The organism is Pseudomonas sp. NPDC012596, from assembly GCF_042902325.1.
In the GTDB taxonomy this organism is placed as follows: Bacteria; Pseudomonadota; Gammaproteobacteria; order Pseudomonadales; family Pseudomonadaceae; genus Aquipseudomonas.
In genome coordinates this window covers 168,445-281,019 of sequence record NZ_JBIBEB010000002.1, presented here as the reverse complement: position 1 = coordinate 281,019, position 112,575 = coordinate 168,445, and the positions used below count along the sequence as shown (strand labels likewise).

103 protein-coding genes and 2 pseudogenes (2 of these 105 cut by a window edge) are annotated in these 112,575 nt (G+C 63.0%); 52 read left to right on the top strand and 53 right to left on the bottom strand.

All coding sequences use genetic code 11. The annotated features are described in order from the left end of the window. Positions 1 to 3,400: the 3' portion of an AAA family ATPase gene (locus tag ACFY68_RS03820; RefSeq protein WP_387523411.1), read on the top strand. It extends 1,661 nt beyond the left edge of the window; the window shows 3,400 of its 5,061 coding nt (coding positions 1,662–5,061); its start codon lies beyond the left edge, outside the window; it ends in the stop codon at positions 3,398 to 3,400. A 100-nt stretch (positions 3,401 to 3,500) separates the two neighbouring features. On the opposite strand, the gene ycaC (ACFY68_RS03815) is transcribed toward ACFY68_RS03820, so the two are convergent. Beyond that, positions 3,501 to 4,127, bottom strand: a complete 627-nt coding sequence (gene ycaC / locus ACFY68_RS03815; RefSeq protein WP_033702238.1) for an isochorismate family cysteine hydrolase YcaC — start codon at positions 4,125 to 4,127, stop codon at positions 3,501 to 3,503. Then, positions 4,124 to 4,564: a helix-turn-helix domain-containing protein gene (locus ACFY68_RS03810; protein ID WP_387523408.1), complete on the bottom strand. Its 441-nt coding sequence runs from the start codon at positions 4,562 to 4,564 to the stop codon at positions 4,124 to 4,126. Before ACFY68_RS03810 ends, ycaC (ACFY68_RS03815) begins: the two co-directional genes overlap by 4 nt. Positions 4,565 to 4,743: 179 nt before the next feature. On the opposite strand from ACFY68_RS03810, the gene ACFY68_RS03805 reads away from it, so the two are divergent. From ACFY68_RS03805 to ACFY68_RS03795, 3 genes are all read left to right on the top strand, one after another. Further along, positions 4,744 to 5,718 carry a GlxA family transcriptional regulator gene (locus ACFY68_RS03805; RefSeq protein WP_387523405.1) on the top strand — a complete coding sequence of 325 codons (975 nt, stop codon included), beginning with the start codon at positions 4,744 to 4,746 and terminating at the stop codon, positions 5,716 to 5,718. 122 nt (positions 5,719 to 5,840) lie between these two features. Continuing rightward, complete coding sequence (locus ACFY68_RS03800) at positions 5,841 to 7,628, top strand: monovalent cation:proton antiporter-2 (CPA2) family protein (protein WP_387523402.1); 1,788 nt, start codon at positions 5,841 to 5,843, stop codon at positions 7,626 to 7,628. Between the two features lie 442 nt (positions 7,629 to 8,070). Further along, positions 8,071 to 8,364 carry a DUF3077 domain-containing protein gene (locus ACFY68_RS03795; RefSeq protein WP_387523400.1) on the top strand — a complete coding sequence of 98 codons (294 nt, stop codon included), beginning with the start codon at positions 8,071 to 8,073 and terminating at the stop codon, positions 8,362 to 8,364. 295 nt (positions 8,365 to 8,659) lie between these two features. Here the strand turns inward: ACFY68_RS03795 and ycaC (ACFY68_RS03790) are convergent, their stop codons facing one another. Further along, the gene (ycaC, locus tag ACFY68_RS03790; RefSeq protein ID WP_387523397.1) at positions 8,660 to 9,289 is read right to left on the bottom strand and encodes an isochorismate family cysteine hydrolase YcaC; all 630 of its coding nucleotides are present in this window, start codon (positions 9,287 to 9,289) and stop codon (positions 8,660 to 8,662) included. Between the two features lie 135 nt (positions 9,290 to 9,424). Between ycaC (ACFY68_RS03790) and ACFY68_RS03785 the strand changes: the two genes are divergently transcribed. Further along, positions 9,425 to 10,336, top strand: coding sequence for a LysR substrate-binding domain-containing protein (locus ACFY68_RS03785; protein WP_387523394.1), 912 nt, complete (start codon positions 9,425 to 9,427; stop codon positions 10,334 to 10,336). Here the strand turns inward: ACFY68_RS03785 and ACFY68_RS03780 are convergent, their stop codons facing one another. Next, the gene (locus tag ACFY68_RS03780) at positions 10,337 to 11,524 is read right to left on the bottom strand and encodes a YbfB/YjiJ family MFS transporter (protein ID WP_387523391.1); all 1,188 of its coding nucleotides are present in this window, start codon (positions 11,522 to 11,524) and stop codon (positions 10,337 to 10,339) included. 129 nt (positions 11,525 to 11,653) lie between these two features. Between ACFY68_RS03780 and ACFY68_RS03775 the strand changes: the two genes are divergently transcribed. Beyond that, positions 11,654 to 12,511, top strand: coding sequence for a LysR family transcriptional regulator (locus ACFY68_RS03775; protein WP_346612617.1), 858 nt, complete (start codon positions 11,654 to 11,656; stop codon positions 12,509 to 12,511). A gap of 71 nt (positions 12,512 to 12,582) precedes the next feature. Further along, positions 12,583 to 13,845, top strand: coding sequence for an OprD family porin (locus ACFY68_RS03770; protein ID WP_387523388.1), 1,263 nt, complete (start codon positions 12,583 to 12,585; stop codon positions 13,843 to 13,845). Positions 13,846 to 13,941: 96 nt separating this feature from the next. Here the strand turns inward: ACFY68_RS03770 and ACFY68_RS03765 are convergent, their stop codons facing one another. The 3 genes from ACFY68_RS03765 to ycaC (ACFY68_RS03755) form a co-directional block, all read right to left on the bottom strand. After that, a complete protein-coding gene (locus ACFY68_RS03765; RefSeq protein ID WP_387523802.1) occupies positions 13,942 to 15,783 on the bottom strand; it encodes an amidohydrolase in 1,842 nt (613 codons plus the stop codon). A 414-nt stretch (positions 15,784 to 16,197) separates the two neighbouring features. Continuing rightward, positions 16,198 to 16,764 (bottom strand): antibiotic biosynthesis monooxygenase, encoded by a 567-nt coding sequence (locus ACFY68_RS03760; RefSeq protein WP_387523385.1) that lies wholly within the window; start codon positions 16,762 to 16,764, stop codon positions 16,198 to 16,200. Between the two features lie 117 nt (positions 16,765 to 16,881). Beyond that, complete coding sequence (gene ycaC / locus ACFY68_RS03755) at positions 16,882 to 17,511, bottom strand: isochorismate family cysteine hydrolase YcaC (RefSeq protein WP_346612620.1); 630 nt, start codon at positions 17,509 to 17,511, stop codon at positions 16,882 to 16,884. Positions 17,512 to 17,773: 262 nt separating this feature from the next. Here ycaC (ACFY68_RS03755) and ACFY68_RS03750 point away from each other — a divergent pair, with 262 nt between their 5' ends. Next, complete coding sequence (locus ACFY68_RS03750; protein WP_387523382.1) at positions 17,774 to 19,201, top strand: mechanosensitive ion channel domain-containing protein; 1,428 nt, start codon at positions 17,774 to 17,776, stop codon at positions 19,199 to 19,201. Between the two features lie 100 nt (positions 19,202 to 19,301). Here the strand turns inward: ACFY68_RS03750 and ACFY68_RS03745 are convergent, their stop codons facing one another. Beyond that, a complete protein-coding gene (locus ACFY68_RS03745; RefSeq protein WP_387523379.1) occupies positions 19,302 to 20,588 on the bottom strand; it encodes an NAD(P)/FAD-dependent oxidoreductase in 1,287 nt (428 codons plus the stop codon). Positions 20,589 to 20,729: 141 nt separating this feature from the next. Further along, positions 20,730 to 22,220: an aldehyde dehydrogenase family protein gene (locus tag ACFY68_RS03740; protein ID WP_387523376.1), complete on the bottom strand. Its 1,491-nt coding sequence runs from the start codon at positions 22,218 to 22,220 to the stop codon at positions 20,730 to 20,732. Positions 22,221 to 22,356: 136 nt separating this feature from the next. Here ACFY68_RS03740 and ACFY68_RS03735 point away from each other — a divergent pair, with 136 nt between their 5' ends. Beyond that, entirely contained in the window at positions 22,357 to 23,247 is an 891-nt protein-coding gene (locus ACFY68_RS03735) for a LysR family transcriptional regulator (RefSeq protein WP_387523374.1), read from the top strand. Between the two features lie 221 nt (positions 23,248 to 23,468). After that, a complete protein-coding gene (locus ACFY68_RS03730; RefSeq protein WP_387523371.1) occupies positions 23,469 to 24,863 on the top strand; it encodes a VOC family protein in 1,395 nt (464 codons plus the stop codon). A gap of 78 nt (positions 24,864 to 24,941) precedes the next feature. Here ACFY68_RS03730 and ACFY68_RS03725 read toward each other — a convergent pair whose 3' ends face one another. The 3 genes and pseudogenes from ACFY68_RS03725 to ACFY68_RS03715 form a co-directional block, all read right to left on the bottom strand. After that, the gene (locus ACFY68_RS03725) at positions 24,942 to 25,631 is read right to left on the bottom strand and encodes a methyl-accepting chemotaxis protein (RefSeq protein ID WP_387523799.1); all 690 of its coding nucleotides are present in this window, start codon (positions 25,629 to 25,631) and stop codon (positions 24,942 to 24,944) included. 219 nt (positions 25,632 to 25,850) lie between these two features. Continuing rightward, positions 25,851 to 26,843: pseudogene (locus ACFY68_RS03720) on the bottom strand (Cache 3/Cache 2 fusion domain-containing protein); the annotation flags it as partial. 260 nt (positions 26,844 to 27,103) lie between these two features. Then, positions 27,104 to 28,030, bottom strand: coding sequence for a LysR substrate-binding domain-containing protein (locus tag ACFY68_RS03715; RefSeq protein WP_387523368.1), 927 nt, complete (start codon positions 28,028 to 28,030; stop codon positions 27,104 to 27,106). 153 nt (positions 28,031 to 28,183) lie between these two features. Here ACFY68_RS03715 and ACFY68_RS03710 point away from each other — a divergent pair, with 153 nt between their 5' ends. Then, the gene (locus ACFY68_RS03710) at positions 28,184 to 29,572 is read left to right on the top strand and encodes a NorM family multidrug efflux MATE transporter (RefSeq protein ID WP_387523365.1); all 1,389 of its coding nucleotides are present in this window, start codon (positions 28,184 to 28,186) and stop codon (positions 29,570 to 29,572) included. Positions 29,573 to 29,662: 90 nt separating this feature from the next. Here ACFY68_RS03710 and ACFY68_RS03705 read toward each other — a convergent pair whose 3' ends face one another. After that, the gene (locus tag ACFY68_RS03705; RefSeq protein ID WP_387523362.1) at positions 29,663 to 31,330 is read right to left on the bottom strand and encodes a putative bifunctional diguanylate cyclase/phosphodiesterase; all 1,668 of its coding nucleotides are present in this window, start codon (positions 31,328 to 31,330) and stop codon (positions 29,663 to 29,665) included. 298 nt (positions 31,331 to 31,628) lie between these two features. Between ACFY68_RS03705 and rep the strand changes: the two genes are divergently transcribed. Together rep and ACFY68_RS03695 are read left to right on the top strand one after the other, a co-directional pair. Continuing rightward, the gene (gene rep, locus ACFY68_RS03700) at positions 31,629 to 33,638 is read left to right on the top strand and encodes a DNA helicase Rep (RefSeq protein ID WP_346612630.1); all 2,010 of its coding nucleotides are present in this window, start codon (positions 31,629 to 31,631) and stop codon (positions 33,636 to 33,638) included. A 63-nt stretch (positions 33,639 to 33,701) separates the two neighbouring features. Continuing rightward, a complete protein-coding gene (locus tag ACFY68_RS03695; RefSeq protein ID WP_346612631.1) occupies positions 33,702 to 34,274 on the top strand; it encodes a xanthine phosphoribosyltransferase in 573 nt (190 codons plus the stop codon). Between the two features lie 139 nt (positions 34,275 to 34,413). Here the strand turns inward: ACFY68_RS03695 and ACFY68_RS03690 are convergent, their stop codons facing one another. The 5 genes from ACFY68_RS03690 to dadA form a co-directional block, all read right to left on the bottom strand. Then, positions 34,414 to 36,270: an acetyl-CoA hydrolase/transferase C-terminal domain-containing protein gene (locus ACFY68_RS03690; RefSeq protein WP_387523359.1), complete on the bottom strand. Its 1,857-nt coding sequence runs from the start codon at positions 36,268 to 36,270 to the stop codon at positions 34,414 to 34,416. Between the two features lie 118 nt (positions 36,271 to 36,388). After that, a complete protein-coding gene (locus ACFY68_RS03685; protein WP_346612857.1) occupies positions 36,389 to 36,793 on the bottom strand; it encodes a c-type cytochrome in 405 nt (134 codons plus the stop codon). A gap of 154 nt (positions 36,794 to 36,947) precedes the next feature. Then, entirely contained in the window at positions 36,948 to 37,496 is a 549-nt protein-coding gene (locus tag ACFY68_RS03680; protein ID WP_387523356.1) for a cupin domain-containing protein, read from the bottom strand. Between the two features lie 110 nt (positions 37,497 to 37,606). After that, on the bottom strand, positions 37,607 to 38,680 hold the full coding sequence (gene alr / locus ACFY68_RS03675; RefSeq protein ID WP_387523353.1) for an alanine racemase: 1,074 nt from the start codon (positions 38,678 to 38,680) through the stop codon (positions 37,607 to 37,609). 147 nt (positions 38,681 to 38,827) lie between these two features. Beyond that, on the bottom strand, positions 38,828 to 40,129 hold the full coding sequence (gene dadA / locus ACFY68_RS03670; protein WP_387523350.1) for a D-amino acid dehydrogenase: 1,302 nt from the start codon (positions 40,127 to 40,129) through the stop codon (positions 38,828 to 38,830). A gap of 153 nt (positions 40,130 to 40,282) precedes the next feature. On the opposite strand from dadA, the gene dadR reads away from it, so the two are divergent. Beyond that, positions 40,283 to 40,771 carry a transcriptional regulator DadR gene (gene dadR, locus ACFY68_RS03665; RefSeq protein ID WP_003258963.1) on the top strand — a complete coding sequence of 163 codons (489 nt, stop codon included), beginning with the start codon at positions 40,283 to 40,285 and terminating at the stop codon, positions 40,769 to 40,771. 2 nt (positions 40,772 to 40,773) lie between these two features. Here dadR and ACFY68_RS03660 read toward each other — a convergent pair whose 3' ends face one another. After that, positions 40,774 to 41,127 carry a YkgJ family cysteine cluster protein gene (locus ACFY68_RS03660; protein WP_346612636.1) on the bottom strand — a complete coding sequence of 118 codons (354 nt, stop codon included), beginning with the start codon at positions 41,125 to 41,127 and terminating at the stop codon, positions 40,774 to 40,776. A gap of 193 nt (positions 41,128 to 41,320) precedes the next feature. Between ACFY68_RS03660 and ACFY68_RS03655 the strand changes: the two genes are divergently transcribed. Beyond that, positions 41,321 to 42,613 carry an NAD(P)/FAD-dependent oxidoreductase gene (locus ACFY68_RS03655; RefSeq protein WP_387523345.1) on the top strand — a complete coding sequence of 431 codons (1,293 nt, stop codon included), beginning with the start codon at positions 41,321 to 41,323 and terminating at the stop codon, positions 42,611 to 42,613. Between the two features lie 57 nt (positions 42,614 to 42,670). Here ACFY68_RS03655 and ACFY68_RS03650 read toward each other — a convergent pair whose 3' ends face one another. Beyond that, positions 42,671 to 42,901 (bottom strand): DUF1127 domain-containing protein, encoded by a 231-nt coding sequence (locus ACFY68_RS03650; RefSeq protein WP_387523342.1) that lies wholly within the window; start codon positions 42,899 to 42,901, stop codon positions 42,671 to 42,673. A gap of 178 nt (positions 42,902 to 43,079) precedes the next feature. Here ACFY68_RS03650 and ACFY68_RS03645 point away from each other — a divergent pair, with 178 nt between their 5' ends. Together ACFY68_RS03645 and ACFY68_RS03640 are read left to right on the top strand one after the other, a co-directional pair. Beyond that, positions 43,080 to 44,510 (top strand): PLP-dependent aminotransferase family protein, encoded by a 1,431-nt coding sequence (locus ACFY68_RS03645; RefSeq protein WP_387523339.1) that lies wholly within the window; start codon positions 43,080 to 43,082, stop codon positions 44,508 to 44,510. Positions 44,511 to 44,570: 60 nt separating this feature from the next. After that, positions 44,571 to 46,121 carry a phospholipase D family protein gene (locus ACFY68_RS03640; protein WP_387523336.1) on the top strand — a complete coding sequence of 517 codons (1,551 nt, stop codon included), beginning with the start codon at positions 44,571 to 44,573 and terminating at the stop codon, positions 46,119 to 46,121. A gap of 31 nt (positions 46,122 to 46,152) precedes the next feature. On the opposite strand, the gene ACFY68_RS03635 is transcribed toward ACFY68_RS03640, so the two are convergent. Beyond that, the gene (locus ACFY68_RS03635; protein WP_387523333.1) at positions 46,153 to 47,292 is read right to left on the bottom strand and encodes an MFS transporter; all 1,140 of its coding nucleotides are present in this window, start codon (positions 47,290 to 47,292) and stop codon (positions 46,153 to 46,155) included. A gap of 202 nt (positions 47,293 to 47,494) precedes the next feature. Beyond that, positions 47,495 to 48,988, bottom strand: a complete 1,494-nt coding sequence (locus tag ACFY68_RS03630; RefSeq protein ID WP_346612642.1) for an aldehyde dehydrogenase — start codon at positions 48,986 to 48,988, stop codon at positions 47,495 to 47,497. A gap of 196 nt (positions 48,989 to 49,184) precedes the next feature. On the opposite strand from ACFY68_RS03630, the gene ACFY68_RS03625 reads away from it, so the two are divergent. Both ACFY68_RS03625 and ACFY68_RS03620 read left to right on the top strand, forming a co-directional pair. Then, positions 49,185 to 49,544: a cupin domain-containing protein gene (locus ACFY68_RS03625; RefSeq protein WP_346612643.1), complete on the top strand. Its 360-nt coding sequence runs from the start codon at positions 49,185 to 49,187 to the stop codon at positions 49,542 to 49,544. An 81-nt stretch (positions 49,545 to 49,625) separates the two neighbouring features. Continuing rightward, a complete protein-coding gene (locus ACFY68_RS03620) occupies positions 49,626 to 49,829 on the top strand; it encodes an I78 family peptidase inhibitor (RefSeq protein WP_387523329.1) in 204 nt (67 codons plus the stop codon). A 67-nt stretch (positions 49,830 to 49,896) separates the two neighbouring features. Here ACFY68_RS03620 and rpmG read toward each other — a convergent pair whose 3' ends face one another. Together rpmG and rpmB are read right to left on the bottom strand one after the other, a co-directional pair. Continuing rightward, positions 49,897 to 50,052 carry a 50S ribosomal protein L33 gene (gene rpmG, locus ACFY68_RS03615; protein ID WP_003253507.1) on the bottom strand — a complete coding sequence of 52 codons (156 nt, stop codon included), beginning with the start codon at positions 50,050 to 50,052 and terminating at the stop codon, positions 49,897 to 49,899. 11 nt (positions 50,053 to 50,063) lie between these two features. Then, positions 50,064 to 50,300 carry a 50S ribosomal protein L28 gene (gene rpmB, locus ACFY68_RS03610; protein ID WP_387523325.1) on the bottom strand — a complete coding sequence of 79 codons (237 nt, stop codon included), beginning with the start codon at positions 50,298 to 50,300 and terminating at the stop codon, positions 50,064 to 50,066. Positions 50,301 to 50,660: 360 nt separating this feature from the next. Here rpmB and ACFY68_RS03605 point away from each other — a divergent pair, with 360 nt between their 5' ends. Continuing rightward, on the top strand, positions 50,661 to 52,250 hold the full coding sequence (locus ACFY68_RS03605) for an ABC transporter substrate-binding protein (protein WP_387523322.1): 1,590 nt from the start codon (positions 50,661 to 50,663) through the stop codon (positions 52,248 to 52,250). A gap of 118 nt (positions 52,251 to 52,368) precedes the next feature. On the opposite strand, the gene radC is transcribed toward ACFY68_RS03605, so the two are convergent. Next, positions 52,369 to 53,049, bottom strand: a complete 681-nt coding sequence (gene radC, locus ACFY68_RS03600) for a DNA repair protein RadC (protein WP_387523319.1) — start codon at positions 53,047 to 53,049, stop codon at positions 52,369 to 52,371. Between the two features lie 128 nt (positions 53,050 to 53,177). Here radC and coaBC point away from each other — a divergent pair, with 128 nt between their 5' ends. The 4 genes and pseudogenes from coaBC (at position 53,178) to argB (ending at position 57,294) form a co-directional block, all read left to right on the top strand. After that, on the top strand, positions 53,178 to 54,389 hold the full coding sequence (gene coaBC, locus ACFY68_RS03595) for a bifunctional phosphopantothenoylcysteine decarboxylase/phosphopantothenate--cysteine ligase CoaBC (RefSeq protein WP_387523316.1): 1,212 nt from the start codon (positions 53,178 to 53,180) through the stop codon (positions 54,387 to 54,389). A gap of 5 nt (positions 54,390 to 54,394) precedes the next feature. Beyond that, positions 54,395 to 54,850 (top strand): dUTP diphosphatase, encoded by a 456-nt coding sequence (gene dut / locus ACFY68_RS03590; RefSeq protein WP_346612648.1) that lies wholly within the window; start codon positions 54,395 to 54,397, stop codon positions 54,848 to 54,850. 134 nt (positions 54,851 to 54,984) lie between these two features. Further along, positions 54,985 to 56,358 (top strand): annotated as a pseudogene (locus ACFY68_RS03585) (phosphomannomutase/phosphoglucomutase); the annotation flags it as partial. A gap of 30 nt (positions 56,359 to 56,388) precedes the next feature. Beyond that, entirely contained in the window at positions 56,389 to 57,294 is a 906-nt protein-coding gene (gene argB / locus ACFY68_RS03580; RefSeq protein ID WP_346612649.1) for an acetylglutamate kinase, read from the top strand. Positions 57,295 to 57,466: 172 nt separating this feature from the next. Here the strand turns inward: argB and pyrE are convergent, their stop codons facing one another. Continuing rightward, the gene (pyrE, locus tag ACFY68_RS03575; protein WP_014861506.1) at positions 57,467 to 58,108 is read right to left on the bottom strand and encodes an orotate phosphoribosyltransferase; all 642 of its coding nucleotides are present in this window, start codon (positions 58,106 to 58,108) and stop codon (positions 57,467 to 57,469) included. Positions 58,109 to 58,188: 80 nt separating this feature from the next. Between pyrE and ACFY68_RS03570 the strand changes: the two genes are divergently transcribed. Further along, positions 58,189 to 58,968 (top strand): exodeoxyribonuclease III, encoded by a 780-nt coding sequence (locus ACFY68_RS03570; RefSeq protein ID WP_008091582.1) that lies wholly within the window; start codon positions 58,189 to 58,191, stop codon positions 58,966 to 58,968. Positions 58,969 to 59,007: 39 nt separating this feature from the next. On the opposite strand, the gene rph is transcribed toward ACFY68_RS03570, so the two are convergent. Next, complete coding sequence (gene rph / locus ACFY68_RS03565) at positions 59,008 to 59,730, bottom strand: ribonuclease PH (RefSeq protein ID WP_346612650.1); 723 nt, start codon at positions 59,728 to 59,730, stop codon at positions 59,008 to 59,010. Between the two features lie 234 nt (positions 59,731 to 59,964). Between rph and ACFY68_RS03560 the strand changes: the two genes are divergently transcribed. Both ACFY68_RS03560 and gmk read left to right on the top strand, forming a co-directional pair. Further along, positions 59,965 to 60,828: a YicC/YloC family endoribonuclease gene (locus tag ACFY68_RS03560; RefSeq protein ID WP_346612651.1), complete on the top strand. Its 864-nt coding sequence runs from the start codon at positions 59,965 to 59,967 to the stop codon at positions 60,826 to 60,828. Positions 60,829 to 60,841: 13 nt separating this feature from the next. Then, positions 60,842 to 61,462 carry a guanylate kinase gene (gene gmk / locus ACFY68_RS03555; RefSeq protein ID WP_387523309.1) on the top strand — a complete coding sequence of 207 codons (621 nt, stop codon included), beginning with the start codon at positions 60,842 to 60,844 and terminating at the stop codon, positions 61,460 to 61,462. A gap of 161 nt (positions 61,463 to 61,623) precedes the next feature. Here the strand turns inward: gmk and ACFY68_RS03550 are convergent, their stop codons facing one another. The 3 genes from ACFY68_RS03550 to ACFY68_RS03540 form a co-directional block, all read right to left on the bottom strand. Then, the gene (locus ACFY68_RS03550; protein WP_387523307.1) at positions 61,624 to 63,162 is read right to left on the bottom strand and encodes an APC family permease; all 1,539 of its coding nucleotides are present in this window, start codon (positions 63,160 to 63,162) and stop codon (positions 61,624 to 61,626) included. 112 nt (positions 63,163 to 63,274) lie between these two features. After that, positions 63,275 to 64,048, bottom strand: a complete 774-nt coding sequence (locus ACFY68_RS03545) for a gamma-glutamyl-gamma-aminobutyrate hydrolase family protein (protein ID WP_387523304.1) — start codon at positions 64,046 to 64,048, stop codon at positions 63,275 to 63,277. A 4-nt stretch (positions 64,049 to 64,052) separates the two neighbouring features. Then, positions 64,053 to 65,396, bottom strand: coding sequence for a glutamine synthetase family protein (locus ACFY68_RS03540; RefSeq protein ID WP_387523796.1), 1,344 nt, complete (start codon positions 65,394 to 65,396; stop codon positions 64,053 to 64,055). 244 nt (positions 65,397 to 65,640) lie between these two features. Here ACFY68_RS03540 and ACFY68_RS03535 point away from each other — a divergent pair, with 244 nt between their 5' ends. From ACFY68_RS03535 to ACFY68_RS03515, 5 genes are all read left to right on the top strand, one after another. Then, the gene (locus tag ACFY68_RS03535) at positions 65,641 to 66,513 is read left to right on the top strand and encodes a LysR family transcriptional regulator (protein ID WP_346612656.1); all 873 of its coding nucleotides are present in this window, start codon (positions 65,641 to 65,643) and stop codon (positions 66,511 to 66,513) included. A gap of 247 nt (positions 66,514 to 66,760) precedes the next feature. Further along, positions 66,761 to 67,024, top strand: coding sequence for a DNA-directed RNA polymerase subunit omega (gene rpoZ / locus ACFY68_RS03530; RefSeq protein WP_012312123.1), 264 nt, complete (start codon positions 66,761 to 66,763; stop codon positions 67,022 to 67,024). 59 nt (positions 67,025 to 67,083) lie between these two features. Then, on the top strand, positions 67,084 to 69,192 hold the full coding sequence (gene spoT / locus ACFY68_RS03525) for a bifunctional GTP diphosphokinase/guanosine-3',5'-bis pyrophosphate 3'-pyrophosphohydrolase (protein ID WP_346612657.1): 2,109 nt from the start codon (positions 67,084 to 67,086) through the stop codon (positions 69,190 to 69,192). Between the two features lie 23 nt (positions 69,193 to 69,215). Continuing rightward, positions 69,216 to 69,596: a RidA family protein gene (locus ACFY68_RS03520; protein ID WP_043199829.1), complete on the top strand. Its 381-nt coding sequence runs from the start codon at positions 69,216 to 69,218 to the stop codon at positions 69,594 to 69,596. A 54-nt stretch (positions 69,597 to 69,650) separates the two neighbouring features. After that, positions 69,651 to 70,376 (top strand): hypothetical protein, encoded by a 726-nt coding sequence (locus ACFY68_RS03515; RefSeq protein WP_387523299.1) that lies wholly within the window; start codon positions 69,651 to 69,653, stop codon positions 70,374 to 70,376. Positions 70,377 to 70,512: 136 nt separating this feature from the next. Here the strand turns inward: ACFY68_RS03515 and ACFY68_RS03510 are convergent, their stop codons facing one another. Next, the gene (locus ACFY68_RS03510) at positions 70,513 to 71,370 is read right to left on the bottom strand and encodes an SDR family oxidoreductase (protein WP_387523296.1); all 858 of its coding nucleotides are present in this window, start codon (positions 71,368 to 71,370) and stop codon (positions 70,513 to 70,515) included. Between the two features lie 192 nt (positions 71,371 to 71,562). On the opposite strand from ACFY68_RS03510, the gene exbB reads away from it, so the two are divergent. From exbB to ACFY68_RS03480, 6 genes are all read left to right on the top strand, one after another. Beyond that, positions 71,563 to 72,528 carry a tonB-system energizer ExbB gene (exbB, locus tag ACFY68_RS03505; RefSeq protein ID WP_387523294.1) on the top strand — a complete coding sequence of 322 codons (966 nt, stop codon included), beginning with the start codon at positions 71,563 to 71,565 and terminating at the stop codon, positions 72,526 to 72,528. Between the two features lie 3 nt (positions 72,529 to 72,531). After that, positions 72,532 to 72,960, top strand: coding sequence for a TonB system transport protein ExbD (gene exbD / locus ACFY68_RS03500; protein ID WP_028632883.1), 429 nt, complete (start codon positions 72,532 to 72,534; stop codon positions 72,958 to 72,960). Further along, on the top strand, positions 72,957 to 73,691 hold the full coding sequence (locus ACFY68_RS03495) for an energy transducer TonB (RefSeq protein ID WP_346612661.1): 735 nt from the start codon (positions 72,957 to 72,959) through the stop codon (positions 73,689 to 73,691). The genes exbD and ACFY68_RS03495 overlap by 4 nt, the downstream gene beginning before the upstream one ends. A 94-nt stretch (positions 73,692 to 73,785) precedes the next feature. Further along, complete coding sequence (locus tag ACFY68_RS03490; RefSeq protein ID WP_346612662.1) at positions 73,786 to 74,712, top strand: LysR substrate-binding domain-containing protein; 927 nt, start codon at positions 73,786 to 73,788, stop codon at positions 74,710 to 74,712. A 3-nt stretch (positions 74,713 to 74,715) separates the two neighbouring features. Then, entirely contained in the window at positions 74,716 to 76,794 is a 2,079-nt protein-coding gene (recG, locus tag ACFY68_RS03485; RefSeq protein ID WP_346612663.1) for an ATP-dependent DNA helicase RecG, read from the top strand. 78 nt (positions 76,795 to 76,872) lie between these two features. Then, entirely contained in the window at positions 76,873 to 78,276 is a 1,404-nt protein-coding gene (locus ACFY68_RS03480) for an HDOD domain-containing protein (protein ID WP_387523289.1), read from the top strand. 34 nt (positions 78,277 to 78,310) lie between these two features. Here the strand turns inward: ACFY68_RS03480 and ACFY68_RS03475 are convergent, their stop codons facing one another. The 4 genes from ACFY68_RS03475 to ACFY68_RS03460 form a co-directional block, all read right to left on the bottom strand. Continuing rightward, the gene (locus tag ACFY68_RS03475) at positions 78,311 to 78,688 is read right to left on the bottom strand and encodes a helicase (RefSeq protein WP_387523286.1); all 378 of its coding nucleotides are present in this window, start codon (positions 78,686 to 78,688) and stop codon (positions 78,311 to 78,313) included. A gap of 151 nt (positions 78,689 to 78,839) precedes the next feature. After that, complete coding sequence (locus ACFY68_RS03470) at positions 78,840 to 79,139, bottom strand: HU family DNA-binding protein (protein ID WP_387523283.1); 300 nt, start codon at positions 79,137 to 79,139, stop codon at positions 78,840 to 78,842. Positions 79,140 to 79,326: 187 nt separating this feature from the next. Then, positions 79,327 to 80,475 (bottom strand): NAD(P)/FAD-dependent oxidoreductase, encoded by a 1,149-nt coding sequence (locus ACFY68_RS03465; protein ID WP_387523280.1) that lies wholly within the window; start codon positions 80,473 to 80,475, stop codon positions 79,327 to 79,329. Between the two features lie 32 nt (positions 80,476 to 80,507). Next, positions 80,508 to 80,675: a rubredoxin gene (locus ACFY68_RS03460; RefSeq protein WP_346612668.1), complete on the bottom strand. Its 168-nt coding sequence runs from the start codon at positions 80,673 to 80,675 to the stop codon at positions 80,508 to 80,510. A gap of 127 nt (positions 80,676 to 80,802) precedes the next feature. Between ACFY68_RS03460 and ACFY68_RS03455 the strand changes: the two genes are divergently transcribed. Continuing rightward, on the top strand, positions 80,803 to 81,357 hold the full coding sequence (locus tag ACFY68_RS03455) for a chorismate--pyruvate lyase family protein (protein ID WP_387523278.1): 555 nt from the start codon (positions 80,803 to 80,805) through the stop codon (positions 81,355 to 81,357). Beyond that, positions 81,357 to 82,253: a 4-hydroxybenzoate octaprenyltransferase gene (ubiA, locus tag ACFY68_RS03450; RefSeq protein WP_387523275.1), complete on the top strand. Its 897-nt coding sequence runs from the start codon at positions 81,357 to 81,359 to the stop codon at positions 82,251 to 82,253. The genes ACFY68_RS03455 and ubiA overlap by 1 nt, the downstream gene beginning before the upstream one ends. Before the next feature lie 115 nt (positions 82,254 to 82,368). Here ubiA and ACFY68_RS03445 read toward each other — a convergent pair whose 3' ends face one another. Beyond that, positions 82,369 to 82,740 carry a hypothetical protein gene (locus ACFY68_RS03445; protein WP_387523272.1) on the bottom strand — a complete coding sequence of 124 codons (372 nt, stop codon included), beginning with the start codon at positions 82,738 to 82,740 and terminating at the stop codon, positions 82,369 to 82,371. 174 nt (positions 82,741 to 82,914) lie between these two features. Between ACFY68_RS03445 and phoB the strand changes: the two genes are divergently transcribed. The 3 genes from phoB to ACFY68_RS03430 all read left to right on the top strand — a co-directional run bounded on the left by phoB (position 82,915) and on the right by ACFY68_RS03430 (position 86,417). Further along, a complete protein-coding gene (phoB, locus tag ACFY68_RS03440) occupies positions 82,915 to 83,604 on the top strand; it encodes a phosphate regulon transcriptional regulator PhoB (protein ID WP_003253341.1) in 690 nt (229 codons plus the stop codon). Positions 83,605 to 83,652: 48 nt separating this feature from the next. Then, positions 83,653 to 84,960 (top strand): phosphate regulon sensor histidine kinase PhoR, encoded by a 1,308-nt coding sequence (phoR, locus tag ACFY68_RS03435; RefSeq protein ID WP_387523270.1) that lies wholly within the window; start codon positions 83,653 to 83,655, stop codon positions 84,958 to 84,960. A gap of 116 nt (positions 84,961 to 85,076) precedes the next feature. Then, positions 85,077 to 86,417, top strand: coding sequence for a hemolysin family protein (locus tag ACFY68_RS03430; protein ID WP_346612673.1), 1,341 nt, complete (start codon positions 85,077 to 85,079; stop codon positions 86,415 to 86,417). A gap of 39 nt (positions 86,418 to 86,456) precedes the next feature. On the opposite strand, the gene ACFY68_RS03425 is transcribed toward ACFY68_RS03430, so the two are convergent. From ACFY68_RS03425 to ACFY68_RS03380, 10 genes are all read right to left on the bottom strand, one after another. After that, positions 86,457 to 86,756 (bottom strand): addiction module antidote protein, encoded by a 300-nt coding sequence (locus ACFY68_RS03425; RefSeq protein ID WP_346612674.1) that lies wholly within the window; start codon positions 86,754 to 86,756, stop codon positions 86,457 to 86,459. Continuing rightward, positions 86,753 to 87,055, bottom strand: coding sequence for a type II toxin-antitoxin system RelE/ParE family toxin (locus ACFY68_RS03420; protein ID WP_387523268.1), 303 nt, complete (start codon positions 87,053 to 87,055; stop codon positions 86,753 to 86,755). The genes ACFY68_RS03425 and ACFY68_RS03420 overlap by 4 nt, the downstream gene beginning before the upstream one ends. Positions 87,056 to 87,096: 41 nt before the next feature. Further along, positions 87,097 to 87,999: a M23 family metallopeptidase gene (locus ACFY68_RS03415; protein WP_387523267.1), complete on the bottom strand. Its 903-nt coding sequence runs from the start codon at positions 87,997 to 87,999 to the stop codon at positions 87,097 to 87,099. 278 nt (positions 88,000 to 88,277) lie between these two features. Beyond that, complete coding sequence (locus ACFY68_RS03410; protein ID WP_387523265.1) at positions 88,278 to 89,171, bottom strand: response regulator; 894 nt, start codon at positions 89,169 to 89,171, stop codon at positions 88,278 to 88,280. A gap of 165 nt (positions 89,172 to 89,336) precedes the next feature. After that, positions 89,337 to 90,107, bottom strand: coding sequence for a phosphate signaling complex protein PhoU (gene phoU / locus ACFY68_RS03405; protein WP_346612678.1), 771 nt, complete (start codon positions 90,105 to 90,107; stop codon positions 89,337 to 89,339). 79 nt (positions 90,108 to 90,186) lie between these two features. After that, positions 90,187 to 91,020 carry a phosphate ABC transporter ATP-binding protein PstB gene (gene pstB / locus ACFY68_RS03400; protein WP_346612679.1) on the bottom strand — a complete coding sequence of 278 codons (834 nt, stop codon included), beginning with the start codon at positions 91,018 to 91,020 and terminating at the stop codon, positions 90,187 to 90,189. Between the two features lie 72 nt (positions 91,021 to 91,092). Further along, a complete protein-coding gene (gene pstA, locus ACFY68_RS03395; RefSeq protein ID WP_387523263.1) occupies positions 91,093 to 92,763 on the bottom strand; it encodes a phosphate ABC transporter permease PstA in 1,671 nt (556 codons plus the stop codon). A 17-nt stretch (positions 92,764 to 92,780) separates the two neighbouring features. Further along, positions 92,781 to 95,069 carry a phosphate ABC transporter permease gene (locus ACFY68_RS03390; RefSeq protein ID WP_387523261.1) on the bottom strand — a complete coding sequence of 763 codons (2,289 nt, stop codon included), beginning with the start codon at positions 95,067 to 95,069 and terminating at the stop codon, positions 92,781 to 92,783. 138 nt (positions 95,070 to 95,207) lie between these two features. After that, positions 95,208 to 96,206: a phosphate ABC transporter substrate-binding protein PstS gene (locus ACFY68_RS03385; protein WP_387523259.1), complete on the bottom strand. Its 999-nt coding sequence runs from the start codon at positions 96,204 to 96,206 to the stop codon at positions 95,208 to 95,210. A gap of 165 nt (positions 96,207 to 96,371) precedes the next feature. Further along, complete coding sequence (locus tag ACFY68_RS03380; protein WP_387523257.1) at positions 96,372 to 97,661, bottom strand: MFS transporter; 1,290 nt, start codon at positions 97,659 to 97,661, stop codon at positions 96,372 to 96,374. 361 nt (positions 97,662 to 98,022) lie between these two features. Between ACFY68_RS03380 and ACFY68_RS03375 the strand changes: the two genes are divergently transcribed. Beyond that, positions 98,023 to 98,421: an acyl-CoA thioesterase gene (locus tag ACFY68_RS03375; protein WP_012274860.1), complete on the top strand. Its 399-nt coding sequence runs from the start codon at positions 98,023 to 98,025 to the stop codon at positions 98,419 to 98,421. 71 nt (positions 98,422 to 98,492) lie between these two features. Continuing rightward, positions 98,493 to 99,389, top strand: a complete 897-nt coding sequence (locus ACFY68_RS03370; RefSeq protein ID WP_387523255.1) for a D-hexose-6-phosphate mutarotase — start codon at positions 98,493 to 98,495, stop codon at positions 99,387 to 99,389. A 178-nt stretch (positions 99,390 to 99,567) separates the two neighbouring features. On the opposite strand, the gene ACFY68_RS03365 is transcribed toward ACFY68_RS03370, so the two are convergent. The 5 genes from ACFY68_RS03365 to ACFY68_RS03345 all read right to left on the bottom strand — a co-directional run bounded on the left by ACFY68_RS03365 (position 99,568) and on the right by ACFY68_RS03345 (position 103,243). After that, entirely contained in the window at positions 99,568 to 100,101 is a 534-nt protein-coding gene (locus ACFY68_RS03365; RefSeq protein ID WP_346612693.1) for a DUF3299 domain-containing protein, read from the bottom strand. A 48-nt stretch (positions 100,102 to 100,149) separates the two neighbouring features. Then, entirely contained in the window at positions 100,150 to 100,395 is a 246-nt protein-coding gene (locus tag ACFY68_RS03360; protein WP_027592121.1) for a GlsB/YeaQ/YmgE family stress response membrane protein, read from the bottom strand. A 108-nt stretch (positions 100,396 to 100,503) separates the two neighbouring features. Further along, entirely contained in the window at positions 100,504 to 101,586 is a 1,083-nt protein-coding gene (locus tag ACFY68_RS03355; RefSeq protein WP_346612694.1) for a 5-(carboxyamino)imidazole ribonucleotide synthase, read from the bottom strand. A 10-nt stretch (positions 101,587 to 101,596) separates the two neighbouring features. Continuing rightward, the gene (gene purE, locus ACFY68_RS03350; RefSeq protein ID WP_003253304.1) at positions 101,597 to 102,088 is read right to left on the bottom strand and encodes a 5-(carboxyamino)imidazole ribonucleotide mutase; all 492 of its coding nucleotides are present in this window, start codon (positions 102,086 to 102,088) and stop codon (positions 101,597 to 101,599) included. A 240-nt stretch (positions 102,089 to 102,328) separates the two neighbouring features. After that, entirely contained in the window at positions 102,329 to 103,243 is a 915-nt protein-coding gene (locus ACFY68_RS03345; RefSeq protein WP_387523252.1) for a LysR substrate-binding domain-containing protein, read from the bottom strand. 182 nt (positions 103,244 to 103,425) lie between these two features. Between ACFY68_RS03345 and aspA the strand changes: the two genes are divergently transcribed. From aspA to ACFY68_RS03325, 4 genes are all read left to right on the top strand, one after another. Beyond that, the gene (gene aspA / locus ACFY68_RS03340; protein WP_041168153.1) at positions 103,426 to 104,850 is read left to right on the top strand and encodes an aspartate ammonia-lyase; all 1,425 of its coding nucleotides are present in this window, start codon (positions 103,426 to 103,428) and stop codon (positions 104,848 to 104,850) included. Between the two features lie 156 nt (positions 104,851 to 105,006). Further along, positions 105,007 to 105,999, top strand: a complete 993-nt coding sequence (locus ACFY68_RS03335) for an AraC family transcriptional regulator (RefSeq protein WP_387523249.1) — start codon at positions 105,007 to 105,009, stop codon at positions 105,997 to 105,999. A gap of 215 nt (positions 106,000 to 106,214) precedes the next feature. Then, on the top strand, positions 106,215 to 107,255 hold the full coding sequence (locus ACFY68_RS03330; protein WP_387523248.1) for a histone deacetylase family protein: 1,041 nt from the start codon (positions 106,215 to 106,217) through the stop codon (positions 107,253 to 107,255). 2 nt (positions 107,256 to 107,257) lie between these two features. Beyond that, a complete protein-coding gene (locus ACFY68_RS03325; RefSeq protein ID WP_387523246.1) occupies positions 107,258 to 108,361 on the top strand; it encodes a polyamine ABC transporter substrate-binding protein in 1,104 nt (367 codons plus the stop codon). Positions 108,362 to 108,543: 182 nt separating this feature from the next. Here the strand turns inward: ACFY68_RS03325 and ACFY68_RS03320 are convergent, their stop codons facing one another. Beyond that, entirely contained in the window at positions 108,544 to 110,073 is a 1,530-nt protein-coding gene (locus tag ACFY68_RS03320) for a PLP-dependent aminotransferase family protein (RefSeq protein ID WP_387523244.1), read from the bottom strand. Positions 110,074 to 110,163: 90 nt separating this feature from the next. On the opposite strand from ACFY68_RS03320, the gene ACFY68_RS03315 reads away from it, so the two are divergent. Genes ACFY68_RS03315 through ACFY68_RS03305 form a run of 3 tightly spaced genes read left to right on the top strand, consistent with a single transcriptional unit; the run spans position 110,164 to position 111,930 of the window. Then, entirely contained in the window at positions 110,164 to 110,793 is a 630-nt protein-coding gene (locus tag ACFY68_RS03315) for an FMN-binding negative transcriptional regulator (protein WP_387523242.1), read from the top strand. Between the two features lie 12 nt (positions 110,794 to 110,805). Next, the gene (locus ACFY68_RS03310) at positions 110,806 to 111,252 is read left to right on the top strand and encodes a GNAT family N-acetyltransferase (protein WP_387523240.1); all 447 of its coding nucleotides are present in this window, start codon (positions 110,806 to 110,808) and stop codon (positions 111,250 to 111,252) included. 6 nt (positions 111,253 to 111,258) lie between these two features. After that, a complete protein-coding gene (locus ACFY68_RS03305) occupies positions 111,259 to 111,930 on the top strand; it encodes a GNAT family N-acetyltransferase (RefSeq protein WP_387523238.1) in 672 nt (223 codons plus the stop codon). An 83-nt stretch (positions 111,931 to 112,013) separates the two neighbouring features. Here the strand turns inward: ACFY68_RS03305 and oadA are convergent, their stop codons facing one another. Further along, positions 112,014 to 112,575, bottom strand: partial view of a sodium-extruding oxaloacetate decarboxylase subunit alpha gene (oadA, locus tag ACFY68_RS03300; RefSeq protein WP_346612703.1) — the 3' end only. 1,247 nt of this gene lie beyond the right edge of the window; 562 of the gene's 1,809 nt are visible here — the last part of the coding sequence; its start codon lies off the right edge, out of view — the gene reads right to left on this strand; the stop codon is at positions 112,014 to 112,016.

The window sequence follows — 112,575 nt, the reverse complement described above, 5'->3', positions numbered from 1 at the left end:
CATCAATCAGATACTCACTGCGATGATCGAGGATCGGCTGTTCACCTTCGACACCCAGGCCATGCGCTGGACATGGTCGCTGGAGGCGGTGGCACGGCACCGTTATGCCGACAACGTCGCCGACCTGATGGTCCAGCGCCTGGCGCGCCTGCCTGCTGTGCAACGCGATGTGCTGCGCATCGCCAGCGCCGTGGGCAACCGCTGTGACGAGCGTTTGCTGCAGTGCCTCCTGGCCCTGCCTGCCGGGCTTGCTACCGAGCCACTCAGGGCGTTGATTGCAGCAGGCTTTCTGCAACCGGGGAAAAAGGGCCTGGCTTTCCCCCATGACCGCGTACAGGAGGCCGCTTACGAACTCACGCCAGAACCTGAGCGAGCGCCACTGCATGCGCGCATTGCGCAGGCCATGCACCACACCTGGAAAAACGAGCCACGCGACGGTGTATTCGCCATCGCCAACCAGCTGCAACGCGCCAGCCCATGGGCCTTTGCAGCGGATGACTGTGCAGCGTTCCTGCCGTTGCTGCGCGAAGCCGCACTGCGTGCGCGCGACAATGGTGCGGTTGACCAGACCGCCGGCTATCTGAACACGGCCGACCACCTGATACGCCTGAGTGCAACGCCCGACACACATGCCGAGCATGCCTTCGCCATCGCCTGCATGGCGGCCGAGTGCGACATGCAGCTGTCGCACATGCCTCAGGCTGAAGCGCGCATCATCGAATGCCGGCAACGGGCACGCGCGGCCCCGGACAAGGCCCGGGTATGCAGGCTGCAGGCCCGCTTGCACACGTTGCGCGGTGAGTATCAAGCGGGCATCGATGTGGCACTTTCGGGCCTCGAACTGCTGGGCATCACCCTGCCCCGGCGCGCCGACCAGGCTCAAGTCGAGGCCAGCTATGACCGCGTGCAAGCCCTGATCGAGCAGCAAGGTCGTCACTGCCTGGAGTCACTGCCACGCACCGATTCTGAAGAAATCAGGGTCGCGATCAGCCTGCTCGCGACCCTGTCGTCTTCTTTTTTCGTGCAGGAGGACGTCTGCTTTCTGCACCTGGCCAAGCTCATGGAGCTGTCCCTGGTCCAGGGCGTCGCGCCTGGCAGCACCTACGGCATGGCCTGGTTCGGGGTAATGATCGCCGAGCGCTTCGGTGCTTACCATGACGGGCATGCCTACTGCCTTGCGGCTTTGAAGCTGATCGAGCGGCATGGCTTCGAGACCGACCTGACCAGCGCTCTGCTCGCTCTCGACCAGGTTAGCGCCTGGACTGCACCCATGGAATTCGCCCGGCGCACCGCGTTGGAGGCGGTCGATTCAGGCCGCGTCAGCGGCGATTTGGCGATGAGCTGCTACGCCTGCAACCACCTGGTTTCAGACTCGCTGTTCATGGGCCGCTTCTTGCAGGACGTCGCCGCCGAAGTGGCGCAAGGCCTGGCCACGGTGCGCCGCGTCCACTACAGCGATGTGGAGCAGATTCTGTTAGCCCAGCAGGCATTTGTCGCCAACCTGAGTGGCACCCCCTTCGCAGGCTCGACTGTAGAGGTGAAGTCGCACACGACCCTGTTCTTCAAGCACCTGTTCAGCGGCATGTCGGCCTTTTATCTGGGTAACATCAAACAGGCGATGCACAGCCTGGCCTGCGCCGCCGAACACACTTGGGCGGCGCCTGCGCACATCAACCTGGCCGACTACCACCTGTTCCATGGGCTGACCCTGGGCAGCCCGGAAGCACCTGGCAGCCTCGCCAGCAAACTGGCCATACTGCAAACAGTGCGCGAGCGCTTCGCCGGCTGGGCAAGCTTCAACCCGGTGACCTTTCGCAACAAGCTGCTGTTGATCGAAGGCGTTATCGCCAAGCTAAACGGCGATGGCCTGGCTGCTATCCGCTGCTTCGACCAGGCGCAGATCGCGGCCACCGCAGCCGGCTTCATTCACGAGCAGGCCCTGGCCCATGAGCAACTGGCAGAGGTGTGCATCCCCAGCGGGCTGATCTCTGGCGCCAACCTGCACCTGCGCATTGCCCGCGACTGTTTTCATATCTGGGGCGCGACCGGCAAGGTGCGCCAGCTGGAGACCCTGCACCCATTCCTGCGCACGCAACCCGTGCAGGAAACCTACCGCACCGCCAGCCAGGCACGGCTGGACCTGGAAGCCGGTGTCGAGGCAGCACGGGCATTGTCCGAAGAGGTGTTGCTGGAAGGGCTGATCGAAACGCTGATGGGCCACCTGACCCAGCACTCCGGTGCCGACCACGGCGCCTTGCTGATCGTGAGCGGTGCCGAGTTTCAAATGGCGGCCCTGGCCTACATCGACGACGCTGGACTGCACGTGCGCATGGACAACTGCCAGAAGTTCCTCACCCAGGCGCCGCTGTCGATCATCAACGCCACCATGCGTACCAAGAAGCCGCTGGTGCTCAACGATGCGCTCAGCGATTGCCCGGAAGCGTTCCGCCCGGAACTGCATGCACGCCATGCGCGCTCAGTGCTTTGCCTGCCGCTGGTGATCCAGGGTGTGCTGATAGGGCTGGTTTACCTGGAAAACCGCCTGGTGCCGAACCTGTTTGGCAGCCAGCGCCTGGCCATGCTGGAGATTCTTGCGTCACAGGCGGCTGTGTCGCTGCAGACCGCCAAGTTCTATACCCGCCTGGCCGAAGACAACCAGGCCCGCGCGCAGATGGAGGCCGAGCTGCGCCGGTCGCGGGCAGAGCTGGCCAGCAGTGCGCACCTGCAGGTGATGAACGAGCTGTCGGCGTCCATCGCCCACGAAATCAGCCAGCCGTTGCTGGGCATCGCCTCCAACGCCGCTGCCAGCCTGCGCTGGCTAAAGCGTGAACAACCCGACCTGGACGAAGCCATTGCGGGCTTGGAAGACATCCGCAATGACAGCGAGCGCGCGGCCAACATCGTGCGGGCGTTGCGTTCGTTGGCCAAGCAATCGCCGCTGCAGCTCAAGGCAGTGAAGCTGGATGAGTTGATTCTCGAGGTAGTGCGGCTGACTTCAGCGGACGCCGACAAAGGCACAGTGAACGTGCAGACCCAGCTACAGGCGGGCGTGAGCGTGATGGCCGACCCGGTGCAGTTGCAGCAGCTGGTGTTCAACCTGATCACCAATGCGCTGGAGGCATTGGCGGGGTATCGCAGTGATGGGTTGCTGCGAATTTCGTCCAAGGTGCTGGCGGACAGGGTGCAGATTTGCGTGGACGATAACGGGCCGGGGATCGCGCCAGAAGACCGGGAGCGGGTGTTCGGAGCGTTCTATACCACCAAGAGCAGCGGCCTGGGGATGGGACTGGCGATCTGCGGTTCAGTGGTGCAAGCCCATGGTGGGCAGCTGCAGGCGCAGGTTTCGGAGCTGGGCGGGTGCAGGATTCGTTTTACTATGCCGATGCCCGCTGGCAACTGAATCGTTAGCCTGTCGCGGCCTCTTCGCGGGCAAGCCCGTCCCACAAGTACTCTGCATTTTCGACTATAGCGGGGTACCTGTGGGAGGCGCAGGTGTCAGATCAACGCGCGCTCAATACTGCGTAGCTGTTCATCAGGTTGCGGTAGTTGGGAATGCGCTGCGACAGTAGGTTACCCAGCCCTTCGATATCGTTGCGCCAGTCGCGGTGCAGCTCGCAGGCCACCGAGAACCAGTTCATCATTTGCGCACCCGCCTGGGTCATGCGCACCCACGCTGCCTGCTGTACGGTCTCGTTGAAGGTTCCGGAAGCATCGGTCACCACGAATACCTCGAAGCCCTCGGCCAGCGCCGACAGGGTCGGGAACGCCACGCACACATCGGTGACCACGCCAGCGATGATCAGCTGTTTGCGGCCGGTGGCCTTGATCGCCTTGACGAAATCTTCGTTGTCCCAGGCGTTGATCTGCCCGGGGCGGGCAATGTACGGCGCGTCCGGGAACATCTCCTTGAGTTCCGGCACCAGTGGGCCGTTGGGGCCTTGTTCGAAGCTGGTGGTGAGGATAGTCGGCAAGCCGAAGAACTTGGCCAGGTCGCCCAGGGCCAGCACATTGTTCTTGAATTCGTTGGGCGAGAAGTCCTGCACCAGCGAGATAAGCCCGGTCTGGTGGTCGACCAGCAGTACCACGGCATCGTCTTTGTTCAGGCGCTTGTAATCAGGTTGGCTCATGGGATGACTCCTTGGGTTGAATAGTGGACCTCGGCACTGGCCCGAAGGCTTATACCGGGGGATAAAGCCGTCTTAAGGTTTACCCGCGTCGACTGGCGCCAAGCCTTGGGTGGCTGGCCGACCAGGCGGCTGAAGGCGCGGGTGAAATGCGCCTGGTCGCAGAAGCCGCATTCAAGGCTCACGTGGGTGATCGGCGCCTCTGTGGCCAGCAGGCGCTTGGCCTTCTCCATGCGCGCCAGCAAGCGCCAGGCTTGGGGCGACAGGCCGGTGTTGACCTTGAAGGCGCGAGAGAAATGGCTGCGCGTGAGGTTGCACACACCCGCGATCTCGATGATCGACAGTGAGCTGCGCAGCATCAGTTCCTTGGCCTGGCGCAGTCGCGCGGGGGTCAGGGCACCGGGGGTATTCGGGCAGTTTTGGGGCGTCCCAGGGTTCATGGCGACTCTCCTGATCAATGCAGAAAGTTTCGCCCTCAGCAGGTGACAAAGTCCTGAGCCAAACCTGAATAGTTCTTAATTGAGCGCTGCTGGCCCCGCCGCGTTACCGATACCTTAAGATGCACTTCGTTCTCAGCTTCACGCCGCCGCAAGCGGCCAGTATTCAAGGCGAAAGAGGTATGCAGGAAAATCGCGCTCAACGCACCGTGGCCATGGTGCTGTTCAACGATGTGCTGTTGCTGGACGTCACCGGCCCCATGGATGCCTTTGCCATCGCCAACCGGTTCTTGCCTGAAGACCGGCGCTACCGGCTGGTTACCGTGGCGCAAAGCCAAGGTGCCATCCGCAGTTCATGCGGCTTGAAGGTATTGGCAGATCTACGCCTGGAAGACCTCCCCGCCAACATCGAACTGCTGCTGGTACCGGGCGGGCCTGGGGCCTATGACGTTGCCCTGCCCGAACTGGAGCGCTGGCTACCTGGGGCTGTACGGGGTGCCAAACGCTTCGGCGCCATCTGCACTGGGGTTTTTCTGCTCGCGCGGGCCGGCCTGCTCGGCGGTTATCGCTGCACTACGCACTGGAATTACGTAGAGCGCCTGGCACGCGCGTTCCCGCAAGCGAAGGTCGAGACAGAGCAGATCTACGTGGTCGACCGCGACTTGATCACCTCTGGCGGGATCACCGCAGGCATCGACCTGGCGTTGGCCATCGTCGCGGAAGATCACGGCAAGGCGCTGGCCCTGGAAGTGGCCAAGGTGCTGCTGGTGGCCCGCCATCGCCAGGGCGGGCAGACACCTTATGGGCCGCTGCTGGCAGCGGTACCGCGCGATGGCTCGGCGATCGCGCGGGTGCAGGCGTATATCGTCGACCATATCGACCAGGCCTTTACCGTGCAGAAGATGGCCGACCTGGTGGCGATGAGTGGGCGCAATTTCGCCCGAACCTTCCAGCGCGAGGTGGGCATAACGCCGTTGCAGTACCTGCAGAATGCGCGAATCGACCAGGCGCGCAAACTGCTCGAAGGCAGCGACCGTCCGTTGAAGGTGGTGGCGGCGCAGTGTGGGTTTGGCAGTGACCGGCATATGCGCAAGGTGTTCTGCGAGCGGATCGGCATGACGCCGGCGCAGTATCGAGCGCAGTTTGGTGGCGGCTGACTGTCAACCAATACAGGACAATGTTTCTCCTGCAGCGCCGATTGTTTGAAACAGCCGCAATCCCCAGAATTGTCCGCCACACTGTTCTAACGCTGCCCCGGCAGCTCATGGAGTTCGAGCCAATGCCACACGAAGGCAGCCTTCTACAAACCGCGGTGATTTTTCTGCTCGCCGCGGTCCTCGCCGTCCCCCTGGCCAAACGCCTGCAACTGGGTGCCGTGATTGGTTACCTGCTGGCCGGCGTGGCCATCGGCCCGCAAGCCCTCGGCCTGATCCGCGACACTGAAAGCGTGGCGCATATCTCCGAGCTGGGCGTGGTCCTGCTGCTGTTCATCATCGGCCTGGAATTATCCCCCAAACGCCTGTGGTTGATGCGCAAGTCGGTGTTCGGCGTGGGTACTGCGCAGGTGCTGCTGACTGGCGCACTGATCGGCGCCATCGCGCTGTTCGGCTTCGGCCAGTCGCTGCCGGCGGCCATCGTGGTCGGCCTTGGCCTGGCGTTGTCGTCCACCGCCCTGGGCTTGCAGAGCCTGGCCGAGAACAAGCAGCTCAACGCTCCACATGGCCGCCTGGCATTCGCCATTCTGCTGTTCCAGGACATCGCCGCGATCCCGCTGATTGCCCTGGTCCCGTTGCTGGCCGCCAGCGGCCCGGACACCAGCCACGGTGACAGCCTGGAGCATGGCCTGAAGGTGTTCGCCAGCATCGCTGTGGTGATCGTCGGCGGTCGCTACCTGTTGCGCCCGGTGTTCCGCATCGTCGCCCGCACCGGCCTGCCGGAAGTGTCCACCGCCACCGCGCTGCTGGTAGTGATCGGCACCGCCTGGCTGATGGAGGAAGCCGGAATTTCAATGGCTTTGGGCGCCTTCCTTGCCGGCCTGCTGCTGGCCGACTCTGAATACCGCCACGAGCTGGAGTCGCAGATCGAACCCTTCAAAGGCCTGCTGCTTGGGCTGTTCTTCATGAGCGTCGGCATGGGCGCCAACCTGAGCCTGCTGCTGGAAATGCCGCTGGTGCTGCTGGGGCTGACCTTGCTGTTAGTGGCGGTCAAACTGGTGCTGCTGGTTGGCGTCGGGCGCCTGGCCGGTGGCCTGAACAGCGCCAGCGCGCTGCGCCTGGGTATGGTGCTTGCGGCTGGCGGTGAATTCGCTTTCGTGGTGTTCAAACTGGGCAAGGACCAAGGGCTGTTCGATACCCAAACCTACGACCTGCTGTTGATGACCATCACCCTGTCTATGGCCATCACCCCGCTGTTGATGCTCGGCTGCGCCCGCGCCCTCAAGCGCCCGCAACCTGCGCCGGAGGTGCCCGAGCAGTACAAGACCATCGACGCCGGCACCCCGCGTGTGGTGATCGTCGGCATGGGCCGCATGGGGCAGATCGTGTCGCGCATCCTGCGTGCACAGAAGATCCCCTTCGTCGCCTTGGAAACTTCGGTGGACGCCATCGAGATGACTCGCATGTTCGAACAGGCCCCGGTGTTCTACGGCGACCCGCTGCGCCCCGAAGTGCTGCATGCAGCCAAGGTCGGCGAGGCCGAATACTTCGTCATCACCACCGACGACCCCGAAGTCACCACCCGCACGGCGGAACGGGTCAAGCGCCTGTACCCGCACTTGAAGGTGCTGGCCCGCGCCCGTAACCGCCAGCATGTGCACAAGCTGGTGGACGTAGGTGCCGAGCCGATTCGCGAAACGTTCTATTCGAGCCTGGAAATGACCCGTCGCGCGCTGGTCGGGCTGGGGCTGAGCAGTGAACAGGCAGCGGACCGCATCGAGCGGTTTGCCCAGCATGACGAGGAAGTGCTGGAGGCGCAGGGGCAGGTTCGTGATGACCGGGCCAAGGTGATGCAGACGGCAAAGGAAGCGCGGGTGGAGCTGGAGCGGTTGTTTGATTCGGATGCGGATTGAGGCTCGGGGCGCTCGCCGTTATTGATTTATTGTTCATGAGATCGAGCGCCGCGCGGGCGGCGCTCGATTTCAATAGCGACTTATACCTCCAGACATGCACTCGGCGCCCCAAATACTCTGAATGCTCAGAAGCATCTGACCACCCCAATAGATACTTCCTACAGTTCCGACTCGCCTAGCGACTTATCCTACAACCCGAGTCGACGCCCGTCTGATTGTCCGGGGAAAGCCTTCTCTCTAGGCTTACCAGGTCGCTGTCGGTTCAGCGATCGGGTGTGGAAACCCGGGAGGTACTATTGGATAGGCTGTCGAAATGGCAGCTGTGCGCGGGAGGTCGAAAGGCCTGCCGGGGTTCCGATAGCCTGGCTTTCCACCCCGCGTACAGCCGCCACCCTTCGCGTGGAAACGGATGGTGCCGGTCAATCACTATCGGAAATTGACTATGAAAAAGATCGTCCCCGATCCGCCCCTGCCCGCCACAGCCCACCGTGCTTTCGACCGCTGCGGTGCTGGCCATCCCCCACTCTTCTCCGTTAATCCCAACATTCCCGCCCACGATGCCCTGGTCCATGTAGCCCAATATCTGCGTGGTGCTTATGAGTCTGGTTACAAAGCCCTGGAGCACCTGGATGAAACAGGCAAAAGTCTGTTCTGGAGCAACCTTAATGCCTTAGAAATGGCTGAGGGTGTAGTCGAGGCTTTGCTGGATGGCATTGAGTCACAGCCTTTGAATTGATGCCGTCTGTGCTGGCCTCTTCGCGGGTTTACCCGCGAAGAGGCCAGCACGGCAAATAAAAAGGGCCACTGTCACCAGTGGCCCTGTAACCATGCTTGATATTCATATACACACCCTCAAGCCAGGGTGTGGAGGTCTCACCCGACGTTGATGATCCAGCCATCGACGGGGTTCCTACGCCAGCTATTGCCGCTGAATGGCAGCTTGTTTCGCGCTCACGTAAAACGCTAACAACACTTCAGGATCTAGTCAACGATGGCCCCATTGCGGAGGCCATGCATAAAGTTACTCCGTATTACTTACCAGCAGTCAACGCGTTATAGCTGGTCATCAAATTCCGATAATCCGGAATGTGGTTGGAGCACAGCGCCGCCAACCCTTCAACATCGTTGCGCCAGTCGCGATGCAGCTCGCAAGCCACACCGAACCAGGTCATTAGCTGCGCCCCTGCCTGGCTCATGCGGTCGTGGGCGGCGTCGCGGGTCATTTCGTTGAAAGTGCCGGAGGCATCGGTTACCACGAACACGTCGAACTCTTCTTCCAGCGCCGCCAGGGCCGGGAACGCGACGCATACCTCCGTCACTACACCGGCAATGATCAGTTGCTTCTTGCCGGTGGCCTTCACTGCCTTGACGAAGTCTTCGTTGTCCCAGGCATTGATCTGGCCTGGGCGGGCGATGTACGGGGCGTCGGGGAACAGGGCTTTGAGCTCCGGTACCAGCGGGCCGTTGGGGCCTTGTTCGAAGCTGGTGGTGAGGATGGTCGGCAGGTTGAAGTACTTGGCAAGGTCGGCCAGGGCCAGCACGTTGTTCTTGAACTTGTCCGGCTCGATGTCACGCACCAGCGACAGCAGGCCAGCCTGGTGGTCGACCAGCAGCACGGCAGCGTCGTCTTTGTTCAGGCGGTTGTAGGTGAATTTGCTCATGGTCTGTGCTCCTAAGGTTTATGAATTTTTCAGCAATCTGGGGTGTTTCGCGTTGATGGGCACAGATTAAAATCATCACCTCTAGAGCGGTAGACCGCGAAAATCGCCCTTAGCGTTCCACCTGGAGAACGATCATTGGAAGACCTGAACTCCCTCTACTTTTTCACCCAGGTGGTCGAGCACGGCGGCTTCGCACCGGCCGGGCGGGCGCTGGACATGCCCAAGTCGAAACTCAGCCGGCGCATCGCCGACCTTGAGGAACGCCTGGGTGTGCGCCTGCTGCACCGCACCAGCCGGCACTGCTCGCTGACCGAAATTGGCCAGGCCTATTACAACCGTTGCCTGGCCATGCGCGTTGAAGCCGAAGGCGCGGCGGAGATCATCGAGCGCAACCGCAGCGAGCCACGCGGGCTGGTGCGCATCAGCTGCCCGACCACACTGCTCAACTCCTGGGTCGGGCCGATGCTCACCCGCTACATGCTCAAATACCCGCAGGTGGAACTGTTCATCGAAAGCACCAACCGCCGCGTCGACCTGCTGCATGAAGGCTTCGACGTGGCGCTGCGCGTGCGCTTCCCGCCGCTGGAAAACACCGATATGGTCATGAAGGTGCTGAGCAACAGTACCCAGTGCCTGGTGGGCCACCCGCAATACCTGCAGCAATTGCCCAAAGGCTTCGATCCACAGCTGCTCGGCACGCTGCCCAGCGTGCACTGGGGCAGCGCCCAGCGGGAGTACCAGTGGGAGCTGTTCCAGGGTGAGGACATGAGCCGCAGCATCGTGATCCCGCACACACCGCGCATGGTCACCGACGACTTGTTCGCCCTGCGCCATTTCGTGGTCGCCGGAGTGGGCATTGCGCACTTGCCTCGGGTCGCAGTGCGCGAAGATCTGGCGGAGGGCCGGCTGGTCGAGCTGCTGCCGGAATGGCACCCGCGTTGCGGTATCGTGCACGCGATTTTCCCGTCGCGGCGCGGGTTGCTGCCCTCGGTTCGCTCGCTGATCGATCATCTGGCGGAGGAATTCGCCATCAGCGATATGGCCTGATCAGGCCCGCGCAGCCATCGCTCGGGCTTCACCTTTGAGCAGCAGATCGACCAGCAGCGCCAGCAAGACAGCACCGGCCGCCACGGCGAACAGCGTAGCGTAGTGGCCACCACTGGCGGCGAACAACGCCGAGTATGCGTACCCGGCAATCGCCTGAAAACTGGCGAACGACACGGTGGCGCGGCTCCATATCGCATTCTGCTGGGCGTGGCCCTCTACCAGTTGGTGCACCCGCGCCAACGCCAGCGGCACGATCCCTGGCGGGAACGAGCCGATCAACAGCGCGGCAGCGGCGAGCAGGCGCAAGTCCTGGCTGCCCAGCAAAACGCCCAAGGCGATCAGTTGCGCAAGCAATACCAGGCGGATGCCAGCACGGGCACCCAGATGATCGGCCAGCAACCCGTAGATCACAGGCCCGGCAATTGCGCCAAGGCCGTACAACCCCCAGATCACCCCGCCGGCGTGGGTGCCAGCGCCCAGCCCACGGCTGACATAATCCACCAGGAACATCATTGGGGCCACCAAGGCCGTGGCCATCAACGCGTATTGGCCGAATAACACCTTGATTGCAGGCGAAACACTGCCTGGCTGAGGTACAGGCCCCGCCTGCTGATGCGCGTGCTCGGCTGGCCAGCCGGCCCAGCTGCTGAGCGTGAGCAGCAACGAGAGCGCCGCGAGCCCCAGCCAGGTCTGCTGCAGGCCCTTGCCCAGCAGCCATGGCACCAGGCTGGCGGCACCGGCGATGCCCAGGCCAATGCCAAGGAAGATCGCGCCACTGGCCAGCCCGCGGCGCGCTGCCGCCACATGCGGCAGGATCGCGCTGGCCGCCAGCACCATGATTACGCCGCCCGCCACCCCCGATAGCAGCCGCCAGCCGAAGAACCACCCCACCGACAGTGGCCAGGCGCACGCCAGGAACGCCAGGCTGACCAGGACCATCATGCCGCGCAGCACCGCCCGGCTGGACCAGCGCGCCGCCAGCGGCCTGCCCAGCAGCGCGCCTATCAGATAACCCGCCAGGTTGGCCGCCCCCAGGTAGACCACCGCCGAGCTGGCGAACCAGTGCGCATCGATCAGTGCCGGGATCAGCGGTGTATAGGCGAAGCGTGCCAGCCCGATACCGACAAGGCTGGCACACAGCCCGCCCCAGATAGGCAACCAGGGTGCACGTTGAGTCGAAATATTCATGATCTGCCCTCGCGCCGGCTGGGGCGCTTGTTTGTAAGGATGGGAAGAGCATAAAGTCGATTCTCGATGAAATAACGCAGCGATTTCTCAGCACTGCCCTGCATTTTTGCATCACCGAGGACACCCGCGATGAATTGGGACGACACCCGCGTTTTTTTGGCCCTGTGCCGCGAGCAGACCTTGCGCGCCGCTGCCCGCAGCTTGGGCGTGGACCAGGCAACGGTGGGCAGAAGGCTCGGGTCGCTGGAGAACGCACTGAACGCCACCTTGTTCCTGCGCACCTCCAGTGGTTACGCACTGACCAGTGCCGGGGAGGTCGCGATGCACGCCGCGCTGGAGATGGAGGCTGCCGCCGCAGGTCTGCAGCGGCAGATCCTTGGCCTGGATGAGCGCTTGAGCGGTGTGGTGCGGGTCACCACCACCGACTCGTTCGCCATGGATTTCATCATCCCGGCCGTCGCCAGCCTGCGCTTGACGCATCCGGGTGTCGAAGTCCAGCTACAGGCCTCGACGCAGATGCTCAACCTCACTAAACGCGAGGCGGATATCGCCGTACGCACGCACAAACCCGACAACCCCGAACTGGTGGTGCGCCGCCTGGCGCGCTGGCAAAGCGGGCTGTTTGCCTCAGCCGCCTACCTCGAGCGCTGTGGTGCGCCGGTACCGGGCAGCGGCTTCGCCGGGCATGAGCTGGTGCTATACCAACCCTACCTGGACAGCGGCAAGGAGGTGACCCTGGCCGGCGAGCCCATCGCTCAGGGCCGGGTCGCCCTGACCTGCACCTCGGGGTTGATGGTGCGCCGGGCCCTGGCCAGCGGTATCGGGCTCGGTGAGTTGCCGCTGCCGCTGGGCGAGCGGGACGGCTTGCGCAAGGTATGGCCGCAGGGCAAGCCATACGATATCTGGCTGGTCACCCACCAGGATGTCAGGCACACAGCCCGGGTGCGGGTGGTGATCGAAGCGATTGCACAGGCGTTCTCGAACTGACCCAGCACACCCTTACAAGACCCTGGCCTGTTCTTGCTCCACAGTCCGGCATCATCCACCCCGGAGCCCCCATGATCCGCGCCACTCACGGGCCAGGCCGCGCCCTGCTCGCCACCCTCGCCCTCTGCCCGGCCTTCGGCCAGGCGCAGGAACCCGGCTGGTCGCTGCTCAGCCGCAACTACTTCCTGCACAGCGACTTCCGCTCCCCTTCCGGCAGCGGTCAGAACTACCGCCAGGAATGGGCTCAGGGCTTCATCGGCGAAATTCGCTCCGGTTTTACCGAAGGCACCGTCGGTGTCGGCATCGACGCCCATGGTTTTCTCGGCCTCAAGCTCGACGGCGGCCGCGGCCATGCCGGTACCGGCCTGCTGCCCCGCGACAGCGATGGTCGCGCCGAGTCCGACTATTCCAGCGCTGGCGCCGCCTTGAAGCTGCGTATGGGCAACACCCAGTTGCATTACGGCGAGATGACCGTCGAAACCCCGGTGTTCGACACCGCTGACAAACGCCTGCACCCGGAGTACGCCACCGGCTGGCTGCTGGAAAACACCGACCTGCCTGACTGGCGCCTGCAAGCAGGGCGCTTCACCGCGTTCAACAACCAGGACAACAGCTCGACCCACGACGACTTCACAGGCTATGGCGCCACTACCCATGGCCGCACCATCAGCCTGGCCGGCGCGACCTTTGCCCCCGCTGGCCCGTTCGGCGGTGCACTGTACGCAGGGCAGCTGCAGGACACCTGGCGCCAGGCCTACCTCAACGTAAACCTGGCCGAGGGTAACTGGCGCTTTGACGGCAACCTGTACCAGACCCGCGACACCGGCAGCGCCAGTGCCGGCGCCATCGACACCCTCGCCTACAGCCTGTCGGGCAAGTACCGCCTTGGTGCCCAGGCCGTGACCCTGGCCTATCAGAAGATCGAAGGCGACACGCCATTCGACTTCGTCGGCGGCGACTCGATCTACCTTGCCAACTCGATCAAGTACGCCGACTTCAACGGCCCCGGCGAACGCTCGTGGCAACTGCGCTACGACCTCGACCTCGCCACCCTTGGCGTGCCTGGCCTGAGCCTGATGGGCCGCTACGTCAGCGGCAGCGCCATCGATGGTACGCATGCCCCGGCGGGCGGCGCTTACGCTGGCCAGCAAGGCAAAGGCGGGCGTCACTGGGAGCGCGACATCGACCTCAAGTACGTGGTGCAGTCGGGGGCCGCCAAGGACCTCAGCCTGTCGTTCTCCCACGTCAGCCATCGCGCCAATCAGGCGCAGGCGGGCGACGACATCGACCGCATCTACCTGATCATCGAGTACCCGCTCAAGGTCAGCTTCTGACACGGCCCGCCCCCCACAGGCTGGGGTGCGAAGAGGCCAGTGATGAGCGCACAAAAAAGGGGGCCCAATAACGGGCCCCCTTCACATCAGGTCAGCTTAGAAAGCGAAACACGAACACCCCAGCGCGCCCCAGAAACCCTGGTAGTCATTCACCGGCACACTCGAATGCCGCGCCTTCTCATGGCTGTGTGCGTGCACGCCACACGGCCCACTGCACTGGTGCACCGCTGCGGCCAACGATGGCGTACCGACGCGCCAGTGTCCCGGCACCTTGGCCACCGGCGACCATTCCGGCAGGACCGGCACCTGAGGTGGGCCAAGCCTGTCAAACTCGCCAGCGCCGTACACGACCTTGCCATCAACGATGGTCAGCACCGACTCGATCCCCTTGATCGCCTCTTCATCCACGCTGAAGAAGTCCAGCGACAGTGCCGCCAGGTCGGCCAGCTGGCCTACCTTGATCTGGCCTTTTTTGCCCTGCTCGCTGGAGAACCAGGCACTGCCTTGGGTGAACAGCTGCAATGCGGTGTCGCGGTCCAAACCTTCGGGGTACAGCTCCATGCCGCCCACGGTCTTGCCGCTGACCAACCAGTACAGCGAGGTCCAAGGGTTGTAGCTGGACACGCGGGTGGCGTCAGTGCCGGCACCGACCGGCACGCCCATCTCGAGCATGCGCTTGATGGGCGGGGTCTGCTCTGCAGCCTTGGAGCCATAACGGTCAACAAAGTATTCGCCTTGGAAGGCCATGCGGTCCTGAATGGCGATACCGCCGCCCAGCGCACGTACACGCTCAATGTTCTGCGGGGTGATGGTTTCGGCGTGATCGAAGAACCACGGCAGGCCATTGAACGGGATGTCGCGATTGACCTTCTCGAACACGTCTAGCATGCGCGTGATCGATTCGTTGTAGGTGGCGTGCAGGCGGAACGGCCAGCGCTGCTCGACCAGATGGCGCACCACCGGCTCCAGCTCTTCTTCCATGGTTTGCGGCAGGTCCGGGCGCGGCTCGAGGAAGTCTTCGAAGTCGGCAGCGGAGAACACCAGCATCTCACCAGCGCCGTTATGACGCAGGAAGTCGGTGCCGCTGTGCAGCTTGACGCTGGAGGTCCACTTCTTGAAGTCGTCCAGCTCTTCCTTGGGCTTCTGGGTGAACAGGTTGTAGGCAATGCGCACGGTCAGCTGGTTGTTGTCGGCCAGCTCCTGGATCACCGAGTAGTCGTCGGGGAAGTTCTGGTAGCCGCCGCCGGCATCGATGGCACTGGTCAGGCCCAGGCGGTTCAGTTCACGCATGAACTGGCGGGTGGAGTTGACCTGGTATTCCAGCGGCAACTTCGGCCCCTTGGCCAGGGTTGCGTAGAGGATCATCGCGTTGGGGCGGGCGATGAGCATGCCGGTGGGGTTGCCGAATTTGTCGCGCTGGATCTCGCCACCCGGCGGGTTTGGCGTTTCCTTGTTGTAGCCCACAGCCTTGAGCGCGGCGCGGTTGAGCAGCGCGCGGTCGTACAGGTGCAGCAGGAACACCGGGGTGTCGGGCGCGGCCTGGTTGATTTCTTCCAGGGTAGGCATGCGTTTTTCGGCGAACTGGAACTCGTTCCAGCCACCGACCACCCGCACCCACTGCGGGGTTGGCGTACGCGCAGCCTGGTCCTTGAGCATGCGCAGGGCATCGGCCACCGACGGCACGCCTTCCCAGCGCAGTTCCAGGTTGTAGTTCAGACCGCCGCGGATCAGGTGCAGGTGCGAGTCGTTCAGGCCTGGGATTACCGTGCGCTGCTTGAGGTCGATGATCTGCGTGGCAGCACCCTTGTGGGCCATGGCCTCGGCGTCGTTGCCCACGGCAATGAAGCGGCCGTCTTTGATGGCGACAGCGGTCGCGGTGGGCTTTTCGCGGTCAACGGTGTGCAGCTTGCCGTTGAACAGAATCAGGTCGGCGGTCATGGAACCTCCTTGAGTGGATGCGTGGGCGGAACCGGCGGAGCCGGTGAAGGGCAATGCGGACCAGAGCGCGCCAGCGGCACCGAGCACAGTGCTGGCGGCGAGGAACTGGCGACGGCTCTTGTCGTTGGCGTCCTGGGACATGGTCTTCTCCGTCTGGGTGCGGCGGCGGCAACTGCGGAGCATGCCGCTTCAGGCCTGGCTAGGGATTGCATGGATGTGCGGTGGGTTGAAGAAGGTTAGCCCTGTTCACATTTTGTGCTGGCAGGGCCGGCCTCCTCGCCGGCAAGCCGGCTCCCACAGGCACCGCACAGGGCTTGGAGCCGATGCGGTCGAGGTAGGAGCCGGCTTGCCGGCGATGGGCCGCAACGCGGCCCCAGCCTGCTCAGAGTTTCAAAACCGCCAGCAGGTCTTCTCTCAGCCACGCAGCCAGTTGGCACAGCGCCGCGTTACCCACGGCATGATGAAGAACACCACAGGCAGGATGACGAACAGGTTGACGATCAGGTTGCCGATCACCACCCCGCCCAACTGCGGGAAGCGTGCGAACAGCGGCGCCAGCAGCTGCGGAATGATCATGGTCATTGGGCAGATCACCAGGTAGGTCAGCAATGCCTGCTTCCAGCGCGGCGGTTGCGCGGCGTTGGCACTTGGCGGGGTGAACCAGAACTCTGGGTCGTCGTGCACCTGGGTGTGGTCGCCGCCTTCGAGCAGCGGCAGCACTTCGTTTACCAGCGCCTGGCGCTCAGCGGAATTGACCCAGGCCTGCAGCAGGCTGGCATCGGCGAAGCGCACCACGGTGGTGAAATGCAGCCCACCGTCGTCCGGGCGGATCACGTTGACATCGAGGTGCCCCGGCTGGCGCCGAGCGGTGCTGACCGTGCGCTTTAGCCAGGCTTCGTAGCCGGCCAGCGACGCGGCACGGACCTTGTGCTGAATGACCAGGGTCACCACGTTGCGGTTGTCTTGGAATGCGGTGTTCATCGGCGTTCCTTGGGATGAGCTTGCCCGCATCCACTGTGCAACGGCGGACGGGCGGAGGATTGGATGGTTGTGCTGCCCTGCTCGGGCACCGACTGACGGTGCCCTGGGCGGGCCGGCTTACTTGCCGGCGTTGAAGGCGTTGTAGCTGGTCATCAGGTTGCGGTAGTCCGGGATGTGGTTGGAGCACAGCGCGGCCAGGCCTTCGATATCGTTGCGCCAGTCGCGGTGCAGCTCACAGGCCACGCCGAACCAGGTCATCAGCTGCGCACCGGCACGGCTCATGCGGTCGTGGGCGGCGTCGCGGGTCATGGCGTTGAAGGTGCCGGAGGCATCGGTCACCACGAACACCTCGAACTCTTCTTCCAGGGCAGCCAGGGCCGGGAAGGCGACACACACTTCGGTGACCACGCCGGCGATGATCAGCTGCTTCTTGCCGGTGGCCTTCACGGCCTTGACGAAGTCTTCGTTGTCCCAGGCGTTGATCTGGCCTGGGCGGGCGATGTACGGGGCGTCGGGGAACAGCGCTTTGAGCTCCGGTACCAGCGGGCCATTCGGGCCTTGCTCGAAGCTGGTGGTGAGAATGGTGGGCAGGTTGAAGAACTTGGCAAGGTCGGCCAGCGCCAGCACGTTGTTCTTGAACGCGTCCGGCTCGATGTCGCGCACCAGGGACAGCAGGCCAGCCTGGTGGTCGACCAGCAGAACGGCGGCGTCGTCTTTGTTCAGGCGGTTGTATTTGAAGTTGGTCATGGTCGTAGCTCCTAAGGGTTTTGATTTTCAGTAAGTTGGGTGTTTCGCGCTGATGGGAGAAGATTAAAAGCTTCACCTTTGGAGCGGTAGATAGCGGTTTTTGGCTTTAGCGTTCTGTTTAGTGAACGATGAGTTGGCAAAGCCGGCGCAGTACCTGTGAGAGCGGTAATGCCCGCGAAGAAGCCAGCACAGACAGCCATTGCCTGCCCGCCCAACCTGCTCTATTACTACCCACAGCCCTCCCCTCACCCCCGAGACCACCATGCTGGCTTTAATCCAGTCGTCCCCGCTGTTGCTCGGTTGCGCCCTGATCCTGCTCGACCTTGTGCTTTGGCAACTCATCCCTGTTCAGCGCAGGGCATGGCGTATCGGCGCAAGGCTGGCGATCTTCCTGCTGTTCAGCTGGGTGCTGGTGGCTGCCGGGATGAGCCCGCTGCAACCGCCGCCCTGGGTCGACGACGTGTCGCGCAACCTGATGGCCACGGTGCTGGCGATCGGCTGGTGGTTATTTGGTGCGCGCACGGTGACGGTGGTGTTCGGCCTGCTGCTGGTGGCGCGCGGCAGCCATGGCGGGCGGTTGCTGCAGGATGTGTTGGGGGCGTTGATTTTTCTGGCGGCGGTGGTGGCCGCTGCCGGCTATGTGATGCAACTGCCGGTGAAGGGCCTGCTGGCCACCTCGGGGGTAATGGCCATCGTCATTGGCTTGGCGCTGCAAAGCACCTTGGCCGACGTGTTCAGCGGCATCGTGCTGAACACCACGCGGCCGTACCAGATCGGCGATGCGATCTCCATCGACGGCACCGAAGGCAAAGTGCTGGATATCGACTGGCGCGCCACCCGCCTGCTTACCGGCTCAGGCAGCCTGGCAGTGATCCCCAACTCGGTGGCGGCCAAGGCCAAGTTGCTCAACCACAGCCGCCCGGCCGATGTGCATGGGGTGTCGATCAGCGTGGTGGTGCCAGCCAAGGTACGGCCGAAGCGGGTTTTCGATGCGCTGGAAAAAGCCTTGCAAGGCACCCGCGCGATTCTGGCATCACCCAAGCCGAAGGTGACGGTGAAGGCTTCGAGCCTGGAATCGGTGGAGTACGAAGCCAGCGGCTTTGTCGCCGACATGGGCGGCAAGACCGAGGCACGCAACCAGCTGTTCGACCTCGCCCACCGGCACCTGGAGGCCAGCGGCGTGATGTGGAACGTCGACCTGGCCCTTCCACCGCGCAGCCGCCAGCGTGAAGTACTGGACGAAGTGCGGGTGTTCCGCTCGCTGAGCGACGAGGAGCGCGACGCCCTGAGCCAGCGCATGACCGCGGTGGAGTATCTGGCGGACCAGGTGATTCTCGGCGTGGGCGAGCTGTCCGATTACTTGCTGGTGATTGGCAGCGGCGTGGTGTCGGCGTCTGTACGTGATGGCGACAAGCTGCTGGAGGCCGGGCGCATGGGGCCGGGTGAAGTGCTGGGGATCGAGGGCATCATCGACGAGGATGACTCGTTTGCCGAGTTCCGTACCTTGACCAGTTGCGTGCTGTACCGCATCGACAAGGAGCAGGTGCGCAGCTGCCTGGTGCAGCGCGGTGAGGTGCAGGCGGCGTTGACCAAGTTGCAGCGGTTCAGGCGCCAAAGCCGGGAATCGCTATTGCTGCAGAAGCCGACCCTGATCAAGAAGGGTGGCTTCCTCAGTTGGTTGCACAAGTAATCGGTTTGTCTTTACTGGCCTCTTCGCGGGGCAAGCCCGCTCCCACAGGCACGCCACAGGACCCTGTGGGAGCGGGCTTGCCCCGCGAAGAGGCCAGTGGTTACAACACCACTCTCAAGCACTGCCCCGCGTGATACAGCGAAAACCCTGACTCGTAGAACGCCGTGCGCAACGACGGCGCACTCACCCCGGTCATCGGCGAGAACGGGATCGGCAGGCTGTCCGCCTCACCCTTGAGCAGAAACTCGGCAAACGCACGGCCGATCACCGTGCCGGTGGTATTACCCCGGCCGTTGTAGCCGGTGACCGCGACCAACCCAGGCGCCGGTTCGAACAGGCGCATCAGGTGGTCGGGGGTGAAGTCGATGCAACCGGTCCAGTGCATTTCCCACTCGACCTTGCCCAGCTGCGGGTAGTAATGGCTCTGTATGCGGTCAGCCCAGCTGCGCACGAACCACGCCGGCTTGTTGTCAACCCGGCCGAGGCTGCCGAGCAGCAGGCGACCCTGATCGTCGCGGCGGATGCTGCTGAGTACGGTGCGGGTGTCCCACGAGCCTTGGCCATGTGGCAGGACCTTGTCGGCAGCAGCACCGTGCAGCGGCTTGGAGGCGACCTGGTAGTAGTAACCACGGAAGAACTGCTTCTGCAGGTTGCTCCAATCGCCTTCGGTGTAGGCGCCGGTGGAGATCACCACCTTCTCGGCGCACACCGAGCCGCGGGCAGTCTTGACCCGCCACGCGTCGCCATCGCGCTCCAGGCCTTCGACGGCCGATTGCTGGAACAGCTTGCCGCCCAGGCGTGCAACCGCCGCGGCCAGGCCCTGGGTATAGCCCATGGGGTTGATGGTGCCGGCGCGGCGGTCAAGCAGCGCGGCGGAAATCTTGTCGGTACCGCAGTATTCCTGGCACTGGGCGCCGGTCAGCAACTGCACATCGGCGCCGCGTCGGCTCCATTGCTCATGGCGCGCTTGGAGGTCGGCGATGCCGGTGGCGTTGTGCGCCATGTGCAGGGTGCCTTTGTGCTGCGCCTGGCAAGCGATGCCAAGGCGTTCGATCATGGCGAAGACTTCGCCGGGCGCCTCGCCGAGCACCTTGTTCAAGCGGCTGCCCTGCTTCTGGCCCAACGTTGCCTCGACATCGTCGGGGCGTATCCAGGTGCCGGCGTTGACCAGGCCGACGTTGCGTCCGGAGCCACCGTGGCCGATCTTCCAGGCCTCCAGCAGGATCACCGACTTGCCCTGTTCGAGCAGGTGGATGGCCGCCGACAGGCCGGTAATGCCGCCGCCGATGACGCAGACATCGGCCTTGTGCTCACCGGCCAGGGCCTGGGCGGCGACGGTCGGTTGGCTGACGTGTTCCCACAAGCATTGTTGACGCAGTTCGGACATGGCCGGCTCCAGCAGTTTTGTTCTTATTGGGGCTGCCTTGCAGCCCTATCGCCGGCAAGCCGGCTCCCACAAGAATCGCACCGAACCCTGTGGGAGCCGGCTTGCCGGCGAACCGGGGGCAAAGCCCCCGGCCATGCAGCATCAGTCGAACACGATACCCTGCGCCAGCGGCAGCTCACGCGAGTAGTTCACGGTGTTGGTCTGGCGACGCATGTAGCCTTTCCAGGCATCCGAACCCGACTCACGGCCACCGCCGGTTTCCTTCTCGCCACCGAACGCACCGCCAATTTCGGCGCCGCTGGTGCCAATGTTGACGTTGGCGATGCCGCAGTCGCTGCCCGAGGCGCTCTGGAAGCGTTCGGCTTCACGGATATCAGTGGTGAAGATGCACGACGACAGCCCCTGCGGCACTTCGTTGTTCAGGCGCAGAGCCTCTTCGAAGTCGTCGTAGGCCAGCACGTAGAGGATCGGCGCGAAGGTTTCGTGGCGCACCACCTCGCTCTGCGCGGGCATTTCGGCGATGGCAGGCGAAACGTAGTAGGCGTTCGGGTACTGGTCGGCCAGCTGACGCTCGCCACCGAACACCTCGCCGCCTTCGTCGCGGGCCTTGGCCAGCGCGCCCTGCATGGCGTCGAACGACAATTTGTCGATCAGCGGGCCCACCAGGTTGTCCTTGCGCGGGTCACCGATACGCACCTTGGCGTAGGCGGCTTTCACACGGGCAACCACTTCGTCCTTGATGGAGCGGTGCACGATCAGGCGGCGCAGCGTGGTGCAGCGTTGGCCGGCGGTACCGACGGCGGAGAACAGGATGCCGCGCACGGCCAGGTCCAGGTCTGCGCTCGGGGCCAGGATCATCGCGTTGTTGCCGCCCAGTTCCAGGATGCTGCGGCCAAAGCGGGCGGCCACGCGTGGGCCGACTTCACGGCCCATGCGGGTGCTGCCGGTGGCGCTGACCAGCGGCACGCGCGGGTCGTCGACCAGCGCTTCGCCTGCTTCGCGGCCGCCGATGATCAGTTGCGCCAGGCCAGCCGGGGCATCGCCGAAGGCTTTCAGGGCTTTTTCGAACAGCGCTTGGCAGGCCAGCGCGGTCAGCGGGGTTTTCTCGGACGGCTTCCACACCACCGCGTTACCGGCCACCAAGGCCAGGGCGGTGTTCCAGGCCCACACGGCCACCGGGAAGTTGAAGGCACTGATCACGCCGACGACGCCCAGCGGGTGCCAGGATTCACGCATATGGTGGCCCGGGCGTTCGGAGGCAATGGTCAGGCCGTACAGCTGGCGCGACAGGCCCACGGCGAAGTCGCAGATGTCGATCATTTCCTGCACTTCGCCCAGGCCTTCCTGGGTGATCTTGCCGGCTTCGATCGACACCAGTTCGCCCAGGTCAGCCTTGTGTTCACGCAGCACTTCACCGAACAGGCGCACCAGCTCACCACGGCGCGGGGCCGGCACGCTACGCCAGGCTTCGAAGGCGCTTTGCGCCGCGTCGATGCGGGCAGTGGTCTCGGCCTTGCCAAGCAGTTTCACCGTGGCGATCTGGCTGCCGTCGATCGGCGTGTGAACAGGGTAATCGCCCTGGGTGTAAGCCGTGGCGGCAACGCCAAGGCGCTCGAGCAATCCAGCAACCATTTGTGTTTCTCCTACATCGGGTGATGGGGTGGAAAAATGATGGGGATCAGTATTAATCCGATTACACGGGTGCAACAAACGACCTTTATTCCGCTTATCATTCCGTCAGGTAATGATTCGAGCCGCAGAGAACGCTATGTCCAAACGCCTGGTGCCTTCCATGACCGCCCTGCAGTGCTTCGAGGCTGCAGCTCGCCACTTGAGCTTTACCCGTGCCGCCGAAGAGCTGCACCTGACCCAAAGCGCGGTCAGCAAGCAGGTGGCGCAGCTCGAAGAGCTGCTCCGTCACCACCTGTTCCTGCGCATCCGCCGGCGCCTGCAACTGACGCCTGCCGGTAGCCTGTACCTGGCGGAGGTCAACAAGATCCTCACCCAGGTCGACATGTCCAGCCGCTATGTCCTGACCTATGGCGAGCAGACCGAGATATTGAAGGTAGCCACTCAACCGAGCTTTGGCGTGCGCTGGCTGATCCCGCACCTCAAGGGCTTCGGCAAGCGCCACACCAACATCCACCTGGATATTCGCAACGAAATGGAGCCATTCGCCTTGCTGCAGGGCTCGGCGGATGTGGTGTTCTTCTATGGGCAAGGCACCTGGCCAGGGGCGACCTGCCTCGAGCTGTTCAGCGAAGAGGTAGTGCCCGTGTGCGCCCCGGAGCTGCTCGCAGGGCGCAAATTGAAGGAAGCCAGCGAGCTCGCCGAACTGGTGCTGCTGCAAAGCACTTCGCGGCCGGAGGCTTGGCACGAGTGGTTCCTGGAATTGGGGCTGCACAGTGTCAACGCTTACCACGGGCCGCGTTTCGATACGTTCTACATGGCCTTGAGCGCGGCGCAGGCCGGTTGCGGGGTGGCGCTGGTGCCGCGCTACCTGGCGGCGAAGGAGTTGGCCGAGGGTAGCCTGGTGGTGCCGTGGAACCATGCCATGTGCAGTGCCGGGGCGCATTACCTGGCGTATGCCGAGCATGCGGCGGAGGTTCCCAAAGTGCGGGCGTTGGTGGAGTGGATTCAGGAGCAGCTTCAGCCTTGAGATTGCCGGGGCCGCTTTGCGGCCCTATCGCCGGCAAGCCAGCTCCCACAGGCACAGCACAGTTGCTGAAACTTGTGCTGTGCCTGTGGGAGCTGGTTTGCCGGCGATAGGGCCCTGAAGATCGATCAAAAAAGGAATGACACACTCACTTTTTTTCGCTTGTGACCGTAGTGCATTCCCAGCTTTCATGTAAGCGTCCGAACCCAACCAGGAAGCTAGCGATGCACGCCCACGATTTCGTCAGCCCCGACAGCATTCGCGCGCAGTTCTCTGCCGCCATGTCGCTCATGTATAAACAGGAAGTGCCGCTGTACGGCACGCTGCTGGAGCTGGTGAGCGAAATCAACCAGCAGGTCATGGCCGAGCAGCCCAAAGTGGCCGAAGCCCTGCGCTGGACCGGCGAGGTCGAGCGCCTGGACCAGGAGCGCCACGGTGCCATCCGCGTCGGCAGCGCCGAAGAGCTGGCCACCATCGCCCGGCTGTTCGCGGTCATGGGCATGCAGCCAGTCGGCTATTACGACCTCAGTTCCGCCGGCGTGCCGGTGCACTCCACCGCGTTCCGCGCCGTGCACGAACAGGCACTGCACATCAGCCCGTTCCGCGTGTTCACGTCGCTGCTGCGCCTGGAATTGATCGACAACCCCGCATTGCGTGAGCTGGCGCAAACCATTCTGGCCAAGCGCAAGATCTTCACTGCCCGCGCACTCGAGCTGATCGCCCAATGCGAGCGCGATGGCGGCCTGAACGCAGCCGACGCCGAGGCCTTCGTGCAGGAAGCGTTGCACACCTTCCGCTGGCACAAGGATGCGACGGTCACTGCCGAGCAGTACCAGCAGCTGCATGATCAGCATCGGCTGATCGCCGATGTGGTGGCGTTCAAGGGCCCGCACATCAACCACCTGACCCCGCGCACCCTGGACATCGACGCCATCCAGCTAGGCATGCCGGCCAAGGGCATCCCGCCGAAGGCCGTGGTCGAAGGCCCGCCCACCCGCCGCCACCCGATCCTGCTGCGCCAGACCAGTTTCAAGGCTTTGCAAGAGAAAGTCGCCTTCAGCGACCAGCACGGCAGCGAAGGCAGCCACACCGCGCGCTTCGGCGAGATCGAACAGCGAGGCGCTGCACTGACGCCGAAGGGCCGCCAGCTGTATGACCGGTTGCTCGACGCTACCCGTGCGGCCCTGGGCGGTGCGCCAGCGGAGGCCAATGCCGAGCGTTACGTGGCGCTGTTGCAGGCACACTTTGCCGAGTTCCCCGATGACCTGGCGCAGATGCGTGAGCAAGGCCTGGCGTACTTCCGTTATTTCGCCACCGAAAAAGGCCTGGCCGCGCGAGAGCAGGCTGATCGCCCGACTACCCTGCAGGGCTTGATCGACGCTGGCCATGTGCATTTCGAGGCCTTGGTGTACGAGGACTTCTTGCCGGTGAGTGCGGCGGGGATTTTCCAGTCGAACCTGGGTGACGATGCCCAGGCTGAATATGGCAGCAATGCCAACCGCGATGCGTTCGAGGCGGCGCTGGGGCTGCGGGTGCAGGATGAGCTGGCCTTGTATGCGCAGAGCGAGCAGCGGTCGCTGCAGGCTTGTGCGCAGGCGTTGAACCTGCGGTCGCTGTAAAAAAGGGCCGCTTCGCGGCCCATCCCGGCTGAAGCCGCTGCTACAGGTACGGCGCAGGGAGTGCGGTCAACGGGTTATCTATACCCGAAACCGATCCACTTCCTGGCGCAACTGCGCCGCCAACCCCTCCAGCTCACGCGCGGTAAAGGCCAGTTCATTGGCCACATCCCGCTGTTCACTGTTGGCCTGGGCAATGCTCTGCAGGTTGCGGCTGAGCACGGTCGCGGTGCTGCTCTGCTCCTGGGTGGCCGTACTGATCACCGTGAACTGCTCACCCGCCACCCGGCTCTGCTCGTCGATACGCGCCAGGGCCTCGGCCACCTTGTCGTTGCGCTGCAGGCCTTCCTGCATCAACTGATTACCCTGCTCCAGCGTGCTGATGGCGTGGCCGGTCTGTTGCTGGATGCTGGCAATCATCCCGGAAATCTCATCGGTCGCCTGGCGAGTACGTGCCGCCAGGCCGCGGACCTCATCTGCGACCACGGCGAAACCGCGGCCCTGTTCGCCAGCGCGCGCCGCTTCGATGGCAGCGTTGAGGGCCAGCAGGTTGGTCTGCTCGGCGATTGCGGTAATCACCCCGACGATGCCGCCGATCTCTTGCGAACGTGCGCCCAGCGTGTCCATCACGGTCGCGGTGCCTCCCAATGCCTCGGCGATCTGGCGCAAAGAGCTCGACGCTTCATCCATGGCCGTGCGGCCAATCCGGGTCTGCTGGGCGTTGTCGCGGGCCATGCGCTCGGTACCAGCCATGTTGTCGGCAATGTTCATCGAGGTGGCGCTGAACTCTTCCACCGCACCGGCCATGCTGGTGATTTCACCGGACTGCTGGTCCATGCCCTCACAGGCGCCCGCCGACAGGCCGGCCAACGAACGGGCGCGGCCACTGACCTGCTCGGAAGCTCCGCGAATGTGCTCGACCATGGTCGCCAGCGCTTCGCCCATCTTGTTGAAACTGCGCGCCAGCTGGCCGATCTCGTCATGGCTGGTCACGGCAAGGCGCGCATTAAGGTCGCCGGCGCCCAAGGCATTGGCCTGACGTACCAGGTCGTCGAGCGGGCGCAGTTTGCGGCGCAGCAACCACAGGGTGGCGGCCACGGCCAGCAGCATCGCCAATAGGCTGCCGATGGCCAGGCGCAGGCCAACGCTCCAGGTTACCTCGCGGATCTCTGCCAAGGGCATGCTGGCGACCACAGTCCACGGGCCTTCGGCAAACGGCGCGGAGGCGCTGAACGAGGGCAGGTCGGCATTGGCTGGCGGCACCAGCCACTGACCCTGCTCGTCGCGAATGGCCAGCGACCCGGTTTCACCAATACGGAAGCGCTTGAGGTTGCTGAACTGCGCATTCTGCGCGTCGGTGTAGTCGAAACCGACGAACAGTACTGCAATGACACGGCCGTTGCCGTCGTTCACCGGTACATAGCGGGTCATGTAGTTGCGCTCGAACAGCACTGCCCGGCCCACGTACATCTGCCCCGCCAGCAGCTTCGCGTACGCCGGATGCTGGCGGTCGAGCTGGGTACCAATTGCGCGGCTGCCATCCTGTTTTTTCAGGTTGGTGGTGATGCGCACGAAGTCGTCGCCGCTGCGCACGAACAAAGTGGCGATGCCAGCGGTCATCTGCTGGAATTCGTCCACCTGCTGGAAATCGTTGTTCAGGAGGTGGTCACCCAGGTACAGGGCCGGCGTGGGCTGCCCGGCAACCTGCACGGTTTCGCCGGCATGCAGCGACAGCCCGGAGGCAAAGCGACGCTCGAACAAGCCGCTAAGGCGTTGGGTATTGTCCTTGAGCGAACCATGGAAGGTTTCCAGCTGGTCAGCCAGCAGCCGCGCTTCGCTGGCCAGGTGCGCCTGGCGCGTGGCGAGGTTGGCGTCGTCCAGGGAACGGAGGGCGAACAGAGTACTGCCGGTGATCACCAACGCCAGCACAATGGCGAGGGCGATACCGAGCTGCGAAGCGATTCGGGCACGCGGTTGAGACATGGGGGAAGCTCCTGGCAGGTGGCCTGGATCATCCTGATCACGTGGACCGCCTGCTGTTTGTCGACGGAGAATCGCGCCCTCTTTCCGGGACGCTGGTGCAAGTAAATCGGCGTCGGTGGCGAATACTTGAGTGTCGGACCGGGGTATTCGCAAACGTTTTCTTTAGCCTGCACTGGCCTCATCGCGGGCAAGCCCGCTCCTACAGGGATTGCGGGGTTTGAAGCTCTGCGCTGTGCCCGCGAAGAGGCCAGTGCAGGCGATCAAAGACCCGGCAGAATGCGCACATCCGGCAAGTTCACCGCCGCCGCCTCTTCCTGCAAAAACACACTCAAGCGCCGCAACCGCTCACCCCCTGGGCGGGTGCGCGGCCACACCAGGTAGTAATCCATGCCACTAGGCACTGCTGTCGGCCAGGGCAGGCTCAAGCGCCCATGGGCCACGTCTTCGGCAACCATCAGCAGGTCGCCCATCGAGACCCCGTAGCCGCGGGCCGCAGCGATCATGCCCAGCTCCAGCGTGTCGAATACCTGCCCGCCCTTGAGCGAAACGCTGTCGGCCAGGCCCATGCGCTCCAGCCATTCGCGCCAGTCACGCTTGTCGGGGGTGGGGTGCAGCAGCTCGATGCCGGCCAACCGGCGTTGGTCCAACGGGCCTTCCTTGAGCAAGTCCGGTGCACCCACCGGAATCAACAGCTCGGAGAACAACCGCCGGACCTCCCAGTCCGGCGGGAACACGCCGTCACTGAGCAGTACTGCGCAGTCGAAGGGCTCCTGATTGAAGTCGACATGATCGACGTCCATCCAGGCGCTGGTCAGTTGCACTTCGTTGCCGGGCTGCAAGTGACGGAACTGGCTCAGGCGCGCCAGCAGCCAGCGCATGGTCAGGGTTGAAGGCGCCTTCATGCGCAAGATGTCGTCTTCGCCACGCAACGTATCGCACGCCCGCTCCAGTGCGGCGAAGCCCTCACGCACGCCCGGCAACAGCACCCGCGCGGCCTCGGTCAGTTGCAGGCTGCGGCCGCTGCGGATGAACAGGCGGCAGGCGAAGTGATCCTCCAGGGTACGGATATGCCGGCTGACCGCACTCTGGGTGATCGACAGCTCATGGCCGGCACGGGTGAAAGAGCTGAGCCGGGCGGCGGCTTCGAATGCGCGCAGCGCATACAGCGGGGGCAGCTGACGGGACATGGGGCACCTGCATACGGGGCGGCGAAGGGATGCTTGTGATCATATATGCATGAGTTGAACTCATGCCAACCATCGCTTTTATCCTTTTGTGCAAAGTTGACCGAAGCCTCAGAATCGTCCCTCGCTCACAGAGTCAGGCAAAAGGACCCCACCATGCACGTTGCGCCCACCACAGAACTCAAGGCTTTGCTGCGCCTGGCCGGGCCGCTGATCGCCTCGCAGTTGGCGCACATGCTGATGGTGCTCACCGACACCCTGATGATGGCCCGCATCAGCCCCCAAGCCCTGGCGGGCGGTGGCCTGGGCGCGGCGAGCTATTCGTTCGTGTCGATCTTCTGCCTGGGCGTGATTGCGGCGGTCGGTACGCTGGTGGCGATTCGCAAGGGCGCCAATGACATCGAAGGCGCCACCCGCCTTGCGCAAAACGGCCTGTGGCTGGCCTGGGGCCTGGCACTGGTCGCGGCGCTGGCCCTGTGGAACCTCAAACCGGTGCTGCTGCTGTTCGGCCAGCAGCCCGAAAACGTCGAGTCGGCCACGCAATTCCTCACCTTGTTGCCGCTGGCGCTGCCCGGTTACCTGACCTTCATGGCCTTGCGCGGCTTCACCAGCGCTTTGGGCCGTTCGACGCCGGTGATGGTCATCAGCCTGGTCGGCACGGTGCTCAACTACCTGTTCAACGTCGCGCTGATCGAAGGCATGTTCGGCCTGCCCAAGCTGGGGCTGATGGGCATCGGCATGGTCACTGCCGTGGTATCGATGGGCATGGCAATCGCCTTGGCCCTGTACATCCGCTGGCACCCGGCCTACGCCGAGTACCCGCTGCGCAAGGGCCTGTCGCGCCCTTCCCTGCCCGCCCTGCGCGAACTGTGGCGGCTGGGTTTGCCAATCGGCGGCACCTACATGGTGGAAGTCGGCCTGTTCGCCTTTGCCGCTTTGTGCATGGGCGTGCTTGGCAGCACGGAGCTGGCGGCCCACCAGATTGCCCTGCAGATCGTCTCGACCGCATTCATGGTGCCAACCGGGCTGTCCTATGCGGTGACCATGCGGGTCGGGCTGTACTACGGCGCCGGCAACCTGCTGGCAGCACGCAGTGCCGGGCGCGTGGGCATCAGCTTCGGCGCGATGATCATGTTCGCCTTCGCCGCGCTGTTCTGGCTGCGCCCGGAAATGCTGGTGGGCCTGTTCATCGATGGCAATGACCCGGCGTTTGCGCAGATCTACCAGTTGGCGGTGAGCCTGCTGATGGTCGCGGCCTGGTTTGAACTGTTCGACGGCGTGCAGACCATTGCCATGGGCTCGATACGGGGGCTGAAGGATGCCAAGACCACCTTCCTGATCGGGCTTTGCTGCTACTGGCTGGTCGGGGCGCCGAGTGCGTGGCTGCTGACGTTCAACTTCGGTGGCGGCGCGGTGGGTGTGTGGTGGGGGCTGGCGTTGGGCTTGGCCTGTGCATCGGTGGCGTTGACCATTGCCTTCGAGTGGCGAATGAAGCGGATGCTAGGGAAGGCCGGTGTCGGCAAAAAGGCTGCGGTTTCGGCCTGACTTCAGGGCCCCATCGCCGGCAAGCCGGCTCCTACAGGGATGCCACAGCCCTAGAGGTCGGCGTGGGAGCCGGCTTGCCGGCGATAGGGCCTAGAGCACCTGCGCCAGCTTGCGCTCGGACGCCTGCTGCAAATACGCCACCAACTCCCCCACCGGCAGCGGCTTGCTGACCAGAAACCCTTGCACCTGGTCACAACCAAACCCGCGCAGCAAAGCCATCTGTTCGTGGCTCTCGACACCCTCGGCCACGACCTCGAGGTTGAGGTTGTGGGCCAGGTTGATCATCGCGTGCACCAGCTTGCGGTTCTCTTCGCGCATCTCCATGCCAGCGACGAAGCTGCGGTCGACCTTGAGCAGAGTGATCGGCAGGCTGTTCAAATGCACGAACGAAGAGAAGCCGGTGCCGAAATCGTCAAGCGAGAACCGCACACCCAGGCGCCCCAAGGCATCCATGGTCTGGCGGACCAATTCGTTGCGGCGCATGACCGCCGTCTCGGTCAATTCGAACTCCAGCCAGCGGGCATCGACGCCGTGCTCGATGATCAAGCGGCTCAGTGTGGCCAGTAGCTGGCTGTCCTGGAACTGGCGAAAGCTCAGGTTTACCGCCATGTGCAGTGGCGCCAGGCCGCTCTCGCGCAGGGCCTGCATGTCGCGCAACGCGCGGGAGATGACCCAGTAGCCCAGCGGCACGATCAGCCCGCTCTGTTCGGCCAGCGGCACGAATTCGCTTGGCGGCAACAGGCCGCGCTCGGCATGGCGCCAGCGCACCAGGGCCTCCAGGCCAACGATGCGGCCGTCGGCCAGGTTCAGCCGCGGCTGGTAGTGCAGCTCAAGTTCATCGCGGCGCAGGGCCCGGCGCAGTTCGCCTTCCAGGTCGGCCAGGCTGCGGGCGTTGCGGTTGATCCGTTCGTTGAACACATGGAAGGTGCAGCCCTGGCTGCTCTTGGCCTGGCGCATGGCGATGTGCGCATGCCACATCAACGGGTCCGCGCCACTTTGCGCGCGGGCGTGGGCCAAGCCCAGGCTGCAGCCGAGCAGCAGGCTTTCGCCGTCGATCCAGTACGGCTCGGCCAAGGCCTCGACGATGCGTTCGGCGATGAACTCGGCGCGGCCAGTGTCGCGGCGCGTGTCGATCAGCAAGGCGAATTCGTCGCTGCCCAGGCGCGCCAGCTGGTCACCGGCCTCCAGTTGCAGCTTGAGGCGCGACACCACCTGCAGGATCAGGCGGTCGCCACCCTGATGGCCGAGGGCATCGTTGACGTGGCGAAAGTTGTCCAGGTCCAGGTGCCCGAGCGCCACCCCGCGCCCATCGTTCTCGGCCAGGCGAGCGGTCAGCAGGGCTTGGAAGCCCTGGCGGTTGGCGATACCGGTCAGCGGGTCCTGTTCGGCCAGGCGCTGCAAGGTGGCAACCAGCACCCCGCGTTCGCGCACATGACGCAACGAACGGCGCAGGGCATCGGCATTGAGTTGGTCACGCACCAGCCAGTCGCTGACACCCGTGGGCTGCGCCTTGGGCTCGTGATCGAGCAACAGGATGGTCGGCAAGTCGCAGCGCCCGGGCGCCGGTTGCAGGGCCGGGGTGGCCAGTATCACCGCCTGACGGTCATGGCTGAACAGGCTGTCGACCGCCGCCCAGTTCGGCGCGGTCAGCAGTACCGCTGAACCTTCCAACGGCAGCAGGCATTCGCGCAGCAAGGCGGCCCACTCCGGCTCATCAGCCAACAACAGCAAACGCAAAGGTTCGACAGGCGTGGACAAGCGGGCTCCTTAAAGCTTGGACGGTGACACGAGGGAGGCCGGGTATGCTACTGCAGAAATGAAAATGATTTTCACTTTTAGACATATCCTTGCCCACAGCGCGTCCCGACACATTTTGACGTGCATCCTGCTCGAAAGTCGCTCAACCGGCAAATACGATTTTTTCAGTTAATAGCATTAGCCAAACTAATGATCTGCGCAGGCAGAAAGTCTGACTCACACGTCAGACGGTCGCGCCACAACGGCCCCATGCCTGTTAGAATGCGCGGCTATTTTCTGGCGACCCCCGGTTTCTAGCATGTCCCGACTCAATCCCAGGCAACAGGAAGCCCGTGACTACGTCGGCGGCCCTCTTTTGGTGCTCGCCGGTGCAGGCTCCGGCAAGACCAGCGTGATCACCCGCAAGATCGCCCACCTGATCCAGAACTGCGGCATCCGTGCCCAGTACATCGTCGCGATGACCTTCACCAACAAGGCCGCGCGCGAGATGAAGGAACGGGTCGCTACGCTGCTGCGCCCGGGGGAAGGCCGGGGCCTGACGGTGTGCACGTTCCACAACCTGGGGCTGAACATCATCCGCAAAGAGCACGACAAGCTGGGCTACAAGCCAGGCTTCTCGATCTTTGACGAGTCCGATATCAAGGCGCTGCTGTCGGACATCATGCAGAAGGAATACTCGGGCGACGACGGCATCGACGAGATCAAGAACATGATCGGTGCCTGGAAGAACGACCTGATCCTCCCCGCCGAAGCCCTTGAAAAAGCCCGCAACCCGCGCGAACAGACCGCCGCCATCGTCTACACCCACTACCAGCGCACGCTCAAGGCGTTCAACGCAGTGGACTTCGACGACCTGATCCTGCAGCCGGTCAAGCTGTTCCAGGAGCACCCCGAGGTGCTCGAACGCTGGCAGAACCGCGTGCGTTACCTGCTGGTGGACGAATACCAGGACACCAACGCCAGCCAGTACCTGCTGGTGAAAATGCTCATTGGCATGCGCAACCAGTTCACCGTGGTGGGTGACGACGACCAGTCGATCTACGCCTGGCGTGGCGCGCGCCCCGAGAACCTGATGCTGCTCAAGGAGGATTACCCCTCCCTGAAGATCGTCATGCTCGAGCAGAACTACCGCTCCACCAGCCGCATCCTGCGCTGCGCCAACGTGCTGATCGCCAACAACCCGCATGCGTTCGAAAAGCAGCTGTGGAGCGAAATGGGTGTGGGCGACGAGATCCGCGTGATCCGCTGCAAGAACGAGGAAGCCGAGGCCGAACGCGTGGCCATGGAAATCCTCACCTTGCACCTGCGCACCAACCGCCCATACAGCGACTTCGCCATCCTCTACCGCGGCAACTACCAGGCCAAGCTCATCGAACTGAAGCTGCAGCACCACCAGGTGCCCTATCGCCTGTCGGGCGGCAACAGCTTCTTCGGCCGCCAGGAGGTCAAGGACCTGATGGCCTACCTGCGCCTGTTGGTGAACCCGGACGACGATAACGCTTACCTGCGAGTGATCAACGTGCCGCGCCGGGAAATCGGCTCGACCACCCTGGAAAAGCTCGGCAACTACTCGACCGAGCGCGGCATCTCGATGTACGCCGCCAGCGAGGAGCTGGGCCTGGGCGAGCACCTGGACGCTCGCTATACCGAGCGCCTGCAGCGCTTCAAGCACTGGCTCGACGGGGTGCGCCACAAGGTGGCCCTTGATGACCCGATCGCGGCGCTGCATGAGATGATCCGCGACATCGACTACGAGAACTGGATCCGCCAGCAGACCGCCAGCGACAAGGCTGCGGAGTTTCGCATCAGCAACGTCTGGTTCCTGGTCGAAGCGCTGAAGAACACCCTCGAAAAGGATGAAGAGGGTGACATGACGATCGAGGACGCCATCGGCAAGCTGGTGTTGCGCGACATGCTCGAGCGTCAGCAGGAAGAGGAAGAAAACGCCGAGGGCGTGCAGATGATGACCCTGCATGCCTCCAAAGGCCTGGAATTCCCTTACGTGTTCATCATGGGCATGGAGGAGGAAATTCTCCCCCACCGCTCGAGCATCGAGGCCGACACCATCGAAGAAGAACGCCGCCTGGCCTACGTGGGCATCACCCGCGCACGCCAGACCCTGGCCTTCACCTTCGCCGCCAAACGCAAGCAATATGGCGAAATCATCGATTGCACGCCCAGCCGGTTCCTGGATGAACTGCCGCCAGACGACCTGGCCTGGGAAGGCCTGGACGATGCGCCCGTTGAAGTCAAAGCCGCGCGAGGCAACAACGCGCTGGCCGATATCCGGGCAATGCTCAAACGCTGATCAACCATTACTCTTTAACTTTGCCGCTTCTTGCGGCCACCTTTGCTACATCGGAGATACACAGTGGAAGCACTGCAGCAGAAGATTCGCGAAGAAGGCATCGTGCTTTCCGATCAAGTTCTCAAAGTCGACGCGTTTCTCAACCACCAGATCGACCCTGCCCTGATGCAGCTGATCGGTGACGAGTTCGCCCGCCTTTACGCCGATGCCGGCGTGACCAAGATCGTCACCATCGAAGCCTCGGGCATTGCCCCGGCGGTGATGACCGGCCTGAAGCTGGGCGTACCGGTGATCTTTGCACGCAAGCACCAGTCGCTGACGCTGACCGAGAACCTGCTGACTGCCACGGTGTACTCCTTCACCAAGCAGACCGAGAACACCGTGGCCATTTCGCCGCGCCACCTCAACAGCAGCGACCGCGTGCTGGTCATCGACGACTTCCTGGCCAACGGCAAGGCGTCGCAGGCGCTGATCTCGATCATCAAGCAGGCCGGCGCCACCGTGGCAGGCCTGGGTATCGTCATCGAGAAGTCGTTCCAGGGCGGCCGTGCCGAGCTGGACAGCCAGGGCTACCGCGTTGAATCGCTGGCTCGGGTGAAGTCGCTGGAAGGTGGCGTGGTCAGCTTCATCGAGTGATGGCCACTGGGGCCGCCTAGCGGCCCTTTCCGACCGGTCCGGCGCCCCGGCAAGCCCCGCTGCTCCTACAGGGCAACCCATAACCTTGTAGAAGCGGCCTTATGCCGCGATGGGCTGCAAAAAGCAGCCCCGGCAGTCTTCAGGTCGCCGCCAACCCTGCCAGCAAAAGCCGCTGATACAGCTCTTCCTTCAAGCCCTGCGGAGCGTCCAGCCCCATCCGCTCCAGGTGTCGCTGGTACCCCTCCGGCCCCGGCGCATCCAGCGCGGCCTTGCCCAGCTCCAGCACCTCGCTCAACCTGAACTTGCTCTTCAGCCAGTTCAATGCCCGCAGCAAGTCCCGCTCCTCGGCGGTAAAATCCGTACCCAGCGGATACTCCGGGAACAGCCGCACATGCCGCGCTCTGATTGCTTCAAGCCGCTCAGGTGTGTTGTCGGTAAACCGCGCATCCAGCTGAAAATCTTTTGCCAACTTGCCGGCCTTTTTGGCCTGCTCGATCAGCTCAGCCTGAAACCGCGAATCACTGACCGCCAGCAACCGCGCAATCACTTCACTGTCGGTCTGCCCGCGCAGGTCAGCGATGCCGTACTCGGTCACCACAATGTCACGCAAGTGCCGAGGGATGGTGCAGTGGCCGTAGGCCCAAAGCAGGTTGGAACTGACGTCGCCGCCCGCCTCACGCCAACTGCGCAGCAGCAGGATCGAGCGCCCGCCCTCCAACGCATGGCCCTGGGCGACGAAGTTGTACTGCCCGCCGACACCGCTGAGCACGCGCCCATTCTCCAGCTGGTCGGCCACCCCCGCGCCGAGCAAAGTCATGGTGAACACCGTGTTGATGAAGCGCGCATCGCGGCGTTGGCGGCGCTTGAGCTCCTCCTGGCCATACAGCTCATTGATGAAGCTGATACGCGTCATGGCAAAGCGCGCGCGCTGCTCCAGTGGCATGTCCCGCAAACGTTGGTAGAACGCCCGCGGGCCGAGGAAGAAACCGCCGTGCACCAGCACACCCTGCTCGTCGGCCGGGCGCCGCACCACACCTGCCTCGGCCAACGCCAGCAGGCCGTTGACGAACATCTCGCTGCAACCGTAGAGGCCTTGGGCGAAGGCATCCAGCCCCCCTTCACGCTCGATCAGCGCCTGCCATGGGCCGACGTCCAGTTCATCCATCAAGGCCCGGTAGCCAACGTTGTCGCCCTGGCGCGCCAGCAACGCGGCGGCCACCGCATCGCCCATGGCACCAATGCCGATCTGCAGCGTGCCGCCATCGCGCACCAGCGTGCTGGCGTGCAGGCCGATGCAATGGTCCTGGGTGGTGACCGGCATGTTCGGTGTAGAGAACAGGCGGCGTTGTTCGGCCTGGTCGATCAACAGGTCGAATGCTTCCATGCCCAGCTCGGCGTCGCCGGGCATGTAGGGCAGCTCGGCATGCACCTGGCCGAGCATGAGGATCGTTTCACCGGCCTCACGTCGCTTGGCGACCATCGGCAGCAGGTCGAGGGTGATGTCGGGGTTGCAGGCCAGGCTCAAGTGCACCGGTTTTTCCGGCGTGGCGGCGACCAGTTGGGCGATCAGGTTCAAACCCTTGGCGTTGATGTCGCGGGCGGCGTGGCTGTAGTTGCTGCTGATGTAGCCCTGCTGGGCGCAATCACTGTGCAGCAGGCTGCCGGGCTGCATGAAGAACTGCTCGACCCGGATGTTCGGCGGTAGCTGATCGTTGCGCAGGTCGGCGAGGTAGGTGAGTTCTTCGTAATCGGCGAATACGCGCTCGATGAAGGGCTCGAGAAAACGCCGTTGCAGGCCGTCGCCCAGGGGTGGCCGCCCAAGCGACAACGCCGTGTAGATCGTCAGCTGTCGCTCCGGCAGTTCGCGCACCCGGGCATACAGCGCATTGACGAAGGCATTGGGTTTGCCAAGACCCAGGGGCAGGCCCATGTGAATGTGGGCCGGCAGGCGTGACAAGACCTGCTCGACTGCCTGGTCGATGGAACAGAGGTGCATCTTGGCCTCCTGAGTCTTCCGTGGGTTCAGGGGTTGGACATGAATCGGCGCGGGTTCGTTGCCTGCACAAAAACAAAGCCCGCCATTGCAGGCGGGCCGTGGGTGACTCAGCCGTGGCTCAAAGCCCGGACATCTTCTGGATGGCGCCCTTCAGGTCATCATCCGAGCAATCGGCACAGGTGCCTTTCGGTGGCATGGCGTTGATGCCGGTAATGGCCTTGGCGAGTATGCCATCCAGGCCACCCTGATGGTCGGCGCGCTCTTTCCAGGCGGCGGTATCACCGATTTTCGGTGCACCCAGCAGGCCGGTGCCGTGGCATGCGTTGCAGTGCTTGGCGATGATGTCATCCGGGGTCTTGGCGCCGCCCCCGCCGGCGGTGGCCGCCACTTCCATGCCTTTGCATTCCTGGCCCTGAACACACACCTGGCCAACCGGCTCCAGGCGTTTGGCGATGTCGTCGTTGGTCGCAGCGGTTGCGCTCATTGCCCATAGGGCGAATACGGCTGCTGGTACGGCCAGCATCTTCTTGATTTGGTTCACGCGTACACCCTCATGGTGGCTAATCACGCCCGCGGCCACGGTAATGCGAGCGTTGAAAAGTATAGCGGGAACCCGGAAGCCGTGAAACGACCCTACTCGGGAAAGGGATATTGCCGAAACAATGCACTGCGCTGGATCAAAAGTTCGACGGCGTGGCGGCGCTGATCAGCCGGGCGGGCTCATTGAACGGGTTGCGAAAGCGGTGCGGGCGGGTGCTTTCGAAGTAGTAGCTGTCGCCTTCCTCGAGGATGAAGATCTCGTTGCCGACTACCAGTTCCAGGCGGCCCTCCAGGAGGATGCCGGTTTCTTCGCCATCGTGGGTGAGCATCTCGGCGCCGGTGTCGGCACCCGGTGGGTAGACCTCGGTGAGAAACGCTATGGCACGGTTGGGGTGCGACTTGCCCACCAGCTTCATGGTCACCGCGCCATCGGAGATGTCGATCAGCTCATGGGCCTTGTAGACGATCTGGGCAGGGCTTTGTGCTTCAAGCTCCACCGAGAAGAACTCGACCATGGACATGGGAATCCCGCTCAGCACCTTGCGCAGCGAGCTGATCGAGGGGCTTACGCTGTTTTTCTCGATCATCGAGATAGTGCTGTTGGTCACACCCGCGCGTTTGGCGAGTTCACGCTGGGACAGGCCCTTGAGCTTGCGGATGGCTTGCAGTCGTTCGCCGACGTCCAAAGCTGGAGCCTCCTGAAACGGTGAGATGGCGGGGTGAATGTGAACGATATCATGGCAATGCCGTTCAGTATTTACAACACACCGCCCCTCAGGCTGTCCGCTTCAGCGTGTCATTCGCCGTAATAGTCCAGCGGCACGCGCTTCAGGTTGCAGAAGATCTGGTAGGGGATGGTCCCGGCGTGCATCGCCACTTCGCTGGCCAGCACGTGCTTACCCCACAACTCGACCGGGCTGCCGATGTTCGCCTCGGGCACATCGGTGAGGTCGATGCACAGCATGTCCATTGAGACGCGGCCAATCAGCTGGCTGCGCTTGCCGGCGACCATCACCGGTGTGCCGGTCGGCGCCTGGCGAGGGTAACCGTCGGCGTACCCCATGGCGACCACACCGACCCGGGTCGGCCGCGGGCTGATGAACTTGGCGCCGTAACCCACTGGCTCGCCGGCTGGCAGTTCACGCACGCTGATGACGCGCGATTGCAGGGTCATTACCGGCTGCAGGCGCTCGGCCTGGGCCTGCTCCACTTCGAACGGTGTGGCACCGTACAGCATGATGCCGGGGCGTACCCAGTCGCTCGGGGCCTGCGGCCAAGCCAGTACACCGGGCGAGTTGCGCAGGCTGCATTCAGCGGCCAAGCCTTGGCGGGTGGCGTTGAACACGGCTATCTGCTGGGCGGTGGCATCGTCGTCCAGTTCGTCGGCACGGGCGAAGTGGCTCATCAGGACGATGCGCGAAACTTTGCCGCTGGCCAGCAGGCGCTGGTAGGCCTCTTGATAATCCTTGGCGTGCAGGCCGACACGATGCATGCCGCTGTCGAGCTTGAGCCAGACAGTCAGCGGCTTGTGCACCGAAGTCTTTTCGATGGCCTCCAGTTGCCACAGCGAATGCACCACACACCACAGGTCGTGTTCGGCCATCAGTGCCAGTTCGCTGGCTTCGAAGAAGCCTTCGAGCAGCAATATCGGGGCCTTGATACCCGCCCCGCGCAGCTCCAGAGCCTCTTCGATGCACGCCACGGCAAAGCCGTCTGCTTCGGTTTCCAGGGCCAGGGCGCAACGCACGGCGCCATGCCCGTAGGCATCGGCTTTGATCACGGCGAGGGCTTTGGCGCCGGTCAGTTCACGGGCGAGGCGGTAGTTGTGGCGCAGGGCCTGCAAGTCGATCAGGGCACGGGCGGGGCGCATGGCGGCAGCCTTATGGTGGTTCAGGTTGAAAACAGGGTTGGATTCATCGCCGGCAAGCCGGCTCCCACAGGTACGGCACAGTGTTCAGACCTGTGCCGCCCCTGTAAGCGCGGGCTTGCCCGCGAGAGGCCGGTGCAGGCGAACTTACTACTGGTGAACAGGTGCGGTCTGCCCTTGCTTGGCGTCTTCTCGGGTGTTGCCATACCGGGAAATATCCAGGCCTTCGGCGCTGATCTGCGGCTTTCTGCGCGCAATCAGGTCGGCCAGCAGGCGACCGGAACCACAGGCCATGGTCCAACCCAGCGTACCGTGGCCGGTGTTGAGGAACAGGTTGCGGAACTTGGTGGCACCTACGATCGGCGTACCGTCCGGGGTGGCCGGGCGCAGGCCAGTCCAGAAACTCGCCTGGCTCAGGTCACCGCCACGAGGATAAAGGTCGTTGACGATCATCTCCAGCGTTTCGCGCCGGCGCGGGTTCAGCGACAGGTCAAAACCGGCGATTTCAGCCATGCCGCCGACCCGGATGCGGTTGTCGAACCGGGTGATCGCAACCTTGTAGGTTTCGTCGAGAATGGTCGAGGTCGGTGCCATGTCGGCGTTGGTGATCGGTACGGTCAGTGAATAACCCTTCAGCGGGTACACCGGCGCCTTGATACCCAGCGGCTTGAGCATCTGCGGCGAGTAGCTGCCCAGCGCCAGCACGTAGCGGTCGGCGGTTTCCAGCTTGCCGTCGATCCACACACCGTTGATACGGTCGCCGGCGAAGTCCAGGCGCTGAATGTCCTGGCCGAAACGGAATTCGACGCCCAGGTTGCGGGCCATTTCGGCGAGCTTGGTGGTGAACAGCTGGCAGTCGCCGGTCTGGTCGTTGGGCAGGCGCAGGGCGCCGGCGAGGATATCCTTGACCCCGGCCAGCGCCGGTTCGACGCGGGCAATGCCATCGCGGTCGAGCAACTCATAAGGCACGCCGGAATGCTCGAGCACGGCGATGTCCTTGGCGGCGGCATCCACCTGAGCCTGGGTGCGGAACAGCTGGGTGGTGCCCAGGGTACGGCTTTCGTAGGCGATGCCCGTTTCGGCACGCAGTTCGTCGAGGCAATCGCGGCTGTACTCGGACAGGCGCACCATGCGCTCCTTGTTCACCGCGTAACGGTTGGCGGTGCAGTTGCGCAGCATCTGCGCCATCCACAGATACTGATCGACGTCACCGGTCAGCTTGATGGCCAGCGGTGCGTGGCGCTCCAGCAGCCACTTGATGGCTTTTAGCGGGACACCGGGGGCAGCCCAGGGCGAGGCATAGCCGGGCGAGATCTGGCCGGCGTTGGCAAAGCTGGTTTCCATGGCCACCGCCGGCTGGCGATCGACCACCGTGACCTCAAAACCTTGCCGGGCCAAATAATAGGCACTGGCGGTTCCGATGACACCGCTCCCAAGTACCAGAACTCGCATTGTTGATCCCTCGCACGCGGCGCACCGCATTTTTGTTGAAATGGCTTGGATGCGCGCAGTATAAAAATTACAGACCAGTGCAATTCACTATATAAAAGCCTATATTTGGCGAGAATTCTCGGCAAAATCGCCTTTCACGGAGGGGCATCCCCTATGAGAACCCAGCACCAGAGCAAGCGTGAACTGGACAAGATCGACCGCAACATCCTGCGGATCCTGCAGAATGACGGGCGTATTTCCTTCACCGAACTGGGCGAAAAAGTTGGGCTGTCCACCACCCCTTGCACCGAACGCGTACGCCGCCTGGAGCGTGAGGGCATCATCATGGGCTACAACGCCCGGCTCAACCCGCAGCACCTGAAGGGCAGCCTGCTGGTGTTCGTGGAGATCAGCCTGGACTACAAGTCTGGCGACACCTTCGAGGAATTCCGCCGCGCGGTGCTCAAACTGCCGCACGTTTTGGAATGCCACCTGGTATCGGGTGATTTCGACTACCTGGTGAAGGCACGTATTTCGGAGATGGCGTCGTATCGCAAGCTGCTGGGCGACATCCTGCTCAAGCTGCCGCACGTGCGCGAATCGAAGAGCTACATCGTGATGGAAGAAGTGAAGGAAAGCCTCTGCCTGCCGATCCCGGACTGAGGCTAGACCAGCACTTGGCGGGTAGTGGCAATGAACCGGTGAACCAGTTGCTCGGCCTCGGGCTCGATCATCGGGTCCGGGCCGCGCCCGCGCGGGCAGGCCATGCGTGGGGTGGTGCCGAACAAGCGGCAGATCATCGGCCGCTCTTCGTACACCGTGCAGCCGTTGGGGCCCAGGTGCACGCAGTCCAGGCGCTGCATGGCCGCCTCCTGCTCGGCCTGCGACTTGCGCGGCAGGCGGGCCATTTCTTCGGCAGACGTGGTCACCGGGCCGCAGCAATCGTGGCAGCCGGGTTCGCATTCGAAAGAAGGGATGAGTTCACGCAGGAACTGGATCTTGTGGCGGTTGCAGGACATGGTGGATACAAGGCAAGAATTTGGGTTGGATTATAGGCCCATTCGCCGGCAAGCCGGCTCCCACAGGTAACCCACTGGTCTCAAGAGAAGTGGAGATTCTGTAGAAGCCGGCTTGCCGGCGATGAGGCCGGTTGCCCCACCTTGAAACCCCACTTATCCTGCCCTTTCTGTCTAGACACCCAGGACCTGCCCAATGATCCACAGCGCGCAGCACGCCGCCTCCTACTACGCCGCCAGCAGCGCGCCACACCCTGACCACCCCTTCCTGCAAGGCGAGCACAGCGCAGACGTGTGCATCATCGGCGGCGGCTATTCAGGCCTTAACACTGCCATCGAGCTGGCCGAACGCGGCCTGTCGGTGATCCTGCTGGAGGCACGCAAGCTTGGCTGGGGTGCCAGCGGGCGCAATGGTGGCCAGCTAATTCGCGGCGTCGGCCATGGCCTGGAGCAGTTCCTGCCGGTTATTGGTGAGGACGGTGTGCGCAGCATGAAGTTGATGGGGCTGGAAGCCGTGGAAATCGTCCGTGAACGGGTCGAGCGCCACGCCATCGCTTGCGACCTGACCTGGGGCTACTGCGATTTGGCCAACAAGCCCGGCGAGCTGCAAGGCTTCGCCGAAGAGGCTGAGGAACTGCACAGCTTGGGCTACCGTCACGAACTGCGGCTGGTGCAAAAGGACGATATTCACAGCGTGGTCGGCTCCAACCGTTACGTCGGTGGCCTGATCGATATGGGCTCGGGGCACCTGCACCCACTCAACCTGGCACTGGGTGAAGCGGCGGTGGCCAGCCGCCTGGGTGTGCAGTTGTTCGAGCAGTCAGAGGTCAGCCGGATCGAGTACGGCCCTGAAGTAAAGGTGCACACCGCCCAGGGCCGGGTGCGCGCCAAGACCTTGGTAATGTGCTGCAACGCCTACCACAACGACCTCAACCGCGAGCTGGGCGGTAAGGTGCTGCCTGCCGGCAGCTATATCATCGCCACCGAACCGCTTGGCCAGGCACGCGCGCGCCAGCTGTTGCCGCAGAACATGGCGGTGTGCGACCAGCGCGTGGCACTGGACTACTATCGCCTGTCCGCCGACCACCGCCTGCTGTTCGGTGGCGCCTGCCATTACTCCGGCCGCGACCCGCAGGACATTGCCGCCTACATGCGGCCAAAGATGCTCAAGGTCTTCCCCGAGCTGGCCGACGTGCGCATCGACTACCAGTGGGGTGGCATGATCGGCATCGGCGCCAACCGCCTGCCGCAGATCGGCCGCCTGGCCAGCCAGCCGAACGTCTACTACGCCCAGGCCTACTCCGGCCATGGGCTCAACGCCACTCACCTGGCTGCGCGCCTGCTGGGCGAGGCGATCAGCGGCCAGCAGAGCGGGCGCTTTGACCTGTTCGCCAAAGTGCCGCACATCACCTTCCCCGGCGGCAAGCATTTGCGCTCGCCGCTGCTGGCGTTGGGGATGCTCTGGCATAGGCTCAAAGAGCTGGCGTGAAGCCGAAGCGATTGAGGTGGGCGCCGCCTTGCCGGGGCGCTCCCACAAGGGGCCGTTTCAATCCTTCCAGAAGGGTTTCTGCCCTTCAACCCGGGCCTGCTCCCAGCTCAGCCCGATATCACGCAGCTGATTGTCATCCAGCTGCAACAGCGCCCTGCGGGTGCGCCAGCGATGCAGCATCAGCCCCCAGCGGCCCAGGTCGGCCGGTGCATTGCAGACCTTGGCCTTCTGCCCCGCTTCCAGCTCCTTGGCCATCAGTTGCAAGCGCACATCGCTCATGCCACCCATCGCTGCGTTCTCCCATTCAGTAGTTACCGTGGAGAAAGCATGCGCGCTGACGACCTAAGCAATACAGAACCAACACAGCCTTATTATTCCCATACAGAATTGGCGGCAAACCAGCTGAATGCTGTATTTTCGGCAAAACTGTACCGGTCTATGCTGTGAGTTATCGCTGGAGTATGCCGTGACGCTCTACCTGAACCTCGCCGAACTGCTCGGCGCCCGTATCGAGCAAGGTCTTTACCGCCCCGGCCAGCGCTTGCCGTCGGTGCGCGCCTTGAGCATGGAGCATGGCGTCAGCTTGAGTACCGTGCAGCAGGCCTACCGTATGCTGGAAGACAGCGGCATGGTGTCGCCAAGGCCCAAGTCGGGCTATTTCGTCAGCGACCATCGCCACCCCGCCGCCCTGCCCGCCGTCAGCCGCCCGGCCCAACGCCCGGTGGACATCTCCCAGTGGGAGCAGGTGCTTGAGCTGGTGCGCAGCACCCCGCGCAAGGACGTGATCCAGCTCGGCCGCGGCATGCCCGACATCGACAGCCCTAGCCTCAAGCCCTTGCTGCGCAGCCTCGCCCAGCTCAGCCGCCGGCAGGACATGCCGGGGCTGTACTACGACAATATCCACGGCAACCTCACCCTGCGCGAACAGATCGCTCGCCTGATGCTCGACTCCGGCTGCCGCATGGGGCCTGCCGACCTTGTGGTAACGACCGGTTGCCACGAGGCGCTGTCGTGCAGCATCCGAGCGGTGTGCGAGCCAGGTGACATTGTTGCGGTCGACTCGCCAAGCTTCCACGGTGCCATGCAGACCCTCAAGGGCCTGGGCATGAAAGCGTTGGAAATCCCCACCGACCCGATCACCGGCATCAGCCTGGAAGCGCTGGAGCTGGCCCTGGAGCAGTGGCCGATCAAGCTCATCCAGATCACCCCGAGCTGCAACAATCCGCTCGGCTACATAATGCCCGAAGCACGCAAGAAGGGCCTGCTAAGCCTGGCCCAGCGCTATGACGTGGCGATCCTGGAAGACGATGTGTATGGCGACCTGGCCTACACCTACCCGCGCCCGCGTACCCTCAAGTCGTTCGACGACGACGGCCGTGTGCTGCTGTGCAGCTCGTTCTCCAAGACCCTCGCCCCTGGCCTGCGCATCGGCTGGGTCGCCCCTGGGCGCTACCTGGAGCGGGTGCTGCACATGAAGTACATCAGCACTGGTAGCACCGCCACCCAGCCACAGCTGGCCATCGCCGATTTCATCGCCGCCGGGCATTACCAGCCGCACGTGCGGCGTATGCGCAGCCAGTACCAGCGCGGCCGCGACCTGATGAGCGATTGGGTAAGCCGCTACTTCCCAGCGGGCACCCGCGTCAGCCGGCCCCAGGGCGGCTTCATGCTATGGGTGGAATTACCTGAACATTTCGATACGCTGCGGCTGAACCGCGCTTTACTGGAACAGGGCGTACAGGTGGCCGTAGGCAGCATCTTTTCGGCCTCGGGCAAGTTCCGCCACTGCCTGCGGATGAACTTCGCCGCGCGGCCAACCCCGCAAATCGAGGATGCGGTGCGCAAAGTGGGTGAAACCGCCCTTCGTCTACTGGATGAAGACAACACTGGCGGGTAACTTTGCGCCGCCTTCCACGGTCCAACCTCTCAGGCCTTTGCTGTACAGGACAATTCACCTTTGAGACTCCAGCGAGCTCTGCCTCTGCTGCTGTTGCTGCTCGGCCTTGCAGGCTGCGCCAGCGTCGGCATGCCCCGTGAAACCAGCCAGGCGCTGCCGGCCAAGGATTCTGCCTTCGGCCGTTCGGTGCTGCGCCAGGCCGCCCCCTATGAAGGGCGCTCCGGCTTTCGCCTGCTGCCCAACAGCAACGAGGCCTTCCGCGCCCGTGCCGAGCTGATCCGCAACGCTCAGGCGAGCATCGACCTGCAGTACTACATCGTGCACGATGGCCTCAGCACCCGGGCCCTGGTTCACGAACTGCTGCGCGCCGCCGACCGGGGTGTGCGCGTGCGCATCCTGCTCGACGACACCACCAGTGATGGCCTGGACACCATCATGGGCACCCTCGACGCCCACCCGAATATCCAGATCCGCGTGTTCAACCCGCTGCACCTGGGGCGCAGCACCGGCGCCACCCGGGCGGTGGGCCGCCTTTTCAATCTGTCGCGCCAGCACCGGCGCATGCACAACAAGCTGTTCCTGGTGGACAGCAGCATGGCGATCGTCGGCGGGCGCAACCTGGGCGACGAGTATTTCGATGCCGAGCCCAACCTCAACTTCACCGACATCGACATGCTCGGCGTGGGCCCGGTCGCGGAACAGCTCGGGCACGGCTTCGACCAGTACTGGAACAGCGCCCTCAGCCGGCCTATTGGTGACTTCCTCTGGCAGCAGCCTGACGCTGACGACCTGCGCGCCAGCCGCCATCGTCTGGAGGTATCGCTGGCCGAGGCACGGGTAAAACGCAAGGCGCTGTATGACCGTTTGATGGCCTACCAGTCCCAACCGCGCCTGGATGTCTGGCGCAACGAGCTGATCTGGGCACACAGCTCGGCCCTCTGGGATGCGCCGAGCAAGGTGCTGGCCGATGACGAACCGGACCCGCACCTGTTGATGAGCCAGCAGTTGGCGCCGGACCTGGCCAGCGTGCACAAGGAGCTGATCCTGGTATCAGCCTACTTCGTGCCGGGGGAGCCAGGCCTGTTGTACCTGACTGGCCGTGCCGACGCCGGAGCGTCGGTGAGGCTGCTGACCAATTCGCTGGAAGCCACCGATGTGCCGGCGGTGCATGGTGGGTATGCGCCGTACCGCCGGGCGCTGCTAGAACATGGCGTGCAGCTGTTCGAGCTGCGCCGCCAGCCTGGCGACCCCAGCGCCGGCCGGCTGAGCTTCCGTGGCAGCTCCGATTCGAGCCTGCACAGCAAGGCGATCGTCTTCGACCGGCGCAAGACGTTCATCGGCTCGTTCAATTTCGACCCGCGCTCGGTGCTGTGGAACACCGAGGTGGGCGTACTGGTGGACAGCCCGGAACTGGCCGAATACACCCGCGAGCTGGCCTTGCAGGGTATGGCCCCAGCGCTGAGCTACCAGGTCAGGTTGGCGGATGACAAGCTGGTCTGGGTGACCGAGGACAACGGCCAGCTGCACACACTGACGGCAGAGCCCGGCGGGCTCTGGCGGCGTTTCAATGCGTGGATCAGCAAGGCTGTAGGTTTGGAGAAGATGCTGTAGCTACCGTGGGCGCGTTGCGCCCCACAGTACATCAGGCAGCGGCAGGTTCGAAGGCGTCGCGACGGCGGGTCAACACCACCAGCCCCGCCGCCCCGAAAGCCATCAGCAGCGGCAACGCATGGCCACTGAGCCACTGGCTCCCCGCACCGGCCAGCAACGGCCCCAATAGGCAGCCTATGCCCCACAACTGCGCCACATGGGCGTTGGCGCGCACTAGCGCATCATCCCGATAACGCTCGCCGATCAGTATCAGCGACAAGGTGAACAAGCCACCGGCACTGGCCCCGAACAGCACCCACAACGGCCAGATCACCGGCGTGTGCAGCAGCAGCGGAATCGCCAGGCTGGAACACAGCAAGGTGACTGCGCAACCGGTGAACAGCGTGCGCCGCGACATATGGTCGGCCAACGCACCAATGGGCAGCTGCAGCACCGCGTCACCGACCACCACCGTGCTGACCATGAACAGCGCAAGCTCGGTGCTGAACCCCTGCTGCAGGCAATACACCGGCAACAGGGTGAGGATCATGGCTTCGAAAGAAGCGAACAATGCAATCGCCCAGGCGATCACTGGCAGACGACGGCAGAAGGCGAACAGGTCGCTGAAGGTAACGCTGCACGCCTCGGTGCTAGGCGCACCGCCACGCCCCAACAGCATCATGGGCGCCAGCAGCAGCAGGCCGGTCGCGGCCCAGAAACCGAAGTCATCGTCGGACCCGAGAAAGCCCAGCACCAGCGGCCCGGCCAGTTGGCTCAAGGCATAGCTGCTGCCATACAGCGCTACCAGCCGACCACGCCATTGCTCGACCACCAACTGGTTGATCCAGCTTTCGCCGAGAATGAACACCACGGTCAGCGACATGCCGATCAATAAGCGCAGCGCCAGCCACACCGGGTAGCTCGGCAGCAACGCCAGCAGGCCAATCGACAACGCCCCGCCCCACAGGCACAGGCGCATGGCCGAAGGCACGCCGACCCAACCGGCCAGGCGGCTGGCCAGGCTGGCGCCAATCAGTACGCCGAGCGCCGGCATCGCAGCCATCACGCCGATGGCAAAGCTGCCGTAGCCCCAGGCCTCCAGGCGCAGGGACACCAGCGGCATGCTCACACCAAGCGCCAGCCCGACACTGAGCACCGATGCCAGTACGGCGAAGTAGGTACCCCAACGCATTGCAGCCTCCCAGGCAGAATTCGTGAACAGCAAAAACGACGAAGCCGGGGCAGCGTGAGCCGACCCGGCTATTGTTGGGGCTGCTGTGCAGCCCATCGCCGGCAAGCCGGGCTCCCACAGGTACATCGAAGCCCTTGAGGGCTGCAAAGAGCCTGTGGGAGCTGGCTTGCCGGCGATTGGGCCGCAACGCGGCCCCCTGGAATTACAGCTTGATCCAGGTCGCTTTCAGCTCGGTGTACTTCTCCAGCGCATGCAGCGACTTGTCACGGCCGTTGCCCGACTGCTTGAAGCCACCGAACGGCGCGGTCATGTCGCCGCCGTCATACTGGTTGACCCAGACGCTGCCAGCGCGCACGGCGCGGGCGGTCTTGTGGGCCTTGGAGATGTCCGAGGTCCAGATACCAGCGGCCAGGCCGTACGGGGTGTCGTTGGCGATGGCGATGGCTTCTTCGGCGGTGTCGAAGGTGATCACCGACAACACTGGGCCGAAGATCTCTTCCTGGGCAATCTTCATGGCATTGGTCACGCCGTCGAAGATGGTTGGCTCAACGTAGGTGCCGCCCGTCTCTTCGAGGATGCGCTTGCCACCGGCCAGCAGCTTGGCGCCGTCCTGATGCCCGGCGTCGATGTAAGACAGCACGGTGTTCATCTGCTGGGTGTCGACCAGCGCGCCGACGGTGGTCTGCGGGTCCAGTGGGTTGCCGGGTTTCCAGCCTTTGAGGGCCTCGACCACCAAAGGCAGGAATTTGTCCTTGATCGAACGCTCGACCAGCAGGCGCGAACCCGCAGTGCAGACTTCGCCTTGGTTGAAGGCGATGGCGCTGGCAGCGGCTTCGGCAGCGGCCTGCAGGTCCGGCGCGTCGGCGAAGACGATGTTCGGGCTCTTGCCGCCGGCTTCCAGCCAAATGCGTTTCATGTTCGATTCGCCGGCGTAGATCATCAGCTGCTTGGCGATCTTGGTCGAACCGGTGAACACCAGGGTGTCGACGTCCATGTGCAGGGCCAGGGCCTTGCCCACGGTGTGGCCGTAACCCGGCAACACGTTCAGCACACCGGCCGGGATGCCCGCTTCGATGGCCAGCTGGGCAATGCGGATGGCGGTCAGCGGGGATTTTTCGGAAGGCTTGAGCACCACCGAGTTACCGGTGGCCAAGGCCGGGCCGAGTTTCCAGCAGGCCATCAGCAGCGGGAAGTTCCACGGTACGATGGCACCGACCACACCCACTGGCTCGCGGGTAACCAGGCCCAGCTGGTCGTGCGGGGTTGGCGCGACTTCGTCGTAGACCTTGTCGATGGCTTCGGCATTCCAGTGCAGGGCTTGGGCCGCGCCAGGGATGTCGATGCTGGAGGAGTCGCCGATCGGCTTGCCCATGTCCAGGGTTTCGAGCAGCGCCAGCTCTTCAACGTTCTTGCGCAGCAGTTCGGCGAAGCGAATCAGCTTGGCCTTGCGCTTGGCCGGGGCCAGGCGCGACCAGACGCCGGAGTCGAAGGTGGCGCGGGCATTTTCCACGGCGCGGTTGGCGTCGGCCAGATCGCAGCTGGCGACCTTGGCCAGGAAGCGTCCGTCGACCGGGCTCAGGCAGTCGAACGTTTCACCGGATGCGGCGTCGGTGTATTCGCCGTTGATGAAGGCACGGCCTTCGATCTTCAGTTGCTGGGCACGTTGTTCCCAGTCCGCACGGGTCAGGGTGGTCATACGAAACTCCTCCTCTTGTTTAGGTGCAACGCCGCACTGAGGACTCACAGGCGTTGTCAGAATTCTGGCCGGGCGACAAGCGCACACTGGCAAGCGATACCCTAAACCAGGCCGTGTAAACTATCAATATATTTGACACGAAAGGCCTAAAAGCCTACTGATGTGCATTTTATTAAACAATAACAGGAGCCGCACCATGAGCATCGCCAGCATCATCGACTTCGCCCAGGTCCTCACCGAGGCCGAACGCTACCGCCCGGCGGCGGAAAAAATCCTCAAGGGCGAGCCGGATCAGGCGGTCTACAACCACTACTCCAGCCCTTGCGGCCAATTTGCTGCAGGCGTCTGGGAAGGCGAAGTGGGGCAATGGACCGTGAGCTACACCGAGCACGAGTATTGCGAGATCGTCCAAGGCGTTTCGGTGCTGCGCGACCAGGATGGCGGCGCCAAGACCCTGCGGGCCGGTGATCGGTTCGTCATCCCGGCGGGGTTCAAGGGCACTTGGGAGGTGCTGGAGCCGTGCCGCAAGATCTATGTGATGTTCGAGCAGAAATAATTATATAGCGCATGCTTTACGCAGCAGTGAAAGAGGATGGCCCTGCCCGCTTCGGGCCATTCTCTTTCATAGGAAGTCATCATGAACAACGAACAAGCCCTGCAAGCCCTGGCACACCTGATCGGCACCCCATACGAGCCCTCGGTAAAAGCCACCATTTCTGAGATCACTGGCCGCGCTCGGGTCGTGGGGCCAAACGAAATGACCACCAAGGAATACGACATCAATCGCATTCACATCAACGCCGACGCCAACAGCCTGATCCAGGGCTTCACTTTCGGCTGATCTGTTGCGCAAGCATAAAAAAACCCGCGTCCTTTCGGATGCGGGTTTTTTTCAGGTCGCCGATCAATTACTTGATCTTGGCTTCCTTGTACACCACGTGCTTGCGAACAACCGGATCATATTTCTTGATCTCGATTTTGTCCGGAGTGGTGCGCTTGTTCTTGTCGGTGGTGTAGAAGTGGCCGGTACCGGCACTCGAAACCAGACGGATCAATTCACGCATGATGTTCTCCCTTAAACCTTGACGCCAGCTTTACGGATGTCAACCAGAACGGCGTCGATGCCGCGCTTGTCGATGATACGCATGCCCTTGGCAGAAACGCGCAGACGCACGAAACGTTTCTCGGTTTCAACCCAGAAACGGTGGTGCTGCAGGTTCGGCAGGAAACGACGACGGGTTTTGTTGTTTGCGTGGGAAATGTTGTTCCCGGTTACTGGACCCTTACCAGTAACTTGACAGACTCTCGACATGACTCAGCCCTCTAAAACCACATGCCCAACCCGGCATGGGTTGGCCGCTTAATCTCTCAGTCTTTGGCGCCAGGCGCCGTGATTCTGGAGGTCTTATCGACCGGATCCGCTGATGCGACAGGCCGAGCCCCTAGAAAAGAGCGCTGCTTTATACCAGAAAGACTGCATTGCAACAACAGATGATGAGCATCTAGCTGAGACAAATGGTGCGCGAGCAGCATAGCGACTGGCTCGCCGCGCTGTCGACCACTCGTCGCCAACCGGCAGAAAAAGAGGGTGGTCATTTGCTGATCCGCGCACTAGGGTAGGACGTTTCCAGACTGCACTGGCAGATGGGCCACTGACAGCCAAGGAGTCACGATGCGTGCCGCCGCCTTTTCCTTATTGATTACCTCCCTGTTTGCCGCCGGCATCGCCCAGGCAGCCCCGCTGAGTGTCTGCAGCGAAGCCAGCCCCGAAGGTTTCGACGTGGTCCAGTACAACTCGCTGACCACCACCAATGCCTCGGCAGACGTGCTGATGAACCGCCTGGTGGAGTTCGACCCGGCCCAAGGCAAGGTCGTACCCAGCCTGGCGCAAAGCTGGACGGTTTCGGCTGACGGCCTGACCTACGACTTCAAGCTGCGCGATGGCGTCAAATTCCACACCACGCCGTACTTCAAGCCAACCCGTGAACTGAACGCCGACGACGTGCTGTTCAGCTTCCAGCGCATGCTCTACCCCGCCCACGCCTGGCACAAGACCGCGCCGGGTGGCTACCCGCACGCGCAGTCGTTGCAGCTGAGCAGCCTGATCAAGTCGATCGATGCGACGGAGCCGAACAGCGTACGCTTCACCCTGAGCCACGCCGACGCCACCTTCCTGGCCACCCTGAGCATGGGCTTCGCCTCGATCTACTCCGCCGAATACGCCGACAAGCTGCTCAAGGCCGGTACGCCGGAGAAACTCAACAGCCAGCCGATCGGCACCGGCCCGTTCGTCTTCCAGCGCTTCCAGAAGGATGCCGTGGTGCGCTATCGCGCCAACCCTGACTACTTCCACGGCAAACCTGCCGTCGACCCGCTGATCTTCGCGATCACCACCGATGCCAACGTGCGCCTGCAGAAGCTCAAGCGCGGCGAATGCCAGGTAGCCCTGTCGCCCAAGCCCTTGGACATCGCCGAAGCGGGCAAGGACAGTAACCTCAAGGTCGCGACCACGCCTGCCTTCATGACTGCCTTCGTCGCCATCAACAGCGAACACCCGCCGCTGGACAAGCCCGAAGTACGCCAGGCCATCAACCTGGCCTTCGACAAGCAGGCCTACCTCAAGGCCGTTTTTGAAGACACCGCCACCGCCGCCAATGGCCCCTACCCACCCAACACCTGGAGCTATGCCAAGGACCTGCCCGGCTACCCGCGGGACCTGAACAAAGCCAAGGCTCTGTTGACCAAGGCCGGCTTTGCCGATGGTTTCAGCACCACTATCTGGACCCGCCCATCGGGCAGCCTGCTCAACCCCAACCCGAGCCTGGGCGCGCAGATGCTGCAGGCAGACCTGGGCAAGATCGGCATCAAGGCCGAGATCCGCGTGATCGAATGGGGCGAGCTGATCCGCCGGGCCAAAGCGGGCGAGCATGACCTGCTGTTCATGGGCTGGGCCGGTGACAACGGCGACCCGGACAATTTCCTCAGCCCGCAGTTTTCCTGCGCAGCGGTCAAGTCGGGCACCAACTTCGCGCGGTTTTGCGACAACCGCCTCGATCAGCTGATCAGTGCCGGCCGTACTACCAACGACCAGAGCGTGCGCAGCCGGCTTTACCAGCAGGCGCAAACCTTGATTCAGCAGCAGGCTTTGTGGGTGCCGCTGGCGCACCCGACGGCAGCGACGCTGTTGCGTGACGGGGTCGAGGGGTATCAGGTGAGCCCGTTCGGGCGCCTGGATTTCAGCAAGGTTTCGGTAAACCGCTGACTCCGAGGGCGCCTGCACGGGCCCTTTCGCGGGGCAAGCCCGCTCCCACAAGAACTTCACTCCCCGCCGGGAAGGCGGAGGACCTGTGGGAGCGGGCTTGCCCCGCGAATGGACACCGTTAAGCAACGATCCACCCCTGCTCCACCATCGACAATGGCTCCCCATCACCGACAATGATGTGATCGAGTACCCGCACATCGATCAGCGCCAACGCGCGCTTCAACGATAGCGTCATGTGCACATCTTCCTGGCTCGGCTCGCTGTTCCCCGAAGGGTGGTTGTGACAAAGAATCAACGCAGCCGCATTGTGCAGCAACGCCCGGCGCACTACTTCGCGCGGGTAGATGCTGGCCCTGTCAATCGTCCCCCTGAACAGTATCTCGAACGCCAGTGGCCTATGCTTGGTATCCAGAAAAAGGCAACCGAACACTTCACTGGTCTCATGGCGCAGCATGGCCTTCAGGTAACGCCGCACCGCCACTGGGCTTTCCAGAACAGGCGTGCGCTCGATGCCTTCATCCAGATAACGCCGGCCAATCTCCAGCAGCGCCTGCAACTGGGCGTACTTCACCGGCCCCAGGCCAGGCTCGCGCAAAACGGCTTCGCGATCCGCTTCAAGGAATTGCCGCAGGCCTCCAAACCGCACCAGCAGCCCGCGCGCGAGGTCCAGCACGTTACGCCCGGCAACGCCCGAGCCCAGCAACACGGCCACCAGTTCGGCATCCGATAACACCACCGCCCCTCGCGACAGCAACTTCTCCCTCGGCCGCTCATCAACCGGCCACTCCCTGATATTCATCCCTGCTCCTTGGTCCTGCTGCGGCACGTTTGGGCCCTGTGTTAATCTATTTCGCCTCGTACATGCGACGTTCTGCCGCAGGCAGTCTTGTTCGTCGCCGCCCGCTCTCACTGGAAAAAGGCAAGCCTATGCAGCGGCTGTATCGCAAGCGCATCGTTCTCGGCGTAGGGGGCGGCATTGCCGCCTACAAGAGCGCCGAACTGATTCGCCGTCTCCTGGAGCACGGCGCCCAAGTGCGCGTCGTCATGACCCGCGGTGGTGCTGAATTCATCACCCCGCTGACCTTGCAGGCGCTGTCCGGCCACCCGGTACACATGGATCTGCTCGACCCCGCCGCCGAAGCGGCCATGGGTCACATCGAACTGGCCAAGTGGGCCGACCTGGTGCTTGTCGCCCCGGCTACCGCCGACCTCATGGCACGCATGGCCCAAGGCATGGCCGACGACCTGCTGACCACCCTGGTGCTGGCCACGGACGCCACCGTGGCCGTGGCCCCGGCCATGAACCAGGCGATGTGGCGCGACCCCGCTACCCAAGCCAACCTCGAAGTGCTCAAGGGCCGTGGCATCCAGGTGTTCGGCCCGGCGTCCGGCAGCCAGGCCTGCGGCGACGTGGGCCTGGGCCGCATGCTCGAAGCCACCGACCTGGCCTGGTGCGCCGCCGAAAGCTTCAAGCGCCGGGCGCTCACCGGCAAGCACGTGCTGATCACCGCCGGCCCGACCCAGGAAAACATCGACCCGGTGCGCTACATCACCAATCATAGCTCGGGGAAGATGGGCTTCGCTCTGGCCGAAGCGGCCGCCGAAGCCGGTGCTCGGGTGACCCTCGTCACTGGCCCGGTGCACCTGCATACGCCCGACCGGGTCAACCGGATCGACGTGGTCAGCGCGCGGGACATGCTCGCAGCCTGTGAGGCGGCCATGCCATGCGACCTGTTCATCGCCTCGGCAGCGGTTGCGGACTACCGCCCAGAGGTGGTTGCCACGCAAAAACTCAAGAAGGATCCTACGACCGGCGACGGCATGCTGCTGCAGATGGTGCGCAATCCCGATATCCTTGCCACCATCGCTGGCCGCAACGACCGCCCGTTCAGCGTCGGCTTTGCCGCCGAGACCGAACATTTGCTCGATTACGCCACGCGCAAGCTCAAGGACAAGAACCTCGACCTGATCGTCGCCAATGATGTGGCCAACCCCAGCATCGGCTTCAACAGCGAAGAGAACGCCTTGACCGTGATCGACCGCCAGCAGCACCAGACCCTCTTCGCGCAGACCAGCAAGGGCAAGATCGCCCGGCAACTGGTCGCCTTCATCGCCGAACGGCTCAATCAGGTTCAATAAGCTCCATGCACGCTCTTCAAGCCAAGATTCTCGACCCACGCCTGGGCAGCGAATTCCCGCTGCCGCAATACGCCACCCCCGGCTCTGCCGGCCTCGACCTGCGCGCCCTGCTGAAAGAAGACACCGTCCTCGAGCCGGGCCAGACCCTGCTGATCCCTACTGGCCTGTCGATCTACATCGGCGACCCGGGTTTGGCGGCCATGATCCTGCCCCGCTCGGGCCTGGGCCATAAGCACGGCATCGTGCTGGGCAACCTGGTCGGCCTGATCGACTCGGATTACCAGGGCGAGCTAATGGTGTCCTGCTGGAACCGCGGCAATACGCCATTCACCATCGCTGTCGGCGAACGCATCGCCCAGCTGGTGCTGGTGCCAGTGGTGCAAGCGCATTTCGACATCGTCGAGGCGTTTGACGAAAGCCAGCGCGGCAGCGGCGGGTTTGGCCACTCTGGCAGTCACTGACCGCCCGTCGAACGTTCAGGCCATGGATGGCGAACTCTCTGACGAAACCACCGTCCAAGCGTTCAGTTTGCGCCTGCCCAGACAGCCTTTGACTAATGGAGCTTCCAGAGATGAACGATATGGCCCACCTGGTCCCCGCATTGCCTGACAGTATTTTCCGCGCCTATGACATCCGCGGCGTGGTCGGCAAGACCCTCCACGCCGAAACCGCCTACTGGATCGGCCGCGCCATCGGCGCCCAGACCCTCGCCCAGGGCGAGCCACAGATCTCCGTTGGCCGCGACGGCCGCTTGTCCGGCCCGATGTTGGTCGAGCAACTGATCAAAGGCCTGGTCGACGCCGGTTGCCAGGTCAGCGACGTCGGCCTGGTGCCGACACCCGCGCTGTACTACGCAGCCAACGTGCTGGCCGGCAAGTCCGGTGTGATGCTTACCGGTAGCCACAACCCGTCTGACTACAACGGTTTCAAGATCGTCATCGCCGGCGATACCTTGGCCAACGAGCAGATCCAGGCCCTGCTGACCCGTCTGAAAACCAACGACCTGACCCGTGCTGAAGGCAGCGTGGAAAAGGTCGAGATCCTTCAGCGCTATTACCAGCAAATCGTCGCCGACGTGAAGCTGGCGAAGAAGCTCAAGGTGGTGGTGGACTGCGGCAACGGCGCTGCCGGTGTGATCGCACCACAGCTGATCGAAGCCTTGGGCTGCGAAGTCATCCCGCTGTTCTGCGAGGTGGATGGCAACTTCCCCAACCACCACCCGGACCCGGGCAAGCCCGAAAACCTTGAAGACTTGATCGCCAAGGTCAAGGAAACCAACGCCGACATCGGCCTGGCCTTCGATGGCGACGGCGACCGAGTGGGCGTGGTGACCAACACCGGCAGCATTGTCTACCCCGACCGCCTGCTCATGCTGTTTGCCCAGGACGTGCTGTCGCGCAACCCGGGTGCCGAGATCATCTTCGACGTCAAATGCACACGCCGCCTGACCCCGCTGATCGAACAGCACGGCGGCCGCGCGCTGATGTGGAAGACCGGCCACTCGTTGATCAAGAAGAAGATGAAACAGACTGGTTCGCTGCTGGCAGGCGAGATGAGTGGGCACATCTTCATCAAGGAACGCTGGTTCGGCTTCGACGACGGCATCTACAGCGCCGCCCGCCTGCTGGAGATCCTCAGCAAGGCCGGGCAAGACGCTGAAAGCCTGTTCGCGGCGTTCCCGAACGATATTTCCACGCCGGAAATCAATATTGATGTGACCGACGAGGGTAAATTCAGCATCATTGATGCACTGCAACGCGACGCCGACTGGGGCGACGCCAGCCTGACCACCATCGACGGTGTGCGGGTCGACTACGCCCAGGGCTGGGGCCTGGTACGCGCCTCCAACACCACTCCGGTGCTGGTACTGCGCTTCGAGGCCGAAAGCGACGCCGAATTGCAACGTATCAAGGATGTTTTCCGCGCCCAGTTGCTGCGGGTTGCCCCTGAGCTGCAACTGCCGTTCTGACCGACTATCTGTTCCTTACAGGAGCCCTGCATGACCCTCGATCGCGATGCCGCTTCCCATGTAGCCGAGGTTTTGTCCGAAGCACTGCCTTACATCCGCCGCTTTGTCGGCAAGACCCTGGTGATCAAGTACGGCGGCAACGCGATGGAGAGCGAAGAGCTCAAGACCGGCTTTGCCCGGGACATCGTGCTGATGAAGGCCGTGGGCATCAACCCGGTGGTCGTGCACGGCGGTGGCCCGCAGATCGGTGACCTGCTCAAGCGCCTGTCGATCGAAAGCCACTTCATCGATGGCATGCGCGTCACCGACGCGGCGACCATGGACGTGGTTGAAATGGTGCTGGGTGGCCAGGTCAACAAGGACATCGTCAACCTGATCAACCGCCACGGTGGCAGCGCCATCGGCCTGACCGGCAAGGACGCGGAGCTGATCCGCGCCAGGAAGCTCACCGTGAGCCGCCAGACGCCGGAGATGACCCAGCCGGAAATCATCGACATCGGCCACGTAGGCGAGGTGGTCAGCGTCAATACCGACCTGCTCAACATGCTGGTGAAGGGCGACTTCATCCCGGTGATCGCGCCCATCGGCGTGGGTGCCAACGGTGAGTCGTACAACATCAACGCCGACCTGGTCGCGGGCAAGGTGGCCGAAGCACTGAAAGCCGAGAAGCTGATGCTGCTGACCAACATCGCCGGCCTGATGGACAAGCAAGGCCAGGTGCTGACCGGCCTGACCACCGAGCAGGTCAACGAACTGATCGCCGACGGCACCATCTACGGCGGCATGCTGCCGAAGATCAAGTGCGCGCTGGATGCGGTGCAGGGCGGCGTCACGACCTCGCACATCATCGACGGCCGCGTGCCGAATGCGGTGCTGCTGGAGATCTTCACAGACAGCGGCGTGGGCACCCTGATCAGCAACCGCAAGCGTCACTGATTCGTCTGCACTGGCTTCATCGCCGGCAAGCCGGCCCCCACTGGTAACTCACTGAACGAGAAATCAGCGGAAATCTTTGTGGGAGCCGGCTTGCCGGCGACAGGGCCCGAAAGGGCAACAGATACAAAAAAGGCGACCCGCAAAGGTCGCCTTTTTCGTTACCGAGCCGGACTCAGATTCCGTACTGCGCCCGATAAGCCTCGACAGCAGGCAGATGCTGCTTGAGCTGCGGGTCATCAGCCAGAAACTCCAGCACCTGGGTCAGCGAAACGATGCTGACTACCGGGATACCGAAGTCACGTTCCACTTCCTGGATCGCCGACAGCTCGCCATTGCCGCGCTCTTCGCGGTTGAGGGCGATCAGCACGCCAGCGGCCTTGGCCTGCTGGGCGTTGATGATCTGCATGACCTCGCGGATGGCGGTACCGGCAGTGATCACGTCGTCGATGATCAACACTTCACCGGCCAGAGGCGCGCCTACCAGGCTGCCGCCTTCACCGTGATCCTTGGCTTCCTTGCGGTTGAAGCACCATGGCACGTCGAGCTGATGCTGATCGGCGAGGGCCACGGCGGTGGTCGCCGCCAGGGGGATGCCCTTGTAGGCCGGGCCGAACAACACGTCGAAGGGGATCTTGCTGTCGACGATGGCCGCCGCGTAGCAACGACCCAGCTCAGCCAGGGCGGAACCTGTGTTGAACAGGCCGGCATTGAAGAAATACGGGCTGGTACGCCCCGATTTCAGGGTGAATTCACCGAAGCGCAGAACGCCGCGATCGATGGCAAAACGGATAAAGTCGCGCTGATACGGCTGCATGGAAAGTCCCGGACACCACGGATTTAGCTAAATGGGTTGAGCTCGGGTATCATACACGCACGAGATTTTTGGGGCCATTTATGCGGATCATCAGTGTGAACGTAAATGGCATTCAGGCTGCGGCCGAGCGTGGATTGCTCAGCTGGTTGCAAGCCCAGAATGCCGACGTCATCTGCCTTCAGGATACCCGCGCCTCGGCCTTTGAACTCGACGACCCAGCTTTCCAGCTCGATGGCTATTTCCTTTATGCCTGCGACGCGGAGGTGCCCGCCCAAGGTGGCGTGGCGCTTTACTCGCGCATGCAGCCCAAGGCAGTCATCACCGGCCTGGGCTTCGAGACAGCCGACCGCTACGGGCGTTATCTGCAAGCAGATTTCGACAAAGTCAGTATTGCCAGCCTGCTGTTGCCTTCGGGCATGAACGGCGACGAAGACTTGAATCAGAAATTCAAGTTGATGGACGACTTCGCCAAGTACCTGGACAAGCAGCGCCGCAAGCGCCGCGAATACATCTACTGCGGCTCGTTCTATGTGGCACAGCAGAAGCTCGACATCAAAAACTGGCGTGACAGCCAGCAGTCGCCGGGCTTCCTGCCGCCGGAGCGTGCCTGGATGGATGCGATCACTGGCGACATGGGCTACGTGGATGCCCTGCGCGAAGTCAGCCGTGAAGGCGACCAGTACAGCTGGTGGCCAGACAACGAACAGGCCGAGATGCTCAACCTGGGCTACCGGTTCGACTACCAGATCCTCACCCCGGGCCTGCGCCGCTTCGTGCGCAATGCTCGCCTGCCGCGTCAGCCGCGCTTCTCGCAACACGCGCCGCTGATCGTCGACTACGACTGGACGTTGACCATCTAAAAAGCATTGGGGCCGCCTTGCGGCCCCAATTGCTATCAATCAGTCAGCGAGCGCGGCGTTCTGCAGCTCGAAGATATCGTTCATGCCCTTTTGCGCCAGCGCCAGCATGGCGTTGAAGTCTTCAGGCTGGAACGGCGCACCTTCGGCGGTGCCCTGCACTTCGATGAAACCACCGGCGCTGGTCATGACCACGTTCAGGTCGGTTTCAGCAGCGGAGTCTTCCGGGTAGTCCAGGTCGAGCACCGCTTCGCCCTGGTACATGCCAACCGATACCGCGGCGATCATGTGCTTGAGCGGGTTGCCAGCCTTCAGACCGCCACGCTTCTTGATCACTGCCAGGGCATCGACCAGCGCGACCATGGCGCCAGTAATCGACGCGGTGCGGGTACCGCCGTCGGCCTGGATCACGTCGCAATCGATGTACAGGGTGATGTCACCCAGCTTGCTCATGTCCAGCGCGGCACGCAGCGAGCGGCCGATCAGGCGCTGGATTTCCAGGGTACGGCCACCCTGCTTGCCACGGCTGGCTTCGCGCTGGTTACGCTCACCGGTGGAACGCGGCAGCATGCCGTATTCGGCAGTCAGCCAACCTTGGCCCTGACCTTTGAGGAAGCGCGGCACGCCGTTTTCAACGCTGACCGTGCAGATGACCTTGGTGTCACCGAACTCGACCAGTACCGACCCTTCGGCGTGCTTGGTGTAGTTGCGGGTGATGCGGATCGAGCGGAGCTGATCGGCGGCGCGACCACTTGGACGTTTCATCTGGGATACCTGTACTGGGACTTTGAATCTGCCCAGCATTATAAAGCCCGCTGCCCGGCGAGGACATGCTTATTGTCGCGTCGCGGACAGCCTGTCGCCTTTTCCCCCTACCAGATGGCGGCTCTGTAACATGGGCGGATTGGGCGCCGAGGCGCCACTGCGCTACAATCCTGCGCCTTGCAGCCGAAAGGCTGCCCCCCCCCCCGTTCACTTCATCTACGCGAGGTAGTCCCCATGGTGCACAGCATGACCGCTTTTGCTCGTGTCGAGCGCGCAGGCAGCCAAGGCACCCTGGTCTGGGAACTGCGCTCGGTCAACCACCGTTACCTTGAACCCCACCTGCGCCTGCACGACGCCCTGCGCGACCTCGAAGGCGCGGTGCGTGAAGGCCTGCGCCAAGGCCTGTCGCGCGGCAAGGTCGAGTGCACCTTGCGCCTGCACGAAGACAGCAACGGCAAACCGCTGAAAGTTGACCACGTGCGCGCTGCACAACTGGTCGCCGCCGCCGAAGAGGTGGCCGGCCTGATAAAGCAGCCGGCGCCGCTCAACCCGCTGGAAGTGCTGTCCTGGCCGGGTGTGCTGGTGGCCGACGCCAGCGACCCGCAGGCACTCAATGCCGAAGCCTTGGCGTTGTTCGACGAAGCCCTGGCAGAACTCAAGGCCGGGCGCCTGCGCGAAGGCCAGGAACTGGCCAGGCTGATCAACGAGCGCCTGGACCAAATGGCCACCGAGGTCACTACCTTGCGCGCCCTGGTCCCTCAGATGCTGGCAGCCCAACGGCAGAAGATCATCGACCGCTTCGGCGACCTCAAGGCCGAGCTCGACCCACAGCGCCTGGAGCAGGAGATGGTGCTGCTGGCGCAAAAGAGCGACGTCGCCGAGGAACTCGACCGCCTCAGCACCCACGTCAACGAAGTACGCCGGGTGCTCAAGTCCGGCGGTGCTGCCGGGCGGCGCCTGGACTTCCTGATGCAGGAACTCAACCGAGAGGCCAACACCCTGGGCTCCAAGGCCTTTGACCCGCGTAGCACGCAAGCGGCGGTCAACCTGAAGGTGCTGATCGAACAGATGCGTGAACAAGTACAGAACATCGAGTAGGGCCACCCCAACCATGAATCACAGCAGCGGCACACTTTACATCGTCTCGGCCCCGTCTGGCGCCGGCAAGACCAGCCTGGTAACGGCCTTGACCAAGGACGACCAGCAGATCCGCGTCTCGGTCTCGCACACCACCCGCGCCATGCGCCCGGGCGAGCAGCACGGGGTGAACTACCACTTCGTCGTTCACGAAGAATTCAAGGCATTGATCGACCAGGGCGACTTCCTGGAGCACGCCGAAGTATTCGGCAACTTCTACGGTACCTCGCGCAGCGCGCTGCAGCAGACCCTCGACCAAGGCTTCGACCTGATCCTAGAAATCGACTGGCAAGGCGCCCAGCAGGTACGCAAGCTGATGCCTGAGGCCCTGTCGGTATTCATTCTGCCGCCAAGCCAGGAAGCCCTGCGCCATCGCCTGAACGGCCGCGGCCAGGACAGCGAAGCGATCATCGACGGGCGCATGAAGGAAGCGGTCAGCGAGATGGTGCACTACGACGAGTACGACTACGTCATCATCAACGATGAGTTCGGCGCGGCGCTGGAGGAGTTGAAGGCGGTATTCGTTGCCAACCGGCTGTTGCTGAAGAAACAGCAGCAGCGTCACGGGGCGCTGCTGAAAGAACTGCTTTCCTGATAGAGCGAACGGGGCTGCTCTGCAGCCCAATCGCCGGCAAGCCGGCTCCCACAGAACATGCAACACTGCCATAACTATGGGGCTCTCACAGAATATGCAACGCTGCCATAGCTGTGGGAGCCGGCTTGCCGGCGATTGGGCCGCAAAGCGGCCCCTTTTGTTTATTCCTGCAGCTGCAGGGTCGCCTGCTGTCGCAGGGTAGCCCCCAGGAAGTAAGCCGGCGCGCGCATCCGCGAGAGCATCATCAGCACGATACCCAGTGCAGAGATGATCGCCGCAATCACGAACACCAACCCAAGCCCAGCCACATGCGAGCCGCTGCCGAATTCCGGCGAGGCGCTGTCGATGGCGGTGCGCACGAAGATTACCGACAGGATCACCCCACCCACCAGCGGGCACAGGCCGCGCATTAAGAAGTGGCGCAGGCTGGTGAACAGGCTGTGGCGGAAGTACCAGACGCAGGCGAAAGCCGTCAGCGAATAGTAGAAGCAGATCATCATGCCCAGCGCGGTGATGGTGTCAGCCAGCACGTTTTCGCTCAGGGTACGCATGGTCACGTAGAACAGGCCTGCGGCAATGCCGGCGCAGATGGTCGCGTAGCGCGGCGTCTGCGAGCGCGGGCACACCTTGGCGAAGCGTTCTGGCACCGCCCCGTAGTAACCCATCGCAAGCAAGGTACGCGCCGGCGAGACGAAGGTCGACTGCAGCGAAGCTGCGGTGCTGGCCAGCACGGCGATGGACATCAGAATCGCCAGCGGCCCCATCACCGGACCTGCCAGGTGAGCGAAGACGTTCTCCTGGATGCGCGGGTTGTTCAGGCCCAGGCCGTGCTCGCTGATACCGGCAAATTGCAGGGTAGCGATGGCGGTCAGCAGGTACAGGCCGAGAATCAGCAGTACCGTCCAGGTCGCCGCCTTGCCCGGCACCTCGTCGCTGCCTATCGATTCTTCGCTGACGGTCAGGCACACGTCCCAGCCCCAGAAGATGAAGATCGACAGCGACAGGCCCGCGGCAAAGGCTGAGAACGACTCGACCCCGAATGGGTTGAACCAGGCGAAGTCGAATTCCAGCGGCGGCGGCGCGGTAGTCTCGCCGAAGGCGGCGAAGGCAAAGCCGATCAGTACCAGCAGCTGCAACGCCACCAGGCCATATTGCACGGTCATGGTAGTGGCCATGCCGCGGCAACAGATCCACACCGCCATGGCGATGAACACGCAACAGGTCGTGATGTTGATCAGCAGGTTGTCCGCCAGGGCCGCCAGCTCAGGGTTGCCGGTGATCTGGCCAAGGAACAAGTAGAAGAAGTCGACGGCAACGCCCGCCAGATTGGACAACACGATGGTGGTGGCGACGACCAGCCCCCAACCACCGATCCAGCCGATCATTGGGCCGAAGGCGCGGGCCGACCAGGTAAAGGAGGTACCGCTGTCAGGCTCCGCTGCGTTCAGCTCGCGGTAGCCCAGGGCAACCAGCAGCATGGGCAGGAAACCAACGATGAAAACGGCCGGAAGGTGAGCACCGACCTCCCGCACGGTGGGGCCAAGGGCGCCAGTCAGGGTGTAGACCGGAGCGATCGTGGAAATGCCCAACACCACGCTGGCCAGCAGGCCGAGTCGGCCTTTGGCCAAGCCTTTGCTGCGCTGAGTGCTGCCCGAGTCGGCCACATCGGGTGGGCGGCCGGCTTCTGAATAATTGCTCATGAGTATTTGCCGTCAATATTGGTATTGTTTTCGCAGGCCCTGCAAACAGGCCTGCGTTCACTCATAGAAAGCGTGCAGCGGGAGGTGCGTCATCCAGGACTTGCGGCTGACATCAACCGGCCTTGCGGCGTGAAACCTCCCGAGCAGCATGGGCAATGCAGGCCTCGCGGAACGCCTGGAAAAGGCGCCGGGAGACCGGGTTTTCGGCGAAACGCCATTCCGGGTGCCACTGCACGCCGAGGACAAAGCCCGGCGCATCAGGCATCGACACCGCTTCGATCAGGCCATCCGGGGCCCGTGCCTCGACACGCAGGCCTGGGGCCAGGCGGTCGATGCCCTGGCTGTGCAGCGAGTTGACCTCGAATTGCGCAGCCAGGCCCAGGCGCTCGAACACCCCGCCAGGCTCTATGCCGACAGGGTGACGAGGGCCGTACTGCACCTCCAGGGGTGCATCCTCAGGTTCTCGGTGGTCCAGGTAGCCCGGCAGCTCCTGCACACGCTGGTGCAAGCTGCCGCCAAGGGCCACGTTCAATTCCTGAAAGCCACGACAAATGCAGAACACCGGCACGCCGGCGGCAATGGCTGCCTGCAGCAGCGGCAAGGTCAGGCGGTCACGTGCAAGATCGTGCCGGGTCCCTTCCGCACTGGGGGCGCCATTGTAATGATGCGGCTCGACATTTGAAGGCGAGCCGGTAAAAAGAATACCGTCGAGCTGGGCCAGCAGCGCCTGTGTGTCGCTGCCGCCATCGCGGGCCGGCAGGATCAGCGGAAGCCCGGCAAAGCCGGCGGCCTCGACATACTTGTCGCCCACCGTGTGCGACGAGTTCTTCCCCACCTGCTGGCGGCAGGCGCTGACACCGATCAAGGGGACCGCATTTGCGCTCATGGGCTTACACCGTGTGCAGGTACCAGTTGTACTCGAGGTCGGAAATCGACACTTCGAACTCGGCCAGCTCGCTTTCTTTGCAGGCCACGAAGATATCGATGTAGTCCGGGCTGATGTATTGGTTGAGCACTTCGCTGTCATCCAGCGCACGCAGGGCGTCACGCAGGTTGTTCGGCAGGCTCTGCTCCAGCTGCTCGTACGAATTGCCTTCGATCGGCGCGCCAGGCTCGACCTTGCTGGTCAGGCCGTGGTGGATGCCGGCAAGCACGGCTGCGAGCATCAGATACGGGTTGGCGTCGGCGCCGGCAACGCGGTGCTCGATGCGCACGTTTTCGCTGCTGTCGGTCGGCACGCGAACGGCTACGGTGCGGTTGTCCAGGCCCCAGCTCGGCGCGTTGGGCACGTAGAACTGTGCGCCAAAGCGGCGGTACGAGTTGATGTTCGGGCAAAGAAACGCCATCGACGCCGGCATGGTCTCCAGCACGCCGCCAATGGCATGGCGCAGGGCATCGCTTTGCAGCGGGTCGTCATGGGCGAAGATGTTCTTGCCGGTTTTCTTGTCCAACAGCGAAATATGCACGTGCAGCCCGTTGCCCGCCTGGCCGGGGTAGGGCTTGGCCATGAAGGTTGTGTCCATTTCATGGTCGTAGGCGACGTTCTTGATCAGGCGCTTGAGCAGGATCGCGTAGTCGCAGGCCTTCAGCGGATCGGCCACGTGGTGCAGGTTGACTTCGAACTGCGCCGGGGCGCTTTCCTTGACGATCGCATCGGCCGGCAGGCCTTGCTCCTTGGCCGCTTCCAGCATGTCCTGGAGGCAGTCGGCATATTCGTCGAGGTCGTCGATGAGATAAACCTGGGTCGATTGCGGACGCTTGCCGGAGATCGGCGAACGCGGCGGTTGCGGGCGACCGTTGAGGTTGTCCTGGTCGATCAGGTAAAACTCCAGCTCGAACGCAGCGCAGATATCCAGCCCCAGGTCGTCGAATTTGCTCACCACCTGGCGAAGCACCTCGCGCGGGTCGGCGAAAAACGGCTCGCCTTCAATCTCGTGCATGGTCATCAGCAACTGGGCGGTGGGGCGTTTTTGCCAGGGTTCGTTGCACAGGGTGCCGGGGATCGGGAAGCAGATGCGGTCGGCATCGCCGATATCCAGGCCCAGGCCGGTGCTTTCAACCGTAGAGCCGTTGATATCCAGGGCAAACAACGAAGCCGGCAGGTTGATCCCCTTCTCGTACACCTTGTGCAGGCTGGCCCGCTCGATGCGCTTGCCGCGTACCACGCCGTTCATGTCGGAGATCAGCAGATCGACGTACTGGGTGTCCGGATGGGCCTGGAGGAAGTCTTTCATCTCGCTGGAAGAACTGGCGCACGGGGTGACCGACGTCATGGTGTACATCCTTTGATTTGCTGCGGCGATGTGGGGATACGGCTGGCGCCTCACGGGCGACGATGGTTGCAGCTGTTGTTTTTTTCACTTTCCCATCGTGGGGATTGGTTACCCGACCGGGCGCATTGATTCCCAGGGGCGGTTCCACTATAAAATGGCCTCAACGCAACAGACATTGGCATTTCGGCAAGCAGAGCGTGCACCAATGCAATATCAGATTACCCATGCCGACCTCTCGTTGGTCCTGGCCCTGGAGCGCGGGCGCTCATTGGCCAAGGCCGCCGAGCTGCTCAAAGTCGACGTTTCGACCGTGTTCCGTTCGATCCGACGGCTTGAATCGGCACTCGGCACCGCGCTGTTCGTCAAAAGCCGCAAAGGCTACCTGCCGACCGACACCGCGCAGGCCCTGGCCGAGCAGGCCGAACGCGCCGAGCAGGCGCTGGAAGCCGCGCGCATAGCCATGACCAGTGGCGAGCAGGTGGTCAGTGGTACCGTTCGTCTGACCTGTACCGAAGCGGTGATGCATAGCCTGCTGCTGCCGGCGCTGGCCGAATTCATGCCGAATTACCCGGCGCTGTCGCTGGAAATGGGCACCTCCAACACCTTTGCCAACCTCAGCCGGCGCGATGCCGACATCGCCCTGCGGCTGACCAATACACCGCCGGAGCACCTGGTCGGCCGCTGCCTGGGTTCCACGTCCTACGTGATCTGTGGCCAGCCGCAGTGGCGCGAGCGCTTGGCCGAGGGGCATGCGAGCGTGCCATGGATAGCCCCTGACGACTCGATGCAGGACCACCCAACCGTGGTCTGGCGCAACCAGCAATACCCGGGGCTGAGCCCCCGTTACCAGTGCAGCAGCATGTCGACCATCGCCCAGTTGGTAAGCACCGGGCTGGGCGTGGCGGCCCTTCCCGACTACATGGTGCATGCCCTGCCCGGCGTCGACGCCCTCAGCGGGCCACTGGCGGGGTGCGATACTCAGCTGTGGTTGCTGACCCGGCCAGATTGCCGCGCGTTGCGATCGGTGCAGACATTGTTCGAGGAACTGACACCGCGGTTGCGTGGCGCGATGTTGTGAGATACAAGATGAAGGTGTCTGTTCCGGGCCTTCGCGGGCAAGCCCGCTGCTGCAGCGATCGGCCCTGGCCTGTTGATTTACACTGATCCTGTGGCAGCGGGCTTGCCCGCGAAGCAAGCGCCACAGGTCTGCAAGGCAACCAGCCGGCAAAACAGCGCTTCCCTATTGGCTGGTGATTTTTTAAACTATCGAGTCCGCCTGCCCATATTGGGCTGCACGCCCATCGCATTTGCTACTGAGGAAGACCATGGCCCGCGTAACTGTTGAAGACTGCCTGGAACACGTGGATAACCGTTTTGAGCTGGTCATGCTCTCGACCAAGCGCGCCCGTCAGCTGGCTACCGGCGGCAAAGAGCCACGTGTAGCGTGGGAAAACGACAAACCAACCGTCGTTGCGCTGCGTGAAATCGCCGAAGGCATCGTCACCAACGAATTCATCGCTGCTGAAGAGATCGTCACCGAGGATCCGGTCTTCGCCGCGTTCGAGGACGAGTCCAACGAGGCTGTCTAAGCCATGCCTGGTCGACGTCGCGCGGCACAAGGCCCTCTTCCTCGGCAAGAGGTGAAACCATGCCGGGCATAGAAGCCTTAGCCGAACGGCTGTCGACCTACCTGGGCCCCGAGCAGGTCAACCTGGTTCGCCGGGCCTATTTTTACGCCGAACAGGCCCACGACGGGCAGCGCCGCCGCAGTGGCGAGCCCTACGTGACCCATCCGCTGGCTGTGGCCAGCATCCTCGCCGACATGCACATGGACCATCAAAGCCTGATGGCGGCCATGCTGCACGACGTAATCGAAGACACCGGCATCGCCAAGGAAGCTCTCAGCCAGCAGTTTGGCGAGACGGTTGCCGAGCTGGTCGATGGGGTCAGCAAACTGACCCAGATGAACTTCGAGACCAAAGCCGAGGCGCAGGCCGAAAACTTCCAGAAGATGGCCATGGCCATGGCCCGCGACATCCGTGTGATTCTGGTCAAGCTGGCCGACCGCCTGCACAACATGCGCACCCTGGAAGTGCTGTCTGGCGAAAAACGCCGACGCATCGCCAAGGAAACCCTCGAAATCTACGCCCCCATTGCCAACCGCCTGGGTATGCACACGGTGCGCGTCGAGTTTGAAGACCTCGGCTTCAAGGCCATGCACCCGATGCGGTCATCGCTGATCCACCGGGCGGTGAAAAGCGCTCGCGGCAACCGCAAAGAGATTGTCGCCAAGATCGAACACTCGCTGGCCAACTGCCTGGCCGCCGACGGTATCCAGGGCGAAGTCAGCGGGCGGCAGAAACACCTCTATGGCATCTACAAGAAGATGCGCGGCAAGCGCCGCGCCTTCACCGAGATCATGGACGTGTACGCCTTCCGCATCATCGTTGACAAGGTCGACACCTGCTACCGCGTGCTCGGCGCCGTGCACAACCTGTACAAGCCGCTGCCCGGGCGCTTCAAGGATTACATCGCGATCCCCAAGGCCAACGGCTATCAGTCGTTGCACACCACGCTGTTCGGCATGCACGGCGTACCCATCGAAATCCAGATTCGTACCCGCGAGATGGAAGAGATGGCCAACAACGGCATCGCTGCGCACTGGCTGTACAAGTCCAACGACGACGAGCAGCCCAAAGGCAGCCACGCCCGCGCCCGCCAGTGGGTCAAGGGCATCCTCGAACTGCAGCAGCGTGCCGGCAACTCGCTCGAGTTCATCGAGAGCGTGAAGATTGACCTGTTCCCCGACGAGGTCTACGTCTTTACGCCCAAAGGCCGGATCATGGAGCTGCCCAAAGGCTCCACCGCCGTCGACTTTGCCTACGCGGTGCACACCGATGTCGGCAACAGCTGCATCGCCTGCCGCATCAACCGGCGCCTGGCGCCGCTGTCCGAGCCACTGCAGAGCGGCTCGACGGTCGAGATCGTCAGCGCCCCGGGCGCACGGCCAAACCCGGCCTGGCTCAACTTCGTGGTCACCGGCAAGGCCCGCACGCACATCCGCCACGCGCTCAAGCAGCAACGCCGCTCCGAGTCGATCAGCCTCGGCGAGCGCCTGCTGAACAAAGTGCTGACCGGCTTCGACAGCAGCCTGGAGAAGATCCCGCAGGAGCGCGTCAACGCGATCCTCGCCGAGTACCGCCTCGAGCTGATCGAAGACTTGCTCGAAGACATCGGCCTGGGCAACCGCATGGCCTATGTGGTCGCCCGCCGCCTGCTGTCCGCCGAAGGCGAACAGCTGCCGGCACCGGAGGGCCCGCTGGCCATCCGAGGCACCGAAGGCCTGGTATTGAGCTACGCCAAGTGCTGCACGCCGATCCCGGGCGACCCGATCGTCGGCCACCTGTCGGCTGGCAAAGGCATGGTCGTGCACTTGGAGAACTGCCGCAACATCAGTGAAATCCGCCATAACCCCGAGAAATGCGTGCAGCTTTCCTGGGCCAAGGACATCACCGGCGAATTCAATGTCGAATTGCGTGTCGAGCTGGAGCACCAGCGTGGCCTGATTGCGTTGCTGGCCAGCAGCGTCAATGCCGCCGACGGCAACATCGAGAAGATCAGCATGGATGAACGCGACGGCCGCATCAGCGTTGTCCAACTGGTGGTCAGCGTGCACGACCGCGTGCACCTGGCTCGTGTGATCAAGAAGCTGCGTACGCTGACCGGCGTGGTCCGCATCACCCGCATGCGTACGTAGTCCGCCAACCGCAAGGAGTCATCATGAGCAAGACCGTCATCAACAGCGACAAGGCCCCTGCCGCCATCGGTACCTACTCGCAAGCGATCAAGGCCGGCAACACCGTGTACATGTCGGGCCAGATCCCGCTGGACCCGAAAACCATGGAGCTGGTCGAAGGCTTCGAAGCCCAGACCGTGCAGGTGTTCGAGAACCTCAAGTCGGTGGCCGAAGCCGCTGGCGGTTCGTTCAAGGACATCGTCAAGCTGAACATCTTCCTCACCGACCTGAGCCACTTCGCCAAGGTCAACGAAGTGATGGGCCGCTACTTCGAGCAGCCGTACCCAGCCCGCGCCGCCATTGGCGTTGCCGCGCTGCCGAAAGGCGCCCAGGTCGAAATGGACGCCATCCTGGTCATCGAGTGATGCCGCAGGTGACGGGCGCCCTGCCCGTCACCTTCCTGTTCAAGGTTACCCACCATGCGTCAAGCACTGCCCCTCGCGCTGGCAGCCCTGCTTCTGAGCGGCTGCGCCAGTCACAAACCCGAAGATTTCAACGGCACCTGGATCAACCAGGACGCCATCAAAGCCGCCGTCAAAGGTGGCAGCCTGCGCCAAGCGCTGAACGAACATGGCCCGGTCTTCGAGTGGAAGCTCGATGTGGCCAATCAGCAAGCCAGCTTCAGTAACGGCTTCGAGGCTGCCGATGGCCAACTGATCGCCAACGACAAGCAATGGCAAGCCAGCTTCCCGGGCGGCCAGACCGATCAACTGGCACTGGATGGCGACGAACTTAAAACCGTCGACCCGTCCGGCGCCGAACAGACCTTCATGCGCGCCCAGCAGCCCGGCAATGCGCCGCTGGGTGGCAGCTTTGAAAAAGCGCTGTACCAGGCGTACCTAGGTGGTGAGTGGAAGATCATCGAAGGTGAGGGCAAAGGCAGCATGGTGCGTTTCGCCGACAACGGCAGCGTGACCGGCCTGCCCGGCCCCGACCGTTATGCGCTGTGCCTGGCGGGCGACTGCGCCAGCATGGGCGGCAGCAACGACAGCCTGTGGCTGGAGCGCAACCAGCGCGGCGCGCCGTTCATCTTCAAGCGTGATGACGACAAGCTGGAGATCTTCCAGGCGGTGAACCGTGCGCAGCCGGATGAGATGCCACAGTTGGCTGCTGGTGCTCGTCAGTGGGTGCTGGAGAAGGACTGACTCACGTCCCGCGTGACTTCACAGACCTCATCGCCGGCAAGCCGGCTCCCATGGTTACAGTGCGGGCCTCAGGCCTGACACTACCCAGAGTGGGAGCCAGCTTGCCGGCGATAGGGCCAGCAGGACACAGCAGGTTTCAGCCTTCGCCTTTCAGGATGGCCGCGTACCCTTCTTTGTAACTGGCATACTGCGGCACCCAGCCCAACGCTCGCACCCGGGCATTGCTGCAACGCTTGCTGCCGGTACGGCGCACCCGCTGTTCATCGGACCATTCGGTGACGCCCATGTACGAACGAAGCCAGGCCACCACATCGGCCAGTGGCGCCGGGTCATCGTCGACACCTATGTAGCAATCGTCCAACGCCACGCCATCGGCGTCGGCCTGCAGCAGGAACGCCAACAGGCTGGCAGCATCCTCGGCATGAATGCGGTTGCCATAAAGTGGCGGCTCTTCAGCCACTCGGTACCCTTGGCGCACCTGGCTCAGTAACCACTCACGGCCCGGCCCGTAAATACCGGTCAGCCGCACGATACTGGCCGGGATGCCGCTGCCCAGCGCCAGCCGCTCGGCCTCCAGCATCACACGGCCCGAATACCCTTCAGGCTCGGTGGCCGCGGTCTCATCGACCCACTCACCGTCTTTTTGTGCAAATACGCTGCTGCTGGATACGAACAGCAGGCGCCGCGGCTGTTGCCCGCGCTCCGCCAGCCACACCAGCACATGGCGCAAACCTTCAACGTACGCAGCCTGATAGCCGGCTTCGTCATGCTGGCTGGCGGCTACGCAGTACACCAGGTAATCGGGCGCGCGCTGCGGCCAGGCTTGCGGAATGCCTGGGTCGGCGAGGTCGGCAGCGACCGGCACAACACCCTGCGCAAGCTGATCGATCGAGCGCCGCAGGCCACTCACCTGCCAGCCACGAGCAAGCAGTTGCCGGGCCAAGCGACCACCTACATCGCCACAACCTACGATCATTGCGGAAAGGTCTGACATCACAAAACTCCCTAGACCAAAGGCTCAGGCTAGCCGGATTACACGATAGGCGGCTAGACCATAGGCGAAAAAAGCAACAAGATTACTTTTGTTAACAAGAATTACTTGCAATAATGGCGCCCCTATATGTTCTCGGCCTATCTCGAGGCCTTGGAGAACGCTCACTCTTTTTCTTCATCAGGTCCGGCCAGCATGACACGTACTCAACCTTCCGCTTCGCCAACCCCGTCGCGCGCCTGGCGCGCCATCGCCGCGCTGATGTTCAGCCTGGTGCTGGCCCCAGTGGCCATGGCCGATGAGCCTAACGCCAACGCCGCCACCCCGGCTGCCGCAGCTGCCCCGGCCAATCCGGCACCGGCTGCAGCCGATGGCCAGGCCGCCACTCCGGTCGATGCCGCTGCACCCGCCGCCGCCGACCCAGCCGTGCAGGAACTGGTCGAAGATACCTCGCTAGGCATGGCCCACGACCTGTCCCCATGGGGCATGTACAAGAACGCCGACATCGTGGTCAAGATCGTCATGATCGGCCTGGCCATCGCCTCGATCATCACCTGGACCATCTGGATCGCCAAAGGCTTCGAGCTGATGGGCGCCAAGCGTCGCCTGCGCGGCGAGATCGCCCAGCTGAAGAAATCCGCCAGCCTCAAGGAAGCCAGCGACGTCTCCAACAAGGAAGGCACACTGGCCCATACCCTGGTCCACGATGCCCTCGAAGAGATGCGCCTGTCGGCCAACGCGCGCGAAAAAGAAGGCATCAAGGAACGCGTCAGCTTCCGCCTGGAGCGTCTGGTTGCCGCCAGCGGTCGTACCATGAGCAGCGGCACCGGCGTGCTGGCCACCATCGGTTCCACCGCACCGTTCGTGGGCCTGTTCGGTACCGTGTGGGGCATCATGAACAGCTTCATCGGCATCGCCAAAACCCAGACCACCAACCTGGCCGTGGTCGCCCCAGGTATCGCCGAAGCCCTGCTGGCCACTGCCCTGGGCCTGGTTGCAGCAATCCCTGCCGTGGTGATCTACAACGTCTTCGCTCGCTCCATCGCCGGTTACAAGGCACAGGTTTCCGACGCGTCGGCGCAGGTCCTGCTGCTGGTCAGCCGTGACCTCGACCATCAGGGTGGCGAGCGCGCCGCCCCGCACATGGTGAAAGTGGGGTAAGCCATGGGCCTGCATCTCAACGAAGGTGGCGACGACCTCGCCGAAAACCACGAAATCAACGTCACGCCGTTCATCGACGTCATGTTGGTACTGCTGATCATCTTCATGGTTGCTGCGCCCCTGGCCACAGTCGACATTAAAGTCGACCTGCCAGCCTCGACCGCCAAACCGGCACCGAGGCCCGAAAAACCGGTGTTCGTCAGCGTCAAGGCCGACCAGAAGCTGTATGTCGGCGACGATCAGGTGCCTGCCCCCGACCGCCTTGGCCCGATGCTCGACGCCAAGACCAAGGGTGACAAGGAAACCACCATCTTCTTCCAGGCCGATAAAGGCGTGGATTACGGTGACCTGATGGAAGTGATGAACAACATGCGCGCGGCCGGCTACCTCAAGGTCGGTCTGGTAGGTCTAGAGACGGCAGCCAAGAAATGACGAAACCGCGCTCAAACGTGGCGCGCTACGGTGGCAGCCTGGCGATCGTGCTGGGCGTGCACGTGGTCGCTGTGCTGCTGACGCTCAACTGGTCGGTGCCCCAGGCCATCGAACTGCCCCCGGCAGCCATGATGGTCGAGCTGGCACCGCTGCCCGAGCCCGCACCGCCACCACCCCCCAAGGCCGCACCACAGCCGCCGGCACCGGTTGAAGAACCGCCGTTGCCAAAAGTTGCCGAGGCGCCAAAACCGAAAATCGCCATCGCCAAGCCGCCCAAGCCCAAACCCAAGCCTCAACCGCCGAAGCCTGAGAAAAAGCCTGAGCCGCCGAAAGATGAACCACCGGCCAAGGAACAAGTAGCCGACACGCCGCCAAGCAACACGCCACCGCAGAAGTCGGCGGCACCGGCGCCAAGCATTGCCTCCAATAGCCAAGCGTTGCCGACCTGGCAGAGCGACCTGCTGCGCCACCTGGCGAAGTACAAGCGCTACCCGGAAGACGCACGCCGTCGCGGCCTGCAGGGCATCAACCGCCTGCGGTTCGTGGTCGACGCCGAAGGCAAGGTGGTTTCGTACTCGATGGCTGGCGGTTCGGGCAGCGCGGCACTGGACCGGGCAACCCTGGAAATGATCCGCCGAGCTGGCACCGTACCCAAGCCGCCAGCAGAGTTGCTGAACAACGGCACGATCGAAGTAGTGGCACCGTTCGTCTACTCGCTGGACCGTCGCTGATACTTTTGTTTCTGTCACAAATCGGCAAGTCTGATAACGTGCGTCTATCAATTGCAGCCGCTATGCTGGGCTCGCAACTTCATGGACGCACGTTATGACCCTCACAGAATTACGCTACATCGTCACCCTCGCCCAGGAGCAGCACTTCGGCCACGCCGCCGAGCGTTGCCATGTTAGCCAGCCGACCCTGTCCGTCGGGGTGAAGAAGCTCGAGGACGAGCTTGGCGTGCTGATCTTCGAACGCAGCAAGAGCGCGGTGCGCCTGACCCCGGTCGGCGAAAGCATCGTCGCCCAGGCGCAGAAGGTACTGGAGCAGGCCCAAGGTATTCGTGAGCTGGCCCAGGCCGGTAAGAACCAGCTGACCGCCCCGCTCAAGGTCGGCGCCATCTATACCGTCGGCCCTTATCTGTTCCCGCACCTGATCCCCCAGCTGCACCGTGTGGCGCCGCAGATGCCGCTGTACATCGAAGAAAACTTCACCCACGTGCTGCGCGAAAAACTGCGCAACGGCGAACTGGACGCGGTGATCATTGCCCTGCCGTTCAACGAGGCCGACGTGTTGACCCTGCCGCTGTACGATGAGCCTTTCTGTGCCCTGATGCCTGCCGACCACCCATGGACGGCGAAAAAGACCATCGACACCGCCATGCTCAACGACAAGAGCCTGCTGCTGCTCGGCGAGGGTCACTGCTTCCGCGACCAGGTCCTGGAAGCCTGCCCGACATTGAACAAAGGCGGTGAAGGTGCCAAGCACACCACGGTCGAGTCCAGCTCGCTGGAAACCATCCGCCACATGGTCGCCTCGGGCCTGGGCGTGTCGATCCTGCCGCTGTCGGCGGTGCACAGCCACCATTACGCACCGGGCATCATCGAAGTGCGCCCGCTTACCGCGCCAGCACCGTTCCGTACCGTAGCCATCGCCTGGCGCGCCAGCTTCCCCCGGCCGAAGGCCATCGAGATCCTTGCCGACTCGATCCGCCTCTGCTCGGTGGCCAAGCCGGCTGTGGAACAAACGGCCTGATTCATGACTGAGCTGTCGAAGGTCTCGGTCACCGCGCTCAAGGGCGTAGGCGAAGCCATGGCGGAAAAACTCGCCAAGGTCGGCCTGGAAAACCTGCAGGACGTACTGTTCCACCTGCCCCTGCGTTACCAGGACCGCACCCGCGTGGTGCCTATCGGTGCCCTGCGCCCGGGTCAGGATGCCGTGATCGAGGGTGTGGTCAGTGGTGCCGATGTGACCATGGGCAAGCGCCGCAGCCTTGTCGTGCGCCTTGGTGATGGCACCGGCGTGCTGAGCCTGCGCTTCTATCACTTCAGCAATGCGCAAAAAGAAGGCCTCAAGCGTGGCACCCACTTGCGCTGTTACGGCGAGGCCCGGCCCGGCGCCTCGGGCCTGGAGATTTACCACCCCGAGTACCGTGCACTGAATGGCGATGAGCCGCCGCCCCCGGTCGAGCAGACCCTGACGCCGATCTACCCGTCCACCGAGGGCCTCACTCAGCAGCGCCTGCGCCTGCTCTGCCAGCAGAGCCTGGGCATGCTGGGCCCGCGCAGCCTGCCAGACTGGCTGCCGGACGAGTTGGCCCGGGATTACCACCTGGCGCCGCTGGACGACGCTATCCGCTACCTGCACAACCCGCCAGCCGACGCCGACCTCGATGAACTCGCCGAGGGCCAGCACTGGGCCCAGCACCGCCTGGCCTTCGAAGAGCTGCTCACCCACCAGCTGTCGCAACAGCGCCTGCGTGAAAGCCTGCGCAGCCTGCGGGCGCCAGTGCTGCCCAAGGCCAAGCGCCTGCAGGCGCAGTACTTGGCCAACCTGGGCTTCCAGCCCACCGGCGCGCAACAGCGGGTGGCCAACGAGATCGCCTACGACCTCAGCCAGGCCGAGCCAATGCTGCGCCTGGTGCAGGGCGATGTCGGCGCCGGAAAGACCGTGGTTGCCGCCTTGGCTGCACTGCAGGCGCTGGAAGCCGGCTACCAGGTGGCGCTGATGGCCCCGACCGAAATCCTCGCCGAACAGCACTACATCACCTTCAAGCGCTGGCTCGAACCGCTGGGCCTGGAGGTCGCCTGGCTGGCCGGCAAGCTCAAGGGCAAGGCCCGCGCCAGCGCCCTGGAGCAGATCGCCAACGGCGCACCGATGGTGGTGGGTACCCATGCGCTGTTCCAGGAAGAAGTGCAGTTCAAGCACTTGGCCCTGGCGATCATCGACGAGCAGCACCGGTTCGGTGTGCAGCAGCGCCTGGCCCTGCGCAAGAAGGGTGTTGCCGGCGAATTGTGCCCGCACCAGCTGATCATGACCGCCACACCAATCCCGCGAACCCTTGCCATGAGCGCCTATGCCGACCTCGACACCTCGGTGCTCGACGAGCTGCCGCCAGGACGTACGCCGGTGAATACCGTGCTGGTCGTCGACAGCCGCCGCTTCGAAGTGGTCGAGCGGGTGCGCGCCGCATGCGCCGAGGGGCGCCAGGCCTACTGGGTCTGCACCTTGATCGAAGAATCCGAAGAGCTGACCTGCCAGGCGGCCGAAAGCACTTATGAAGAGCTTGGCAGCGCCTTGGGCGAGCTGCGCGTGGGCCTGATCCACGGGCGCATGAAGCCTGCGGAAAAGGCCGCAGTGATGGCTGAATTCAAGCAAGGCAACCTGCAGCTACTGGTCGCAACCACGGTGATCGAGGTGGGCGTGGATGTGCCCAACGCAAGCCTGATGATCATTGAGAACCCTGAGCGCCTGGGCCTGGCCCAGCTGCACCAGCTGCGCGGTCGTGTAGGCCGGGGCAGCGCGGTTAGCCACTGTGTATTGCTCTATCACCCGCCGTTGTCACAGATCGGCCGCGAACGCCTGGGGATCATGCGCGAAACCAACGACGGCTTCATCATCGCCGAAAAAGACCTGGAGCTGCGCGGCCCTGGCGAAATGCTCGGCACGCGCCAGACCGGCCTGCTGCAGTTCAAGGTCGCCGACCTGATGCGCGATGCCGACCTGTTGCCAGCCGTGCGCGATGCAGCCCAGGCCCTGATTGCGCGCTGGCCGGAGCATGTCAGCCCACTCCTCGACCGCTGGCTGCGTCATGGCCAGCAATATGGCCAAGTGTGACGCCAGTACCAGAATGGATCCAGCTTTGCGACCAGACTGGTTATACTTCGCGTTTAAAAGAATCAGTGGATACGGACCATGACTGAAGTTGCCCTGGACACCGCAGCCCCACACACACCGTCTGTCATCCGGCTGTTGCTCGAAAAACTCGGCATAGCCTACCGCGAGGTGCCAGAGCACCCGCAACTGCCAGCCAGCTCACGCGTGCAGGCGATCCTGCTCGACGACGAGATTGGCGCATTGATGGTGCTGTTTCCGCAGAGCAAGCTGCTGGACCTCAATCGCCTTGAGGAACTGACCGGCCGCAAGCTCAAGGCCGTGCCGGTGGCACGCCTCACGCAGATGCTCGACAAGCACCACCTCAAGGCCCTGCCGGCCATTCCGGCACTCACCAGCTCGCCCTGCCTCTACGAAGAAAAGTTGCTCGGTGCCGAAAGGTTGCTGATCCAGTCCGGCGAAGCCGGCCTGTTATTGGAAATCGAGCCCGACGACTTCAAGCGCATGTTGAAAAAGGCCAGCGCTGGCAGTTTCGGCCAACCGGTTCGGGAGATTCGCCCCAACCTCGACCGCCCGGACGACGACTCCAAAGAGATTACCCAGGCCGTTCAGGCATTCACTGCCCGGCGCATCCAGAAACGCCTGGAAGAAACCATCGAGATTCCACCGCTGGCCAATACCGCGCAGAAGATCATCAAGCTGCGTGTCGACCCTAACGCCAGCATCGACGATATCACCGGCGTGGTCGAAACCGACCCGGCGCTGGCCGCCCAGGTGATCAGCTGGGCGGCATCGCCCTACTACGCATCACCTGGCAAGATCCGTTCGGTGGAAGATGCCATCGTTCGGGTGCTGGGCTTTGATCTGGTCATCAACCTGGCCCTTGGCCTAGCGCTGGGCAAGACCTTGAGCCTGCCCAAGGATCAACCGCAGCAGGCCACCCCGTACTGGCAGCAGTCGATCTACACTGCTGCGATCATCGAAGGCCTGACCCGCGCCATGCCGCGCGCAGAGCGGCCTGAAGCCGGCCTGGCTTACCTGTCGGGGTTGCTGCACAACTTCGGTTACCTGCTGCTGGCGCACGTGTTCCCGCCGCACTTCTCGCTGATTTGCCGGCATCTGGAGGTCAACCCGCACCTGTGCCACACCTATGTTGAACAGCACCTGCTGGGCATCAGCCGCGAGCAGATCGGTGCCTGGCTGATGAAGCTGTGGGACATGCCTGAAGAGCTGTCCACTGCGCTGCGCTTCCAGCACGACCCGGCGTATGAGGGCGAGAACGCGGCGTACCCGAACCTGGTATGCCTGGCGACTCGCCTGCTGCGCACGCGCGGGATTGGCTCGGGGCCGCAGGAGGCGATTCCCGATGAATTGCTGGAGCGCCTGGGGATCACCCGGGACAAGGCTGAGGACGTGGTGAACAAGGTGCTCGAGGCCGAGACCTTGTTGCGCGAGCTGGCTTCGCAGTTCAACGCGCCGCATTGATTTGCCTGGGGGCCGCTACGCGGCCCCAACGATTTCAGCCCTTCTTCTTCTTCGGCTTCAGGTACTTCATCAAGCCCTGGAACCACATCACCAAAGCCGGATTGCCCTTGATCTGGATGCTCTTGTCCTGAATCCCCTGCATGAACGCCAGCTGCTTGTTGCTCGCCTGCATCGTGGCAAAGCCGTAGGCCGCGTCCTTGAAGGCTATGGCGAAGGCCGGTTGGGGATGGCTGCCGCCCTTGCTGCTGATGCGTTCGCCGCTGACGATGAAGTGCCGGGCAACCTTGCCGTCCAGCGTCTGCATCTGGAACACCAGATCCTTGTCCTTGAGCTGTTGCTGAAACGCCGGGTTGTTACGGCTGGCCCTGGCCATCAGCAGCCCCATGGCCCAGAGCAGAAAGCGAAACTTCATCAACGTGCCCCGAATAAAAAATGACTGAGGCGCGCAGTTTAGCCTTTTCCGGAACTATTTATGCAAGTTCGCTGCACGATGTTTGCAGAACGAACAACGGGCGCCCGGAGGCGCCCGTTTGGACAGAGGCTGAGGGTTTGTCAGGCGTCGATCACTTGGCTTTCTTGGCCGGCTTGGCGGGAACGTTGACGCTGTCGCGCAGGTTCTTGCCAGGTTTGAAGGCAACGGTATTGCTGGCCTTGATCTTTACCGGCTCACCGGTCTGGGGGTTCTTGCCGGTACGCGCACCCCGATGGCGTTTTTCGAAGGTGCCGAAACCGACCAGCGTAACGGTGTCCTTGTCCAGGGCACCGGTGATGCTGTCGAGAATCGCATTCAGCACCTCATTGGCCTTTTCCTTGGTCAGATCGGCCTTTTCGGCGATGACGGCGGCGAGTTCTGGTTTACGCATAGTGAAGCCTCTTTGACGGGATTTCTTGTTGTTATTGCCGTGCTGCCAGAAAGCAGCGTTCAAGGCACCGCAGGCTCTAATCTGCGGCAGACGGAAGTGAGAATGGCACGCCCTCCGGGGCCGCGCCAGTATCTGGGCGGCCATTGTGCAGGCAATAACAGGATAAACCCGACAGAACGCCCGCTATTTACGCCATGAGCGCCGGTAACTGCCGATTCAACGCCAGTTTTTCCATGACCGCGTTACCCGTCAGGGCGTAACCCAGCAACTGGCCATCGGCGGCGTAACAGAGGGCTTTCAGGTCACTGCCCTGCCCTTCGACCTGCCAGTTACCTTCACGGCCCTGGGGCACAGGGGAAACCACCAAGGGGCAAGCCGGCGTCTTAACCGTGACCGGCATCGGCCCATAGCTGACCGCTGTAGGGGTGCCTGCCAGGGTCTGCGCCAGGGCACGTGCGCAGGCCATCAGGGGCATCACATAGAGCAGGTTGATGCCATCGACCTCGGCGCAATCGCCCAGCGCAAAGATGTTGGCGTGGGAGGCCCGCAGTTGGCGGTCCACGACCACCCCGCGATTGGTCTGCAGGCCGGCCGCAGCAGCCAGGTCGGTGCGCGGGCGCAGGCCGATGGCCGACACCACCAGATCGCAGGGGATGACACTGCCATCGGACAGATGCGCTTCAAGGCCATCACTCACCTGCTGCAGGCGTGTCAGCACCGGGCCGAGGTGAAAGCGCACGCCCAGGCCCTGCAGGCCACCCTGCACCGCAGCGGCCGCTGCGGGGTGCAGTAACGTCGGCATGACTTGTTCACACGGCGCCACCACATCCACCTGGAAGCCGCCCAGGCTCATGTCATTGGCGAACTCGCAGCCGATCAGGCCGGCGCCGAGGATCAACACACGCCGCTTGCCAACTGCGGCGGCACGGAAACGCGCATAGTCTTCCAGGTCATTGATCGGGAACACCTGCCCGGCGCCATCGCCCTCGATGGGCACCTGGACAGTCTGCGCGCCCCAGGCCAGCACCAGGTCGCGGTACTCCACCGCCTCTTCACCGATCCACAGGCGCTTGTGGCCGGGGTCGATGCCGCTGATACGGGTGTGCGTGCGGACCTCGGCCTTCAGCTGCGCGGCCATGGCGCCCGGCTCGGCCATGCACAGGCCGTCTGCGTCCTTCTGCTTGGCAAAGCCTGTAGAGAGCATGGGCTTTGAATAGGAGCGGCCGTCGTCGGCGGTAATCAGCAGCAGCGGCGTCTCGCCATCAAGCTTGCGAAATTCGCGGGCCAGGTTGTAGCCGGCCAGGCCGGTACCGATGATCACCACGGGGGACGTCATGTCGTGCTTTCCTCTGTTTAACGGAAGTGCGATCAGCCGATGGCGATCATTTCAAAGTCGCTTTTGCCGACGCCGCAGTCGGGGCACAGCCAGTCTTCAGGCACGTCTTCCCAGCGGGTGCCCGGCTCGATGCCATCATCCGGCCAGCCTTCGGCTTCGTCATAGATCAGGCCACAGACAATACATTGCCACTTCTTCATCGATTCTGGTTCCTCGGCGTTCAGGCTTCGTTATTTGGGCTCGTGGCCCGTTCACGGGCATTATGCAAGCAGTCGAGGCAATCATGCTAAGCTCGCCGCCTCTCTGGCTGTAACAAAGCATACCGACGTGTCGTACGAATCCCCGCAAGCAGCCGCTGTCGCGTGGCTGCCGTATTCACAGCTGGCGAATATCGACCAGCCTACTCTCGACTGGCTGTTCGACGAAGGTTCCCTGACTCGCCGCCTGACCCGCCTGTCCCACGACCACTTCAGCGTCACGCCCCTGTTCGAAGGCTGGCAGCCGCTGCGCGATGACGAATGCCTGGCGCTGGGCATCGTACCGGGCGCAGAAGGCTGGGTGCGCGAGGTGTACCTGCGCGGCCACGGCGAGCCTTGGGTGTTCGCCCGCAGCGTGGCCAGCCGCAGTGCGTTGGAGCGCGGCGGGCTGGACCTGGAAACCCTGGGCAGCCGTTCGCTAGGCGAACTGCTGTTCTGCGACCAGGCGTTCGTCCGCCACCCCATCGAGGTGTCCACTTATCCACAGCGCTGGTTGCCTGCCGAAGCAGCCCATGACGGGTTGTGGGGGCGGCGTTCGCGCTTCGAACGCGACGGCCTCGACCTGCTGGTGGCCGAGGTGTTCCTGCCGGCATTGTGGCGAGCGGCCAAGGAGGATAACCGCTGATGTACATGCAACTGCTCAAATCCCTCAACCGCGTGCACCCACGCGCCTGGGACTTCGTCCAGCTCAGCCGCATGGACAGGCCGATCGGTATCTACCTGTTGCTGTGGCCGACCCTGTCGGCGGTGTGGATTGCCGGCCAAGGTTCGCCCACCCTGGCCAACGTGCTGATCTTCGGCCTCGGCGTAGTGCTGATGCGCGCCGCTGGCTGCTGTATCAACGACTTCGCCGACCGCAAGGTGGACGGCCACGTCAAACGCACAGCCGACCGCCCACTGGCCAGCGGCCGGGTCAAACCGCGCGAGGCGTTGGCGCTGTTCGCCATCCTGGTGGCCGTGAGCTTCCTGCTGGTGCTGTGCACCAACAGCCAGACCGTGTGGCTGTCATTCGGCGCGGTGGCCCTGGCGTTCTGCTACCCGTTCATGAAGCGCTACACCTATTACCCGCAGGTGGTACTGGGCGCGGCCTATTCCTGGGGCATTCCCATGGCCTTCACCGCCGCCGGCGGCGAGCTGCCGGCCAGTGCCTGGCTGCTGTACATCGCCAACCTTTTGTGGACGGTGGGCTATGACACCTATTACGCCATGGTGGACCGGGACGATGACCTGAAGATTGGCGTGAAATCGACCGCAATTCTGTTTGGGGATGCCGACCGGAGCATCATTCTGACCCTGCAGCTGCTGTCGCTGGGTTGCTTGCTGCTTGCGGGTAGCCGCTTCGAGCTGGGTGGCTGGTTCCACCTCGGGCTGCTGGGTGCGGCGCTGTGCTTTGCCTGGGAATACTGGTCTACGCGCAAGCTGGACCGCGAGTCGTGCTTCAAGGCGTTTCTGCACAATCACTGGGCGGGGCTGCTGGTGTTCATCGGGGTAGTGCTCGACTACACACTGCGTCAAGGCTGATGGCCCTATCGCCGGCAAGCCAGCTCCCACAGGTACAGCGCTGCCTGCGAGGCCTGCACAACAACTGTGGGAGCTGGATTGCCGGCGATGGGCCGCGAAGCGGCCCCCGGCAGGCTCAAGGCTTGGCGACATGCCAGACGTCTTTCACCCCGTCACCGGTCATGTCACCGGCTTTCTTGTCCTTGACGAAGGTGTACAGGGGTTTGCCATCGTAGGCCCATTGCATCTTGCCGTCATTGCGCGTGACATGCGTCCACTTGCCTTTCGGCGCTTCATCATCCTTGTTCACAATCAGCGGCGGCCAGTTCTTGGCGCAATCGTCATTGCACACCGACTTGCCGCCCGCATCCTTGTCAAAGGTGTACAGGGTCATGCCGGCATGATCGACCCACATGCCGTCCTTCTCCATGGCATGGTGGGCCGACGCCACCCCTGGCAGCGCCAGCGCAGCGAAAAGGGCCATCCAGCTCAGCGTGTGTCGTGTCATTGGAATCACCATAAATTCGGGGGTGGAGAGAGTTCAGATTGCCGCCGCGGCGGCCCTTTCAAGCCTAGCCCAGTCATGCAATGTCGCCAGAACGGCCAACCCTCTGTCACACAGCTGCAATAATTCCGTTATCTAATGCGGGCCAGACACGATATTCCAGGAGAGGTTTAGAGCATGGTTGGCAGAAACATTCTGATCGTCGACGACGAAGCACCTATTCGCGAGATGATCGCCGTTGCCCTGGAAATGGCCGGCTATGACTGCCTGGAAGCCGAGAACTCGCAGCAGGCCCATGCGATCATCGTTGACCGCAAGCCTGACCTGATCCTGCTCGACTGGATGCTGCCCGGCACCTCCGGCATCGAACTGGCCCGCCGCCTCAAGCGCGATGAGCTGACCGGTGATATTCCGATCATCATGCTGACCGCCAAGGGTGAAGAGGACAACAAAATCCAGGGCCTGGAAGTCGGCGCCGATGACTACATCACCAAGCCGTTTTCGCCACGCGAGCTGGTGGCGCGCCTGAAAGCCGTGCTGCGCCGCACCGGCCCGAGCGACAGCGAAGCGCCGATCGAAGTCGGTGGCCTGCTGCTCGACCCGATCAGCCACCGCGTGACCATCGACGGCAAACCGGCCGAAATGGGCCCCACCGAATACCGCCTGCTGCAGTTCTTCATGACCCACCAGGAGCGCGCCTACACCCGCGGTCAGTTGCTCGACCAGGTCTGGGGCGGCAACGTCTACGTCGAGGAGCGCACGGTCGACGTGCACATCCGTCGCCTGCGCAAGGCGCTGGGTGAAGCGTATGAAAATCTGGTACAAACCGTCCGGGGCACTGGCTACCGCTTCTCGACCAAAAGCTGATCGAGCACCTGAGCGCAAGCCTGCACGTCGTTGTACAAGGACCGTCAATTGAACCAGAACTGGCACGCGACCCTGATTCGCCACTTGTTGCTGCTGATCACTGTCTGCCTGATTGGCGGCCTGGTCAGCGGCTATTACGGCTGGAGTCTGGCCATCGGCCTGGGCTTCTACCTGGGTTGGACCCTCAAACAGCTGCTGCGCCTGCACGACTGGCTGCGCAACCACAAGCCCGATGAGGCACCGCCCGATGGCTATGGCCTGTGGGGCGAGGTATTCGACAGCATTTACCACCTGCAGCGCCGCGACCAGCGCGTACGCGGCCGCTTGCAGGCGGTGATCGACCGGGTGCAGGAGTCCACCGCCGCCCTGCGTGACGCGGTGATCATGCTCGACAGCGACGGCAACCTGGAGTGGTGGAACCGCGCAGCCGAAACCCTGCTGGGCTTCAAGACCCCGCAGGATGGTGGCCAGCCGGTCACCAACCTGGTGCGCCACCCACGCTTCAAGGAATACTTCGAGTCGGAAAACTACGCCGAACCGCTGGAAATCCCCTCCCCGATCAATGACCGCATGCGGGTGCAGCTGCACCTCACCCGCTATGGCAACAACGAGCACCTGATGCTGGTGCGCGACGTCACCCGCATCCATCAGCTCGAACAGATGCGCAAGGACTTCGTGGCCAACGTCTCGCACGAGCTGCGTACGCCGCTGACGGTCATCAGCGGCTACCTGGAAACCCTGCTGGATAACGTCGAGGACGTGAACCCGCGGTGGAGCCGGGCGCTGCAGCAGATGAGCCAGCAAGGTTCGCGCATGCAAACGCTGCTCAACGACCTGCTGCTGCTGGCCAAGCTGGAAGCCACCGACTACCCGTCGGACAACCAGCCGGTGCCAGTCGATGCGTTGCTGGCCGCGATCAACAACGACGCCCAGGCGCTGTCCGGCCCCCGCAACCAGCGCATTACCCTGGAGGCCTCGCCAGGCCTGCGTTTGAAGGGCAGCGAGTCGGAACTGCGTAGCGCGTTCTCCAACCTGGTGTTCAACGCGGTGAAATACACCCAAGACGCCGGCAGCATCCGCATCCGCTGGTGGGCCGACGAACAGGGCGCCCACCTGTCGGTGCAGGACTCGGGGGTCGGTATCGACGCCAAACACCTGCCACGCCTGACCGAACGCTTCTACCGCGTCGATTCCAGCCGAGCCTCCAATACCGGGGGTACCGGGCTGGGGCTGGCGATCGTCAAGCATGTGCTGATGCGCCACCGCGGGCGCCTGGAGATCAGCAGCGTGCCAGGCCACGGCAGCACGTTCACCTGTCACTTCCCGCTGGCACAATTGGCCAACGACAAGGGTTGATGCCAAGGGCCACTTTGCTTTTGTCGCCCCAGCCGCTACATTGGATCCCCTGTGCCAGCAAACGCTGGCACTTTTCTTTCTACCTTTTCTAAGACGGACCCCGTAAAAACTCCATCATGGACCCTTCCCCTGGTATCAGCCTCACCTCGCTCTTCGCCGATTTCGGCATGATCCTTTTTGCCTTGTTCCTGGTGCTGCTCAACGGCTTCTTCGTTGCCGCCGAGTTCGCCATGGTCAAGCTGCGCTCCACGCGCGTCGAGTCCATTGCCGAACAGCACGGCTGGCGCGGCAGCATCCTGCGCAAGGTACACAACCAGCTCGACGCCTACCTGTCGGCCTGCCAGCTGGGTATCACCCTCGCCTCGCTGGGCCTTGGCTGGGTCGGTGAACCGGCATTCGCCCACCTGCTCGAACCGCTGCTGGCCTATTTCGGGGTCGATACCCCCGAACTGATCAAGGCCGTGTCGTTCTTCGTCGCCTTCTTCGTCATCTCGTACCTGCACATCGTGGTCGGCGAGCTGGCGCCCAAGTCCTGGGCGATCCGCAAACCCGAGCTGCTGTCGCTGTGGACGGCCGTGCCGCTGTACCTGTTCTACTGGTTGATGTACCCGGCCATCTACCTGCTCAACGCCAGCGCCAACACCATCCTGCGCATTGCCGGCCAGGGCGAGCCAGGCCCGCACCACGAGCACCATTACAGCCGCGAAGAGCTCAAGCTGATCCTGCACTCCAGCCGAGGCCAGGACCCAAGCGACCAGGGCATGCGCGTGCTGGCCTCGGCCGTGGAAATGGGCGAGCTGGAGGTGGTCGACTGGGCCAACTCCCGTGAGGACATGGTCAGCATCGACGCCCATGCACCGCTCAAGGAAATCCTCGCCCTGGTGCGCCGCCACAAGTTCAGCCGCTACCCGCTGTACGACGCCGAGCGTGAAGAATTCACCGGGCTTCTGCACATCAAGGACCTGCTGCTGGAGCTGGCCGAGCTGGAACACCTGCCGGAAACCGTCGACCTCGAAGACCTGGCCCGCCCGCTGGAGCGCGTGTCGCGGCATATGCCGCTGTCGCAGTTGCTGGAGCAGTTCCGCAAGGGTGGCGCGCACTTCGTGCTGGTCGAGGAAGCCGATGGCAAGGTGATCGGTTACCTGACCATGGAAGACGTGCTGGAAGTGCTGGTGGGTGACATTCAAGACGAGCACCGCAAGACCGAGCGCGGCATCCTCGCCTACCAGCCGGGCAAGCTGCTGGTGCGTGGCGATACGCCGCTGTTCAAGGTCGAGCGCCTGCTAGGCATCGACCTTGACCACATCGAGGCGGAAACCCTGGCAGGGCTGATCTACGAGACCCTCAAGCGCGTGCCTGAAGAAGAGGAAGTGCTGGAGGTCGAGGGCCTGCGCATCATCATCAAGAAGATGAAAGGGCCGAAGATCGTGTTGGCCAAGGTGCTCAAGCTCGATTGACGCAACCGGGCCGCATCGCGGCCCGGTGGATAATGCTGGTCAGTGTGCAGGTTTTATGTGCTTGCGGGTCGTCAGGTCCAAACCAACGGCTCGCATCACCGCCAGCATTGTTTTCAAGGTGGGGTTGCCCTTTTCCGAGAACGAACGGTAGAGGTGCTCCCGGGAAACGCCTGCCTCATTCGCTATGGCCGACATTCCCTTAGCGCGAGCGACCACACCAAGAGCCTGCGCGATGTAGGCTGCATCACCCGTTTCGAAAGCGTCCTCCATAAACACGGCGATTGATTCTGCGTCCGTCAGCGCTTCGGCTGGATCATAGTCATAGAACTGTTCTTTCATTCGTCGTCACTCCACTGGCTGGCCAGGGTTTTCGCTGTCTCGATATCGCGTGCCTGGCTGCTCTTGTCTCCACCACACAACAACAATACCAGCTGATGTCCACGCTGCTGGAAATACACGCGGTAACCGGGGCCGTGGTGGATACGCAGTTCACTGATGCCTTGACCCACAGGCTGAACATCACCTAGCAATCCATGCGCCAGACGAAAAATACGTGCGGCGATGATAGCCCTTGCCTGCTTGTCCCGAAGCTTGCGTTCCCAATTCCTGTAGGTGGCAGTTTGTTTGATGCTCTTCATAAAGCATTTGTAGCTTATAAATCACACAGGAGCAAGTATCCTCAAGGGTTGCCGGCCGTGAAGTCCGGCAGCCCGCCGATCGGCCGGTCGAACTGAAAGGGTATCGACTCCAGCGCCAGCCCGACGTTGCGCTGCACCACGAAGTGCAGGTGCGGCCCGCTGCTGTTGCCGGTATTGCCCGACTTCGCCAGCGCCTGCCCCAACGCCACCTGCTGCCCCTCGGCTACCACTACCGAACCGCGCATCAGGTGCAGGTACACGCCCATGGTGCCGTCCGGGTGCAGAATGCGCACGAAATTGCCTGAGGGGTGGGTGCCTCGCCCGGTCTGGTTGTTCTCGACTTTCACCACCATCCCACCCCGCGCCGCAATGATCGGTGTGCCTTCCGGCATGGCGATGTCTATGGCGTAACGGCCCTTGGGGCCGAAATGGCTGAAGCGGCCGTTGGGCCCCTGGCTGAGCCGGAACGGCCCGCCTTTCCACGGGAAGGGGTAGCGATAGGCCTGCGAACGCTGGCCAGGGTCGCCCATGGCGTATTGAAAGTTGCTGGCATACTTCAGCGGCCCGCCGGGCGCCGCCAGTACCGAGCTGAGCACCTTGGTAGAGCGCGGCCCGACCACGGCACGTATCAGCCGGGGGCCATTGCCGCCGAAGGCATTGGCCAGCTGGTCGATGCGCAGCTCGACCTGCATGGGCACGTAAAGCTCGTTACGCACCACGAAGCGAACACCGCCGGGGAACGGCTCGGTCTGCAGGCGCACCTGGCCGTCCAACCGCTCGAACATTGGCTCGCGCAGCTCGAAGGCTTTTGCGCCTGGGCTGGGCCGCTCGGAATAGGAAGCTACGCCGAAATTGTCAGTGGTCTTGTAGATGGTCATGCCCAAACTCGACGCCGAGGCCGAAAGCAAGGCACACAAAAGCAGCAAGCGGGCGATGGCGGGCATGATAGTGGCTTTTTGACAGATGACGTTCTGTCGAAGCCTAGCAGCGGGATTTGCGCAGCGGTATGACAGTTGGTCGGATGCCGGCTCCCACAGGGTGGCCACAGACTGCAGGCCCGCGAGCGCGCCGCATACCCTGTAGGAGCGGCTTCAGCCGCGAAGCAGGCGCCGCGGTGGTTGGCACCGGCTTCGCCGGTGTTCGCGGCTGAAGCCGCTCCGACAGGATCCCCGCCAAATCAGTAAGTTAGCGTTTTTTCTGTGGGAGCCGGCTTGAGGCCAGATCAGGCGCCGGGGGTGAAATGCTTCTGCGCAGTACCACGGGCGATCAACCGCGACAGGTAATCGAGCTTCTGCGCATCCTGATCGACGAACTTGAACGTCAGCTGCAACCAGTCGCTGTCAGGCTTCTGCTCCAGCGCTGCCACGGCATGCAGGTAACCATTCAAGCGGGCCACCTCGGCGCTCTCGCCCTGCTCCAGGTCAAGCACCGCCCCTTCCAGCACCTGGGGCAGGTTGGCACTGCGACGCACCACCAGCAGCGCCTCCTTGAGGCTCAGGGCCTTGATGACGCAAGGCTGGGTGCCGCTGGACAGGCGCAACTGGCCCTGGCCACGGCCGGACTGTGCAGCAGCGGCTGCAGTCTGCGGCTGCGGCGCGTTGATCAACGGTTTGGCCGCTGCAGGTGCCGCAACCTTGACCGCTTCAGGCTTGCCGCCAGTCAGCGCGCTCAAGGAGTCGTTGGCAAATGCCGAGTTGACCCGCGCCGGGCCACCTGCCATAAGGCTGTCGAGCTTGCCGATCCTGGTCAGGGCCTTTTTTACCTTGGTCAGCAGCTGCTCATTGGTGAACGGCTTGCCGACGAAGTCGGACACGCCGGCCTGGATGGCCTGAATCACGTTCTCCTTGTCGCCACGGCTGGTCACCATGATGAACTGCAGGCTCTTCATCTCTGGCTGCTGACGGCACCAGGTGAGCAGTTCCAGGCCGGACATTTCCGGCATCTCCCAGTCGCACAGGACCAGGTCGAACTGCTCTTTGCCCAATAGGGTCATGGCCTTGCGGCCGTTGACCGCGTCTTCGATGACCATGCCGGGGAAGGCATTACGCAGGCACTTCCTTACCAGATCACGAATGAACGGCGCGTCATCCACGACCAGCACATTGACTTTACTCATCGATACTCCTCTTGAACCCGGACTAGCCTACCGTCGATTGGTGGCCATTTGCCAATACCTGGGCCACGCCGGGACTTCTTTGCATCGTTCGCGGGTGCCTGCTGACTGCTCTGGCGCAAACGAAAACGCCCGGCGAAGGCCGGGCGTCGATGCTCGGGAGCAATCTTATTTATCGTCCGGTTCAGCCGGAACATTAGCGATTTCGGCCTCATCCAGCGCAGTACCCTGGACTTCTGCCTTCATGCGCTTGAGGCCCATGTGGCGCACATCGGTGCCGCGAACCAGGTAGATCACCAGCTCCGAGATGTTGCGCGCGTGGTCGCCGATACGCTCCAGCGAACGCAGGGCCCAGATAACGCTCAACACCCGCGAGATCGACCGCGGGTCTTCCATCATGTAGGTCACCAGCTCGCGCAGAGCGGTCTTGTACTCACGGTCGATGGTCTTGTCGTACTGCGCCACCGACAGCGCCAGGTCGGCGTCGAAGCGGGCGAAGGCGTCGAGCGCGTCACGCACCATGTTGCGTACCTGGTCGCCGATGTGGCGCACTTCGACGTAACCGCGCGGCGACTCGCCTTCCTCGCACAACTGGATGGCGCGGCGGGCGATCTTGGTCGATTCGTCACCAATGCGCTCCAGGTCGATCACCGACTTGGAGATGCTGATGATCAGCCGCAGGTCGGAGGCCGCCGGCTGACGACGGGCGAGGATGCGCACGCACTCCTCGTCGATGTTCCGCTCCATCTGGTTGATCTGCTCGTCGACTTCCCGCACCTGCTGGGCCAGGCCCGAGTCGGCCTCGATCAGCGCGGTGACCGCGTCGTTGACCTGCTTTTCGACCAGGCCGCCCATGGCCAGGAGGTGGCTGCGCACCTCCTCCAGCTCGGCGTTGAACTGTTGGGAAATATGGTGCGTCAGGCTTTCTTTGTTGATCATCGTTTCGCTCCGCGAAGAAGCTGCAAGCTTCAAGTAGTTCGTATCGTTCCCTGGCCCCCGCTCCCACGGGGGGAGGTGCCTAGCCGTAGCGACCGGTGATGTAGTCTTCGGTCTGCTTCTTCGCCGGGTTGGTGAACAGGGTGTCGGTATCACCGAATTCGACCAGTTTGCCCATGTACATGAAGGCGGTGTAGTCCGAAACACGGGCCGCCTGTTGCATGTTGTGGGTCACGATAACGATGGTGTACTTGGATTTCAGTTCGTAGATCAGCTCTTCGACCTTCAAGGTCGAGATCGGGTCAAGTGCCGAGCAAGGTTCGTCGAGCAGCAGTACTTCGGGCTCCACGGCGATGGTACGGGCAATCACCAGACGCTGCTGCTGGCCACCCGACAGGCCCAGAGCCGAGTCGTGCAGGCGGTCCTTGACCTCGTCCCACAGGGCGGCGCCCTTCAGGGCCCACTCGACGGCCTCGTCGAGCACGCGCTTCTTGTTGATGCCCTGGATCCGCAGACCGTAGACCACGTTCTCGTAGATGGTCTTGGGGAACGGGTTGGGCTTCTGGAACACCATCCCGACGCGGCGGCGCAGCTCGGCCACGTCCTCGCCCTTGCGGTAGATGTTGTTACCGTACAGGTTGATGGCGCCTTCAACGCGGCAGCCGTCAACCAGGTCGTTCATGCGGTTGAAGGTACGCAGCAGGGTCGATTTGCCGCAGCCGGACGGGCCGATGAAGGCGGTCACGCGCTGCTTGGGGATATTCAGGCTGACGTCGAACAGGGCTTGCTTGTCGCCATAGAACAGGCTCAGGCCCGGTACTTCGATGGCAACGGTTTCTTCGGCCAGGCGCAGGCTCTGCTTGTCGCGGCCCAGGGCAGACATGTCGATGCCGTGGGTGTGGGATTCTTGCTGCATGGTCAACTCCATACGCTATCAATTCGTTTCAAAGGGCCGCCCGGCTGCGGGCGGCACGCTTGCAAATCAGGCTCAGTGGTCGAGCGCCTTGTACTTCTCGCGCAAGTGGTTACGGATCCACACCGCCGAGAGGTTGAGGGTGGCAATCACCATTACCAGCAGCAGCGCGGTGGCGTACACCAGTGGCCGCGCGGCCTCGACGTTGGGGCTCTGGAAGCCGACGTCGTAGATGTGGAAGCCCAGGTGCATGATTTTTTGGTCCAGGTGCAGGTACGGGTAGTTGCCGTCCAGCGGCAACGACGGCGCCAGCTTCACTACACCCACCAGCATCAGCGGCGCTACTTCACCGGCAGCGCGGGCCACGGCGAGGATCATGCCGGTCATCATCGCCGGGCTGGCCATCGGCAGCACGATCTTCCACAGGGTCTCGGCCTTGGTCGCACCCAGCGCCAGCGAACCCTCACGCACCGTGCGTGGGATGCGCGCCAGGCCTTCTTCGGTGGCCACGATCACCACCGGCACCGCCAGCAGCGCCAGGGTCAGCGATGCCCACAGCAGGCCCGGGGTACCCAGGGTCGGTGCCGGCAGCGATTCAGGGAAGAACAGCCGGTCGATCGAACCACCCAGCACGTAGACGAAGAAGCCCAGGCCGAACACGCCGTAGACGATCGCCGGAACGCCCGCCAGGTTGTTCACGGCGATGCGGATCAGGCGGGTCACCGGGCCTTGCCTGGCGTATTCACGCAGGTAGACCGCGGCCAGTACGCCGAACGGTGTAACGATCACGGCCATGATCAGGGTCATCATCACGGTACCGAAGATCGCCGGGAAGATACCGCCCTCGGTGTTGGCTTCACGCGGGTCGTCGCTGAGGAACTCCCAGACCTTGGCGAAGTAGGTGCCCATCTTGGTCAGCCCGGACATGCCGTTCGGCTGGATGGCATGCACCACCTTGCTCAGGTTGATCTCCACTTCGCGGCCGTTGCCGTCGCGGGCGACCAGGCTGTCGCGGGCGAACGCCTGGTGCAGGCCGCTGAGGCGGTCTTCGATGGCCTTGTAGCGGTTGTTCAGCTCGGCACGCTCGGCGTCCATGTCGGCCTGGGCAGCAGCGTCCAGCTTGCCTTCCAGCTCCAGCTTGCGACCGTGCAGGCGCAGGCGTTCGAGGCCATGGTTGATGGCACCGATGTCTTTCTTCTCAAGCTGCTGCAGTTCGCCGTTGAGCTGGTTGGCGCGCTTGAGGCGGGCTTGCAGCTCATTCCAGGCATCAGCGCCTTGGGCAACGACACGGCCTTCTTCCTTGACGCTGACCAGGTAGCCATAGAAGTTGCCCCACTCGCGGCGCTCCAGGGCGATCAGGTCGGCCGGGTGCTGTTCATCGACCAGCCAGTCGCCGACCACCCAGGTGAAGTCGCTGCCGTTGAGGTCGCGGTTACCCACCTTGATCAGCTCGCGAGTCATGAACTCCGGGCCTTCGTCCGGTACCGGCAAGCCGGCACCTTTCAGGCGGGCGCGGGGCACCTCTTCCTTCTGTACCACTTCACCGACCACGATATGGTCAGCCTGGCCCGGCACCTTGTAGGTTGCCTGGACCAGGTCGGCAGGCCAGAAGTGGCCCAGGCCGCGCACGGCGATCACAGCCAGCAGGCCGACGGTCATGATCACCGCCATGGCCACCGCGCCACCGCTGATCCAGACGCCGGGGGCGCCGCTCTTGAACCAGCCTTTGAGGGAATCCTTTTTCACGGATCTCTACCTTTCTATCAAAGCGACGAGTATTTCTTGCGCAGACGCTGGCGAATCAGCTCGGCCAAGGTGTTCATGACGAAGGTGAACATCAGCAGCACAAGTGCTGCGAGGAACAGCACGCGATAATGGCTGCCGCCAACTTCCGACTCGGGCATCTCGACCGCCACGTTGGCGGCCAGGGTGCGCATACCTTCGAACAGGTTCATCTCCATCACCGGGGTGTTGCCGGTGGCCATCAGCACGATCATGGTCTCGCCCACCGCACGGCCCATACCGATCATCAGCGCCGAGAAAATACCCGGGCTGGCGGTCAGGATGACCACGCGGGTCAGGGTCTGCCACGGCGTCGCACCCAGGGCCAGGGAGCCCAGGGTCAGGCTGCGCGGCACGCTGAACACGGCGTCTTCGGCGATCGAGTAGATGTTCGGGATAACCGCGAAGCCCATGGCGATACCGACTACCAGGGCGTTGCGCTGGTCGTAGGTGATACCCAGGTCGTTGGTGATCCACAGGCGCATGTCACCGCCGAAGAACCAGGTCTCCAGGTACGGGCTCATGGTCAGGGCGAACCAGCCGGTGAACAGGATCACCGGGATCAGGATCGCGGCTTCCCAACCATCCGGCACACGCAGGCGGATCGACTCCGGCAGGCGGCTCCAGATGAAGCCCGCCAGCAGGATGCCGAACGGCATCAGCACGAACAGGCTGAACACACCCGGCAGGTGGCCTTCCAGGTACGGTGCCAGGAACAGGCCGGCGAAGAAGCCGAGGATCACCGTCGGCATCGCTTCCATCAGTTCGATCACCGGCTTGACCTTGCGGCGCATGCCCGGGGCCATGAAGTAGGCGGTGTAGATGGCAGCGGCAATGGCCAACGGTGCCGCCAGGATCATCGCGTAGAACGCGGCCTTGAGGGTACCGAAGGTCAGTGGCGACAGGCTCAGCTTGGGCTCGAAGTCGGTGTTCGAAGCGGTCGACTGCCAGACGTACTTGGGCTCGTCGTAGTTCTCGTACCAGACCTTGCCCCACAGTGCGCTGAAGGACACTTCAGGGTGCGGGTTCTTCAGGCTCAGCGGCAGCAGCTTGCCACCTTCTTCGATGATGATGCGGTTGGCCCGTGGCGACAGGGCCAGAATGCCAGCACCTTCGGCAGCCGCCTCAACCAGCAGAGTACGGTGCGCGGTGCTGTGGAACACACCAAGCTTGCCGTCGCTGTCCAGGGCGATGAAGCCCTTGCGGCGCTCTTCGGCATCGATCTGCACAACCGGCGCCTTGCCCATCTGGAAGGTGCGGATCTGCTTGAAGCGCGATTCGCCATCTGGGTCGCGGGCCATGAACCACTGGGCCAGGCCACCTTTGGAGTCACCCACGATCAGCGAGATGCCGCCGACCAGTTGCGCGGTGGCGGTGATCTCGGTGTCGGCGCTCTCGGACAGCTTGTAGCGGCCGTTGAGGCTCTTGTCACGCAGGCTGAAAACGTCTGCGGTGGCACGGCCGTTGATCACGTACAGCCACTGCTGGCGCGGGTCGATGAAGATGTTCTTCACCGTCTCGGTCATCTGCGGCAGTTCGATGCGGTTCTCTTCGGTGGTGACCTCGTCGGTCATCATGTTCTCGGTGCGCGTCAGCTCGAGCACCTGCAGGTGCGCGCCGGTAGAGCCGGCCAGCAGCAGGGTATCGCCGTTGACGTTGACGCTGACGTGTTCCAGCGCACGGCCTTGGTCATCGAGCACGAACGGCTCCTGGCCGTATGGGTAGTCGATGCCGGGGGTGATGGTCTTCTTGTTGTCCGGGTAAGTGATCTTGTAGGTGTGGTGGAACACCAGCGCCTTACCGTTGGACAGCCCCAGCACCACCATCGGGCTGCCCGGCTGGTCGGTGCTGATCGAACTGACTTGCGTGCCTGCTGGCAGCGGCAGGTCGACACGCTTGAGCTCATTACCGGTCTTGGTATCGAAGAACAGTGCCTGACCCTTGTCCGAAACGCGCATGCCGACCAGGTTCTGCTCTTCAAGGGCGATCATCAGCGGCTTGCCGGCATCCTGCTGCAGCCAGGTCGGCTCCAGTGCCTTCTTGCTGGTTAGCTCGGCGCCCTGGAACAGCGGCAGCACCACGTAAGCCAGGTAGAAGAAGATCAGGGTGATGGCTGCCAGCACGGCAAGCCCGCCCACCAGTACATACCAGCGGGTCAGGCGATCCTTGAGAGCGCGCATGCGGCGCTTGCGTTGCAACTCGGGCGTATTGAAATCAATCCGCACGGGAGGGGAATTTTGGGTCATTGTGGAGTTGGCCAGATCATTCATGCGCACACCCTAGCGGTCCCGTATGACAAAAACATGACAGTGCATTGACGCAAAAAAGCCCGCCGCTCAGGAACCCTGGCTTCGGACCGAGAATTCGTGGAGGAGGCCAGCAGCAGTGCCGGCCTCTTCCTCAGTTACTTACTTCTTTGCAACGTTACCGGCGTGGGACAGGCCCAGGTCAGCCAGGGTCTTGTCGACCACTTTGGCCGGCAGCGGGATGTAACCATCCTTCACCACGACCTGCTGGCCAGCTTGCGACAGCACCAGCTTGATGAACTCGGCGTCCAGCGGGGCCAGAGGCTTGTTCGGGGCTTTGTTGACGTAGACGTAGAGGAAGCGCGACAGCGGATACGAACCGTTCAGGGCGTTGGCTTCGTTGTCTTCGATGAACTCACCGCCTTCTTTCTTGGCCAAGGGTACTGTCTTGACGCTGGCGGTCTTGTAGCCGATACCCGAGTAGCCGATGCCGTTCAGCGAGGAGCTGATCGACTGCACCACCGAGGCCGAACCAGGCTGTTCGTTGACGTTAGGCTTGAAATCGCCTTTGCACAGGGCTTCTTCCTTGAAGTAGCCGTAGGTACCCGACACCGAGTTGCGGCCGAACAGCTGCACTGGCTTGTTGGCCAGGTCGCCGGTCACGCCCAGGTCACCCCAGGTTTTGACATCGGCCTTGGCGCCGCACAGGCGGGTGGACGAGAAGATCGCATCGACCTGGGCCATTGTCAGGCCTTTGATCGGGTTGTCCTTGTGCACGAATACGGCCAGGGCGTCGACGGCAACCGGGATGGCGGTCGGCTTGTAGCCGTACTTCTGCTCGAACGCCTGCAGCTCGACGTCCTTCATCTTGCGGCTCATCGGGCCGAGGTTGGCGGTGCCTTCGGTCAGCGCGGGTGGCGCGGTGGAGGAGCCGGCAGCCTGGATCTGGATGTTTACGTTTGGATATTCCTTCTTGTAGGCCTCGGCCCACAGAGTCATCAGGTTGGCGAGGGTGTCCGAACCGACGCTGGAGAGGTTGCCCGAAACACCGGTGGTCTTGGTGTAGGTCGGGATTGCTGGGTCGACAGCGGCTACCGCATTGGCGGTTGCTACGCCAGCGGCGGCGAAGGTAAGGGCCGCCATCAAACGCTTCAGTTTCATGCCTTGCTCCTAGCAGGAATATTGGGGGTGTTGGATGGATCGGGCCCAAGTATCTGCAGGCCGCATGAACACGATATGACTTCAATATGACAATTGGATGAAAGGCCATCACCGGAAACCGGGGATGGCCTTTCAAAATGTTGCAGGAGCGGAGTTAGATAGGTTTCAGCGCTTATTCGCCAGCAGGTACAGGCCCACAATCAGACCTACGGCGCACAGGCCGGCAACATAATAAGCAGGTGCCATCGGGCTAACCTTGAGCAGCGCGGTCACCACCATCGGCGTCAACCCGCCGAAGATCGCGTAGGCCATGTTGTAGGAGAAAGACAACCCGCTGAACCGCACTACCGGCGGGAAGGCCTTGACCATCACATAGGGCACAGCACCGACAATACCGACGCACAAACCGGTCAGCGCATACAGCGGGAATAGCAGGTCGGGGCGGGTCGGCAAGCTGTGGTAGAAGGCCCAGGAGCTGGCCAGCAGCAACAGGCTGCCAACGATGAACACGCGCCCGGCGCCGAAGCGGTCGGCCAGGCGGCCGGCTGCGATGCAGCCGAGGCTGAGCAGGACGATGGCCAGGCTGTTTGCCTTGAGCGAGTCGGTGGGGCTGACCTGGTAGAAGCTCTGCAGCAGCGCCGGGGTCATCAGGATCACCACCACGATGCCGGCCGACAGCAGCCAGGTCAGAAGCATCGACAGGACGATCGCGCCACGGTGGTCACGCAGCACCGCACGCAGCGGCAGCTCTTCGGCCAGCGCCTTGCGCTGCTGCATCTCGGCGAACACCGGGGTTTCGTGCAACCAGCGGCGCAGGTACACCGAGAACAGGCCGAATACACCACCGAGCAGGAACGGGATGCGCCAGGCGTAATCCGCCACCTCAACGGGGGTATAGACACTGTTGATCAGCGTGGCGACCAGCGAGCCCAGCAGGATGCCCGAGGTGAGGCCAGCCGTCAGCGTGCCGCAGGCGTAGCCAGTGTTGCGTGCCGGTACGTGCTCGGAGACGAACACCCACGCGCCCGGCACCTCGCCACCGATCGCCGCCCCCTGGATCACGCGCATCAGCAACAGCAGGATCGGCGCCCACAGGCCGATCTGTGCATAGGTCGGCAGCAGGCCCATGATCAACGTCGGCAGGGCCATCATGAAGATGCTCAGGGTGAACATCTTCTTGCGCCCGAGCAGGTCGCCGAAGTGGGCCATGACGATCCCGCCCAGCGGGCGGGCCAGGTAGCCGGCGGCAAAGATGCCGAAGGTCTGCATCAAACGTAGCCATTCGGGCATGTCGGGCGGGAAGAACAGCTTGCCGACCACCGTGGCGAAGAACACGAAAATGATGAAGTCGTAGAACTCCAGGGCTCCGCCGAGGGCGGACAGTGAAAGGGTCTTGTAGTCACTGCGGGTCAGCGGCCGCGAGGGCTGCTCGATACTGCTCGGCACGGAGGTCATCGCTCGTTCTTCTCTTGTAGGTCATGCAGGCCGCTTGGCGCGCGGCTTCTGGATTGCTGGGACAGGCGAAGATAGCAAATTGCCGAGCCGTGCTGAAAGCGATACAAAATCCATACAGATATTCATGAATGTGCGGTCGTCGCTGGGCGTTCGGCTATATATACTGGCCGCTCGTAGGAAAACGTTGCTGCCCACCTGGGATGTTGTGCGAAAACGCCGGTCTTTACTGTCAGACGGTTTCGCAGAGTTTCCCTATGGCCGTCCAGCGAAACGAAATCGGCGTAGTATGTTTCAAGCTGAATCGTTTACCCGGCCTTTGCGCCACACCAACGAAAGCGTCACGGGTCAGAGGCCCCACCGCATGATTGAGCTCGAACAAGAAGATCCTATCCCGCAAGGCGACCTGGCCTTGCAGATTACTGCGTTGCCCCGCGAAACCAACGGTTTCGGCGACATTTTTGGCGGCTGGCTAGTCGCCCAGATGGACCTCGCCGGCACGGCCATGGCCAGCCGCGTCGCTGGCGGCCGGGTGGCCACGGTAGCGATCGACCGCATGGCGTTCCTGGTGCCGGTAGCCGTGGGCGCGCAGTTGTCCTTTTATACCCAGACCCTGGAAATCGGCCGAAGCTCGATCCAGATGATGGTCGAGGTGTGGAGCGACGACCCGCTTTCAAGCGAATGGCGCAAGGTCACTGAAGCAGCGTTCGTCTTCGTTGCCATCGATGGCAGCGGCCGCACCCGCTCGGTGCCTCGTCGCTGAGCCACTCGCGCGTTAAACTCATTGCACGTCACCGGGTCGAAGGCCCACAGGCAATCAATGAGACAAGCGCAATGGCTACCTTCAAGGTCGAAACCGAGCTACACGGCGAACTCAACTGCTGGCGTATTACCAGCGACCGTGCCGAACTACTGATCGCCCAGCAGGGTGCGCAGATCCTCAGCTACCAGCGTGTCGGCGAGCCGCCGCTGCTTTGGCTGAGCGACCAGGCCATCTTCCAGCAGGGCAAGTCGGTGCGCGCGGGCGTGCCGGTATGCTGGCCGTGGTTTGGTAACCTGCAGCGCAACCCGGCAGCCGTTCAAAGCATGTACCTTGGCAAGCAGGCCCCCGCCCATGGGTTGGCCCGCACCCGTGACTGGAAGTTGCTGGGCATTGAAGAAGCGGGCAGCGCACTGCGCATCGAATTCGAGCTGCCACAAGCCCAGGGTGATCTGCCGGACTGGCCGCATGACGTCGAGCTGAGGCTGACGGTAGTGATGGGGAATGCACTTGAGCTGACCCTGACCAGCCGCAACCTGGGCGACACCCCAGTCACCATCAGCCAGGCCCTGCACAGTTACTTTGCCGTCAGCGATGTACGCCAGGCGCGGGTCGAAGGTGTCGAAGGGCTGGGTTACATCGAGACTCTGGCGGACTGGGAACAGCGCGAGCAGCAAGGTGCGCTGGCGTTTACCGGTGAGACCGACCGTATCTACCTGGATACCCCTGCTCGGCTGAGCATCGTCGACCCGCACTGGGGCCGGCGCATTACCCTGACCAGTAGCGGTTCGCGCTCGGCGGTAATCTGGAACCCTTGGACCGAACGGGCCAGGGAGCTACCCGACCTGGCCGATGATGGCTGGCAGCGGATGTTGTGCATCGAGACGGCGAATGTCTGGGATGATGTGGTCGAGTTGAAGCCGGGGGCGAGCACTGCGCTGAAGGTCACCATTGGCTGTGAAATGACCTGAACCTTGCAGTGATATCACCGGCCCTATCGCCGGCAAGCCGGCTCCCACAGGTACACTGCACTGCTTGAAGACTGCGGGGTACTTGGAGTACCCAAGGGTTGGATGGGTGTCCAACTTCTTGGGGGCAGTCCAACTTGGGGGAGCCGGCTTGCCGGCTATAGGGCCAGTACAGTCACCTTCAAAGATCAGCGTCCTCTACCACCCTCACCTTCCCCGCATCCAGCGCATAGGCCGCATCGGCCAGGTCATTGCTGACCTTCTCCACCTTCAACGTCCCGCTAACCCAAAGCGGTGTGTAGATGTCGTCGATCTTCAATCCCTTTGCATAGCGCACCAGCACCAGCTGATTCGGCGGCGGCGGCGGCACGTGAATGCAGGCGCCAGGGTACGGCACCAGGAAGAACAGGGTGCTGTTGCCCTTGGCATCGCTCTCCAGCGGCACCGGGTAACCACCCAAGCGGATTTCCTTACCGTTCATTGCCGCCACGGTCTTGGTCGAATACATCACCGCCGGCAAACCCTTGCTCTGCTTCAGGCCACCCTTGTCGGTGAACGTACCCATGGCCTCCGGCGAGTTGTGGTCGATCTCGGGCATCTGTTCGAGGGCTTTCTGATCCGACTTTGGCATCAGCTCCAGCCAGTCGGTTTCAGGCAGCTCGGCATGGGCCAGGGTGCTGGCCAGAAGCAGGGGGATGAGGAAAAAGGCACGCATGGAAATGCTCGGCAACTCGGATGAATTGCCGAGCATTCTAACCAGTATTCAGCGTTTCTTGATTAATCCGTAGATCACCAGAAGCACCACCGCACCGACCAGCGCGCCGAAGAAGCCCGCAGCCTGCCCGGCCTGGTAGATCCCCAATGCCTGGCCACCGTAAGTGGCGAGCAAGGAGCCGGCGATACCCAGCAGGATGGTCATGATCCAGCCCATGCTGTCGTCGCCCGGCTTGATGAAGCGGGCCAGCAGGCCGACGATGAGGCCGATGAAGATGGTTCCAATGATACCCATGGCATTCCCTCTGCAGTGAAGATGGAGCAAGCCAAAGCCTAGACGGGCTTTGGCTCGTTGCCATGTTCAGAGGGCCAGCCGCTTGCAGAAGTTCGATCCAAAGCCCGATCAGTTGCTGATCAGAGCCTCTACTTCGGCAATCTTGCGCTCGAGCGTGGCCATGTCACTGCAACGCAGGGTGGCGTGGCCGACCTTGCGCCCGACCTTGAAGGCCTTGCCGTAATGGTGCAGGTGGCAGTCGTCGATGGCGACGACCTTGTCCACCGCCGGCACTTCACCGATGAAGTTGAGCATGGCGCTCTCGCCGACCTTGGCAGTCGAACCCAGCGGCAGGCCGGCAACGGCGCGCAGGTGGTTTTCGAACTGGCTGCACTCGGCGCCTTCGATGGTCCAGTGCCCGGAGTTGTGTACCCGCGGAGCGATTTCGTTGGCCTTGAGGCCACCGTCGACTTCGAAGAACTCGAAAGCCATCACGCCCACGTAGTCCAGCTGCTTGAGCACCCGGCCGACGTAGTCTTCGGCCAGCGCTTGCAGCGGGTGCGCCTGGCTAGCCACCGACAGGCGCAGGATGCCGCTGTCGTGGGTGTTGTGCACCAGCGGGTAGAAGCGCGTTTCGCCGTCGCGGGCACGCACGGCCACCAGGGAGACCTCACCGGTGAACGGTACGAAGCCTTCCAGCAGGCACGGCACGCTGCCCAGCTCGGCAAAGGTGCCAACCACGTCTTCCGGTGTGCGCAGAACTTTCTGCCCCTTGCCGTCATAACCCAGGGTACGGGTCTTGAGCACGGCCGGCAGACCGATGCTGGCAACTGCGGCGTCGAGGTCGGCCTGCGAGAGGATGTCGGCGAAAGCCGGGGTCGGAATACCCAGGTCGCGGAACATGCTCTTCTCGAACAGGCGGTCGCGGGCGATGCGCAGCGCTTCGGCGCTCGGGTAGACCGGAACGAACTGCGAGAGGAAGGCCACGGTTTCGGCCGGGACGCTTTCGAACTCGAAGGTCACCAGGTCAACTTCGTCGGCCAGCTGGCGCAGGTGGGCCTGGTCGCCGTAGTCGGCACGCAGGTGATCGCCCAGCGGCGCGGCGCAGGCGTCAGGCGCCGGGTCGAGGAAGGCGAAATTCATGCCCAGCGGGGTGCCCGCCAGGGCCAGCATGCGGCCCAACTGGCCGCCACCGATTACACCGATCTTCATGGGTTCAGCCTCAAGCCTGACGTGGGTCTGGATTGTCCAGCACGGTGTCGGTCTGCTCGGTGCGGAACTGCTTGAGCGCCGCGTGATACTGCGGGTATTTGGCGCCGAGGATGCTCGCCGACAGCAGCGCGGCGTTGACCGCACCGGCACGGCCGATGGCCAGGGTGGCAACCGGTACACCGGCTGGCATCTGCACGATCGACAGCAGCGAGTCGACGCCCGACAGCATCGACGACTGCACCGGCACGCCCAGCACCGGCAGGTGGGTCTTGGCCGCGCACATGCCTGGCAGGTGGGCAGCGCCACCAGCGCCAGCGATGATCACCTCGATACCACGCCCTTCGGCTTCTTCAGCGTACTGGAACAGCAGATCCGGGGTGCGGTGGGCGGAGACCACCTTCACTTCGTAGGGAATGCCGAGTTTTTCCAGCATATCGGCGGTGTGGCTAAGGGTGGACCAATCGGACTTGGAGCCCATGATCACGCCAACCAGTGCACTCATCGTCGAGCCTCTCCTGCAAGCGCCTTCTGGCGCGCTAAAAGCAACAAGCCACGCAGGTGGACCGGCGTGGCTTGTCATACGGATTCTGAATCGACCAGGTTGGCCGAAGGCGCGGGATTATAGCGTATTCATCGGCAAACCGCCCAGCCCTCCATGCACATTGGCGGATCAAAGGCAAGTTGTCCCGCGAGACAACTTTTCAGCGCGTCAGGCGTTCTCGCCAACCCTGTGCATGAACCCTCAAACCGCCCCTTCACCCTGGGCGCTCGTCTCCAGCTTGCGCCACAGCAGCCGCACGTTGGCCTTGCGCACCAGCGCACAGCGGTACAGGCGGATTTCCAGCGGCACATGCCACTGGCTACCGCCGCAGATCGCCAGTTCGCCACGTTCCAGCTCGCCGCGCATCGACAGGCGCGGCACCCAAGCGATGCCCATGCCTTCCAGTGCCATGCTCTTCAAGCTGTCGGCCATGGCTGTTTCATAGACGGTGGTATAGCGCAGGTTGCGCTGGCGCAGCAGCAGGTTCACCGAACGGCCCAGGAACGCGCCAGCGCTGTAGGCCAGCAACGGCACGCTGCTATCGCCTTCGAGGTCGAACAAAGGCTTGCCGTCGGCATCCACTGCGCACACCGGCAGCATTTCAGTGGTGCCCATGTGCAGCGAGGGGAAGATCTCGGCGTCCATCTGCAGGGCTGCATCCGGGTCGTAGAATGCCAGCATGAGGTCGCAGCCACCCTCGCGTAATGCATGCACCGCATCTCCGACGTTAGTCGCAACCAGGCGGGTGGCGATATTCAAACCATCGTTGCGCAACTGGGCTACCCAGCGTGGGAAAAAGCCGGATGCCAGGGAGTGAGCCGCCGCGATCTGGATGACCTCGCCCTGCCCGCCTTCGAGGTGATGCAAGTGGCGTAGAACTTCGCTTAACTGGTCGACAACGGTACGCGCGGTGACCAGAAACAGCTGGCCGGACTCGGTCAGTTCAATGGGCGTGCGGGAACGATTCACCAGCGTCAGCCCCAACGCCGCTTCCAGGCTGCGAATGCGCCGGCTGAAGGCCGGCTGAGTGACGAAGCGCCGCTCTGCGGCTTGCGAAAAACTGCGGGTGGAGGCCAGGGCACTGAAGTCTTCCAGCCATTTGCTTTCCAGGTTCACGAAGCATCTCTCCCGGCGTGCACCAAAATGGAACACGCTCGATTGTCAATTGGCGTCACATCAAACACTATGCCGTTTGTGCATAGGTTAGCGTGCAACAGCATTGGCCGCAAAATCCGCTTCGGGCCTAGGATTGGCGCCATTCCGGCATGTGCCGGGTCAAAATCGAGATGATATCCATCATGTCCTCCGCTGCATCGTTCCGCGTCGAAAAAGATCTGCTTGGTACCCTTGAAGTCCCTGCTGATGCCTACTACGGCATCCAGACCCTGCGCGCTGCCAACAACTTCCACCTCTCCGGTGTTCCGCTGTCGCACTACCCCAAGCTGGTAGTCGGCCTGGCGATGGTCAAGCAGGCAGCTGCTGACGCCAACCGTGAGCTGGGGCACCTGAGCGATGCCAAACATGCCGCGATCAGCGCAGCCTGCGCACGGCTGATCAAGGGCGACTACCACGAGCAGTTCGTGGTCGACATGATTCAAGGCGGTGCTGGTACTTCTACCAACATGAACGCCAACGAAGTCATCGCCAACATCGCGCTGGAGGCCATGGGCCACCAGAAGGGTGAGTACCAGTACCTGCACCCGAACAACGATGTAAACATGGCACAGTCGACCAACGACGCCTACCCGACCGCTATCCGTCTGGGCCTGCTGCTGGGTCACGACGCGCTGCTGGCCAGCCTCGACAGCCTGATCCAGGCGTTCGCTGCCAAAGGTAAAGAGTTCGACCACGTACTGAAGATGGGCCGTACCCAGCTGCAGGACGCTGTGCCGATGACCTTGGGCCAGGAATTCCGCGCCTTCGCCACCACCATGACCGAAGACCTCAACCGTCTGCGTTCGCTGGCGCCCGAGCTGCTGACCGAAATCAACCTGGGTGGTACTGCCATCGGTACCGGCATCAACGCCGACCCGGGCTACCAGATGCTCGCCGTACAGCGCCTGGCAACCATCAGCGGCCAGCCGCTGGTACCGGCTGCCGACCTGATCGAAGCCACCTCCGACATGGGCGCCTTCGTGCTGTTCTCCGGCATGCTCAAGCGTACTGCGGTCAAGCTGTCGAAGATCTGCAACGACCTGCGCCTGCTGTCCAGCGGCCCACGCACCGGCATCAACGAAATCAACCTGCCAGCGCGTCAGCCAGGCAGCTCGATCATGCCAGGCAAGGTCAACCCGGTTATCCCGGAAGCCGTCAACCAAGTCGCCTTCGCCATCATGGGCAACGACCTGGCACTGACCGTCGCCGCCGAGGGTGGCCAGTTGCAGCTGAACGTGATGGAGCCGCTGATCGCCTACAAGATCTTCGACTCGATCCGCCTGCTCCAGCGCGCCATGGACATGCTGCGCGAACACTGCATCGTCGGCATCACCGCCAACGAACAGCGCTGCCGTGAACTGGTCGAGCACTCGATTGGCCTGGTCACCGCCCTGAACCCGTACATCGGCTACGAAAACGCCACCCGTATCGCCCGCGTCGCCCTCGAAACCGGCCGCGGTGTGCTGGAACTGGTGCGCGAGGAGAAGCTGCTGGACGAAGAGATGCTCAACGACATCCTGCGTCCGGAAAACATGATCGCTCCACGTCTGGTTCCGCTGAAGGCGTAACCCGACCGCTTCAAACAGTCTCACCAGGTCGAGGGACTAGACACCTCTCAACCTTTGCAGGGCCCGAGCGCACGCTCCGGGCCCTTTTTTTTGCCTGCGCCTTCCCGGCACACAACTTGCTCCATAATGCCTCCCAGCCCCACGGGAATACCGAGCATGCTGCACAGCCACCTGACCACCCTCAACGCGGTTTCGCTGATCCTCAACCTGTTCCAGGAACAAGGGTGCGAGGCCACGGCGCTGCTGGCTGGCAGCGGCATAGGCCCGGCAGACCTTGGCCATGCCGATGCGCGCATCACCACCCAGCAAGAGTTGCAGGTCTGTGCCAATGCCGTGGCACGGCGTGAGGACATCGGCCTGGAGCTGGGCCGGCGCATGCACGTGTCATGCTACGGCATGCTCGGTTACGCCTTGCTCTCCAGTGCCACTTTGGGTGACGCCTTGCGCCTGGCGCTGCAGTATCCGGCACTGCTGGGAACAGTTTTCCAACTGCGCCTGATCGACGACGGCCAACGCGTGTGGTTCAGCGCCAATGAATACCGTGACGTTCCTGCATTGGCTGCGTTCAATGCCGAGTTCTGCCTGGTTTCGCTGAAAGTCATCTGCGACGACCTCCTCGGCCGCCCGCTGCCACTGCTCGGTGCCCGCTTCGAACATGCTCGGCCTAGCTACCACGCGCGCTATACCGGTGCATTCCAGGGCCCGCTAGCCTTCGAGGCGCAAGACAACGCCTTCGCCTTCGAGCGACGCTGGCTGGACACACCGCTGCCGCTGGCCGACCCGATTACCCACAAAGCCATGAGCGAACGCTGCCGGCGCCTGAACCTGGAGTTCACCGGGCGCCAGGCCTGGCTGGGGCGGATTCGCCAACTACTGCTGCAACAGCTGGACGCGGCACCCGGCCTGGAAGGCCTGGCACGGCAGATGAACTGCTCGTCGCGCACCTTGCGCCGGCACTTGCAGGCGCTGGGCAGCAGTTATCAACAGCTGCTCGACGAGCTCAGGTTCGAGCGGGCCAAGCAGCTGCTGGCGGATGAGCAGATGCCCATCTACCGTATTGCCGAAACGTTGGGGTTCAGCGAGACGGCCAGTTTCCGCCATGCCTTCCAGCGCTGGAGTGGTGTGGCACCCAGCCACTTCCGCGGTTGACCTGTTCCGGCTCTATCGCCGGCAAGCCGGCTCCCACAGGTCCTGCGCTGCATTCAAGGCCTGCGCAGTACTTGTGGGAGCTGGCTAACCGGCGATAGGGCCAGCACAGGCCAACAGCTTTGGCCACATCGATCCCCTTTTGGCCGTTTGCGTCGTTCTCCCGCGCCGAGGCGCCCGTGAAAATGGGCCAACGCCAGTACCACCGGAGAACAACAATGCTGACGATCTATTCCGATGATCACCGCCTGCACCACGGCCGCTGCGAGCTGATCGACGGCAAGCTGATGCCTTGCTTCGAAATGCCTTCGCGCGCCGACCATGTGCTCGACCAGGTAAAAAAGCGCAACCTGGGCGACATCCACGGCCCGACCGATTTCGGCCGCGCGCCGCTGCAGCGCATCCACAGCGCCGACTACCTCGACTTCTTCGAAGGTGCTTGGGCACGCTGGGCCGCCCTGGGCCATGACGGCGACCTGCTGCCCTTCACCTGGCCAGCCCGCACCCTGCGCCAAGTCAAACCGACTGGTCTGCACGGCGAGCTGGGTTACTACAGCTTCGATGCTGGCGCGCCAATAACCGCAGGCACATGGCAGGCCGCCTACAGTGCTGCCCAAGTTGCGCTCACTGCCCAGGCTGCGATCCAGCAAGGCGCCCATTGCGCCTTCGCCCTGTGCCGCCCACCAGGGCACCATGCTGCAGCCGAAGTCATGGGTGGTTATTGCTACCTGAACAATGCCGCGATTGCCGCCCAGGCCTTCCTCGACCAAGGCCACGGCAAAGTGGCCATCCTCGACGTCGATTACCACCACGGCAACGGTACTCAGGACATCTTCTACTCGCGCGACGACGTGTTCTTCGCCTCGATCCACGGCGACCCACAGGCCGAGTTCCCGTTCTTCCTCGGCTATGCCGACGAAACCGGTGAAGGCGCAGGCCTCGGCTGCAACATCAACTACCCGCTGCCAGCCGGCAGCGACTGGGCGGCCTGGAGTGCAGCACTGGAAGCGGCCTGCCAGCGCATTGCCGCCTATGACGCTGATGTGCTGGTGATCTCACTCGGCGTGGACACCTTCAAGGACGACCCGATCTCCCAGTTCAAGCTGGACAGCCCGGACTACCTGGAAATGGGCAAACGCATTGCCCAACTCGGCAAGCCGACCCTGTTCGTGATGGAAGGCGGCTACGCTGTGGAAGAAATCGGTGTCAACGCGGTCAATGTGCTGGAAGGCTTCCAGCGCGCCCAGCAAGGAGCCTGATAATGGTCCGACTCAAGCGTCTGCTCGCCCCGTTCATCGCTGCCACTCTGTTCACCGGCGCCATCCAGGCCCATGCAGAACAGCGCACGTTGCGTGTGTACAACTGGTTCGACTACATCACCCCGCAGACCTTGACCGATTTCCAGAAGGACAGCGGCGTCAAGCTGACCTACGACATCTTCGACACCAACGAAGCGCTGGAGGCCAAGCTGCTGACTGGCAACTCCGGCTACGACGTGGTGGTGCCGTCCAACGTGTTCCTGGCCAAGCAGATCGAAGCGGGCGTGTTCCAGCCACTGGACCGCAGCAAGCTGCCGAACTGGCAACACCTGGACCCGGCGCTGATGAAGCTGATCGAGGCCAACGACCCGGGCAACAAGTTCGCCGTACCCTACATGTACGGCACCGTGCTGATCGGCTTCAACCCGGACAAGGTCAAGGCCGTGCTCGGCGACCAGGCGCCAGTGGACAGCTGGGACCTGATCTTCAAGGAAGAGAACATCGCCAAACTCAAACAGTGCGGCGTGGCGCTACTTGACTCGCCGTCGGAGATCCTGCCGCTGGCGTTGAAGTACCTGGGCCTGGACCCCAACAGCGACAAACCGGACGACTACAAGAAGGCTGAGGCCCTGCTGCTGAAGATTCGCCCATACATCACCTACTTCCACTCTTCCAAGTACATGGCGGATATCGCCAACGGTGACATCTGCGTCGCGGTCGGTTATTCCGGCAGCTTCTCGCAAGCCGCCAACCGCGCACGGGACGCGAAGAACGGTGTGGTGGTGGACATGCGCCTGCCCAAGGAAGGCGCGCCGATCTGGTTCGACATGCTGGCGATACCCAAGGGGGCGGCCAACCCGGAGGATGCGCATACGTTCATCAACTACCTGCTGCGCCCGGAAGTGATCGCGCCGATCAGCGACTTTGTGGGGTACCCGAACCCGAACAAGGATGCGACCGACAAGGTTAGCCCGTCGATCCGCAACAACCCCAACCTGTACCCGACCGCGGACGCGATGGCCAAGCTGTATACGCTCAAGCCTTTAACGCGCGAGGCAGAGCGGGCGCGGACGCGGGCATGGACCAAGATCAAGTCCGGGACCTGAGCCTGAGGGCTGCTGCGCAGCCCAATCGCCGGCAAGCCAGCTCCCACAGGTTCTCTACTGTTCTCAAGGCAGTGATCTTCCTGTAGGGCCAGCTTGCCGGCCCCCAGGCTCTCCACTGACTTCAAGGCAGTGATCTTCCTGTGGGAGCCGGCTTGCCGGCGATTGGGCCGCATTGCGGCCCCCTACTTTCTCCAAGCCTTGCGCAACCGCATCAACGCCTCGGCAATTTCCCCCTCCGGCACCGCCGCAAACCCCAGCACCAGCCCCGCACGTTTATCCACAGGCACCTCGCTATCCTCCAGCCAATAGCTGCTCAGTGGATTTACTTCCACCCCCGCCGCATCAGCCATGGCCACCAGCTCCTGTTCACGCGCAAAGTTATCCACATCCACTTTCACATGCAGCCCAGCTGCCACTTCAGGCATCGCGCCAAGCCCCGGCACATCCACAGGCCAACCGGCCTTGAGCACATTGCGCCGGCTCAACGCCGCCCGGCGCATACGGCGGATATGCCGCTGGAAGTGCCCTTGGGCCATGAATTCGGCCATCACACACTGAGTACCCACCTCGGAATGCCGCATCGCCAACGCCCTGCCCTGGCTGAACGCCTGAACCAGGCGTGCCGGCAGCACCAGGTAGCCAAGCCGCAACGCCGGAAAGGCGATCTTGCCAAACGTGCCTACGTACAGCACCCGCCCTTGGCGGTCCAGCGCCGCCAGCGGCGCGAGGGGGGCACCGCTGTAGCGGTACTCGCCGTCGTAATCGTCCTCTACGACCCAGCCATCGCAACGCTCGGCCCAGGCCAGCAGCGCCAGGCGCCGGGCCAGGCTCATGGTCACCCCGGTCGGGTACTGGTGAGCGGGTGTGACGTAGGCGAGGCGACAGTCCCGCAGTTGCTCCAGACGCGCGCAATCCATGCCCTCCCCATCCACCGCAATACCCGTCACTTTGGCGCCGGCAACGGCGAAAGTATGACCGGCGGCGCGATAGCCAGGGTTTTCCACAGCCACACCGTCGCCTTGCTGCAACAGCAACTGTGCACAAAGGCTGATGGCTTGCTGCGCGCCACTGGTGATCACAATTTGTTCAGCCGTGCAGGTCAAGCCCCGTGACCGTCGCAGGTAAGCGGCGATCAGTTCGCGCAGCGTGAACTCGCCTGCGGGGTCACCGTAGCCCAATTGCGCAGGGTCCGGGTTGCGCCAGAAACCCGCCTGCAGCTTGGCCCACACGCCGAACGGGAACAGGTCGAATGCCGGGATGCCCACGCGAAAAGCACGCGGTGCACCCGGCCTGGGGAGCGGCAGATGGTGAATTTTCAGACGTTCCAAAGGCTCACTGGACAGTGTGTTGCTGGATAAATCCTCAGTGTTATCCGATGAAAATGTGGATAAACCTGTTGATAAACCCCGGGATAACCCTGTGGATAGTTGTGTGGATAGTTTTTCCAGCCGGCTTACATAAGTGCCATCCCCTACTCGGCTTTCGATGTAGCCCTCGGCATACAACTGGTCGTAAGCACGCACCACGCTGTTACGCGAAAGCGCCAGCATGTTCGCCAAATCGCGGGTCGCCGGCAGCCGCGTGCCACTACTCAGCCGCCCGTCCAACACCCGTGCACGCAACGCCTCGTAAAGCTGCTGGCTGAGCCCGCGGCGGCGGTCCAGCACAAGGCCGGCACAATCGAAAGGCAACACAAGGGGGCGCTCGGTCATGGCATTGGACCTATCAAAACAGTTGTTAATGGATCTTACCCTGAGCCAATAGCCTGCCTAGGATGGAGCCATTCGCCAAGGAACCTGCACATGTACAACAGCAAGCCCCACCAGGAACACGACCGCGAGCGCTTGCATCAGCACATGCTCGATACCCGCCTGGCCGTGTTGGTGAGCCAAGGCGCGCAGGGGCTGCTGGCCACGCCCCTGCCTGTTCTGCTCGATGCCGATGAGGGCGAGTTCGGCACCGTCTACGGCCATCTCGCACGCGCCAATCGCCAATGGCAAGACCTGGAGCAAGGCGGCGAAGCGCTGCTGGTATTCCCCGGCGCCGATGCCTATGTCAGCCCCGCGTACTACCCCAGCAAGGCCGAGAACCCCAAAGTGGTGCCCACCTGGAACTACCTGGCCGTGCATGCGTACGGCCCGGTCGAGGTTATCCACGAAGCAGCGCCCCTGCTGAACATCGTCAGCCGCCTGACCGATCGCCATGAGCAAGGCCGCAGCGAGCCGTGGAAAGTGGCCGATGCGCCCCGCGACTATCTCGACGGCATGCTCCGCGCCATCGTCGGCATCCGCCTGCCCATCGCCCGCCTGCAAGGCGCGCGCAAGCTCAGCCAGAACCGTTCGGCACAAGACATCGCCGGCGTGCGCGACGGCCTGAGCAGCAGCACCGATTACCTGGACAACCAACTCGCGGCGCAGATGCGCCAGCTCTGAAGGAATAGCCCCATGCCCAGCGTTACCCTGCGCCCTGTCAGCGCCCAAGACCACGCCGCCTGGCTCGCCCTGTGGCAGGCGTACCTGCGCTTTTACCAGACCGAGCTGGCCGATGAAGTCAGCCTCAGCACCTGGCAGCGCCTGCTCGACCCGAACGAACCCACCCATTCGACCCTGGCCTGGGTCGGTGGCAAGGCGGTGGGGATGGTCAATTTCATCTACCATCGTTCCAACTGGAGCATCGAGAACTCCTGCTACCTGCAGGACCTCTACGTGGACAGCACACAGCGTGGCCTGGGCATCGGCCGCCAGCTGATCGAGCACGTCTACGCCGCGGCCAAGGCCGACGGGTGTATCAAGGTGCACTGGCTGACCCACGAAACCAACGCCACTGCCATCAGCCTGTACGAGCAGGTTGCCGAGCGGCCGGGCTTCATCCAATTTCGCAAAGGGCTGTAGGCAGACATGACTGACGCATTGAACTGGAAACCTGCCGCCACACCGCAGGCCGGGGCTATCGAAGGCCGCTTCATCCGCCTGGAGAAACTCGACCCCGCACGCCACGGTGACGATCTGTGGAAAGCGTTGCAGGGCCCGGATTCCGATCCCGTGCTATGGGATTACCTGCCCTACGGCCCCTTCACCGAGCGGGCTGCCTTCGACCGCTGGCTGGAAGGCAACGCCGCCGGGCGCGATCCGCTGTACTACACCGTCATCGACCGCACCAGCGGCCAGGCCCAAGGCATTCTTACGCTGATGTCGATCGTGCCCGACCACGGGCGCATCGAGATCGGCCATATCGCCTTCGGCGCCCCCATGCAGCGCACGCCGAAGAGCACCGAAGCGGTGTACCTGCTGGCCAAGCTCGGCTTCGAACTGGGCAACCGCCGCCTGGAGTGGAAGTGCAACAATGCCAATGCCCGCTCCAAGCGTGCCGCCGAGCGCTTCGGCTTCCGGCTTGAAGGGGTGTTCCGCAAGCACCTGGTGGTGAAGGACCATAACCGCGATACGGCGTGGTATTCGATTACCGATGATGAATGGCCGCCGGTGGCGGCCGGGTTCGAGCGGTGGCTAAGCGAGGAGAATCAGCGGCCTGAGGGGCAACTGAGGACGCTTGAGGCGTGCCGCAACGGCTGAAAGCTGTGGGCGGTATAGTCAGCACAAAAAAAAGGGGAGCATCCGCTCCCCAGAGGTTAACCGCTTGTAGATGAGGGCTTCTGTCAGCCCTCGATCTCGATCAGGATCTCACCCGGCGTAACGCGATCGCCCTTGGCGACATGGATGGCCACGACCTTGCCGGCGATGGCTGCCTGCACTTCGGTTTCCATCTTCATCGCTTCGGTGATCAGCACGGCCTGGCCGGCCTTGACCGTGTCGCCTTCCTTGACCAGTACATCGACGATGTTGCCTGGCATGGTGGTGCTGACATGGCCTGGGGCGCTGGCTTGCTTGCGCTTGCTGCTGCCGCCGCCGACGAACTCGTTGAGTGGCTCGAACACCACTTCTTCCGGCATGCCGTCGATCGACAGGTAGAAGTGGCGCTTGCCTTCGGCCTTGACGCCTACACCGGTGATGTCGACGCGGTAGGTTTCGCCGTGCACGTCGATGACGAACTCGGTCGGCACGCCTTCACCGCCAGGGGCGGCAACTGCGCCGGCTTCAGGGATCGGCAACAGGGCTTCAGGGGTCAGGGTGCCGGCTTCGCGTTCTTCGAGGAACTTGCGGCCAATGTCCGGGAACATGGCGAAGGTCAGCACGTCCTCTTCACTGCGCGCCAGCGCA

Excerpts from the sequence above, each read along its gene's own strand:
- ycaC (WP_033702238.1), bottom strand. The coding sequence starts at position 4,127 with ATGAGCCAACCTGATTACAAGCGCCTGAACAAAGACGATGCCGTGGTA.
- ACFY68_RS03810 (WP_387523408.1), bottom strand. The coding sequence starts at position 4,564 with ATGAACCCTGGGACGCCCCAAAACTGCCCGAATACCCCCGGTGCCCTG.
- ACFY68_RS03805 (WP_387523405.1), top strand. The coding sequence starts at position 4,744 with ATGCAGGAAAATCGCGCTCAACGCACCGTGGCCATGGTGCTGTTCAAC.
- ACFY68_RS03800 (WP_387523402.1), top strand. The coding sequence starts at position 5,841 with ATGCCACACGAAGGCAGCCTTCTACAAACCGCGGTGATTTTTCTGCTC.
- ACFY68_RS03795 (WP_387523400.1), top strand. The coding sequence starts at position 8,071 with ATGAAAAAGATCGTCCCCGATCCGCCCCTGCCCGCCACAGCCCACCGT.
- ycaC (WP_387523397.1), bottom strand. The coding sequence starts at position 9,289 with ATGAGCAAATTCACCTACAACCGCCTGAACAAAGACGACGCTGCCGTG.
- ACFY68_RS03780 (WP_387523391.1), bottom strand. The coding sequence starts at position 11,524 with ATGAATATTTCGACTCAACGTGCACCCTGGTTGCCTATCTGGGGCGGG.
- ACFY68_RS03775 (WP_346612617.1), top strand. The coding sequence starts at position 11,654 with ATGAATTGGGACGACACCCGCGTTTTTTTGGCCCTGTGCCGCGAGCAG.
- ACFY68_RS03770 (WP_387523388.1), top strand. The coding sequence starts at position 12,583 with ATGATCCGCGCCACTCACGGGCCAGGCCGCGCCCTGCTCGCCACCCTC.
- ACFY68_RS03765 (WP_387523802.1), bottom strand. The coding sequence starts at position 15,783 with ATGACCGCCGACCTGATTCTGTTCAACGGCAAGCTGCACACCGTTGAC.
- ACFY68_RS03760 (WP_387523385.1), bottom strand. The coding sequence starts at position 16,764 with ATGAACACCGCATTCCAAGACAACCGCAACGTGGTGACCCTGGTCATT.
- ycaC (WP_346612620.1), bottom strand. The coding sequence starts at position 17,511 with ATGACCAACTTCAAATACAACCGCCTGAACAAAGACGACGCCGCCGTT.
- ACFY68_RS03750 (WP_387523382.1), top strand. The coding sequence starts at position 17,774 with ATGCTGGCTTTAATCCAGTCGTCCCCGCTGTTGCTCGGTTGCGCCCTG.
- ACFY68_RS03745 (WP_387523379.1), bottom strand. The coding sequence starts at position 20,588 with ATGTCCGAACTGCGTCAACAATGCTTGTGGGAACACGTCAGCCAACCG.
- ACFY68_RS03740 (WP_387523376.1), bottom strand. The coding sequence starts at position 22,220 with ATGGTTGCTGGATTGCTCGAGCGCCTTGGCGTTGCCGCCACGGCTTAC.
- ACFY68_RS03735 (WP_387523374.1), top strand. The coding sequence starts at position 22,357 with ATGTCCAAACGCCTGGTGCCTTCCATGACCGCCCTGCAGTGCTTCGAG.
- ACFY68_RS03730 (WP_387523371.1), top strand. The coding sequence starts at position 23,469 with ATGCACGCCCACGATTTCGTCAGCCCCGACAGCATTCGCGCGCAGTTC.
- ACFY68_RS03725 (WP_387523799.1), bottom strand. The coding sequence starts at position 25,631 with ATGAACATTGCCGACAACATGGCTGGTACCGAGCGCATGGCCCGCGAC.
- ACFY68_RS03715 (WP_387523368.1), bottom strand. The coding sequence starts at position 28,030 with ATGTCCCGTCAGCTGCCCCCGCTGTATGCGCTGCGCGCATTCGAAGCC.
- ACFY68_RS03710 (WP_387523365.1), top strand. The coding sequence starts at position 28,184 with ATGCACGTTGCGCCCACCACAGAACTCAAGGCTTTGCTGCGCCTGGCC.
- rep (WP_346612630.1), top strand. The coding sequence starts at position 31,629 with ATGTCCCGACTCAATCCCAGGCAACAGGAAGCCCGTGACTACGTCGGC.
- ACFY68_RS03690 (WP_387523359.1), bottom strand. The coding sequence starts at position 36,270 with ATGCACCTCTGTTCCATCGACCAGGCAGTCGAGCAGGTCTTGTCACGC.
- ACFY68_RS03685 (WP_346612857.1), bottom strand. The coding sequence starts at position 36,793 with ATGCTGGCCGTACCAGCAGCCGTATTCGCCCTATGGGCAATGAGCGCA.
- alr (WP_387523353.1), bottom strand. The coding sequence starts at position 38,680 with ATGCGCCCCGCCCGTGCCCTGATCGACTTGCAGGCCCTGCGCCACAAC.
- dadA (WP_387523350.1), bottom strand. The coding sequence starts at position 40,129 with ATGCGAGTTCTGGTACTTGGGAGCGGTGTCATCGGAACCGCCAGTGCC.
- dadR (WP_003258963.1), top strand. The coding sequence starts at position 40,283 with ATGAGAACCCAGCACCAGAGCAAGCGTGAACTGGACAAGATCGACCGC.
- ACFY68_RS03660 (WP_346612636.1), bottom strand. The coding sequence starts at position 41,127 with ATGTCCTGCAACCGCCACAAGATCCAGTTCCTGCGTGAACTCATCCCT.
- ACFY68_RS03655 (WP_387523345.1), top strand. The coding sequence starts at position 41,321 with ATGATCCACAGCGCGCAGCACGCCGCCTCCTACTACGCCGCCAGCAGC.
- ACFY68_RS03650 (WP_387523342.1), bottom strand. The coding sequence starts at position 42,901 with ATGGGTGGCATGAGCGATGTGCGCTTGCAACTGATGGCCAAGGAGCTG.
- ACFY68_RS03635 (WP_387523333.1), bottom strand. The coding sequence starts at position 47,292 with ATGCGTTGGGGTACCTACTTCGCCGTACTGGCATCGGTGCTCAGTGTC.
- ACFY68_RS03630 (WP_346612642.1), bottom strand. The coding sequence starts at position 48,988 with ATGACCACCCTGACCCGTGCGGACTGGGAACAACGTGCCCAGCAACTG.
- ACFY68_RS03625 (WP_346612643.1), top strand. The coding sequence starts at position 49,185 with ATGAGCATCGCCAGCATCATCGACTTCGCCCAGGTCCTCACCGAGGCC.
- ACFY68_RS03620 (WP_387523329.1), top strand. The coding sequence starts at position 49,626 with ATGAACAACGAACAAGCCCTGCAAGCCCTGGCACACCTGATCGGCACC.
- rpmG (WP_003253507.1), bottom strand. The coding sequence starts at position 50,052 with ATGCGTGAATTGATCCGTCTGGTTTCGAGTGCCGGTACCGGCCACTTC.
- rpmB (WP_387523325.1), bottom strand. The coding sequence starts at position 50,300 with ATGTCGAGAGTCTGTCAAGTTACTGGTAAGGGTCCAGTAACCGGGAAC.
- ACFY68_RS03605 (WP_387523322.1), top strand. The coding sequence starts at position 50,661 with ATGCGTGCCGCCGCCTTTTCCTTATTGATTACCTCCCTGTTTGCCGCC.
- radC (WP_387523319.1), bottom strand. The coding sequence starts at position 53,049 with ATGAATATCAGGGAGTGGCCGGTTGATGAGCGGCCGAGGGAGAAGTTG.
- coaBC (WP_387523316.1), top strand. The coding sequence starts at position 53,178 with ATGCAGCGGCTGTATCGCAAGCGCATCGTTCTCGGCGTAGGGGGCGGC.
- dut (WP_346612648.1), top strand. The coding sequence starts at position 54,395 with ATGCACGCTCTTCAAGCCAAGATTCTCGACCCACGCCTGGGCAGCGAA.
- argB (WP_346612649.1), top strand. The coding sequence starts at position 56,389 with ATGACCCTCGATCGCGATGCCGCTTCCCATGTAGCCGAGGTTTTGTCC.
- pyrE (WP_014861506.1), bottom strand. The coding sequence starts at position 58,108 with ATGCAGCCGTATCAGCGCGACTTTATCCGTTTTGCCATCGATCGCGGC.
- ACFY68_RS03570 (WP_008091582.1), top strand. The coding sequence starts at position 58,189 with ATGCGGATCATCAGTGTGAACGTAAATGGCATTCAGGCTGCGGCCGAG.
- rph (WP_346612650.1), bottom strand. The coding sequence starts at position 59,730 with ATGAAACGTCCAAGTGGTCGCGCCGCCGATCAGCTCCGCTCGATCCGC.
- ACFY68_RS03560 (WP_346612651.1), top strand. The coding sequence starts at position 59,965 with ATGGTGCACAGCATGACCGCTTTTGCTCGTGTCGAGCGCGCAGGCAGC.
- gmk (WP_387523309.1), top strand. The coding sequence starts at position 60,842 with ATGAATCACAGCAGCGGCACACTTTACATCGTCTCGGCCCCGTCTGGC.
- ACFY68_RS03550 (WP_387523307.1), bottom strand. The coding sequence starts at position 63,162 with ATGAGCAATTATTCAGAAGCCGGCCGCCCACCCGATGTGGCCGACTCG.
- ACFY68_RS03545 (WP_387523304.1), bottom strand. The coding sequence starts at position 64,048 with ATGAGCGCAAATGCGGTCCCCTTGATCGGTGTCAGCGCCTGCCGCCAG.
- ACFY68_RS03540 (WP_387523796.1), bottom strand. The coding sequence starts at position 65,396 with ATGAAAGACTTCCTCCAGGCCCATCCGGACACCCAGTACGTCGATCTG.
- ACFY68_RS03535 (WP_346612656.1), top strand. The coding sequence starts at position 65,641 with ATGCAATATCAGATTACCCATGCCGACCTCTCGTTGGTCCTGGCCCTG.
- rpoZ (WP_012312123.1), top strand. The coding sequence starts at position 66,761 with ATGGCCCGCGTAACTGTTGAAGACTGCCTGGAACACGTGGATAACCGT.
- spoT (WP_346612657.1), top strand. The coding sequence starts at position 67,084 with ATGCCGGGCATAGAAGCCTTAGCCGAACGGCTGTCGACCTACCTGGGC.
- ACFY68_RS03520 (WP_043199829.1), top strand. The coding sequence starts at position 69,216 with ATGAGCAAGACCGTCATCAACAGCGACAAGGCCCCTGCCGCCATCGGT.
- ACFY68_RS03515 (WP_387523299.1), top strand. The coding sequence starts at position 69,651 with ATGCGTCAAGCACTGCCCCTCGCGCTGGCAGCCCTGCTTCTGAGCGGC.
- ACFY68_RS03510 (WP_387523296.1), bottom strand. The coding sequence starts at position 71,370 with ATGTCAGACCTTTCCGCAATGATCGTAGGTTGTGGCGATGTAGGTGGT.
- exbB (WP_387523294.1), top strand. The coding sequence starts at position 71,563 with ATGACACGTACTCAACCTTCCGCTTCGCCAACCCCGTCGCGCGCCTGG.
- exbD (WP_028632883.1), top strand. The coding sequence starts at position 72,532 with ATGGGCCTGCATCTCAACGAAGGTGGCGACGACCTCGCCGAAAACCAC.
- ACFY68_RS03495 (WP_346612661.1), top strand. The coding sequence starts at position 72,957 with ATGACGAAACCGCGCTCAAACGTGGCGCGCTACGGTGGCAGCCTGGCG.
- ACFY68_RS03490 (WP_346612662.1), top strand. The coding sequence starts at position 73,786 with ATGACCCTCACAGAATTACGCTACATCGTCACCCTCGCCCAGGAGCAG.
- recG (WP_346612663.1), top strand. The coding sequence starts at position 74,716 with ATGACTGAGCTGTCGAAGGTCTCGGTCACCGCGCTCAAGGGCGTAGGC.
- ACFY68_RS03480 (WP_387523289.1), top strand. The coding sequence starts at position 76,873 with ATGACTGAAGTTGCCCTGGACACCGCAGCCCCACACACACCGTCTGTC.
- ACFY68_RS03475 (WP_387523286.1), bottom strand. The coding sequence starts at position 78,688 with ATGAAGTTTCGCTTTCTGCTCTGGGCCATGGGGCTGCTGATGGCCAGG.
- ACFY68_RS03470 (WP_387523283.1), bottom strand. The coding sequence starts at position 79,139 with ATGCGTAAACCAGAACTCGCCGCCGTCATCGCCGAAAAGGCCGATCTG.
- ACFY68_RS03465 (WP_387523280.1), bottom strand. The coding sequence starts at position 80,475 with ATGACGTCCCCCGTGGTGATCATCGGTACCGGCCTGGCCGGCTACAAC.
- ACFY68_RS03460 (WP_346612668.1), bottom strand. The coding sequence starts at position 80,675 with ATGAAGAAGTGGCAATGTATTGTCTGTGGCCTGATCTATGACGAAGCC.
- ubiA (WP_387523275.1), top strand. The coding sequence starts at position 81,357 with ATGTACATGCAACTGCTCAAATCCCTCAACCGCGTGCACCCACGCGCC.
- ACFY68_RS03445 (WP_387523272.1), bottom strand. The coding sequence starts at position 82,740 with ATGACACGACACACGCTGAGCTGGATGGCCCTTTTCGCTGCGCTGGCG.
- phoB (WP_003253341.1), top strand. The coding sequence starts at position 82,915 with ATGGTTGGCAGAAACATTCTGATCGTCGACGACGAAGCACCTATTCGC.
- ACFY68_RS03430 (WP_346612673.1), top strand. The coding sequence starts at position 85,077 with ATGGACCCTTCCCCTGGTATCAGCCTCACCTCGCTCTTCGCCGATTTC.
- ACFY68_RS03425 (WP_346612674.1), bottom strand. The coding sequence starts at position 86,756 with ATGAAAGAACAGTTCTATGACTATGATCCAGCCGAAGCGCTGACGGAC.
- ACFY68_RS03420 (WP_387523268.1), bottom strand. The coding sequence starts at position 87,055 with ATGAAGAGCATCAAACAAACTGCCACCTACAGGAATTGGGAACGCAAG.
- ACFY68_RS03415 (WP_387523267.1), bottom strand. The coding sequence starts at position 87,999 with ATGCCCGCCATCGCCCGCTTGCTGCTTTTGTGTGCCTTGCTTTCGGCC.
- ACFY68_RS03410 (WP_387523265.1), bottom strand. The coding sequence starts at position 89,171 with ATGAGTAAAGTCAATGTGCTGGTCGTGGATGACGCGCCGTTCATTCGT.
- phoU (WP_346612678.1), bottom strand. The coding sequence starts at position 90,107 with ATGATCAACAAAGAAAGCCTGACGCACCATATTTCCCAACAGTTCAAC.
- pstB (WP_346612679.1), bottom strand. The coding sequence starts at position 91,020 with ATGCAGCAAGAATCCCACACCCACGGCATCGACATGTCTGCCCTGGGC.
- ACFY68_RS03390 (WP_387523261.1), bottom strand. The coding sequence starts at position 95,069 with ATGAATGATCTGGCCAACTCCACAATGACCCAAAATTCCCCTCCCGTG.
- ACFY68_RS03385 (WP_387523259.1), bottom strand. The coding sequence starts at position 96,206 with ATGAAACTGAAGCGTTTGATGGCGGCCCTTACCTTCGCCGCCGCTGGC.
- ACFY68_RS03380 (WP_387523257.1), bottom strand. The coding sequence starts at position 97,661 with ATGACCTCCGTGCCGAGCAGTATCGAGCAGCCCTCGCGGCCGCTGACC.
- ACFY68_RS03375 (WP_012274860.1), top strand. The coding sequence starts at position 98,023 with ATGATTGAGCTCGAACAAGAAGATCCTATCCCGCAAGGCGACCTGGCC.
- ACFY68_RS03370 (WP_387523255.1), top strand. The coding sequence starts at position 98,493 with ATGGCTACCTTCAAGGTCGAAACCGAGCTACACGGCGAACTCAACTGC.
- ACFY68_RS03365 (WP_346612693.1), bottom strand. The coding sequence starts at position 100,101 with ATGCGTGCCTTTTTCCTCATCCCCCTGCTTCTGGCCAGCACCCTGGCC.
- ACFY68_RS03360 (WP_027592121.1), bottom strand. The coding sequence starts at position 100,395 with ATGGGTATCATTGGAACCATCTTCATCGGCCTCATCGTCGGCCTGCTG.
- ACFY68_RS03355 (WP_346612694.1), bottom strand. The coding sequence starts at position 101,586 with ATGAAGATCGGTGTAATCGGTGGCGGCCAGTTGGGCCGCATGCTGGCC.
- purE (WP_003253304.1), bottom strand. The coding sequence starts at position 102,088 with ATGAGTGCACTGGTTGGCGTGATCATGGGCTCCAAGTCCGATTGGTCC.
- aspA (WP_041168153.1), top strand. The coding sequence starts at position 103,426 with ATGTCCTCCGCTGCATCGTTCCGCGTCGAAAAAGATCTGCTTGGTACC.
- ACFY68_RS03335 (WP_387523249.1), top strand. The coding sequence starts at position 105,007 with ATGCTGCACAGCCACCTGACCACCCTCAACGCGGTTTCGCTGATCCTC.
- ACFY68_RS03330 (WP_387523248.1), top strand. The coding sequence starts at position 106,215 with ATGCTGACGATCTATTCCGATGATCACCGCCTGCACCACGGCCGCTGC.
- ACFY68_RS03325 (WP_387523246.1), top strand. The coding sequence starts at position 107,258 with ATGGTCCGACTCAAGCGTCTGCTCGCCCCGTTCATCGCTGCCACTCTG.
- ACFY68_RS03320 (WP_387523244.1), bottom strand. The coding sequence starts at position 110,073 with ATGACCGAGCGCCCCCTTGTGTTGCCTTTCGATTGTGCCGGCCTTGTG.
- ACFY68_RS03315 (WP_387523242.1), top strand. The coding sequence starts at position 110,164 with ATGTACAACAGCAAGCCCCACCAGGAACACGACCGCGAGCGCTTGCAT.
- ACFY68_RS03310 (WP_387523240.1), top strand. The coding sequence starts at position 110,806 with ATGCCCAGCGTTACCCTGCGCCCTGTCAGCGCCCAAGACCACGCCGCC.
- ACFY68_RS03305 (WP_387523238.1), top strand. The coding sequence starts at position 111,259 with ATGACTGACGCATTGAACTGGAAACCTGCCGCCACACCGCAGGCCGGG.